Annotated in this window: 101 protein-coding genes and 1 tRNA gene (2 of these 102 running past the window's edge); 44 read left to right on the top strand and 58 right to left on the bottom strand. The window is 47.8% G+C overall.

What is annotated here, in order from left to right; all coding sequences use genetic code 11:
- The 6 genes from J0A67_RS08525 to J0A67_RS08500 form a co-directional block, all read right to left on the bottom strand.
- Window positions 1-1,533, bottom strand: the 5' end (the start) of a protein-coding gene (locus J0A67_RS08525) for a SusC/RagA family TonB-linked outer membrane protein (RefSeq protein ID WP_241265120.1). It extends 1,914 nt beyond the left edge of the window; the window shows 1,533 of its 3,447 coding nt (coding positions 1-1,533); it begins with the start codon at window positions 1,531-1,533; its stop codon lies beyond the left edge, outside the window.
- A 123-nt stretch (window positions 1,534-1,656) separates the two neighbouring features.
- The gene (locus J0A67_RS08520; protein ID WP_206568887.1) at window positions 1,657-2,625 is read right to left on the bottom strand and encodes a FecR family protein; all 969 of its coding nucleotides are present in this window, start codon (window positions 2,623-2,625) and stop codon (window positions 1,657-1,659) included.
- 117 nt (window positions 2,626-2,742) lie between these two features.
- Window positions 2,743-3,267 (bottom strand): sigma-70 family RNA polymerase sigma factor, encoded by a 525-nt coding sequence (locus J0A67_RS08515; protein ID WP_206568886.1) that lies wholly within the window; start codon window positions 3,265-3,267, stop codon window positions 2,743-2,745.
- Between the two features lie 529 nt (window positions 3,268-3,796).
- Window positions 3,797-6,220 carry a DNA ligase D gene (ligD, locus tag J0A67_RS08510; protein WP_206568885.1) on the bottom strand — a complete coding sequence of 808 codons (2,424 nt, stop codon included), beginning with the start codon at window positions 6,218-6,220 and terminating at the stop codon, window positions 3,797-3,799.
- Window positions 6,220-6,990: a non-homologous end joining protein Ku gene (gene ku, locus J0A67_RS08505; RefSeq protein ID WP_206568884.1), complete on the bottom strand. Its 771-nt coding sequence runs from the start codon at window positions 6,988-6,990 to the stop codon at window positions 6,220-6,222. Before ku ends, ligD begins: the two co-directional genes overlap by 1 nt.
- A 154-nt stretch (window positions 6,991-7,144) precedes the next feature.
- Window positions 7,145-7,456, bottom strand: coding sequence for a response regulator (locus tag J0A67_RS08500; protein WP_206568883.1), 312 nt, complete (start codon window positions 7,454-7,456; stop codon window positions 7,145-7,147).
- A 364-nt stretch (window positions 7,457-7,820) separates the two neighbouring features.
- Here J0A67_RS08500 and J0A67_RS08495 point away from each other — a divergent pair, with 364 nt between their 5' ends.
- Together J0A67_RS08495 and J0A67_RS08490 are read left to right on the top strand one after the other, a co-directional pair.
- Complete coding sequence (locus J0A67_RS08495; protein WP_206568882.1) at window positions 7,821-8,360, top strand: CinA family protein; 540 nt, start codon at window positions 7,821-7,823, stop codon at window positions 8,358-8,360.
- 30 nt (window positions 8,361-8,390) lie between these two features.
- Complete coding sequence (locus tag J0A67_RS08490) at window positions 8,391-8,807, top strand: four-helix bundle copper-binding protein (protein WP_206568881.1); 417 nt, start codon at window positions 8,391-8,393, stop codon at window positions 8,805-8,807.
- Between the two features lie 191 nt (window positions 8,808-8,998).
- Here the strand turns inward: J0A67_RS08490 and J0A67_RS08485 are convergent, their stop codons facing one another.
- Together J0A67_RS08485 and J0A67_RS08480 are read right to left on the bottom strand one after the other, a co-directional pair.
- Window positions 8,999-10,459: a RagB/SusD family nutrient uptake outer membrane protein gene (locus tag J0A67_RS08485; protein WP_206568880.1), complete on the bottom strand. Its 1,461-nt coding sequence runs from the start codon at window positions 10,457-10,459 to the stop codon at window positions 8,999-9,001.
- Window positions 10,460-10,478: 19 nt separating this feature from the next.
- Window positions 10,479-13,538 (bottom strand): SusC/RagA family TonB-linked outer membrane protein, encoded by a 3,060-nt coding sequence (locus tag J0A67_RS08480; RefSeq protein ID WP_206568879.1) that lies wholly within the window; start codon window positions 13,536-13,538, stop codon window positions 10,479-10,481.
- Between the two features lie 735 nt (window positions 13,539-14,273).
- Between J0A67_RS08480 and J0A67_RS08475 the strand changes: the two genes are divergently transcribed.
- Genes J0A67_RS08475 through J0A67_RS08465 form a run of 3 tightly spaced genes read left to right on the top strand, consistent with a single transcriptional unit; the run spans window position 14,274 to window position 16,325 of the window.
- Window positions 14,274-14,756 (top strand): hypothetical protein, encoded by a 483-nt coding sequence (locus tag J0A67_RS08475; RefSeq protein WP_206568878.1) that lies wholly within the window; start codon window positions 14,274-14,276, stop codon window positions 14,754-14,756.
- Window positions 14,753-15,922: a sensor histidine kinase gene (locus J0A67_RS08470; RefSeq protein ID WP_206568877.1), complete on the top strand. Its 1,170-nt coding sequence runs from the start codon at window positions 14,753-14,755 to the stop codon at window positions 15,920-15,922. The genes J0A67_RS08475 and J0A67_RS08470 overlap by 4 nt, the downstream gene beginning before the upstream one ends.
- Entirely contained in the window at window positions 15,906-16,325 is a 420-nt protein-coding gene (locus J0A67_RS08465; protein ID WP_206568876.1) for a response regulator, read from the top strand. The genes J0A67_RS08470 and J0A67_RS08465 overlap by 17 nt, the downstream gene beginning before the upstream one ends.
- Here J0A67_RS08465 and J0A67_RS08460 read toward each other — a convergent pair.
- The 4 genes from J0A67_RS08460 to sucC form a co-directional block, all read right to left on the bottom strand.
- Complete coding sequence (locus tag J0A67_RS08460) at window positions 16,318-16,545, bottom strand: DUF2188 domain-containing protein (protein ID WP_206568875.1); 228 nt, start codon at window positions 16,543-16,545, stop codon at window positions 16,318-16,320. The genes J0A67_RS08465 and J0A67_RS08460 overlap by 8 nt on opposite strands.
- Before the next feature lie 112 nt (window positions 16,546-16,657).
- The gene (locus tag J0A67_RS08455; RefSeq protein WP_206568874.1) at window positions 16,658-17,239 is read right to left on the bottom strand and encodes a DUF4142 domain-containing protein; all 582 of its coding nucleotides are present in this window, start codon (window positions 17,237-17,239) and stop codon (window positions 16,658-16,660) included.
- Window positions 17,240-18,242: 1,003 nt separating this feature from the next.
- Window positions 18,243-18,316, bottom strand: a tRNA-Arg gene (locus J0A67_RS08450).
- A 9-nt stretch (window positions 18,317-18,325) separates the two neighbouring features.
- Window positions 18,326-19,543, bottom strand: coding sequence for an ADP-forming succinate--CoA ligase subunit beta (sucC, locus tag J0A67_RS08445; RefSeq protein ID WP_206568873.1), 1,218 nt, complete (start codon window positions 19,541-19,543; stop codon window positions 18,326-18,328).
- A gap of 139 nt (window positions 19,544-19,682) precedes the next feature.
- On the opposite strand from sucC, the gene J0A67_RS08440 reads away from it, so the two are divergent.
- A complete protein-coding gene (locus tag J0A67_RS08440) occupies window positions 19,683-20,339 on the top strand; it encodes an ABC transporter ATP-binding protein (protein WP_206568872.1) in 657 nt (218 codons plus the stop codon).
- Here J0A67_RS08440 and J0A67_RS08435 read toward each other — a convergent pair.
- Entirely contained in the window at window positions 20,336-20,785 is a 450-nt protein-coding gene (locus J0A67_RS08435; RefSeq protein WP_206568871.1) for a peroxiredoxin, read from the bottom strand. The two genes, J0A67_RS08440 and J0A67_RS08435, sit on opposite strands and share 4 nt — an antisense overlap.
- A gap of 144 nt (window positions 20,786-20,929) precedes the next feature.
- Here J0A67_RS08435 and J0A67_RS08430 point away from each other — a divergent pair, with 144 nt between their 5' ends.
- The 5 genes from J0A67_RS08430 to J0A67_RS08410 all read left to right on the top strand — a co-directional run bounded on the left by J0A67_RS08430 (window position 20,930) and on the right by J0A67_RS08410 (window position 25,118).
- On the top strand, window positions 20,930-21,736 hold the full coding sequence (locus tag J0A67_RS08430; protein ID WP_206569674.1) for a DMT family transporter: 807 nt from the start codon (window positions 20,930-20,932) through the stop codon (window positions 21,734-21,736).
- A 179-nt stretch (window positions 21,737-21,915) separates the two neighbouring features.
- On the top strand, window positions 21,916-23,403 hold the full coding sequence (locus tag J0A67_RS08425; protein WP_206568870.1) for a nicotinate phosphoribosyltransferase: 1,488 nt from the start codon (window positions 21,916-21,918) through the stop codon (window positions 23,401-23,403).
- Window positions 23,390-24,019 carry a bifunctional nicotinamidase/pyrazinamidase gene (gene pncA / locus J0A67_RS08420; RefSeq protein ID WP_206568869.1) on the top strand — a complete coding sequence of 210 codons (630 nt, stop codon included), beginning with the start codon at window positions 23,390-23,392 and terminating at the stop codon, window positions 24,017-24,019. The genes J0A67_RS08425 and pncA overlap by 14 nt, the downstream gene beginning before the upstream one ends.
- A 3-nt stretch (window positions 24,020-24,022) precedes the next feature.
- On the top strand, window positions 24,023-24,538 hold the full coding sequence (locus J0A67_RS08415) for an acyl-CoA thioesterase (RefSeq protein ID WP_206568868.1): 516 nt from the start codon (window positions 24,023-24,025) through the stop codon (window positions 24,536-24,538).
- Between the two features lie 46 nt (window positions 24,539-24,584).
- Entirely contained in the window at window positions 24,585-25,118 is a 534-nt protein-coding gene (locus J0A67_RS08410) for a dihydrofolate reductase family protein (protein ID WP_206568867.1), read from the top strand.
- Window positions 25,119-25,159: 41 nt separating this feature from the next.
- Here the strand turns inward: J0A67_RS08410 and J0A67_RS08405 are convergent, their stop codons facing one another.
- Window positions 25,160-25,477 carry an antibiotic biosynthesis monooxygenase family protein gene (locus J0A67_RS08405; RefSeq protein WP_206568866.1) on the bottom strand — a complete coding sequence of 106 codons (318 nt, stop codon included), beginning with the start codon at window positions 25,475-25,477 and terminating at the stop codon, window positions 25,160-25,162.
- A gap of 229 nt (window positions 25,478-25,706) precedes the next feature.
- Here J0A67_RS08405 and J0A67_RS08400 point away from each other — a divergent pair, with 229 nt between their 5' ends.
- Window positions 25,707-26,651 carry a DUF4097 family beta strand repeat-containing protein gene (locus J0A67_RS08400; RefSeq protein ID WP_206568865.1) on the top strand — a complete coding sequence of 315 codons (945 nt, stop codon included), beginning with the start codon at window positions 25,707-25,709 and terminating at the stop codon, window positions 26,649-26,651.
- Window positions 26,652-27,331: 680 nt separating this feature from the next.
- Window positions 27,332-28,483, top strand: coding sequence for an SAM-dependent methyltransferase (locus tag J0A67_RS08395; protein ID WP_438839590.1), 1,152 nt, complete (start codon window positions 27,332-27,334; stop codon window positions 28,481-28,483).
- Window positions 28,484-28,492: 9 nt separating this feature from the next.
- On the opposite strand, the gene J0A67_RS08390 is transcribed toward J0A67_RS08395, so the two are convergent.
- The gene (locus J0A67_RS08390; RefSeq protein WP_206568863.1) at window positions 28,493-29,704 is read right to left on the bottom strand and encodes a serine hydrolase domain-containing protein; all 1,212 of its coding nucleotides are present in this window, start codon (window positions 29,702-29,704) and stop codon (window positions 28,493-28,495) included.
- Between the two features lie 165 nt (window positions 29,705-29,869).
- Between J0A67_RS08390 and J0A67_RS08385 the strand changes: the two genes are divergently transcribed.
- The gene (locus J0A67_RS08385; protein WP_317195054.1) at window positions 29,870-31,138 is read left to right on the top strand and encodes an NAD(P)/FAD-dependent oxidoreductase; all 1,269 of its coding nucleotides are present in this window, start codon (window positions 29,870-29,872) and stop codon (window positions 31,136-31,138) included.
- Between the two features lie 276 nt (window positions 31,139-31,414).
- On the opposite strand, the gene J0A67_RS23295 is transcribed toward J0A67_RS08385, so the two are convergent.
- From J0A67_RS23295 to J0A67_RS08365, 4 genes are all read right to left on the bottom strand, one after another.
- Window positions 31,415-31,804, bottom strand: coding sequence for an integrase core domain-containing protein (locus J0A67_RS23295; RefSeq protein WP_206569672.1), 390 nt, complete (start codon window positions 31,802-31,804; stop codon window positions 31,415-31,417).
- Window positions 31,805-31,837: 33 nt separating this feature from the next.
- Window positions 31,838-32,293, bottom strand: coding sequence for a hypothetical protein (locus J0A67_RS08375; RefSeq protein ID WP_206568862.1), 456 nt, complete (start codon window positions 32,291-32,293; stop codon window positions 31,838-31,840).
- The gene (locus J0A67_RS08370) at window positions 32,290-32,670 is read right to left on the bottom strand and encodes a transposase (protein WP_206568861.1); all 381 of its coding nucleotides are present in this window, start codon (window positions 32,668-32,670) and stop codon (window positions 32,290-32,292) included. The genes J0A67_RS08375 and J0A67_RS08370 overlap by 4 nt, the downstream gene beginning before the upstream one ends.
- Before the next feature lie 118 nt (window positions 32,671-32,788).
- Entirely contained in the window at window positions 32,789-33,718 is a 930-nt protein-coding gene (locus J0A67_RS08365) for a ThuA domain-containing protein (protein ID WP_206568860.1), read from the bottom strand.
- A 113-nt stretch (window positions 33,719-33,831) separates the two neighbouring features.
- Here J0A67_RS08365 and J0A67_RS08360 point away from each other — a divergent pair, with 113 nt between their 5' ends.
- The 4 genes from J0A67_RS08360 to J0A67_RS08345 all read left to right on the top strand — a co-directional run bounded on the left by J0A67_RS08360 (window position 33,832) and on the right by J0A67_RS08345 (window position 38,868).
- Window positions 33,832-34,761, top strand: a complete 930-nt coding sequence (locus J0A67_RS08360) for a DUF6807 domain-containing protein (protein ID WP_241265119.1) — start codon at window positions 33,832-33,834, stop codon at window positions 34,759-34,761.
- Between the two features lie 30 nt (window positions 34,762-34,791).
- The gene (locus J0A67_RS08355) at window positions 34,792-36,162 is read left to right on the top strand and encodes a Gfo/Idh/MocA family protein (RefSeq protein ID WP_206568858.1); all 1,371 of its coding nucleotides are present in this window, start codon (window positions 34,792-34,794) and stop codon (window positions 36,160-36,162) included.
- A gap of 60 nt (window positions 36,163-36,222) precedes the next feature.
- Window positions 36,223-37,596 (top strand): putative oxidoreductase C-terminal domain-containing protein, encoded by a 1,374-nt coding sequence (locus J0A67_RS08350; RefSeq protein ID WP_206568857.1) that lies wholly within the window; start codon window positions 36,223-36,225, stop codon window positions 37,594-37,596.
- Window positions 37,597-37,917: 321 nt separating this feature from the next.
- The gene (locus J0A67_RS08345) at window positions 37,918-38,868 is read left to right on the top strand and encodes an aldo/keto reductase (protein WP_206568856.1); all 951 of its coding nucleotides are present in this window, start codon (window positions 37,918-37,920) and stop codon (window positions 38,866-38,868) included.
- Between the two features lie 36 nt (window positions 38,869-38,904).
- Here the strand turns inward: J0A67_RS08345 and trpF are convergent, their stop codons facing one another.
- The gene (trpF, locus tag J0A67_RS08340) at window positions 38,905-39,525 is read right to left on the bottom strand and encodes a phosphoribosylanthranilate isomerase (RefSeq protein WP_206568855.1); all 621 of its coding nucleotides are present in this window, start codon (window positions 39,523-39,525) and stop codon (window positions 38,905-38,907) included.
- Window positions 39,526-39,657: 132 nt separating this feature from the next.
- On the opposite strand from trpF, the gene J0A67_RS08335 reads away from it, so the two are divergent.
- From J0A67_RS08335 to J0A67_RS08290, 10 genes are all read left to right on the top strand, one after another.
- Window positions 39,658-40,347, top strand: coding sequence for a hypothetical protein (locus tag J0A67_RS08335; protein ID WP_206568854.1), 690 nt, complete (start codon window positions 39,658-39,660; stop codon window positions 40,345-40,347).
- Window positions 40,334-42,001, top strand: a complete 1,668-nt coding sequence (locus tag J0A67_RS08330; protein ID WP_206568853.1) for a S8 family serine peptidase — start codon at window positions 40,334-40,336, stop codon at window positions 41,999-42,001. Before J0A67_RS08335 ends, J0A67_RS08330 begins: the two co-directional genes overlap by 14 nt.
- Window positions 42,002-42,057: 56 nt before the next feature.
- Complete coding sequence (gene rpe, locus J0A67_RS08325) at window positions 42,058-42,708, top strand: ribulose-phosphate 3-epimerase (protein ID WP_206568852.1); 651 nt, start codon at window positions 42,058-42,060, stop codon at window positions 42,706-42,708.
- Between the two features lie 119 nt (window positions 42,709-42,827).
- A complete protein-coding gene (locus tag J0A67_RS08320) occupies window positions 42,828-43,331 on the top strand; it encodes a hypothetical protein (protein WP_206568851.1) in 504 nt (167 codons plus the stop codon).
- A gap of 91 nt (window positions 43,332-43,422) precedes the next feature.
- Entirely contained in the window at window positions 43,423-44,442 is a 1,020-nt protein-coding gene (locus tag J0A67_RS08315; protein WP_206568850.1) for a hypothetical protein, read from the top strand.
- A gap of 95 nt (window positions 44,443-44,537) precedes the next feature.
- Window positions 44,538-47,060, top strand: coding sequence for a DNA gyrase subunit A (gene gyrA, locus J0A67_RS08310; RefSeq protein WP_206568849.1), 2,523 nt, complete (start codon window positions 44,538-44,540; stop codon window positions 47,058-47,060).
- 27 nt (window positions 47,061-47,087) lie between these two features.
- Window positions 47,088-48,296 (top strand): tetratricopeptide repeat protein, encoded by a 1,209-nt coding sequence (locus J0A67_RS08305; protein WP_206568848.1) that lies wholly within the window; start codon window positions 47,088-47,090, stop codon window positions 48,294-48,296.
- 318 nt (window positions 48,297-48,614) lie between these two features.
- Window positions 48,615-49,616, top strand: a complete 1,002-nt coding sequence (locus J0A67_RS08300) for an acyloxyacyl hydrolase (protein WP_206568847.1) — start codon at window positions 48,615-48,617, stop codon at window positions 49,614-49,616.
- Between the two features lie 89 nt (window positions 49,617-49,705).
- A complete protein-coding gene (locus J0A67_RS08295; RefSeq protein ID WP_206568846.1) occupies window positions 49,706-52,168 on the top strand; it encodes a PIG-L family deacetylase in 2,463 nt (820 codons plus the stop codon).
- Window positions 52,169-52,271: 103 nt separating this feature from the next.
- Window positions 52,272-53,990, top strand: coding sequence for a sodium:solute symporter family protein (locus J0A67_RS08290; protein ID WP_206568845.1), 1,719 nt, complete (start codon window positions 52,272-52,274; stop codon window positions 53,988-53,990).
- A gap of 63 nt (window positions 53,991-54,053) precedes the next feature.
- Here the strand turns inward: J0A67_RS08290 and J0A67_RS08285 are convergent, their stop codons facing one another.
- Window positions 54,054-54,902 (bottom strand): DUF2911 domain-containing protein, encoded by an 849-nt coding sequence (locus tag J0A67_RS08285; protein WP_206568844.1) that lies wholly within the window; start codon window positions 54,900-54,902, stop codon window positions 54,054-54,056.
- 180 nt (window positions 54,903-55,082) lie between these two features.
- Between J0A67_RS08285 and J0A67_RS08280 the strand changes: the two genes are divergently transcribed.
- Window positions 55,083-56,003: a 2-hydroxyacid dehydrogenase gene (locus tag J0A67_RS08280; protein WP_206568843.1), complete on the top strand. Its 921-nt coding sequence runs from the start codon at window positions 55,083-55,085 to the stop codon at window positions 56,001-56,003.
- Between the two features lie 8 nt (window positions 56,004-56,011).
- Window positions 56,012-56,854 carry a universal stress protein gene (locus J0A67_RS08275; RefSeq protein WP_206568842.1) on the top strand — a complete coding sequence of 281 codons (843 nt, stop codon included), beginning with the start codon at window positions 56,012-56,014 and terminating at the stop codon, window positions 56,852-56,854.
- Here J0A67_RS08275 and J0A67_RS08270 read toward each other — a convergent pair.
- A complete protein-coding gene (locus J0A67_RS08270) occupies window positions 56,841-57,560 on the bottom strand; it encodes a tetratricopeptide repeat protein (RefSeq protein ID WP_206568841.1) in 720 nt (239 codons plus the stop codon). The two genes, J0A67_RS08275 and J0A67_RS08270, sit on opposite strands and share 14 nt — an antisense overlap.
- Window positions 57,561-57,770: 210 nt before the next feature.
- On the opposite strand from J0A67_RS08270, the gene holA reads away from it, so the two are divergent.
- The 9 genes from holA (at window position 57,771) to trmB (ending at window position 68,533) form a co-directional block, all read left to right on the top strand.
- A complete protein-coding gene (gene holA, locus J0A67_RS08265; RefSeq protein ID WP_206568840.1) occupies window positions 57,771-58,793 on the top strand; it encodes a DNA polymerase III subunit delta in 1,023 nt (340 codons plus the stop codon).
- 133 nt (window positions 58,794-58,926) lie between these two features.
- A complete protein-coding gene (locus J0A67_RS08260; protein WP_206568839.1) occupies window positions 58,927-61,920 on the top strand; it encodes a tetratricopeptide repeat protein in 2,994 nt (997 codons plus the stop codon).
- Window positions 61,917-63,638 (top strand): TonB-dependent receptor, encoded by a 1,722-nt coding sequence (locus tag J0A67_RS08255; RefSeq protein ID WP_206568838.1) that lies wholly within the window; start codon window positions 61,917-61,919, stop codon window positions 63,636-63,638. The genes J0A67_RS08260 and J0A67_RS08255 overlap by 4 nt, the downstream gene beginning before the upstream one ends.
- Window positions 63,639-63,705: 67 nt before the next feature.
- Window positions 63,706-64,539 carry an SPOR domain-containing protein gene (locus tag J0A67_RS08250; RefSeq protein ID WP_206568837.1) on the top strand — a complete coding sequence of 278 codons (834 nt, stop codon included), beginning with the start codon at window positions 63,706-63,708 and terminating at the stop codon, window positions 64,537-64,539.
- A 1-nt stretch (window position 64,540) separates the two neighbouring features.
- Window positions 64,541-65,230, top strand: a complete 690-nt coding sequence (locus J0A67_RS08245) for a MotA/TolQ/ExbB proton channel family protein (RefSeq protein ID WP_206568836.1) — start codon at window positions 64,541-64,543, stop codon at window positions 65,228-65,230.
- A 1-nt stretch (window position 65,231) separates the two neighbouring features.
- Window positions 65,232-65,621, top strand: a complete 390-nt coding sequence (locus J0A67_RS08240; protein WP_206568835.1) for an ExbD/TolR family protein — start codon at window positions 65,232-65,234, stop codon at window positions 65,619-65,621.
- Window positions 65,622-65,624: 3 nt separating this feature from the next.
- On the top strand, window positions 65,625-66,581 hold the full coding sequence (locus J0A67_RS08235; protein ID WP_206568834.1) for an energy transducer TonB: 957 nt from the start codon (window positions 65,625-65,627) through the stop codon (window positions 66,579-66,581).
- A gap of 2 nt (window positions 66,582-66,583) precedes the next feature.
- Entirely contained in the window at window positions 66,584-67,870 is a 1,287-nt protein-coding gene (locus J0A67_RS08230) for a bifunctional folylpolyglutamate synthase/dihydrofolate synthase (protein WP_206568833.1), read from the top strand.
- Window positions 67,871-68,533, top strand: coding sequence for a tRNA (guanosine(46)-N7)-methyltransferase TrmB (gene trmB, locus J0A67_RS08225; protein WP_206568832.1), 663 nt, complete (start codon window positions 67,871-67,873; stop codon window positions 68,531-68,533).
- 4 nt (window positions 68,534-68,537) lie between these two features.
- On the opposite strand, the gene J0A67_RS08220 is transcribed toward trmB, so the two are convergent.
- Both J0A67_RS08220 and J0A67_RS08215 read right to left on the bottom strand, forming a co-directional pair.
- Window positions 68,538-69,305, bottom strand: coding sequence for an SDR family NAD(P)-dependent oxidoreductase (locus J0A67_RS08220; RefSeq protein WP_206568831.1), 768 nt, complete (start codon window positions 69,303-69,305; stop codon window positions 68,538-68,540).
- 182 nt (window positions 69,306-69,487) lie between these two features.
- Window positions 69,488-72,034: a TonB-dependent receptor gene (locus tag J0A67_RS08215; RefSeq protein WP_206568830.1), complete on the bottom strand. Its 2,547-nt coding sequence runs from the start codon at window positions 72,032-72,034 to the stop codon at window positions 69,488-69,490.
- 238 nt (window positions 72,035-72,272) lie between these two features.
- Between J0A67_RS08215 and J0A67_RS08210 the strand changes: the two genes are divergently transcribed.
- A complete protein-coding gene (locus tag J0A67_RS08210) occupies window positions 72,273-73,142 on the top strand; it encodes a DUF1684 domain-containing protein (RefSeq protein ID WP_206568829.1) in 870 nt (289 codons plus the stop codon).
- A gap of 91 nt (window positions 73,143-73,233) precedes the next feature.
- Complete coding sequence (locus tag J0A67_RS08205) at window positions 73,234-73,653, top strand: RrF2 family transcriptional regulator (RefSeq protein WP_206568828.1); 420 nt, start codon at window positions 73,234-73,236, stop codon at window positions 73,651-73,653.
- A gap of 39 nt (window positions 73,654-73,692) precedes the next feature.
- On the opposite strand, the gene J0A67_RS08200 is transcribed toward J0A67_RS08205, so the two are convergent.
- The 14 genes from J0A67_RS08200 to J0A67_RS08135 all read right to left on the bottom strand — a co-directional run bounded on the left by J0A67_RS08200 (window position 73,693) and on the right by J0A67_RS08135 (window position 89,494).
- Entirely contained in the window at window positions 73,693-73,941 is a 249-nt protein-coding gene (locus J0A67_RS08200; protein ID WP_206568827.1) for an acyl carrier protein, read from the bottom strand.
- Window positions 73,942-73,945: 4 nt separating this feature from the next.
- Window positions 73,946-76,981, bottom strand: coding sequence for an efflux RND transporter permease subunit (locus J0A67_RS08195; RefSeq protein WP_206568826.1), 3,036 nt, complete (start codon window positions 76,979-76,981; stop codon window positions 73,946-73,948).
- Complete coding sequence (locus tag J0A67_RS08190; RefSeq protein ID WP_206568825.1) at window positions 76,981-78,024, bottom strand: efflux RND transporter periplasmic adaptor subunit; 1,044 nt, start codon at window positions 78,022-78,024, stop codon at window positions 76,981-76,983. Before J0A67_RS08190 ends, J0A67_RS08195 begins: the two co-directional genes overlap by 1 nt.
- 3 nt (window positions 78,025-78,027) lie before the next feature.
- Window positions 78,028-79,377, bottom strand: a complete 1,350-nt coding sequence (locus J0A67_RS08185) for a TolC family protein (RefSeq protein WP_206568824.1) — start codon at window positions 79,375-79,377, stop codon at window positions 78,028-78,030.
- A 57-nt stretch (window positions 79,378-79,434) separates the two neighbouring features.
- Window positions 79,435-80,052 carry a TetR/AcrR family transcriptional regulator gene (locus tag J0A67_RS08180; protein ID WP_206568823.1) on the bottom strand — a complete coding sequence of 206 codons (618 nt, stop codon included), beginning with the start codon at window positions 80,050-80,052 and terminating at the stop codon, window positions 79,435-79,437.
- 70 nt (window positions 80,053-80,122) lie between these two features.
- The gene (locus J0A67_RS08175; RefSeq protein WP_206568822.1) at window positions 80,123-82,000 is read right to left on the bottom strand and encodes a monovalent cation:proton antiporter-2 (CPA2) family protein; all 1,878 of its coding nucleotides are present in this window, start codon (window positions 81,998-82,000) and stop codon (window positions 80,123-80,125) included.
- Between the two features lie 4 nt (window positions 82,001-82,004).
- A complete protein-coding gene (gene kefF / locus J0A67_RS08170) occupies window positions 82,005-82,571 on the bottom strand; it encodes a glutathione-regulated potassium-efflux system oxidoreductase KefF (RefSeq protein ID WP_206568821.1) in 567 nt (188 codons plus the stop codon).
- A gap of 18 nt (window positions 82,572-82,589) precedes the next feature.
- Window positions 82,590-82,823: a (4Fe-4S)-binding protein gene (locus J0A67_RS08165; RefSeq protein ID WP_206568820.1), complete on the bottom strand. Its 234-nt coding sequence runs from the start codon at window positions 82,821-82,823 to the stop codon at window positions 82,590-82,592.
- Window positions 82,824-83,038: 215 nt separating this feature from the next.
- Window positions 83,039-84,694 (bottom strand): sodium-dependent transporter, encoded by a 1,656-nt coding sequence (locus J0A67_RS08160; RefSeq protein ID WP_206568819.1) that lies wholly within the window; start codon window positions 84,692-84,694, stop codon window positions 83,039-83,041.
- A 54-nt stretch (window positions 84,695-84,748) separates the two neighbouring features.
- Window positions 84,749-85,240 carry a hypothetical protein gene (locus J0A67_RS08155; RefSeq protein WP_206568818.1) on the bottom strand — a complete coding sequence of 164 codons (492 nt, stop codon included), beginning with the start codon at window positions 85,238-85,240 and terminating at the stop codon, window positions 84,749-84,751.
- Window positions 85,241-85,300: 60 nt separating this feature from the next.
- Window positions 85,301-85,645 carry a hypothetical protein gene (locus tag J0A67_RS08150; protein WP_206568817.1) on the bottom strand — a complete coding sequence of 115 codons (345 nt, stop codon included), beginning with the start codon at window positions 85,643-85,645 and terminating at the stop codon, window positions 85,301-85,303.
- Window positions 85,646-85,763: 118 nt separating this feature from the next.
- Window positions 85,764-87,251, bottom strand: coding sequence for a glycoside hydrolase family 32 protein (locus tag J0A67_RS08145; protein ID WP_206568816.1), 1,488 nt, complete (start codon window positions 87,249-87,251; stop codon window positions 85,764-85,766).
- Between the two features lies 1 nt (window position 87,252).
- Complete coding sequence (locus tag J0A67_RS08140) at window positions 87,253-88,521, bottom strand: glycosyltransferase (protein ID WP_206568815.1); 1,269 nt, start codon at window positions 88,519-88,521, stop codon at window positions 87,253-87,255.
- A gap of 49 nt (window positions 88,522-88,570) precedes the next feature.
- On the bottom strand, window positions 88,571-89,494 hold the full coding sequence (locus tag J0A67_RS08135; RefSeq protein ID WP_206568814.1) for a hypothetical protein: 924 nt from the start codon (window positions 89,492-89,494) through the stop codon (window positions 88,571-88,573).
- Window positions 89,495-89,641: 147 nt separating this feature from the next.
- Between J0A67_RS08135 and J0A67_RS08130 the strand changes: the two genes are divergently transcribed.
- Entirely contained in the window at window positions 89,642-91,963 is a 2,322-nt protein-coding gene (locus J0A67_RS08130) for a PKD domain-containing protein (protein WP_206568813.1), read from the top strand.
- A 97-nt stretch (window positions 91,964-92,060) separates the two neighbouring features.
- Here the strand turns inward: J0A67_RS08130 and J0A67_RS08125 are convergent, their stop codons facing one another.
- From J0A67_RS08125 to J0A67_RS08110, 4 genes are all read right to left on the bottom strand, one after another.
- On the bottom strand, window positions 92,061-92,492 hold the full coding sequence (locus J0A67_RS08125) for a response regulator (RefSeq protein WP_206568812.1): 432 nt from the start codon (window positions 92,490-92,492) through the stop codon (window positions 92,061-92,063).
- 281 nt (window positions 92,493-92,773) lie between these two features.
- Window positions 92,774-93,346 (bottom strand): RNA polymerase sigma factor, encoded by a 573-nt coding sequence (locus J0A67_RS08120; RefSeq protein WP_206568811.1) that lies wholly within the window; start codon window positions 93,344-93,346, stop codon window positions 92,774-92,776.
- A gap of 410 nt (window positions 93,347-93,756) precedes the next feature.
- On the bottom strand, window positions 93,757-94,389 hold the full coding sequence (locus J0A67_RS08115; protein WP_206568810.1) for a response regulator: 633 nt from the start codon (window positions 94,387-94,389) through the stop codon (window positions 93,757-93,759).
- Window positions 94,390-94,442: 53 nt separating this feature from the next.
- A complete protein-coding gene (locus J0A67_RS08110; RefSeq protein WP_206568809.1) occupies window positions 94,443-97,436 on the bottom strand; it encodes a sensor histidine kinase in 2,994 nt (997 codons plus the stop codon).
- 603 nt (window positions 97,437-98,039) lie between these two features.
- Between J0A67_RS08110 and J0A67_RS08105 the strand changes: the two genes are divergently transcribed.
- The gene (locus tag J0A67_RS08105; RefSeq protein WP_206568808.1) at window positions 98,040-99,161 is read left to right on the top strand and encodes a sensor histidine kinase; all 1,122 of its coding nucleotides are present in this window, start codon (window positions 98,040-98,042) and stop codon (window positions 99,159-99,161) included.
- 294 nt (window positions 99,162-99,455) lie between these two features.
- On the opposite strand, the gene J0A67_RS08100 is transcribed toward J0A67_RS08105, so the two are convergent.
- The 13 genes from J0A67_RS08100 to J0A67_RS08040 form a co-directional block, all read right to left on the bottom strand.
- Window positions 99,456-99,935, bottom strand: a complete 480-nt coding sequence (locus J0A67_RS08100) for a hypothetical protein (RefSeq protein ID WP_206568807.1) — start codon at window positions 99,933-99,935, stop codon at window positions 99,456-99,458.
- 60 nt (window positions 99,936-99,995) lie between these two features.
- Window positions 99,996-100,529 (bottom strand): hypothetical protein, encoded by a 534-nt coding sequence (locus J0A67_RS08095; protein WP_206568806.1) that lies wholly within the window; start codon window positions 100,527-100,529, stop codon window positions 99,996-99,998.
- Window positions 100,526-100,687 carry a hypothetical protein gene (locus J0A67_RS08090; RefSeq protein ID WP_206568805.1) on the bottom strand — a complete coding sequence of 54 codons (162 nt, stop codon included), beginning with the start codon at window positions 100,685-100,687 and terminating at the stop codon, window positions 100,526-100,528. The genes J0A67_RS08095 and J0A67_RS08090 overlap by 4 nt, the downstream gene beginning before the upstream one ends.
- A 615-nt stretch (window positions 100,688-101,302) precedes the next feature.
- Entirely contained in the window at window positions 101,303-101,785 is a 483-nt protein-coding gene (locus tag J0A67_RS08085) for a hypothetical protein (RefSeq protein ID WP_206568804.1), read from the bottom strand.
- Between the two features lie 217 nt (window positions 101,786-102,002).
- Entirely contained in the window at window positions 102,003-104,021 is a 2,019-nt protein-coding gene (locus tag J0A67_RS08080) for a sensor histidine kinase (protein ID WP_206568803.1), read from the bottom strand.
- A 176-nt stretch (window positions 104,022-104,197) separates the two neighbouring features.
- Window positions 104,198-104,893 carry a hypothetical protein gene (locus tag J0A67_RS08075; RefSeq protein WP_206568802.1) on the bottom strand — a complete coding sequence of 232 codons (696 nt, stop codon included), beginning with the start codon at window positions 104,891-104,893 and terminating at the stop codon, window positions 104,198-104,200.
- Between the two features lie 361 nt (window positions 104,894-105,254).
- Entirely contained in the window at window positions 105,255-105,938 is a 684-nt protein-coding gene (locus J0A67_RS08070) for a GNAT family N-acetyltransferase (protein WP_206568801.1), read from the bottom strand.
- Between the two features lie 39 nt (window positions 105,939-105,977).
- Complete coding sequence (locus tag J0A67_RS08065) at window positions 105,978-106,859, bottom strand: CorA family divalent cation transporter (RefSeq protein WP_206568800.1); 882 nt, start codon at window positions 106,857-106,859, stop codon at window positions 105,978-105,980.
- Window positions 106,860-107,005: 146 nt separating this feature from the next.
- Entirely contained in the window at window positions 107,006-108,025 is a 1,020-nt protein-coding gene (locus J0A67_RS08060; protein WP_206568799.1) for a hypothetical protein, read from the bottom strand.
- Between the two features lie 3 nt (window positions 108,026-108,028).
- A complete protein-coding gene (locus J0A67_RS08055; RefSeq protein ID WP_206568798.1) occupies window positions 108,029-108,340 on the bottom strand; it encodes a DUF3817 domain-containing protein in 312 nt (103 codons plus the stop codon).
- The gene (locus J0A67_RS08050; RefSeq protein WP_206568797.1) at window positions 108,337-108,966 is read right to left on the bottom strand and encodes a hypothetical protein; all 630 of its coding nucleotides are present in this window, start codon (window positions 108,964-108,966) and stop codon (window positions 108,337-108,339) included. The genes J0A67_RS08055 and J0A67_RS08050 overlap by 4 nt, the downstream gene beginning before the upstream one ends.
- A 272-nt stretch (window positions 108,967-109,238) precedes the next feature.
- A complete protein-coding gene (locus tag J0A67_RS08045; protein ID WP_206568796.1) occupies window positions 109,239-109,763 on the bottom strand; it encodes an acyl-CoA thioesterase in 525 nt (174 codons plus the stop codon).
- Window positions 109,764-109,903: 140 nt separating this feature from the next.
- The gene (locus tag J0A67_RS08040; RefSeq protein WP_206568795.1) at window positions 109,904-110,563 is read right to left on the bottom strand and encodes a protein-L-isoaspartate(D-aspartate) O-methyltransferase; all 660 of its coding nucleotides are present in this window, start codon (window positions 110,561-110,563) and stop codon (window positions 109,904-109,906) included.
- A 108-nt stretch (window positions 110,564-110,671) separates the two neighbouring features.
- Between J0A67_RS08040 and J0A67_RS08035 the strand changes: the two genes are divergently transcribed.
- A complete protein-coding gene (locus tag J0A67_RS08035; RefSeq protein WP_206568794.1) occupies window positions 110,672-111,259 on the top strand; it encodes a riboflavin synthase in 588 nt (195 codons plus the stop codon).
- 60 nt (window positions 111,260-111,319) lie between these two features.
- Here J0A67_RS08035 and J0A67_RS08030 read toward each other — a convergent pair whose 3' ends face one another.
- The 3 genes from J0A67_RS08030 to J0A67_RS08020 all read right to left on the bottom strand — a co-directional run.
- A complete protein-coding gene (locus J0A67_RS08030; protein ID WP_206568793.1) occupies window positions 111,320-112,423 on the bottom strand; it encodes a formylglycine-generating enzyme family protein in 1,104 nt (367 codons plus the stop codon).
- A 54-nt stretch (window positions 112,424-112,477) separates the two neighbouring features.
- Window positions 112,478-113,485 carry a hypothetical protein gene (locus tag J0A67_RS08025; protein ID WP_206568792.1) on the bottom strand — a complete coding sequence of 336 codons (1,008 nt, stop codon included), beginning with the start codon at window positions 113,483-113,485 and terminating at the stop codon, window positions 112,478-112,480.
- 281 nt (window positions 113,486-113,766) lie between these two features.
- On the bottom strand, window positions 113,767-115,343 hold the 3' portion of the coding sequence (locus J0A67_RS08020; protein WP_206568791.1) for an SLC13 family permease. The gene runs 205 nt beyond the window's last position; the window shows 1,577 of its 1,782 coding nt (coding positions 206-1,782); its start codon lies beyond the right edge, outside the window; the stop codon is at window positions 113,767-113,769.

Below are 115,343 nucleotides of genomic sequence, written 5' to 3'. Positions count from 1 at the left end.
GGCGTTTAGACTCAGCTTTTTGCTGATTTGCTGTGAAGCTGAAAGAGCCGCGACTAACCGATTAAAGCCGGTGTTTGGCATCATCCACTCGTTTTTAGTCTGGGTGATCGAGGCACGAAGGGAGCCCGTTTCGCCACTTCCGTCCAGCGCAACGGAATTGATCATGTTAAAGCCGGTTTCCCAGAAGCCCTTCACGTTGTCCTCATAAGGTCTCCAAAGTTGCCGCTCAGCAGATTGTCCCTCCAGCGTCGGATCGTACTGATAGTAGGATTGGCCTTCAAACTTAGGGCCGAAAGCACTGCTCGTTCCTCCGGTATTGGCTCCGTCTTCAGAAACTCCATAGCTGTAAAACAAGTCTCCGTTTGCGTTGAAAGCCCGTCCGGTGCCCTGGCCGTATTCATGCTGGTAGTCGGGCCACTTCAATACGTTCTGGAAACTGATGTTTGAATTGATCGTGACACCAAGGCCTTTGGTTTTCCTGGCGCCGCTCTTGGTCGTGACAATCAAGGCGCCATTTGCAGCACGGCTACCGTAAAGTGCCGTTGCACTGGCTCCTTTTAGCACCGTTATATTCTCGATGTCATCCGGGTTGAGATCGGCTATCCCATTCCCAAAATCCACCGGAACGTCATTGCCGGAGCCGGCACCATAGGCGTTGTTTACGCCGGAAGAAGTCAGTCCGGAATTCATCGGAACCCCATCAACCACAATGAGTGCAAAGTTTCCATTAGGATTCAGGGAGTTATCTCCCCTCAGACTGATTTGTGAGGAGTTCATAGGGCCGGAGCCCGCCGAAAGCACATTGAGACCTGCTACTTTTCCCCTCAGTGCATCTGACCAATTGTTGGATCTGGCATCGAGCAATTCCTCAGAGTCTACCTTCTGGGTGGCGTAGCCCAGGGCTTTCTCCTCGCGCTTGATCCCCAGGGCAGTGACTACGACTTCGCCGAGGGATTCACTGTCCAGCTGCATCCGTACCGTCAATTCGGTTTGATTTTGGATCAGAACCTCCTGTCGGTCGTAGCCCACATAAGAGAAGACCAGGGATGCCCCTGCATCGACGGTAATGGAGAATTTTCCATCCAGATCCGTCGTCGTCCCTTTGGTGGTACCTTTGATGATGATGTTCACGCCGGGCAGGCTCTCTCCGGTATCCCCATCTAACACAGTTCCGGATAGGCTCACACGCTCGGCTACAGTCGCAATGACAGGGACTCTTTGCTGGGTGCTTACCGCGATGGTGGTCTTGATTTGCTTAAACTTCAGGGAGGATTGCGCCGAGATCGTCTCCAGGATCGTCTGCAGGTCAGAGCGCTTGGTTGAGAATCTGACTTTTTTGCTCAGGTCGAGACCGCTTTCGTAGGAAAACCGAAAGTCAGACTGCTTTTCGATCTGTCTGAAAGAGGCCGACAGGGACATTTCTTCCGAAGAGAACGCAATTGGAGTTTCTTCCAATCTCTGGGCTGAAAGGGCACCGGCAAACACCATCGAGTGTAGGCAGCAGCAGAGGAGACAAGCCGTAAATAAGCTCATAAACAAGGTTTTTAAGGCTGGTGGTAACTTTTTTTTCATGGATTCGAATGGTTCATGGTTTAGAATGTCAAAATGTTTTTTCCCGTAAAAGGATGGACGGGTTGGAACGGATCCATTCGCTTTTTAGGGGCAGTTCTTGAAATGGAGTATCACATTTTTTGCGTCGAGTTGATAGGTGAGCGGGATGGAATATTGGATCAGCTGGAGGAGATTTTCCAGGCTTTGATTTTCATAGACACCAGAGATTTCACAGGTATTTTGCTCCGTCAGGTTATGGGTGATGGTGACGCCATACCAGTCTTCTAGGATTTCTACCATCTCGTACATCCGGGTTTTTTGGAAAGCCAGGATGTCTTCCGTCCAGGCAAAAAGTGGATCGCCAGCAGGAGTTTCACTCACTGAACCCTTCTGTCCGACGTAGTCCAAACGCTTGTTGGGATGTAGCAAAAAGGTCGCTTCATGCGGATCGGAGACTTTCACCAGACCGGTCTTCACCGCTACGACTTCTGACTCGTCGGATAGGGCTTTGATCAAAAATGAAGTTCCCAATACCTCTGTGGTCAGCTTGCCGGACTCGACCCGAAACGGTCGCAAACTGTCCCGCTTCACTTCAAAAAAGGCCTCGCCCCGAAGTTTTAGGAGTCGCCGCTCCGAAAAGTTCTCTGCTACCTGAATCTTTGTGTTGTGAAAGAGCCGTACGGAAGAGCCATCGGGGAGGCGGATCTTTTTGATCATCCCGGTGCCGTTTTCGAACGTGACGAATGAAATCTCCGGTGAAGGTTTTGGTTCCTTCACATCAAGCTGTTGAAGCGTTACCAAACCGAGTCCCATTCCCAGGATCACAGAAGCGGCGATTTTCCATGCCCATGATCCACGTTTGTCACCTGGTCTGTTGGGCTGCGTTCGACTTCTGATCTTTTTGAAAAGATCCCGCTCAATCTGGGACCTAGTCCGGCCTTGATGGTCTATGATCTCCAGTTGCTCCCCCTCGTCTTGGTGATACCACTCGTTTATTTGTTGGATTTCAGAAGGCGTGGCTTTTCCCCGTAAGAGTTTGCTGATGGTCTGGGAGAGCGAGGGATGTAATTTCATTCATGTGGGCTTTCTCTCTATAGGTGGGAAAAACGCCTGTCCACTACCGCCTGAATTGATTAAGGATTTATGAAGGTTGTCCGGCCGAAAAATAACCTTTACGTAATCAAAGTCCGGCTATGAAGCCATGACCAACGCCAGCATCGGTGCCAGATGCTTTAGCTCCCTCCGCATAACCTTGAGGGATTTAGACAGTTGGTTGTGAATGGTTTGCGGGGAAACTTGTAGCTTTTCAGCAATCTCTTCCACACTGTAGCCTTCTAAACGGCTCATTCTGAAAATCACGGCAGCCCGAGGCGGCAGGGAGGTCACCGCGACCTCAATTTCGTGGTAGAGTTCTTCGAATGCAAAAATGTCCTCTTCATAGTACCCGACCCACTCCTCCTTGTTTTGCACCCGGTTTTTTGCTTGTTCGTCTAAATACCTCATTACCTGGTATTTTACAGCGGTGAGCAGGTAGGCTTTGATCCCGCTTTTTATTTCGAGGCTTTCTCGTCTTTTCCAGATATCGACGAAAATCTCCTGGATCAAATCTTCAACTATCGCCTGATCTCCTATTTTTCTGTATGCACTCTGGTACATCAGCTCCCAGTGCTCTGTGAAGACTTGCTCGAAAAAAACAGGATTTGAGAGACTTTGCATAGGCCTGACCGAGGTTGTTTCAAAAATAGCCCTGTGACCAAGAAATCGGGAATCCGCATGGTTAAGATATTATTAACAGATCCCACCAATGGAGGCAAAGCATGCTATTTAAGGTTTTGGTATGAATTAAAACCAAGGCGTATCCCAGTCGCTAACCAGGGGGCATTTTGCCATCAATGCCAAGCTAAAATCAGTTTGGATCGCTGGAAGAACTCAAATCAGAGGACTTGGCTATAGGCGACATCTTAGGCTAAAGTGCTCAATCTGACGACAAAGCAGACCGTGGATGTGAAATTTACGTTTCTGCTTTTGACATCTTTTTCAGAAGAATATTTTTTACTCTTCGCTATATTGAAATTCTTAATTCTCGTCACCCCACCATGACTAAAAAGCTACTTCGGCTTCTCATTCTATTTTTATGGCGAGTGCTAGTTTCTCGGCTTTGGGGCAGATTTCCACAGTTGGAAAAGAGTTTTGGGTGGGATTTATGGAAAACAACAGGGTAAATAGCGGCTTGTCCAAGCAACGCTCACTTCATTTCACTGATTTTTGCGATTGCGCCTTCGATATCGACGCCCTTGCCCAATACTTCGACAAACAATTTTGGATATTTTCTCACTCGATCCATCACGGTGGAGATGGTAAAGTCGTTTTTGTCCAATTTGGAGTTAACCTCTTGCCAATGCAGTGGGGTAGAAACGGTAGCCAACGGTTTGGGACGAACGCAATAGGGGGCAGCAAGTGTTTGCCCTTCCCGATTTTGAAGGTAGTCGAGGTACATTTTGCCATTTCGGTCCTTGATTCTCCTTTCGAGCGTAGTGAGCTTGGGTAGTCGCTCCTGGACGATATGGCAGAGCAGCTTGCAGAAGTTCCGGGCTTCTTCATAGCTGTATGCTGCGCCAAGTGGCAGGTAGATATGCAGGCCGCTGACCCCGGAAGTTTTGCAATACCCCTTGACGTCCAGCTGGTCCAGGAGATTTTTAAACTCCAGCGCAACTTCCACCACGTCCGAAAAACTGTTTTTTATCGAGGGGTCGAGGTCTATCACCAAATAGTCGGGTCTATCCAGCGAGCCTACCCTGGAATTCCAAGGATTCAGTTCGATGCAGGCAAGGTTGGCCAGATATATCAGTGTTTCCTCGTTTTGGCACAAGAGATAGGATATGTCGCGCTGGGCCGACTCGGCATGCAGTTCTACGGTAGCAATCCAGTCAGGCACATAGTCCGGCGTGTCTTTTTGATAAAACCCCGGCTTTTTGATTCCATTGGGATGGCGGTGGAGATTTTGCGGACGGTCCTTTAAGAAAGGAAGGATATATTCGGAGATGTTGAGGTAATAGTCAATCAGCTGGTATTTTGTTATCCCCTCGCCGGGCCAGAGTATTTTGTCCAAATTCGTGACAGCGACGGTTTTGCCGTTGATTTCCAAGCCGTCTTCGAGGGATGGTGCCGTTTGCGCTACATCTTTTTTTCCGTCGTCCAGCTGAAGTTCGTGGGGGGTCTTATCCTGTCGAAGCCCCTTGAAAACTGGGTGGCGTAGCCGCTTGTCCCGAGTCCAGTCGGAAAAAGTCACCTCTGCTACCAAAATGGGCTTTAACCATTTTGGAGATCTTCCTTTCAGATCGATGGGATCCGGGAAAGGGGATTTTTTTTGGCTGATTTTTTTGAATTCCGACAGCATTCCTCGCTGTTGCCTTAGGGTGAACCCCGTACCACAGTTTCCGATATAACGCAGTTGGCCCCGATCGTACATGCCGAGGATCAGGGAGCCAAAAGGCCTGCTGTCCGAAAGAGTATATCCACAGACGACGGTTTCGACACTGGCCACTGGCTTGATCTTCAGCCAATTTGCCGACCTGGTTCCCGGTAGATAGGTGGAATCTGCTTTTTTGGAGATGATCCCCTCATAGCCGCTGGCAACCGTTTTTTTGTAAAATCCCTTTCCGTTTCCGGCGACATGCTCCGAGTAGCTCACGCCGGGGATATCGGTTAGCAGTTCTTCCAAGAGCTCCTTTCTGTCTTTCAACGGAAGATGGATCAGACTGTGTCCATCGAGAAATAGCAGGTCAAACACCATGTATTTCAGTTCGCCTTTTGGCTCCCGTTCGTAATACTGGAGCCACTGAAACTGGGGAATGCCTTTCCTGTCCAAAGCAACCACCTCCCCATCCAAGATGGTACTGTGGGGAACTTGGGACAAGGCTTCAAGGATTTCAGGGAATTTCGCTTCATAGGACAGGCCATTTCTGGAATATCCTACGGCAGAGGTGCCGCTGGTATGGGTGACCATCCGGTATCCGTCCCATTTGATCTCATGCAGCCAGCCGGAAGCCTTATCTAAATCTTCCTTTTTTCCGTTTTCCGCAAGCATGGGAGAGATGGAGCTGTCAAGACTAAGCTCCTCCTGAGCTGGCTCCTCGGCGTGTTCTTTCAAGGGTGTCCTGTGCAGATCGGCGTCGTAGTCCAAGTCGGAGGCGAAACGGTCTTTTTTTTTGATCAGCAGCCATTGGGGTTTTTGGCCCTCCAGCCGGGTCCGTACCAAGGCAAATTCACCCCTTATTTTTGTTCCAAAGAACATCAGCTTGAGGTCGCCATTGGCATACATCTTCGAGGGGGAGGCTTCCGAGCTGGACTGGAAGGTTCCAGAGTCCCAAATCTCCATTTCCCCGGCACCATAGTTTCCCTTGGGTATGGTACCCTCAAAGTCCAGGTATTTTAGGGGATGGTCTTCTGTTTCTACGGCGAGGCGCTTGTCCCTGGGGTTGAGGGAAGGGCCCTTCGGCACAGCCCAACTTTTGAGCACTCCGTCTATCTCCAGCCGCAAGTCAAAATGGAGTCGCCTGGCATCGTGGCGCTGGATCACGAAGCGGCTTTTGCCGGTTCTTTCCAATTTGCCGCGTGGCTCTCGAGTCTTTCTGAAATCCCTCTTCTTGTTGTATTCTTCGAGTGCCATCAAGATGCTTTTTTCCGTTTTTTCAGACTTGCCTTGAGCTGGGCCAGAAGATCGCTATCAGCCGTAGGCTGGGTTTTGAGTTTTTTGACCACAGCCTTTTTCCCCTTGGCTTTGGATTCGATGACCTTCATGAGCTGTTCATTGTAGGTATCCCGATAAGCCTCAATGTCAAATTTTGCGGTGTATTGGTCTATCAGCGATTTAGCCATGTCAAGTTCTTTTTTGGATACCTTTCCTGAGGGAAGACGAACCTCCGAAGGATCGCGGATCTGCTCGGCGAAACGGATGACATGGACTACCAATACGTTTTCGTAGACTCCTATCAGGGCGAGGTTCTCCCGTTGTCTCATCACGAATGTGGCAACACCAAGCTTTTTTGCCTTGTTGAGGCTGTCACGCAGTAAATTGTATGATTTTCCACCCTCTTTTTGAGGCTCCAGATAGTAGGGTTTTTTAAAAAGCATGTCCGGTACTTCCTCTGCCTCTACAAAGGTCTCGATGTCGAGGGTGCTGCTTTTCTTGACGTTTGCCATCTCAAAGTCGCTGTCTTCCAGGATGACGTATTTTTCCCCTTTTTTATAACCCTTCACAATATCCTTCCATTCCACTTCCTTCCCCGTGTTTTCATTGATCCGCTGATAGCGGATTCTGGCGTGGTCGCTGCCGTCGAGCATGTCCAAATCCAGCGTCCTCGATTCGGTAGCTGAATACATTTTTACGGGAATGTTGACTAGGCCAAAGCTGATTGAGCCGTTCCAGATGGATCTCATAATGTGTGGATTGAGCGTACTGGCAAGGGGGTTTCAAGTTTTGTTCCAGTCGCGATATGAGCTTCGTATTTCTAAGAAGAAAATGGGTGCTGGGATAGGATCTAGACGCTAAAAAAAATCAGGGCACTGCAAATTGTATATGTGCGTATGGCTATTAGGAAGGAATCAGGCTGAACGCCGAGGTTATTTTCTGGCGAAGTTCCTCAAAGCAACAAGGCTTGATAAAAAATGATACGGCTCCCAGTCGGAGCGAATCATCCTTGTCCTGGGGATCGGATGAGGTAGAAAAAACGAAGATGGGAATGTCCTTCAAAGAAAAATCCTTTTTTACTTCTTTAAGAAAGGTTTTGCCGCACATGCGTGGCATATTTAAATCGAGAAAGATATAGTCTGGGCGACGCTGCGTATCAACTTGTAGAAGCCTTAATGCGTCGACCCCATCGATAGTCTCCAGGCAAAGATCCAAAGGTGATAGAAAGAATCTCGCTCCATATCCTCAGCGCTTTCGATTGATCAACAACGACGCGGACTTGGATAGGTAAGGACTTGTTGATTATAAACACGAGGCGTTGACACCTTGGGCCGGAAGCCGCTGGATATACAGCCGTTGTGCTCCCCGTGTCGCTGTGTCCACATATTGCCGCTGCCATTCCACAGCTGATTGGGACTCGGCTGGGACATCAAAATGGCTAGCTGGTGCCCGGCATCTTTTTGGATGCCTAGGGCAGCTGTTTTCCTGCAGCAAACATGCTTTGGTCAGGATGGTATGGAAATAGCCTTTTTCAGACTATATGGCCACGAATCATAAATCCCATTCCGCCAATCCGCCGATGGACGAACTACTCCGGATACAGCGTTTTTGCGTTGAACGGAACCTGAAAATTGCAGTAGCAGAGAGCGTAACTTCCGGCTTGGTCCAAGCCTGGATGAGCAACATGCCTGAAGCGGGACTTTTTTTTCTGGGCGGCATAACCGCCTATACCTGCGAGTCTAAGGAGAAGTTGCTCGACATCCCATTGGAGCTCAGCAGGCCGGTGAACGGTGTAGCATCCGCCATCTCGGATCTCCTGGCAGAAAAGGTCTGTAGCTTATTCGGGGCGGAATTGGGCTTGGGAATTACGGGTTACGCCACCATAGCTCCGGACATGGGTGTTTTCAGTAAATATGCCTTCGGAAGCCTCTACCTTTCAGGCTGTATTGTACATCGATGTTTTTTGGTCAGCCACAGGTCTTCCCAAGCGGATGTCCAAAAGGATTTTTGCACCCAACTGATCAAGACCTGCGCGGCCGTCTTGGCAACTATGGGCAGAAATCATTACGAGCCTGACGAGGGAAGCAACCCATCCAAGACCGGATATAATCTTAGATGAAGCATATAGTCAACCTAAACCCAACTACCAATGATTCTAAGTATGATGAGAAGTAACCTGACAATGGCACTCTTGGCCTGCGGCCGCGAATGCGACCGTGCCTTGATAATGTTGCCCGCCGAAGCCCCAGCATCTTTGCTGCGATCCAAGTTGCGGGAATGCGGGGAGGCCTGCAAAGCCTGCCTCGATGCCCTCGAGTCTTCACGTTCCGAAATACGCGGTTTGCTGATTCATGCCGTACGGCATGCCTGCCTATCCCTGTTGGAGGTAATGAAAAGCCACGAACACCCAAACTTGAAATCCTGTATCGAAAGCGTTTGCCGTTGTGTGGAGGAATGCGAGCTGCATATCGATGACCGCGATTATGGGATGTTTGGCCAAATTGGAAACAACCTATGTCCTCCGCTGAACTCTGCGGGGATGGGCTTGACAGCTTCGACCATTTAATGAAAGCACAAGGTTCATTTTAGGATAATTTGCCTAGTAAATACTCCTGTGCGCCGGTTTGTAGACTGGCCAAGAAATGGACTGTGTCTACTCAAAGCGGACTCGCCCGGATGTGGTCCGCCCCATCTTCTCATGGAATTCAAGTAGTAGCAAGTAGATTCCGCTCTAGTCAATTCAAGCAAGCCTATCGTTCAGTACCCCGGATTCTGATCGCTAGGATCCATGGCTTCGTTGAAATTCAGTTCTTCAACAGGGATGGGCCAGAGGTAGTGTTTTTCGGAAATCGTGATCCCCTTGTTCTTCAATACAAATTCTGCAGCCCGGCCAGTCCTCTTCAGATCCATCCATCGCTTCCCCTCAAACTGTGTCTCATAGGCTTTTTCTTGGAGAACGAGATCCAAAAAACCTTCAACAGTCAAGTCAGCCATGACGAAATCCAACTCCGACTCCGCATTGGGGTCAAGCCCAAAAGCACGCCTACGCACCTGATTGAGGGCCTCTAGGCTGGGCTCGGTAAGCCCATCCAAACGAGCGGACGCTTCGGCGAAGATAAGCAGCAGTTCAGGATAGCGATACACCGGGATATCATTGCCGGCGCCGCTATTGTCTGGGGCTTGGGTTTCCGAAAATTTTCCGTTGACCAGTGTGGAATCGCCCAGGCCAAAGTCCACCATTTCCCAAAGCGCCTTGCGGAGGTCACCTTCTTGCCATTCCCTGTAGAATGGGTTGGTCGCATCACTGTAATGTGCATAGGCTCCGCCAAAATTGTAGAGTCCAGTACTTGGATGGTTGAGTATCCAAGGAAGTCCGTTTCCTTGGCCGCTTTGGCGGGCATACTTGAATGCGAAAATTTCCTCGCTAGAGGTGATCAGCGTCGCTCCGAAGATTTTCTGCCGGATATCGTCGACCGAGCGGATGGGTACCAACTGAAACTCTTCTGCGGCCATGACCTCTTGGGCTTTGGTCTTGGCCATTTCATAGTCTTCCAAATGAAGGTAAACGTCGGCCAGCAAAGTTTTGACAGCCCACTCAGTAGGACGGCCAGGCTCATCGGTAGCGGGGGGGAGGTACATTTCCGCCTCGACCAGATCTTTCAATATCAGTTCATAGACCTCTTCGGGACTGCTCTTCGGCACATCTTTTTCATCGATGTTCTTGTCTGTGCGCAGGGGCACCCCGCCCCAGTTTCTCACCAGGTCAAAGTAGGTCAGTGCCCGCAAAAATTTTGCCTCGGCCAAGAATAGCTCCCGTTCTTCCTCGGTCAATTCCTCGCTAAGCGGGGCTTTTTGTATGACGAGGTTCGCATTGCGGATGCCTTGGTAGAAGCTGTTCCACCGAGCCGCTGCGGCATTGATATTGGTCGGATTGAATCCTTCGAAGTCGTTGTATTGGGCACGGCTGCCACGGCCATAGCCCCAGTCCGTATGGGCGCTGAGCACGGCGATCTGCTCCGATCTGACCATGCGCAGGGGGAAGTAAATTGCGTTTGTTGCCGCCTCAAAGTCCGATTTGCTTTGGTAGAAATTTTCTGAGACGATGGTTTTGGGTTCTTCCTCCAGGAGGCTTTCGCAGGAAATGGACAGCGCAGCGGTGGCAATGCCTCCCACGAACAGGAGTCGCTTTGCAATTTTTTGGTTTGTTGAAGATTTCATGGTAGGGTCGTTTTAGGGATTAAAAAGTGGCATTGAGACCGATGGTGTAGGATTTGGGGATCGGATAGCCGAAGTGGTCTATTCCCATGCTGTTGTCCGCGCCTTTGCTGTTGACCTCGGGATCCCACCAGGAGTATTTGGTGAAGGTCAGAAGATTTTGCCCGCTGGCGTATATCCGTAAGCTTTTTAGAAACTTGCCCCCAGAATTTTTAAGCGGGAAAGTGTAGGCTAAAAGGATGTTTTTCATCCTCAGGTAGGAGCCATCCTCGACGAATCGATCCGAGACGCGCGTGGTCGAACTTCTGCTGATCCGAGGGTATTTGGCATCGGTGTTTTGTGGTGTCCAATGGTCCAGCAGGACTTCCTGTGGCATGTTGAGACCCTGACCGTAGTCCATCGTAGAGGAGATCGCACTCACATTCATGATGTCGTTGCCTTTGCTTCCCTGAAAAAAAATCTCCAGTTGGAAGCCTTTGTAGCCCATGTTGGAGTTGAATCCGAAATAGAAATCGGGATTGGGATTCCCTATATGGGTTTTGTCATCCTCGTTGATTTGTCCATCGTTGTTTAGGTCTTCGTAGCGGATCGCTCCCGTCTCGGTGTAGCCATCTTCCCGATATCCCCAAAATTGTCCCAGCGGTCGTCCTTCCTCCATAATCGAGAAGTTGTCTGCTACCGTGACCACGTTGATGAAGTTCGTCAGTATAGGCTCGCCCCCATTCAGACTGAGTACCTTGTTTCGGTTGAAGGAAATGTTTCCGTCCAGGCTCCAGCGGAAGTCGGAGGAGAAGATTTGGCCAAATAGGCTGAGTTCGACTCCTCGGTTTTCGATGGAGCCCACGTTGGCGATGGTGGTGGTGTAGCCGAAAGAGCTTGGCAGCCTTACCGTGCTTAGGAGATCATCGGTGGTTTTGAGATAGTAGTCCGCACCCAACACTACTCGGTCACCCCATAATCCCAGATCCAAACCGAGGTCAAGCTGTTCGGTCGTCTCCCACTTAAGGTCTCCTGGGAGTGTTGATCCCGGAGCGAGAAAATTGAACAAGTCATCTCCAAATACGGTATAGCCCGGAAAAAGCCGATTGAGTGTTGCATAGGGATCTATAGCCTGGGAGCCGGTCTTTCCCCAGCTCATCCTGAGCTTCAGGGTGGATACGACTTCCTGATCTTTCATGAAATTCTCCTCGGAAACCTTCCAAGCCAGCGCACCAGACGGGAAATAGCCCCATTTGTTTCCTTCACTGTATCTCGACGATCCATCTGCGCGGAAGGAAAAGGTCGCCAGGTAGCGGTTGGAAAAGCCGTAGTTGACCCGGCCGAGGTAGGAAAGCAAGACGGAATTGGCGTAGCCAGACGTCGGGATACCCGGAGTCTCGGCCGCGCCCAGATTGTCCGTTTCGTAAAGGTCGCTGAGAAATCCGGCACCGCTTCCTGCGAGGTATTTGGTGGTAAAATCCTGATAGGTAAAGCCAGCCAGCACATTCAGCTCGTGCTTTTCATTGAATACGTCGGCATAGGTGATCGTATTTTCGTTCAGTCGGCTCACATATTGGCCGCTGCTTACACTTGCAGCGCCGTTGCTGTTGAGAAAGTTTCGGCTACGGTAGGAGTCTGTGCGGTCGTCGCGGTTTTCTATCCCGCCGGAGACTTTAATGGTAAGCTCGGGTAGGGGATTATAGCTAATGGCCGCGTTGGCCAATATGACGTTTGCGGTGATGACAGTCGACTGCTCGTTGATAAAGTAGAGTGGGTTGACAATGTCAGGGGATACAAAGGGGAAATCGTCAGCCAGGTTGTTGATAGAACCGTTTGCCATATAAGGTTCGGAAAGGGGAGAGGCGACTAGCGCCGCACCGATCATGCTGGCTCCTCTAGCGCCGCCCTCACTGTCGCGACGAGATGTGATAAGTTTGCTGAGGGTCGAATTGAAGTCCACCTTGAACTTGTCGCTGATCTTATGGTTGATCGTGGATCGTATGGAGTAACGGTCGTAGTCAGAGTCTTTGATGATCCCGTCCTGTTGGAAAGCGCTACCACCGATCAGAAATTGGGTATTTTCCCCACCGCTGGAGATACTCAGGGAAGTATTCCTGATCGGTGCCTGTTCGAAGACCAAGTCCTGCCAGTCTGTCCCCTCTCCAAATCCATTAACTTCGGAGTCGCTGAAATAGGGCTCCAACCCATCGTTTTCCGCTTGGATGTTCATCAGTTGTGCATACTGGCCTCCATTCATCAGCTCGAGTTTGTTCCGAAGTGTCTGGATGCTGTAGGCCGCGTCAAACTCAACCAAGGTTCCTGCTCCCCGACCGCTTTTGGTGGTGATGAGGACCACGCCATTAGCCCCTCGAGAGCCGTAGATCGCCGTTGCCGAGGCATCCTTGAGGATTTCTATGCTGGCAATGTCGGAGTTGTTGAGGTTGGTCGGATTGCCCGAAAAGGGAAATCCGTCGATCACGTAGAGTGGGTCATTGTCACCTTGGATGGAGTTTGAACCACGGATTCGGATCGATACACCTCCGCCGGGTGCCCCGTTGTTTTGGATTACCTGAACGCCGGGAGCCCTCCCGTTGAGGGACTGAATGACGTTGGTGGTGGGAAACGCATTCAGCTCTTCGGAGTTCACCTGTGCGACTGAGCCGGTTAGATCTGTCCTGCGGGCAGATCCGTAGCCTATTACCACCACCTCTTCCAAATCCTGCTCGTCTGTGGATAGCGAAACATCGATGGCAGTTTGGCTGCCCAGCGTAATTTCTTTGCTTTGAAAGCCCAGAAATGAAAATACCAGCACAACACTTCCTTGGTCTGCTGGTATCTCTATGCTGTAATTCCCCGAATCATCCGAAACTACTCCTAAGTCGGTTCCTTTGATCTGGACGGTAGCTCCTGGAAGGCCGGTTCCATCCAAATCACTGATTGTGCCCGTCACCGTGCGCTCTTGGGCTGGCGAGGAGGGGGGGACGGTGTCCCGCTGTGGCACCGTGTCTTGGACAGGGCTGAGCGGGTAATCTCCGGCTTGCGCTTCGGCGGTCAACCCCAAAAGTGCGCTGGCCAAAAGGAGTAAAGCTGAAATTTTCTTCATAGCTGGTAGGGTCTATCCAAAACAGTCCGTGTGTTGTGGCTTATTAGGTAGACCAACTATTGTTCCTGTAGATTTAGAGTTCGGGCAATTGTGGCTAGAAGCCAAGGGATGATCGGTTTTTTCTTCTGAGTAAAAAGAAGGGATGCTCCGAAGGGGTGGAAAAACCGTCTAGGCTCTCGCCAGTCTGGGTAAAATCAGCCTCATTTTGTACCTCGAAAAAAGCGTTCGTTGCTCGGCTCTAGTTGACAGACGCCGCTTATTTTCTCTTTTTAACACCAAGTGGGAGGCCAGGTTAACGGAAAATGGAGGAAGGAACACGCTCGCGGTTCAAACTGGATTCAATGGCATCATGCTTCGCCTTTATTTCGGAAGTGGTTTACTTTAAAAATTTCTTCTCCCAAAAAACGCTAAAAACCAACTTGACCATCTCTAAGTCTATCTTATTGAGTTTAAAAATACCCTGTACAGGGTATTTTTTGTCAAGTTGATTTTTTTGTTCTTGAAAGCCGAATTTCTGCCTCCTGTCCACCGCTGCACGCCTGCCGAATTCCAAATTTTGGCCCGAACGGATGGAATTGAAGGAAGGTATGATTTATGAAACCTTTCGTGTCGCTTTGTTTGACGACACCAACTGATTTTGAAGGCTGGAATATACGCTGGGACCGCGAAAAGCAGTTCCTAATTTTCCAAAAGACCCAGTCCCAGAGAAACTGCACGACAATCAAACCCTTGGCTATGGAACAGGTATATGACTTTATTTCGAGACTCTTTGAGGCCAATGATTGGCCTCCCCGTTGGTTTTGTGGCACATGGTCCGAATTTCACGGGTGGCTTTACGTCTTGAGTGATGTTGCGATATGGCTGGCTTATTTCGTGATTCCAGCCATTATCATTTTCTTCATCCAAAAGCGTAGGAATATTCCCTTCTTGCCCGTGTTTTGGCTTTTTGGCGCATTTATCATTCTTTGCGGCAGTACGCACCTGATCGATGCCGTTATGTTTTGGTGGCCGGGCTATAGGCTGAGCGCTCTGCTCAGGCTGCTGACCGCTCTGGTGAGTCTTGCCACCGCCTTTGCACTGATCCGTGATTTGCCGAAATTGGTTGAGGAGCAGCCGAATGATTTGTTGAGAGAATACGAACTGGAGAAGCAGCTGAAGAAATATGAAGGAGAAATCGAAGAGTTAAGGAAGCAACTGGCCCTTAAAAACAACGAATGAAACTTTCTAAGTCATCTACGACATATTTCCAAAAGACGGCCTTGATTTTGGTGACTGCCATAATTGCGGGTTTGATATTTATGGCCGATTTATACACCGGAGCGGAGGTGGCCATCGCTTCGATGTACGCAGTAGTAATATTGTACAGCTGGGTCCTTCCCGGCAGGTATTCCAGTATTTACGCTGCGTTGGCCTGTTCTGTCCTAACCGTGATTTCGGCTTTTCAAAACCCTGTTTCCGATGGCGTCCCGGAACAATTGTATGCATTGAACTGGGTAATATCCCTAGTGGTGATCTGGACTTGTCTGACCTTGGTGTTTATCGCTAAAAGCAGTTTCGCGAATCTTGAGGAAATAAATAGGCGACTCGCCGTTAGTTCGGCTGCCTTGTTGGAAAAGGTCAAAGAGCTGGATACCCAAAAACTGGAGTTATCCGAAAACAAAAGGAAACTGGAGGCCTTAAATGCCGATTTGATAGTCAAAAACAGGGAGCTTGAGCGATTCACCAGCATCGCGAGCCACGATCTGCAGGAGCCGCTCCGCACCATCGGCAACATGACGCAGTTGATCAGCAGGAAGTACTACGGAAGCTTTGACGATCAGGGCAAAAAGATCCTCGAATATGTAACTGCCGCTGCAACGCGAATGACGGCACTAGTAAAAGGGCTGCTGGAGTTCAGCCGTATCGGAAGCAAGAGGTTTGTCCAGAAAGTAAACCTCGAAGAATTGGTGCAAAATATTGTACTTGATTTTGAGGTGGTGATCAAAGCCGCTGAAGCTAAACTAGTAATCGAAAGCCTGCCTTCAATACAGGGCAATCCCGTCGAACTGCGCATGCTTTTTCAGAACCTAATAGGCAATGCACTCAAATTCAGGAAAGAAGGGCTGCAGCCGATTGTAGAGATCTCCGCAGTGGATAGGGGTGAACTGGTGGAATTTTGTGTTCGCGACAACGGGATCGGCATCGACCCTTCCGACTATGAAAAGGTTTTCTTTATTTTTCAGCGCCTCAATTCCAACGAGAAATATGAAGGGTCTGGATTGGGTTTGGCCTACTGCCGCAAAATCGTAGAACTCCACGGCGGAAAAATTTGGATTGACTCTACTAAAGGTATGGGTAGTTCTTTTTATTTTACCTTAAAAAAATCCTATGACAGAGAAACTTGACAAGTTGGACTGCATTCTTCTGATTGACGACGACGAAGCTACCAACTTTTACCACAGAGTCATTCTGGAGGATGAAGTGGACAAAACCTACATCCATGCGGTTAAATCGGCACGGGACGGAATCAACTATCTGCTTGGAAAGGGAGATTTCGAGGGCAACCCGCAACCTGGAATCATTTTTCTGGACATCAATATGCCCGGACTGGATGGTTGGGATTTTCTTTCCGAATACAATGAATTGTCCGCGGATATCCACGATCGTTCCATCGTAGTCTTACTCACGACGAGTGTCAATCCAGACGACAGGGAACGAGCCGCGCAGATTCCCGCTGTAAGGGAGTTTGTGAGCAAACCGCTTACCCCGGAAGCTTTCAGGAAAGTGGTCCAAGAAAACTTTAATTGATTACATCTCCGTAGCCTGACCGAATTAGGAATCGCCTTTTTTTTTGCCCTTGGGGATGCTTTTCAAAGTAAGCTCTTGCTTGCTTTAAGCCCGTCGCAATTGCTAAACCCTCATCACCGCTTTCCTTTAGGATCTCGTTGGCTATCTCGGTAGCTTTTTCCCGAATATGTACCGGCTGATTCTTGTAGGAAGGAGGATAGTCTCCGTTATACCAAGGCATGGCAGCTGTGTGTTAAATAGTTTTGCCAGCCGACGCCATCCCTCCCAAACGGTAAGGAAAGATAGCGTCAAATAGGCTGGCTTATGGCAATCATTCTTGGAGGAACGGTGTCCTAACGGTTCTTTAAGCTATCGACTGCAGCCTCTGCCTGCTTGGCTCTCGCCAAGTGCTGCTCAAGCGTGGGAACCTTGCCCGCTGCCCAGGATTTGAGATCGGCGTCATATCCATTTTCCGCCTGCTTTTTAAACTCGTCGATATCCTTCTCATGATCCTTTACCATAAATTCGGTATAGGCTTCGTCAAATTCCTCACCGGTTTTTTCCGCAAGGTCGTTGTAAGATTCTTGGCTGTCTTCACTCAAGCCCGTAGGCAGTGAGATGTTTTTCTGGGACGCTAAGGCCTTTAATTCGTCGTTTGCCTTGCTGTGGTCGTTTGCCATCATCTCGCCCAGCATCTTCACTGCATCAGAAGCGCCGTTGGACTGGGCCAATTTGCCCAATTGGACTTCCAACATGCCGCCATCCGCAGCAGCAACCGCAAACTCAGCGTCCTTCTCTGCTTTGTTGTCCTCGAACTTCTCTTCGTTTTGTTCTTCTGCTATTTCCTCGCTGTCTGTGCTTTTGTTTTCACAGGAGGCCAAAGCCAGCATGCCCAATAGGAGTAGGGCAAATGGGCTGATTTTTAGATTTTTCATAACAAGTTGGTTTTAAAGTGGTTTCTAATTGATGCTAACCTATAGCTGTAATATGTATGCCAACTAACTGACGTCAGGGGAGTCGGGATTTCAGCGCAACTGCAGCCAATGTGCTTCAAAGCTCGAAATGGCTACCTAACCAATTAAATCAAGGCCTTGTCTCCGTTTCAGGATATGATTATCTTTTTCTGTTCACGGATCCTGTATCAGAGGAGCATCATTGGAAATGGGGAAATTTTGTAACTAATGGGCAATATTATCCACCAATTGAAGGCGTAATTTTTAGTCGGTGTGTTATGTGGGTCGCTTGAGCCTCTCGTCAACTCGCCTCAGAAACGTCCAACAATCCGGTACAAAAGGATCGCAGGGACTACCAGATTCTCCTTTTCAGTTTAGTGACAATCTTCTGGTGACAGGAATGCAGTTGAAATTAAGATCCATGGCCAATGACGACCCTTCGACCAATCCTATCTCGATCCCGGCCTTCCACCAAGTAAAGAGGTTCGATTGAAAAATTATTGAGAAGATAAAAGGGGAGAACGCTGCTTCCAGTCTGTTTTTTCATCCTGAGTAGGCAGAAACTATATGGCTCAATTGCTTTTCAGATTTCACAATTTAATTTCGGGATTGCAAAGGCTTCTGGTATCCACAGATTCTGTGAAACACAATCACCCTGTCTTCTAAGAGCTTCTCCTTACGGTCTGTTTTTTTTCGGGTGACGTCAACGGAGACTATTCATTACTCCTCCGAAGTAGATTTTTGTAGAATAGTCGAATTGTTCCATGGATTGCATTTGAACTGGTGAAGGTAGGTAGCGATTTATGCCTACGATTTTTTGTTTATCCAATCCCCGATATACTAGCTATGCGACTACTTTAAAAATCTGCATAATCTTCGCGCTGCAATTATCCATGTTGAAATGACATACCCAACCCGGTACCGGATTCCCAAAACGTCAAAAAGCCGCTTATTAAGCGGCTTTGGTATGGCCCAACGGCCTTTGTACACTCGGAAGGATTCGAACCCTCAACCCTCGGAGCCGAAATCCGATATTCTATCCAGTTGAACTACGAGTGCGTACTTTATTTATTTTGCTTCGAGTACAGCTTGTACTTTCTCTGCTGCTTCCTTCAATGTAATCGCCGAAGACACCTTCAATCCTGACTCATCGATGATTTTGGCGCCTTCCTCAGCATTGGTGCCCTGAAGCCTCACGATGATTGGGACGCGAATATCACCAATAGATTTGTAAGCTTCAACCACTCCATTGGCAATTCTGTCGCATCTCACGATACCGCCGAAGACGTTGATCAATATTGCTTTTACGTTTGGATCCTGAAGGATGATTCGGAAACCTGCCTCTACAGTAGTGGCATTTGCTCCTCCTCCTACGTCTAGGAAGTTTGCAGGCTCACCGCCAGAAAGCTTGATCATGTCCATGGTAGCCATTGCAAGACCGGCGCCGTTCACCATGCAACCGACGTTACCGTCCAACTTCACATAGTTCAGTCCGGATTTGCCTGCTTCTACTTCCAAAGGATCTTCTTCGGCTAGGTCTCTCAATTCGGCAAGTTTTGGTTGACGGTAAAGCGCGTTGTCGTCCACGTTCACTTTGGCGTCCACGGCAAGTATCTTGTCGTCGGATGTCTTCAACACCGGATTGATCTCAAACTGCGAAGAGTCTGTTCCGACATAGGCATTGTAAAGCGCGGTGATGAACTTCACCATTTCCTTAAAAGCGTTTCCGGAAAGGCCCAATTTGAAAGCTACTTTCCTTGCCTGGAATCCCTGAAGACCCACTTTAGGATCTATCCATTCTTTGATGATTTTTTCAGGATGCTTTTCAGCAACTTCTTCGATATCCATCCCGCCTTCGGTAGAAGCCATGATCACGTTGGATCCGGTAGCTCTATCCAAGAGGATGGACATGTAATATTCTTTTGGTTCTGATGCTCCAGGATAGTAGACATCCTCGGCAATCAGCACCTTGTTCACTTTTTTGCCTTCAGCGCCTGTTTGGATGGTAACCAAGGTTCCGCCAAGAATTGCATTGGCTTTCTCCTTGACATCCTCCAATTTCTTAGCCAGTACCACGCCTCTGGAGCCGGTTTCTTTGACTTCTCCTTTTCCGCGTCCACCTGCGTGGATCTGAGCCTTAATCACATACCAGGAAGTACCGGTTTGAGCGTTTAGCTTCACTGCAGCCTCGTGTGCGGCCTCAGGAGAATCTGCTACAATGCCTTCCTGAATCCTTACTCCGTAGCCCTTCAATACTTCTTTTGCCTGATATTCGTGAATATTCATTCTCTGGAAATTTTTGCCCGAAGATAAGGCGATGAAGGCGATATATCAAACCGCTTTTTTCCATTTTTATTTATGAAAACGCTTTAATTCCTGTATTTGAGGGATTTGTTTTACTTTTAAAAACTCAAAAAAATCTACTATGCTGATAGCCAAAGGGATTCACAAATCCTATGGAAGCCTTCATGTTTTGAAGGGTGTTGATCTTGAAATTTCGGAGTCGGAAATTGTTTCCATTGTAGGTTCGTCTGGAGCGGGAAAGAGCACCTTGCTGCATATACTCGGAACTCTCGACCAGCCTGAAAGGGGCGAACTGCGGATGCAGGACAAGGATCTGCTGAAGCTAAAAGGGGACCGGCTGGCCGATTTCAGAAACCAGCAAATTGGATTTATTTTTCAGTTCCACAATTTGCTTCCGGAGTTTACCGCTCAGGAAAACATTCAAATCCCAGGCTATATCAAAGGCCTCACTCCAGCGGAACTCCAAAAAAAATCGGGTGAGCTCGCTGAGATACTTGGCATTAGCCACCGTCTGGATCACAAGCCCTCAACACTCTCCGGAGGAGAACAGCAGCGTGTAGCAGTGGCCCGGGCACTGATCAACAACCCAGCCGTGGTCTTTGCCGATGAGCCTAGTGGCAATCTTGACACCGTAAATGCGAGAAGTCTTCACGAACTCTTTTTTAGGCTTCGGGATGAGCTCAGGCAGGCCTTTGTGATCGTCACCCACAACGAGGAACTCGCTGGAATGGCAGACCGTCAAGTGGTGATGCAGGATGGGTTGATCGTCGCCAATTAGGATTTGCCTAATTGGGCAATCATGGCGCTGACGTGTTTTTTGTTTTCAAAGAGTCCTTCGAAGATACCGGCGATCCTTTGCTCTGAGTCCAGCAAATAAGTGACGCGTTTGGGGATTTTCAAGACGGGTATGAGTGCATCGTAAGATTTGCAGACTTTACCGTCCGGGTCAGAAAGCAGCTCAAAGGGGAGCTTGTAAGCTTTTTTGAATTTTTCGTGTGTGGGAATATCGTCTCTGCTGATTCCAAACACCGGTACTTCCATGTCCCGGAATTCGCTGAACTGATCCCGAAACTCACAGGCTTCCGCGGTGCAGCCTTTGGTGAAATCTTTGGGATAAAAGAAAAGAATCAAGGGTTTGCCAAGGAAATCCTTGAGGTGGAAGACTTTGTCTGAAGTGGACAAAAGTCTGATGTCAGGTGCTTTGCTGCCGATTTTTAATGCCATAGGTTTCTATAAAGCAACTGCGGCGAAGAAAGTTTCGGCAAAATGAAATTTTGATAGCCCGAACTAATCCTTAGCTGATTTACTTTGCAGAGGTATACCACCACTAACCCTTCGTTTGAGTTGAAGATCAGCAGCGTCCAGTCCATGCTTTTGGCGGGGATTTTTTTTGCGATGATGAATGTGTCCGTGAAGTTCATCCCACACATTCCCGCCATTGAAATCGTATGGTTTCGGTCGGTTTTCAGCTTGGTTTTCACGTTCATTGTGCTTGGCCGTAAAGGTGTTTCTCCCTTTGGCAACCATAAGGGGAGTCTGGTGATTAGGGGCATAGTAGGCTCGATCAGTCTGATCCTGTTCTTCTATACTTTACAGCGAATTCCCTTGGCCAGTGCGGTGACCATGCAGTATTTGTCACCGATTTTCACCACGATCCTGGGGGTTTTTATCATCAAGGAAAAAGTCCGCCCTATCCAGTTTCTATACTTTGCTATGGCTTTTGCTGGTGTTTTAATCATACAGGGCGTCGATCCACGTGTAGATCCACTCAGTGCGGTGATGGGGATCACATCCGGTCTCGCCGCTGGCGTAGCTTACAACATGATCCGAAAGCTGAAGACTTCCGAACACCCATTGGTGATCGTGTTCTATTTTCCGCTTGTCACGCTACCCATCGCTTCCATCATCATGTATTTCGACTGGGTGACCCCGGTGGGCTGGGATTGGGTGATGCTACTTTGGATTGGCTTCTGTACCCAGAGCGCGCAGTATTTCATGACCGTCGCCTACCAGACCGGCAACCTCGCCCGTGTCTCCAGCCTAAGTTATATGGGTGTGCTCTATGCCCTTATCTTTGGCTTCTTCCTTTTTGGGGAGACATTTCCGATTGCATCCTATTTGGGGATGGCTTTGGTGCTGGTGGGTATCTTGCTGAATCTCAGGGTGAAATCTTAGAAACGACATTTCGGCCGGCATGCCGTTCCATTTTAGTTTGAGTAAAGCGAAGAATCGACTTTTCGCAACAGTGACCAAAATAAGTTCTTAAACCTCACCTCTTCACTCGTATTTGGCTTAGCTTCCTTCCTTTTGCGCTTAATGGCCATTAACTTTAACCTACCATTTGCTCCCTTTTCATGAAAATCACCAAGGATCTCTACCAAAGCAGCCTCGTTTTGCTGACAGACTTTTACCAACTCACGATGGCCTATGCTTATTGGAAGTCGGGGAAGGGCGAACAAGAGGCTGTTTTCAATTTGTTTTTCAGAAAACATCCTTTCCAAGGAGGCTTTACACTCGCAGCTGGCTTGGACTACGTGGTTGATTTTTGCAACAATTTCAAGTTTGAGAAAGCTGACCTGGAGTATCTGGAAGTAATGAAGGATAAGGACGGAAGTCCCGTATTCGAGGCGGCGTTTTTGGAGTATCTCCAAACTCTCCAGTTTACCTGTGACATCGATGCCGTCGAAGAGGGGACCGTGGTCTTTCCCAACTCGCCTATGGTGCGCGTTAAAGGCCCGCTGATCCAATGTCAACTGCTGGAAACACCTTTGCTGAATATCATCAACTTCCAAACACTGATTGCAACCAAAGCTGCTCGAATAAACTTCGCGGCGCAGGGCGAACCTGTCCTGGAGTTTGGGTTAAGAAGGGCTCAAGGGATAGACGGGGCATTGGCTGCCAGTCGGGCCGCCTACATTGGTGGCTGCACCTCTACCTCGAATGTGATGGCTGGTAAACTCTTCGGGATTCCCGTAGCGGGTACCCACGCCCACAGCTGGATCATGTCATTTGAGACCGAAATGGAAGCCTTTGAGGCCTATGCTGATGCTTTCCCTGATCAGTGCGTGTTTTTGGTGGATACTTACGACACCCTCAACGGAGTAAAGAATGCAATCAGGGTTGGTGAGATTTTGCGGAGCAAGGGCAAGGAAATGGTGGGCATCCGAATAGACTCGGGTGACCTGGCCTACTACAGCACCAAAGCACGGCAGATGCTGGACGAGGCTGGCTTCCCAAATGCGAAAATCGTAGCCTCCAACGACTTGGATGAGCATATCATCGCTTCTCTCAAGTCGCAAGACGCAGCCATCAACGTCTGGGGTGTCGGTACCAAACTTGTCACCGCCTATGACCAACCGGCGCTTGGGGCCGTGTACAAGCTCTCGGCCATCAAAAATGCCGACGGGCATTGGGAGCCAAAGGTAAAAGTGTCCCAGCAGTCGTTGAAAATCAACGTGCCGGGATTTCATAACACCAAGAGATATTATAGTAAAGGAAAGGCGGTGGCTGATATGATCTATCTCGAGGATCAAGAGATCAACCCAAAGGGTGTTGTGATCATCGACCCGGTGGATGCGACCAGACGCAAGCGGCTGATGCCGGCATTCTACCAGGAGGAAATCCTCCTAAAGCCCATTTTCAAAAACGGCAAAAAGGTCTACAAGCTGCCTACCCTGGCCGAAATTCGAGCTCGCGCAGCCAGTCAGCTCGATTCTCTTGATAAGACACACATGCGCTTGGTCAACCCACACCTGTACCCGGTTGGTTTGGAGGAAAACCTGCACCATTTGAGGATGGAGTTGGTTTTGAAAGCAAAGAAATTTGACAATGGTGAAGATTGATAAAGACGACGTACTCCTGATCGTAGATGTGCAAAACGACTTTCTGCCGGGTGGAGCCTTGGCCGTAGCCGAGGGAGACCAAATCATTCCCGTGATCAACAAGCTGCAAGGGAAATTCAGCCTGGTGGTCGCAACGCAGGATTTCCACCCGGCATCTCACGGGAGTTTTGCGGCAAATCATGTTGGGAAAAATCCCGGGGACTTCATTGAACTGGCGGGATTGACACAGATTCTCTGGCCAGTCCACTGCGTGCAAGGAACGTTTGGCGGAGACTTTCATGCGGACTTGGCTCGGGATAGATGGACGGCAGTCTTCCAAAAGGGGATGAATCCCGAGGTGGATTCTTATTCTGGATTTTTCGACAACGCGCGAAAAGGCGATACTGGATTGGGAGAATTTCTGACAACAATTGGCGCAAAGCGTGTATTTGTATGCGGGCTAGCCTTGGATTATTGCGTTAAATTTACCGCGCAAGATTCCAAGGAGCTGGGCTTTGAGACCTTTCTGATCAGTGATGCAACGCGAGCGGTGAATTTACGTCCTACCGATGGTGCAAAGGCTATCGATGAAATGAAAGCACAAGGTATCAACGTGATCAGCAGTCAAGACCTTTAAACTATGTTCCAATACAATCCCGACATCCACTATCCAACCGAGACTGAGAGCAGGGTAGTCATCCGCTTCCAGGATTGCGATCCCCTGCGTCACCTGAACAATGCGAAGTATTTTGACTACTTCTTCAATGCGAGGGAAGATCAGGTTCCCAAACTCTATGGCTTGGAAATCATCGATCTGATTAAAACCTACAAAGCGGCATGGGTGGTGTATAACCACAACATCAGCTACGTAAAACCCGCCATGGTTGGGGAGTGGGTGCGAATCATGAGCCGGATTCTTTGGTATAATCACAACACGATCGTCGTCGAGTACTATATGACTGACGACTCCAAAACCCAGCTGAAGACGGTCCTATGGTCTACCATGCGCTATGTTACCCTCGCAGAGGGAAAGTCCACAGATCACAGCGGGGCCGTGCAGGATTTTCTCAAGGCCACCTCCGAAAATTTGGACATCGCCAGCATGGATATCAGAGACAGGGTAAAAGCTTTGGTAGCAGAATTCAGAAAAGGCTAACCTCAGCCCAACTGGCCTGCGGTACGGATTAGAATAAAAATCGATTATGCGAAAACTGAGTATTTATATAGCCGCCAGCTTGGACGGATACATTGCCAAGCCGAATGATAATTTGGACTTTTTGAAACTGGTGGAGAAAGAAGGGGAGGACTACGGCTACTCGGAGTTTACGGACACGATAGACACTATTATCCTAGGCAGAAAGACCTACGACTGGGTGCTCCGTGAGGTTGGCACTTCCCACTACGATAATGGAGAAAGGGACGTCTACGTGATCACCCATTCCGAGCGGCCGGGCAGCGGAAGGACGACCTTTTATTCAGGCGATGTGGTAGAGTTTGTGAGGCAACTGAAGGCTGGCGAGGGAAAAAACATCTATTGTGACGGAGGCGCCCAACTGATTGATACGCTGTTGCAACATGATCTGATAGATGAATTTGTGGTGTCTATCGTCCCGATTTTGCTGGGTGAGGGCACAAGGCTTTTTAAAGATGGCAGGCACGAGCAGCAGCTTCAACTTTTAAGTGCAAAGACTTTCGACACTGGGCTGGTTCAGCTTCACTATCGCCGCAAAGATTAATAGTGCCACTTTCGGTTTTCCGCTTTTTATAGCCTGAAAAATCAGCGCTCGAATCCATAGTCGCGTTCAATCAGCGCAATGCGGGTCTTGTAGGCTGAGTACCATTTTTCGCGACCAAATTTTTGCGCTAGCAGATGGTCTGTATTTGCTTTCCATTCTTTGATCGCTTCGGTGCTTTCCCAGTAGGAAATGGTTATTCCCAGTCCATCTCTCACACTTTCGTGGCCTAAATAGCCTGGTTGTTGCTCGGCGAGGCTAACCATTTGATCAGCCATTTCGGCATAGCCTTCATCGACATCAGTTCGGACGTTGGAGAAGATCACCGCATAGTAGGGAGGTGGCGGAGTGGTGGCTATCATTTATTTTTGAGATGAATAGGGGTAAGTGACGAATCAATTGTCTTAGCTAAAAATAGGGGAAATGCGCGTAGCCACACACCTAATGATGAGAAAATATCCGGAGGGAAAATGCTTCAGTTAGCTGGACTGTGACGGCTCAATAGTCAGATGACTACTGACATTGCCGTAAACCCGTGCGGGTACCACCAGAGCAAAGGAAAAATCAAAAATTATCTAAAATAAACCAACTATGAAAGTTAGCAACATGAGTTACAAGACAAAAAGTGCAGGTCTCTTGCTAGGTGCGTTAATTGCATTCACTTCCTGTGAAGGTGATCTTGAAGTGGTCCAGCGTATAGACGAGGAATTTGTTGGGATCGAGCGAATTGAAATCGAGTCCGAATTTATGGAGGTGAATTATCAGGGGATTGCTGGTCAGTCTACCGTCACGCTGGATGGCCGACTGGAGTCTAGTCGTCCTGGGAATTTTAGGATCGAATACGAGCAAGAGGGAAATACGCTGGTAATTGAGTTGGACAAAAACGGCTTGAATGTAGGCAACCATCGCGCCGTAGTCAATTTGGTAGGACCGAAGGAACTGGAGTTAAACGTCGAGTCTGGCTCTGGGAGGACTGTAGTATCCGGAATCGAATATCCTCATCTTCATATCAGTTCAGGGTCGGGTTTAATAGAGGTGATTCAAGTGATAGCGCCGTCTATCCGTCTCCAAGTAGGTTCCGGATCGATTGAGGGCTATGGTCTGGTCGGAAATGTCGATGCAGACGCTTCATCTGGAAAGATCGAAATTGGTCAGATGGAGGGCGATCTGGCAATCAAAGCGTCCAGCGGACATGTCAGTGTGAAGGATCTAACAGGGAAACTTAATGTGCAAATGAGCTCTGGAAATGTGGAAATTGCCAATATCTCCGAAATGGAAAGCATGAAGGTGAGTTCTGGGAATGTTTCAGGCACAGATGTCGGTTTGACTCCAAAAACCCGATTGACCAGTTCTTCCGGAAGGATTTCCATTAAGACCTTTTCGGACTTAAATGCCTTCAATTACGATTTTGAAGCGGGAAGTGGCCGAGTGACGGTAGGCGAAAGTTCTTCGTCGGGCTCGCTGAAGATCAACAATGGCGCCCCAAGTACGATCTCGGGTTCCGTCTCCAGCGGCTTGATCGAGATCAAAAACTAAACCATTCTAAATTCATTGGGCCTCGGGAGTTTCTCGGGGTCTTTTTGTTTGCCAATGTGACAAATCATTTACCATTTTGTGTAATTGGTTTTGAAAGTTGGGTATTTCAAAGAAAACAGGGAATCTTTCGGAGACAATTCGTCTATCAATAACCGGCAAACGTGTCGGTTTGACATTTATCAAGAAATTCAACCGACGAAATCCTGTAACTCCATTCTGCGTAAGTTTGTATGCATGCCGAGTAGATAGTTCAGGATTTAAGAATATTCTTTGGATTCTGCTTGTCTGATGATGGTTTTGAAAAATAAACATCGGCTACGCAGCGTCTTTCGCCAGTGATGAGACATTAGTCTCGTTTGAGCTTTAAAAGCCCGGATGAAAGATTTCTATACAGTCTTCCTTTCTGTGTCGAATGCCAGTCGCCCGATTGGTAAATAATTAAGGAGTAGCGAAAAGTTGCTAGATCACCCCCAAACCCCGGCCGATGTGCCGGGGTTTTGTTTTTTGCAGCGCTGTGCTCGTCGCTTGTCTTACCCTTGTGATCCAAAATCGATGTAATTGCTCCATTCGCTATTTTATCGCTTTTAGGTATTTGTGGGGATTCTGAAAATCGATAAATTATTTGTCTCCTAAAGCAAATTTTTCTTGTTCAATTTTTAAACAGCAGTTTCTTAGTTTTCATGAAAAACAAGTTTACCCGTCTTGCAGACTTATTCCAGAAGCATTTGGAAGCAGTTACAACTTCAACTTCAAAAATCCCTTTCTCGATGCTAGGGCCCAATGGGGAAACAAGAGACTTTGGCGATGGGGTACCAGAGTTTTCACTTATTCTCAAAAACGATCAAGCCATCTCGGCAATCAGCACGATGGATCAGGAGCTGATTGCCAGAGCCTATCTGATGGGTGACATTGATGTGGAAGGTGATTTGATCAAGGTTCTTTCGCTAAGGAATTATTTTTTGGACAGACGGGGATTCAATTTTTTCTGGCGAATAGTTCAGCCTTTTCTGTTCGGCCAGGTCAAAAGCGACAAGAAATGGATCTCACAGCACTACGACTTGGAGGCGGACTTCTTCATGCTTTTTTTAGACAAAAGACACCGAGCCTATTCACAAGCTGTTTTCGCATCTGATGATGAATCGCTGGAGGACGCGGAAACGAGGAAATTTGAATTTGTCGTGGATTCCGTGAAAGCCAAAGCTGGTAACCGGATTTTGGAAATAGGGTCTGGCTGGGGTTCTTTTGTCGAGTTTGCGGGGCAGCGCGGAATCCATGTCACCTCTTTGACTATTTCAGAACTTTCGCGACACTTTGTCCAGGAGATTATTGATCGCCAAAAACTACCCTGTGAGGTGGTTTTAGAGCATTTTCTCCAGTATGACCCCGGACTGCAATACGATGCAATAATCAATTGTGGTGTCACAGAGCACCTTCCGGACTATGCAGCATCGCTCCGGCAATACCAAAAGCTACTCAAGCCGGGTGGTCACCTGTACTTGGATGCCAGTGCGGATAGGGTTAAGAATTCCCACGGGACGTTCATGAACAAATATGTCTTTGAAGGAAATGGGCACCTGATGGTATTGCACGACTATCTTGCTGAAGTCGCCAAAACGCCTTTCCAGCTACGGGGAGTCTGGGATGATACGCATAGTTACTACCTCACTTGCCGGGAATGGGCAAAGCGGCTGGACTCAAACCAAAGTATCATCGAAGAAAGGTGGGGCAAAGCACTACACCGCACATTTCAGCTATACCTCTGGGGAAGTGCAGAGGGATTTCTTTCCGGCGCCATTCAGGCCTACCGTGTGCTTCTCCAGCTACCAAAGTAGCCTCTTTCGCTATTTGCTCAGGCTTTCAAGCACCAGTCTGACTAATTCTGCTTTGTCTCCATTGGGAATCCAGCGAGCAACGATCACCAAGTCGTTTTCTTGGTCTACATAAATCATGTTAGTGCCAGCTCCGATGTGGAGAAATGCGGTCTTAGGCGCAGCCGGAACCTCTTTTTGGTCGTGGTTTAAAAAATAGTTCATCATACCGTATCCGGGTTGCGCTGGCGTTGGCGTTCGGCATTTTTCTATCCAAGAAGGGTTGATCAGTTGTCGGCCATTCCAGTTCCCGTTTCTCAGGGTTAGGTATCCGAATCTGGCCTGATCCCAGGCGGAGATCATCATGCCGCCTCCCCAATGCGATCCACCACTGATGGACTGCATGATTTGGCCGTCGAGGATGACAAAGGAGTTTTCGTAGCCCGTCCATCTCCAGCTGTCGCTAGCGCCGATGGGATCCATGATTTTCTCTTTTAACACTACCGGAAGGGGCTTTCTCCAAATATTCAGCAGCGCCAATGCCAGCACGTTCACGCGGGTGTCATTGTACTCATAGACTGTACCTGGGACGTTTCGAGCCCGCGTTCTCCATTCTTTGGCCTCACCGCTCGGACGATCAGCCCAGTCTGGCTTACCCCATAGGCTTCCTTCCCAGTCTGAGGTCTGCCTCAGTAGGTCGTCCCAACGGATCTTGCGGTTGTGGTCTGTGTCAAAAAGCTCGAAAACGTCATCCTCATACAAGTGATCCGCTTTGTTCATCCCCGCGCGCAAAGGGTCGTAAGGATAGATCGGTGCCATGTAGGGATAGACCAGGTCTTTTTCATCCTGGATCAAACCCTCCGCTACCGCCAGTCCGGCAGTAGTAGAAAGAAAACTTTTTGCCACGGAGAAGGTCAAATCTACTCGCCCCGGATCACCCCAATGTCCCACAACGTACCCTTTGTAAATGATTAGTCCAGTCGCTGGCCCACGCGTTTTCATCGGGCCAACCGGATACCCGAATGGCTCTCTGCCGAATGCACTTTCGTAGTGGGCAATCTTTAGATTGGCATTTTGTTCGGTCTCGTGGCCGATCGCAAATGCGATTGCTTCTGCAATCTTGCCCTCGTCCAAGCCAAGATCGCCTGGATTCTTGCTGAGCCAGCTATTTTTCTCTGGAAAATAAGTTTGGGCATGTAGGGAAAAGGCGAGCAGAGTGGTAAGGAGTAGACCAAGTATTTTCATGGCAAGGGATTTACTGCGATGTTAAGGATTTCCGTACAGGCGAGCCAGACCTTCTGTCAAATCTTTCCGGAGAATAGACATCCACGGAAAATCTGGACGCTATCGGATCTCGGTATTCCAAAACACAGTTGACAATCTTGTGTTATTAAAAAAACTTTGGCCAAATTGGAAAAGACAGGAACGCAAGGAATGGAAGACAGGATATACATAATAGGCGCGGGATTAGCGGGGTTGGTGGCCGCTTTGGAACTGGAAAGAGCTGGTTTTTCACCTTGCATTCTCGAGGCTTCGGATAGCGTAGGAGGCCGGATCAAGACCGACAAGCTCGACGGTTTTTTACTTGACCACGGATTTCAAGTTTTGAATACCGCCTATCCGGAAGCGCAAAGATATCTGGATCTCAATGCCTTAAATCTAAGAACCTTCACGCCGGGTGCGGTGATCTTCGAAGGGGAAGACTTCTACCTGCTCTCCGATCCCGCTAGGAGTCCCCTCCGCGCGTTGGCAATGGCTTTTTCCAAGGTAGGAACGCTTGGCGATAAGCTGAAAATCCTGAAACTGACCAGATCGCTGAAGAACCTGTCCAACGAAGAAATCTTTGCCAAACCTTCGCTGCCGACCCACCAATACCTTAAGGATTACGGCTTTTCCGACCTGATAATTTCCAATTTCTTCAAGCCGTTTTTTCGGGGAATATTTCTCGAAAAATACCTAAACACATCCTCCAGGATATTTGAGTTTGTCTTCAAGATGTTTGCCATGGGACATGCGGCGGTGCCTGAAAGGGGAATGGGTGAGATACCAGCCATGATCCGCCGCCAACTTGGCAAGACCCAGATCTATTTTAATTCCAAAGTGGCCCAAGTTGAAGGGAAGACCATCCACTTGGAAAATGGAGAAGTGATTGAAGGAGATCGGATCATTGTTGCGGTGCAACCTGATTTGGTGATGAAACAGCTGCAAGGGCAATTTTCTTCACCCCAAAGTGTGATCAATCTGTATTTTTCTTTGCAAAACTCTTTTTTGGGAAAGCCGATTATCGGGCTGCTGCCTGGAGACGGCTTGGTAAACAATTTGGTCTTTATGGATGATGTGTCAAAGACCTATTCCGAAAATGGGAGAGCCTTGCTGTCCGTGACGGTCTTGGAGTCGAGCTTAGGGGAAAAAGAGCTGATTGAAGCCGTAAAGAAGGAACTGGAAGAGATCTCGGGGGTACACAGTAAATATTTTCAATTTGTCAAATCCTACTATATCCAGCACGCTTTGCCTTTCTTGGAGGATCCAAAATATTCTATTCCTATGACCGAGTGCAAGATTGCGGATCACGTTTACCTAGCCGGAGACTACCTGCTACATGGCTCGATCAATGCTGCGATGACCTCCGGAAGAATCGCCGCTGAAGCGGTAATCCATAGCTATATGCCGACACATTGAGTTTGGATTTTTTCCACCGCAGAGAGCACGGGAAGTAATAGGAGAGCGCCAAAACTAATTGCAACTTCTTCTAGTGAACACCCGCGTTGATTTTCTTTATTAAACAAAAAAAGAAAAGGCGTGGAAATCATATTTCTACGCCTTTTCATCGGACATGCGTGTCTCGTCCTGATTTTACTTGACACTTTTTCTTTGTTTTATTCTTTCGTTTTCACTTCTCTTGAATGCCCTTTAGTCCAAGCGAGGAGGCCAGTCAAGGCCGACGCGTAGCGGCGTTTATTTAGCCTTTACTGGCTTCTGGCTTGGGCTAGTTTTGCGTTTGAGAGATGAAAACACGGCGTTTGTTGAGTGTATTTCTGCCGGGATCCCCATCCCCAAAGATAAGTGGGGCCTTTTTTCATTATAGCTCTTTATTGCATGCTTTGCGCAGGCATAGGCCTGGGTGAGATCGTGAAACCTCGCATCCAGAAGGTACTCCGTCTTGAGTATCCCGTTCATCCGTTCTGCCAGTGCATTGTCATAGCAGTTTCCCGCTTCGCCCATGCTTGGCGTTATTCCCGCCTTTTTGAGCAGGGTGGTATACGCTTTACTGCAATACTGAAATCCCCGGTCGGAATGGTGTACCAGTCCTTTGGGTTCAGGGCACTGCCTGAGGGCTATTTTCAGGGCTGCAACAGCCCATTTGGCCTCAAGCGTGTTTCACAGATACCAGCCGACCACCTTTCTGCTCCAGGCATCGGTAATCAGAAACAAGTACCGGAACGTCTCTCCCACACGGAGGTAGGTGATGTCACTGACCCAGGCTTGGTGTGGACCCTTCCACGTCTTTCCGTTGAAATGATCCTGGAACTGGCTGTACCGCACCAAAGACTGCGTGGTCACCGCATATTTCCTCTTCCGCTTGACCAGCAGCCCACTTGACCCCAAAAGGGCGAAGAACTTATCCCTTCCCAGTTTCAAGCCAAGCCTTTCCATTTCGCCCTTCAGGATATGGTGCAGTTTTTTGCCTCCCATCCTGGGATGGATCGTACGCTGATCCCTCACCAGCCCCAAGACCAAATCAAGATCTGATTCCTCTTTGGCCCGCGCATGTGTCCAACCGTAATAAGCTGTCCGGCTGTAACCGAAGTATAAACACGCTGCGGAAACACTCATCCCTTGCGGCCTTTTTTCAACACACCGGTGCCAAAGTTTTTTTTTAGATCGGTCTTATACTCCTGGTTGGCTACATCGATCAGGGTCTCCAAGCATTTGTTGGCTATGATCGAGTCCGCCAAGGCGTCTCTCAGTTTTCGGTTCTCCGCTTCCAGTTGCTTTAGCCTGTCTTTCTCATCCATGGTTTCTATTCGTATGGTCTTGTTGAGCAAATGGTACCTTCCAAAGGATTTTACCCAGTTCTGGATCGTATCCGCCCCCCCGATTCCGTATTTCTTTTGGAGGAACACGATAGAGGAGCCATTTTCCAATTCCTCTACCACTTGCTTCTTAAAGCTAATACTGTACCGCCTGATTTCTCTACCTGCTTTTGTCATAATATTACCCGGTTTTAGTCTGACATTACTGTCAAGCTATTTCAGGACATGACAGCGACATCCAGCATCGGTCATCCATCACCCGACACCTAGCATCGGACATCCGACTTCCAGCAACTCACTTTCCCACCGGCGTCTCGTCGCATTCCACGTCACCGGCCACATACTGCATGCCGTCGAGATAGAATTGGAGCAGGTCCGGATTTTCGAAGCTCTGCGCATTGTGTGAAGGGGAGATGTACATCACCTTTCCTTTGCCTTCCGCACGGATCCAAGATACATAGGTCTTTCCCTCGGTCTTTTCCTGGCCTTTTCGCTGACCTTCAATTTCCGCGTTGTTGAAGTAGAGCAAAGGCTTGAAATCGCCCTCTGCATACGCATTCTTATAAAAGTAGGGCTCGTCGATGTGGTTGAAGCCTTCGGCTGGAAATGCCTGCACCAGCGGGTGGTTTGGATCTTCGAGCCTCACTTGGATGGCCTGCTGCTTGGGATGGTAGTCAAAACTGGCGCCTAGCAGTCGGCTGAAGTCCCAAGAGTTGTTCAACGTTGTGTTGCCGCCGTGTACCACCATGAGTCCGCCACCTTTCTCTACATAGCTTAGGATATTGGCTTCGAGCTCCTGGGCTTTTTTCATCAGCGCCGCGGAGTCGTAGCCTTTGCCTGCGTCAGCTTTTAGTTTGTCCCAGAAGAGGTTTCTGTGGTCTCCAACGGAGCAGGTATTGTTTAGGATGATCGCATCGTATTTTTTGAGGTTTTTTGCTTCAAACTCGGTGATGTCCTTGCTTCCGCTCACGGAAAAGGCTCCGCTTTTGTCTCCTAGGATTTTTAGCATCTCTTCGGTGTGGGGAATCACCCAATGCTTAAATCCGGTATGCAGTGAGAAAACCAGTATGTTTTTTTTCTTGGCCGGAAAGCTTTGCTTTTCAGGAGCCAAGGAGGTGATCTTGTCTTTCCAAGCCTGGTCAAGTGGTACTTCGTTTAGACTCTGGGCACATGCAAAATGAAAGGTTGATAAGAAAACGATTGCGTAGAAATAGAGACGCTTCATGGGGATTAGTATAACTGGGTTAATTGATTTTTTGAGATTTTGATATCTTGGAGGCCCAATAACCTGAATTTTACATGTGTTTCAAAAGGAATTTATTTCTATCCCTCGTTTTTTTGGGATTATCTTCGGTATCGTTTTCGCAAAAAATCACGCTAAACGAAACTTCCACCGGAGTGGATTTTCTTATTGACAATCAGCGGGTTTTGACTTACCAGACCGCCAAAGTACCCGTTCCGGAAGGAGTCAAAGTGGACTTCAGTAAGTCAGGTTTTATCCATCCCATCACTTCTCCAAGTGGTCAGGTACTCAGTCGAATACAGCCTCCAGACCACTATCATCATTATGGGATTTGGGGTCCCTGGACTCGTGCCACGATCAGTGGGAGGGAAGTGGATTTTTGGAATCTGGGAGACGGCAAAGGACGTGTGGACTTCGCAAAAATACTTTCCAAGAAAGTGGCCGGCGGTGCCGCAGAACTCAACGTCCGCCAAAACCATCTAGACCTCAAGGCCCCAGAAAACGAAAAACTGGCCATTGAAGAAGATCTGCGCATCAAAGTGAAGCCCGCCGACAAAGACCGCTACATGGTGGACTATACGACCACAATAGAAACCAAAATTCCGGGAGGCATACTTCTGGACGACTATCGCTACGGGGGAGGGATCGGCTTTCGGGCTACTGAGCTATGGGGCGATGCCAATAGCAATATCCTGACTTCGGAAGGCAAGACCCGCAAGGATGCGGATGGGAGCAATGCCAAATGGGTTATCGTCAAGGGGAAGACCGCGGACGCTTCGGGTCAAAGCGGGATTCTTTTCCTATCCCACAACACCAACAAATCCCATCCCGAACCGCTGCGCGTTTGGCCTTTGGGCCAGTACAAAGGCGAGGGCAACGTTTTTATCGAGTTCTGTCCAATCCGCCATGAGTCTTGGGAACTCCAGCCCAACGAGCGCTACACACTTAAATATAGAATGATTGTCTTTGATGGAGACCTTACTCCCGAGGAAGCCGAGGCTTATTGGAGAGCATTTGTTAAATAGAATACCCCAGTTTAACCCTACTTTATAGCTATGGAAAGAAGAGATTTTATGATGAAAACTGCACTGGCAACCGCTGCGATTGGATTTCCAACCATTGTGCCAGCCTCAGTTTTCGGCAAAAACGCACCGAGTAACCGAATTACGATAGGCCAGATCGGTTGTGGAAGGATTGCCCGAGACCACGATTTGCCAGGAACCTGGAGACATGAAGTGGCGCAGCTCGTCGCGGTGTCTGATGTCGACAGCAAGCGTATGGCTGACGGGAAAAAGCTGATCGAGGACTACTACTCCAAAAAGAACGGAAAACCCTACGTGGATGTAAAGCAGTACGGTGACTACCGAGAGATGCTGCTCAACAAGGAAATAGATGCGGTGGTGATCTCGACTCCGGATCACTGGCATTCCCAACCTGCTATGGAAGCTGCTTTGGCTGGGAAGCATGTTTACGTGCAAAAACCAACATCTCTCACCATCAAAGAAGGCCGTCAGCTGGTTGATGTGGTAAACAAGACAGGTGTCAAGCTGCAGCTTGGAACCCAGCAACGATCCAGTGAGCAATTTAGGATTGCAGCCGAATTGGTGAGAAATGGAAGAATAGGCAAACTTCACACTGTTCGCATCGGATTGCCGGGAGACCCTTCTGGCCCGGATGCGCCTGCGATGCCGGTGCCGTCAAACCTGAATTTTGATATGTGGCTGGGCTCGACACCGGAGGTTCCCTATACGGAAATCGGAGTTCATCCTCAAAACGACTATAGTCGTCCGGGATGGCTGAGGCTGGAAAATTACGGCGCAGGCATGATCACCGGATGGGGACAGCATCACTTTGACTCGGCAGCCTGGGGCATGGATACCGAATTAACCGGGCCAAGATTTGTCGAGGCCGTCGCCGAGTTCCCTCGCTCGGGATTGTGGAACGTGCACGGTGATTTCATGGTCAAAGCGGAATATGACAACGGAATCACCATGTTTACCTCCGGAGGCTATCCAAATGGGATTCGCTATGAAGGAACGGAAGGCTGGATTTGGGTTTCCAGAGGAAACTACCAAGCTTCGTCCTCCGATCCCGTTTCAAAAGACAACAACGCAAAAGCTCTGGATGCTTCCGACCCGAAAATCCTCCAGTCAGTGATCGGCCCGGAGGAGATCCATCTTATCAAAAGTAATGAGCACCATGGCAACTGGCTAGGTGCGATCCAAGGGAACAATGAACTATTGTCTCCAGTTGAGATTGGACACAGGGCATGTTCCGTATGTTTGGTAAGCCATATCGCGATGAAAATGGGCAGAAGGCTGGAATGGGATGCCGCCAAGGAGGAATTTGTAAACGACAAGGAGGCAAATTCACATCTGAGCCGGACTCAGCGCAGACCTTGGGGTACGGATTATGTCAAAGCCTAATTCTGCCGTGGGCGCTTTTAAGTTGATGCTTAATTTGAAGCAGTATTTAATATCGAATGTATGATTTCCAATAAAGTAAAGATCGGGGCCGCATTGGCCCTTTTTTCCGCTTCCTGTTCCAGTCCCGAGATGAAATCAGAAACTTCTGAACCCAATTCAAAGGTAAAGATCATGACTCTGGATCCCGGACATTTTCATGCCGGTCTGATCCACAAGTCCATGTATCCTACGGTGGATTCGACCGTTTATGTTTTTGCTCCGGAGGGTGCAGAGCTGGCTGATCACCTGAAGCGTATCGCTGGCTACAATGAGCGGACTGAAAACCCAACTGCCTGGAATCTGGAAGTGTACACAGGCGCCGACTATCTGGAAAAGATGGTCGCTGAAAAGCCTGGAAACGTGATGATGGTAGCAGGCAAAAACGATCGTAAGGTCGACTATATCCTCGCCGCCATCGAAAACGACATCCACGTCTACGCAGACAAGCCTCTGGTGATCAACCAAGAAGGGTTTAACAAGTTGGTCAAAGCCTTTCAGCTGGCAGAGGAGAAGAATCTCCTTATTTATGATATCATGACGGAGCGCTTTGAAATCACGACATTGCTCCAGCGGGAGCTATCGATGATTTCTGAGGTGTTTGGCGAACTAGAGACCGGAACACCGGAAAATCCGGCGATTACCAAGGAATCCGTCCACCATTTCTTCAAGTACGTCTCTGGCGCACCCCTGATCCGGCCGGATTGGTTCTTTGACGTGAGCGTAGAGGGCGAGGGAATCGTGGACGTGACCACCCACCTGGTTGACTTGATCCAGTGGGAAGCTTTTCCGGAAGTGGCTTTGGATACTACAGACGTGCAGATGCTTTCGGCCAAGCGTTGGTCGACTCCCATGACGCTGCAAGAGTTCCAGCAGGTGACAGGCAAGTCTGGCTTCCCTGATTTTCTACAAAAAGACATCAAGGATGGCAAACTGGAAGTTTTCTCCAACGGAGAAATGGCCTACACCCTGAAGGGAAAGCATGCAAAGGCAAGCGTGATCTGGAATTATCAAGCGCCAGAAGGAAGTGCTGATACACACTACAGTATGATGCGGGGGACCAAAGCCAACCTGATCATCCGGCAAGGCAAGGAGGAAAACTACCGCCCGGCCTTGTATGTCGAGTTGCTCGGCACTGAATTGGCGCAGCTGGAAAAGGCTGTAAACGAAACGCTGCAGGCAAAGTATCCAGGAATCGGCCTGACACAAATGCCATCTGGAGAATATCAGGTTACCATTCCGGACTCCTACCACAATGGCCACGAGGCGCATTTTGCTCAAGTCACTGAGAGGTTTTTGGAATACTATCAGGCAGGAAAAATGCCTGCTTGGGAGGTGCCAAACATGATCACCAAGTATTACACCAATATCAAGGCGAGGGAATTAGCACTGAAGTGATTTTCGGAAGTGAACATTTAGAGCTTGGGCGGGTTTTGTATTTCCCGCCCAAGCTTTTTTATGGGGCAGTCTTTTTCTTACCAAATGAAAAATCTTAAACGATTCGTCGATAGTAAAAAAAATGAGAAAGGATAAATACTCCGGCTCTCCACCTTTACTCGTCCCGAAATCCTTATGTTTCGTATATGGAAGTGGCGAGACAAACTTGTAAGTCGGAAAAATTCGGGAATTGCCTTGGAGAATGGTCGATTAGGCAAGTTTGAATTATCTTAATGGGGAATTTAGAGGGACTTTTTAATAGAAAACAAGAACATAACCACAATGAAAAATCTGGAATTTTCGAACGGAGACAAGTTGCCTATTCTTGGCTTGGGTACTTGGAAAAGTAAGCCTGGTGAAGTGAGAAAAGCAGTCTATTGGGCTATTGAGGCGGGATATCGACACCTAGATTGTGCCGCCATCTATCAGAATGAATTGGAAGTGGGGCAAGGAATTTCCGACGCTATCGGAGATGGACTGGTGAAAAGAAAGGAGCTCTTCGTCACTTCCAAACTTTGGAACGACAGCCACCGACACGAAGACGTAAGGCCGGCACTAGAGAAGTCGCTGCGAAACCTTGGCCTAAGCTACCTTGATCTTTACCTCATGCACTGGCCGATCGCCTTCAAGCCCGGAACTAGCTTCGCCGAACACAGAGAGGAATTTTATACCTATAAGGACATCCCGCTGACCCAAACTTGGGAAGCGATGCAAGAGCAAAAAGCCATGGGTGCGACGAAGCATATCGGAGTCTCAAACTTCAACCGGGAAAAGCTCAAGGAACTTTTGGATATGGGTGGGGAAAAGCCCGAAATGAATCAGGTGGAGATGCATCCTTTTTTACCACAAGCTTCCTTGGTTGATTTTTGTAGGGCAAATGGCATTCTGATCACTGCTTATTCACCGCTCGGATCACCGGATTCCAGGGGAGAAAGGCATAAAAACGATCCAAGACTTCTGGAAAATCATACGGTGGCTGACATTGCAAAGAAACATTCCGCGACTGTAGGTCAGATTTTGATTGCCTGGTCGATTGCTCGGGGCATCGCTGTCATTCCCAAGTCTGTAAACCAAGCAAGGATCGTGGAAAACCTGAAAGCTGCCGAGATAGAGCTCACTGCCCACGACATGGATGACCTCGCCAACATCGGGATTAAACACCGGTTTGTGGACGGTAGCATTTTTACCGGAAAACAGAGCCCCTACAAACTGACAGATCTTTGGGAGACTTGAAAAATAAAACCCGGTTCGTGAGAGCCGGGTTGTTTTTTAGTCTTCTGTTTCGAGAGTTTCGAGGATGTCAGTCAACTCATTCATGTCCTTTAGACCCGGCTTTATTTCAACTCCACCGCTCAGGGTAATTCCATAGATCCCTGTTTCGCCGACCAAGTCCAACACGTTGGACTTGTTGACACCAGCTCCCAGCAACACTTTGCAATTTTGTGCGAGTTTGGCGACCGCCTCTAAATCCTCCTTGTCCAATGCAGAGGCATGGGAAAATACATGCAGGATGATGCCAGACTCACGGAGTACCTTGGCTACTTCTTGCTCCATATGACGTACCTCCTCCAAAGTCACTTTGTAGATCAACGAATACCCCAAGCCGACGAGTTTTTGAAGTTCACCAATTCGGTCCAGTTCTATCCAGGTGATCGAAGGGTAGGCTTCGAGGACCGATGGAATGTCTGTAGAATCATGATGGTGGAACTCTCCCACAAAGTCGACACCCGACACCCAGCCGGTGATTTCCGCGAAGAGTTCGGGGCGGATGAAATTCTCCGAGTCGCTGTTGAGGTCGAAGCCGAGGAGATCAACATACATACCCGAGCCATATCTGGCGTCTGTTAGGTTGGTGATGCTGTTTAATTTTACAAAAGTCCTGAGCGCCATAGTTCAAATCGTATTGGGCTGCTAAGGTAAGCAGGCCGATTTTATCAGAAAAGCTAAAATTGATGTAGGGAAAATCCTCGCGAGGTCCCCTCGAGGGAAACATGATAGTCTTTTTCGTAGTATATTTTCGGCATGCGACTACGGTATTCCCTGCTGTCTTTTATGTTGTGTTTCTTCTTAGCTGCTTGCAGTGAGGAGATTGAGCCCCCAAATCCAGAACTTGGCCATGACTACCAACCTTTGGTGGTCGGCATTTTTTGGATCTATCAAGTCGAAGAGACGATCTATTACGGGGAAAATGATTCTGAGGACTCGCAATTTTTTTACAGAGACTTGATTCGAAGTAGCTATCTCAATGCGGAAAACGAAGTCGTCTACATCGTAGCGCGTTTTAAGTCTCCCGATCGTATGGATTGGTCATTCGAACTGGAGTATTCGATGGTCTATCGTGATCAGGCACTTTTGAGGACGGTTCAAAATACCCCCCTTGTCGCATTGGTTTTCCCCCCGGAACAAGGAAAAGTCTGGAATGGGAAGATTTATCAAGTAGAGGGGAATGATGACTTTGAGATTGTGCAAGTCGGCACGTCATCGATTCCTGGATTTGAAACCGTCGAAATTGTAAAAGTCAGGCAGGAAGAGCTCGATGACAACATAACGATCCGCGATATCCGCTATGAGGTATTCGGGAAAGGCATCGGCCTAGTGGAAAAATATGACGAAGTATTGACCTATTGCTCAAGAAATGACTGCTTGGGAGATCAGTTGATCGACGGTGGCAGCAAGACACATTTAACCTTAGTCGAGTATGGGCAAGATTAAATTTTGGATTGCGATTTCATTCACACTGCTGCTGGTGTTTTCCGCAAAGGCACAGGATCGATATGCGGTCTATTTCAAGTATAAGCCCCAAGAGAGCTTATCCCTGTCCAGACCCCAGGAGTTTCTGACTCAAAAGGCCATTGAAAGAAGAATCAAGGAAGGCGTCCCAGCCGATAGTCTAGATCTTCCGGTGGCAACAAAGTACCTTGATGAGGTTTCTGATTTGTCCGACTACGTGCTCTATGCGAGCAAGTGGATGAACGCGGCCGTGTTGGTGACGGATCAGGCGGGCGTGGACGCGATGGCTGCATTGCCATTTGTGGAGAGGGTAGAGCTGGTGGCCAGGGACTTTTTGACGAAACCTAGCGCAAAAATAAATTACCAGGCTCTGGCCTCAACAAGTACGGAAAACAACATTAAGCACCCGAAGCTGAATAGCAGAGAATTGGCTGAGACCGACAACTCCTATGACTTCCAAAACGAACTGATAGGCATCGATCGGATGCATGCCGATGGCTACACCGGCGATGGGGTGATGATCGCCGTCTTCGATGCAGGCTTTCCAGGAACGAATACCAGCTCGGCCTTTTCCCATTTATTTGCCAACAATCAGATTTTGGCCCAAAGGGACTTTGTTAGGCCTTGGAACACGGAGGTTTTTATGGGCCATCAGCATGGTACCAATGTGCTTTCCCTGATTGCGGCAAACGAACCTGGGAAACTTGTCTCTGGAGCCTATGATGCTGATTTTGTCCTGATGATTACAGAAGAGGTGGAGACGGAATACAAAGTGGAGGAATTCAACTGGGTGAGAGCTGCCGAATATTCCGACAGCTTGGGAGTGGATATTATAAGTAGTTCAGTGGGCTATTGGGATTTTGATGATCCAGCGATGAACTATACCTTGGAAGATTTGGACGGGAAAACAACAATCATCACTCGAGGAGCTTCCATTGCGTCCAACAGGGGGATTTTGGTAGTCAACTCAGTTGGAAACTACGGTTCGAGGGGTGAGTACAGCTTGGTGGCACCTGCGGACGCGGAGGATATTCTTTCGGTAGGGTCCGTAAAGACGAGCGGAGAGGTTTCTACTTTTAGTTCGCGTGGGCCTACCGGCGATGGACGCTTCAAGCCTGAGCTATCGGCGTTTGGGGATAGTCCGGTACTTATCCGATCCAATGGAAGTGCGGGATCGTCCAATGGCACGTCTTTTTCGGCACCACAAATTACCGCCTTGGCGGCGGGGCTTTGGGAGGCAAGGCCGGAATGGACCAAGGCTGAGTTGATGGAGAATCTTTTCAGAAGCGCCACCCAATACGACAATCCAGACAATCTTTTGGGATATGGTATTCCAAACTTTTATGATGCGCTCTACGGAGAGATACTCGCAGCGCCTGAACATGAAACGCTCAAAACAAAAATATACCCCAATCCTTTGGGACAAAGTGACCTCAAAATTCAATTTGGGACAGGGACGGACTGTAGTTTTGAATTGATCGATTTCTCAGGTAGGCTAGTCATGCGACAGAATCTTTCCAGGGCGCATGCCAATACACCTTATTTAGTTAGCGTGGATGGGATCGAGACGGGAATTTATCTCGTTGTATTGCGCGAAGGCGCCCTTATCAAACAGGTCAAGCTGCTCAAACAATAGTGGATTTTGTCCCAAGCTCGGATTTTGCTTGATTTGTACTGCTAAATAATTGCCCCATGTCGCTCTTGGTTGCCCCATCTATTCTCGCTGCGGATTTTTCCAAACTCCAAAAAGAAGTCGAGATGCTTAATAATTCCGCCGCGGATTACATCCACGTGGATATTATGGATGGGGTATTTGTTCCCAATATTTCCTTTGGCATCCCCGTGACTGAGGCAATCCAAAGACACGCAAAGAAGCCGCTTGACGTCCACTTGATGATCGTGAATCCCGATCATTATCTTGAAGCTTTCCGAAATGCCGGTGCTGATACTATTTCAGTACACTACGAAGCCTGCACGCATCTTCACCGCACAATTCAGGCAATACACAAGTTGGGGGCCCATGCTGGTGTCGCCATCAATCCCCACACACCGATCGCCATGCTCGAGGACATCATAGTAGATGTCGATTTAGTGTGCGTCATGTCTGTCAACCCCGGTTTTGGGGGTCAAAAGTTCATCGAAAACACCTATTCCAAGGTGACACGTCTGAAAGAATTGATTCTCAAAAAGGGCTCTTCGGCTAAGATAGAAGTCGACGGTGGGGTGAATCTCGACAATGCCCAAAAACTTGGCGCTTCCGGAGCCGACATCTTGGTGGCGGGTAGTTTTGTGTTCAGTTCTCCCGATCCTAGCCTAACTATTGCTACACTGAAAAAGTCTTAATACGGCATGTTTTCCTCCCCGCCGCTTATCATAAAATATCTTAAAAGGACATTTTTTGCTTGGTTTTTGCTGCCTTGAGTTTTTTATTGTAGGCTTAACCATTTTAAACCAAGACGATTATGAGAAAGATTTGGATGTTTTTGTTCCTTTTTGGAGGATTGAGCTTGGCGGCTTTTGCACAAGAAGCTGCTGTAGAAGAGGAGGTTACTGACGAGGAACTAATGAAGTTCGCCAATGTGGAATTCATGACCTCTGAATTTGTGGAGAAGAAGACCGATGAACTAAAGGATATGATCCTGAACAACGAGGTCATCGACGGAGGCGCTAGATACAATGAAATCAAAGCTGCCTGGGGAGATGCCGCCAAAGAAGCGGAGATCAAGTTGACAGATGATGAAAGAGCTGCTTATAAAGCGATCAAGGATTTCCAGGACTCACTACAGGAGTCTGTGGTAGAATATAAGACTGAACTGATCAAAGACGACAACGTGCTGGGCGTTTCTATTTACAACAAAGTAAATGGTGCGATCAAGGAAGATCCAGCAATGAAGGAGAAGTTGGATCAAATGGTAGAGGAAATGAAAACCAAAGAAGAGGACGGAGCCACTCCATCTACTAAATAAGCTTATTGGCAAAAGATTTGAAGAAGTCTCCCAAAAAGGAGACTTCTTTTTTATTTTCACACCAACAGAGTCGGATTGTCGTTAATTACCCATGACCATTAGAAAAATCTTCTTCCTAGTAATCGCTGTTTATCTCGTACACATTCATGCATTCGCACAGGATGAGGATATTTTTGGGATAAGTGAAAAAGCGAAGAATCCAAAAAGTGAGTCCGGCGTGGGCAATGTCTTCCGAAATGCCTTGGAGATGTTTGCCTTGGAGATATCGACAGGGGCAGCCTACCACCAGATCGGCACTGATTTTTACTCCCCAAACCCTTCTCTGTATCCCATATCTCAATACCAAAACTTTGAGAGTTCGGAGTTTACCCTTCAGGATACTCTTTCTCTTTCCAGCAATGAGTGGATTTTTCCGTTGCTGAATGGGGGAGTCAGAATCAATCTTTTTAACCTCCTGACTATCGGGGGTGGATACGGGATGGAATGGGGTAATCTGGCTCCTATGAGGGGTAGCGATCATGAATTTCAGTTTGAAGGGTCTACTTACCAGATCAGCAAATACTACGGCACGGTTGGTTTGGTTCTATTCGACGCGAAGCGCCGGCAAAGCATACTGAAGTGGCAATACCGCAAATACAGCACAAACAATCTGTACATGCAGTCGGAACTAAGGCAGCGAGCACGGGCAAACTACCCTTGGCGATTTATTTTGGAGGGGGAGTTTGGAAAAATGAACCTGAAAAAAGCCTATGATCCCGCTCTTTCGGCTAGTGGAGCACCTTATGTGCCACGACTTGCTGTTTCAGAAGACCCTTATGTAGGGGTTTCCTTGAGAATGGAATATGATTTCTCCGAATACGCCAAGCTGTTTTTGAAGGGAGGGGCTGAGTTTAGGAAGTTTACCTATGCCGCATCTGACTATTCTGAATTTCAGAATATTGACCAAAATGTCTACGGGCTACAGGCAGGTTTGGCTATCAAAATCCCCGGCACCAAGCGATGCAAGATCCAAGGGTGTGGGGTAGTGATGAAGCATCTTCATGACGGGATTGAATATAGAGGCAGCTCGATTTTCAACCTGCAAAACCGTAAAATCGGTCAATGGTATTGATGATCTAAGGGCTTTATAAGGTTTGAATCTAAGCTTTCGAAACCTTGCAGTTTTTACTATCTTGCAGCTTAATTTGAAGCGCGAAAAAGTACTTTATGGCCCAAGGAGAGAACGAGCACATCATACCAATCAATATTGAGGAGGAAATGCGGGGTGCCTACATCGATTATTCGATGTCGGTCATTGTTTCAAGAGCACTTCCAGATGTCCGAGACGGACTCAAGCCAGTTCACAGGCGTATCCTTTACGGAATGCAGGAACTGGGCGTATTACACAACAAGCCTTACAAAAAATCAGCGAGAATCGTCGGGGAAGTACTGGGTAAATACCACCCTCACGGGGATTCCGCGGTATACGAGACTATGGTTCGTATGGCCCAAGATTGGTCATTGAGATATCCATTGGTGGACGGCCAAGGAAACTTTGGATCCATTGACGGGGACAATGCTGCAGCGATGCGATATACTGAGGCAAGATTGAAGAGAATCGCCGAAGAATTGCTGGTGGACATCAACAAGGACACCGTTGATTTCCAATTCAACTTTGATGACTCGCTCAAGGAGCCGACGGTACTACCTGCCAAGGTACCAGCACTGCTACTAAATGGCGCTTCTGGGATTGCGGTAGGTATGGCAACCAACATGGCGCCTCACAACCTAGGTGAAGTCATAGATGGCATCATCGCCTATATTGACAACAAGGAGATCACAGTCGCCGAATTGATGAAATTTATCATCGCTCCGGACTTTCCGACTGGAGGGATAATCTATGGCTATAATGGTGTAAAGGCGGCCTTTGAAACCGGACGCGGAAGAATCGTCGTAAGGGGCAAAGCCAATATCGAAACCAAGGATGGCGGAAACAAGGAGATGATTGTCATCACCGAAATCCCCTATATGGTGAACAAGGCCAACATGGTCGAAAAAACCGCCGCCTTGATCAATGAGAAAAAGATCGAAGGGATCTCCGCCATACGCGACGAATCCGACAGATCTGGTATGCGAATCGTGTACGAACTCAAGCGGGATGCGATATCCAGTGTGGTATTGAACAATCTTTACAAGCATACCGCACTACAGACTTCATTCTCAGTAAACAATGTCGCCCTCGTCAAGGGTAGACCTTATACTCTGAACCTCAAGGATCTCATCGTTCACTATGTGGCGCACAGACATGAGGTTGTCGTCCGTCGGACCGAATATGAGCTGAAAGAAGCAGAGAAAAGAGCACACATTCTCCAAGGTTACCTGATAGCTTTGGATCATTTGGATGAAGTGATCTCTCTGATTAGAAATTCCCCGGACCCTGAGACTGCCCGAAACGGCTTGATGGAGAGGTTTGAGCTGAGCGAGATCCAAGCAAGGGCAATTCTGGACATGAGGCTTCAGCGCCTCACCGGAATGGAGCGCGAGAAGATCATTCAGGAGTACAAAGAGATCATGGCTCTAATAGAAGAGTTGAAGGAGATCCTCGCCAACGAGGATAAGCGGATGGAGATCATCAAAACGGAACTTCAGGATATGAAGGATCGCTACGCTGATGATCGCAGGACTGAGATCGAGCACAACGCCGAGGATTTCAGCTATGAGGATATGATTCCCAACGAAGAGGTGGTAATTACCGTCTCTCACCAAGGTTACGTAAAGCGAACCGCCTTGACAGAGTATCGAACCCAAGGTCGGGGAGGAGTAGGTTCCAAAGGCGTAAGCACCAAGGAAGACGATTGGACGGAATATATTTTCACCGCTTCCACACACAATTATCTGCTGATTTTTACCGACAAGGGAAAGCTGTTTTGGCTTAAAACCTATGCGATTCCCGAGGGCTCCAAAACGGCGAAGGGTCGTCCTATCCAAAACCTCATCAACATCGAGTCTGACGACAAAATCAGATCGATTATCCAAGTTGAAAGTCTGGATGATCAGGATTACCTGAACAATCATTTCTTGGTCATGATTACCAAGCAAGGTATCATCAAGAAAACTACCCTAGAGCAGTACAGCCGTCCTCGCTCCAATGGAATCATTGCCCTGAATATCAGGGAAGATGACCAATTGGTGAATGTCAGTATGACCAATGGTAGTCAGCATATCGTGATCGCCGCCAAGTCAGGCCGAGCGATCCATTTTCCGGAATCTGCTGTTCGCCCAATGGGCAGAACAGCGACAGGGGTGAAGGCCATAACGTTAAATGGTGATAAAGATTATGTCATTGGCATGGTTTGTGCCTCAGAGGAACACGCAACACTGTTGGTGCTCTCCGAAAAAGGCTATGGGAAACGCTCTGAGCTGGACGAGTACCGGATTACCAACCGTGGTGGCAAGGGAGTAAAAGCGATGAATGTGACTGAGAAAACAGGCGCATTGGTTGCAATAAAAGAGGTAGTGGACTCAGATGACTTGATGATCATCAACAAGTCCGGTATCACGATCCGAATATCAATGGATCAGCTGAGAGTAATGGGCCGGGCCACCCAAGGCGTAAGATTGATCAGGGTTGGCGATGGCGATGAAATCTCCTCTGTTGAAAAAATCTCCAACGACGAAGAATTGGGAACGAACGATTCTTCTGATCTTGCAAATCCTTCTTCTGAAAGCACAGAAGAACCGAAAGAGTAACCGAACAATTAAGATAAAAAAACGCTAATGAAAAAGCTGATTCTCTCTTTGGCACTGGTTGGTGCTGCAACCTTCGCCTTTGCACAAAAGAAAGTGGTAAAGGAGGCTGAAAAAGGATATAAATCCGGAAACTACGATGCCGCTCTTACCGCGATCAATGCTGCGACCACAAATCCCGAGACAAGCGGTGACCCTGCGACGTTTCTACTGAAAGCGCAAATCCAGACTAAAATGTTTGGAGCGGATTCCTCCAACACCGCTGAGACGGTAGAGACTGGAAAAGGTGCTTTGGAAAGCTACAACAAAACCTTTGAAATGGCTGGAGGTACCAAGGAATCCGGCGTTGGGGAAGAGGTCTACGCGGAAGATATGCCAGGTGTACCTGACAACATGCGTCCTTACTCCATCATGACACTCAAGAACATTTCCTTTGACAAAGGTATCGAAAGATACAACGTCGAAGATCTTGAGATGGCTTATGAATTCTTCAATTTGGCTGGTGAGATCGACCACACCGACACGACCATTCACTACAATGCCGGCTTCCTGGCAAATGATTTGGGCAAGTTTGAAGAGGCAAAAAAACACTTCGGATACCTACTCGAGGTTCCAGAATACAACAAGCTGAATGCGTATTACTTCATGGTTCAGATCCTCAGTACCGAGGAAAAAAATCCAGAGGCTGCTTATGAATTGGTAAACAAAGCGAAAGCTGAATATCCAAATGACAAGGTCCTGGCCGAATATGAAATTCAGTTGCTACTCCAGCTGAACAAGATGGATGAGGCGATGGCGCAGATCAAAGACGCTTTGGCAAACGATCCGAACAATACCGGGCTTCTGTTGAGATCAGGCTATCTCAAAGAGCAGGCTGGCGACTTGGAAGGCGCTCTTGAAGACTACAAGAAATCCGTGGAAGTAGATCCCAACTTCTTTGAGGGAAACTACTATACCGGTGCATTAATGCTTGAGATGTCGAAGAATATCCTCAATGAGCTGAACGGACTTTCCGATGCAGAATGGGAAAAGCAATCCCAGACTTTGGGTCAGAAGGCCGATGACTACTACCGACAGGCGATTCCTTACTTTACCAAAGCTGTGGAGATCAAGCCTGACAATACCGATATCATGATCATCCTATTCCAGGTCCACACGAGATTGAAGAATACCGCAGAGGCTGAGGCTCTCAATAAAAAGCTGGTTGAGCTTCTTGGACCTAACTGGCAGGAAATGTAATCTTGACTAACACTTATCCCAAAAAGGCCGGCTGAAGAGTCGGCCTTTTTTTGTGTACAAAGGGTATTTCCACGAAATTTTTAACCTTATGGTCTTGGGGAAAAATTGCCACGTTTTTCGGGAATAGTCTCCACAAATTTTTGAACACTGAGAGGATTTTTAAATACTTTTGCACAACCTAATCGAAGAGGAAGTGGAATTATGTTTTATTTGATTAAAATTGGATTTTTCCTTTCTTTGATTTTTTTGATCACTTTGGCATCAGCCCAGGATGCAAAATTTCAAAAATCTTTCAGCTTTTCTTACGAAACCGGGCCCATGCTTAGCAATGGAACGGACTGGGGAGATGAAGTCAAAAATGCGGTGGATTTCAAGGCGCTTGACCTAAAGTTTGGCTGGAGGAAAATCTCGAACACCAAGTTTAACTACCTGTACCGATATCCAACCCTTGGACTTGGATTGAATTCCACCCTCAAACATTATCCGGAAATTGGGAGGCCATTGGCACTATATGGGTTTATGGATTTTCCTTTCTCCGTGCGAAACCAAAATAAAAGGGTAGACTTTGGCTATTTCACGCAGCTAGGCGTGGGATTTAACCTGAAACCCTATGATTCTCTGGCTAATCCCACCAACCGATATATCGGGTCCAAAGTTAATGCCTACATCTTCGTGGGTTTGAATACCACGGTGAGGATCTCCCAGCGGACGGATTTTCAGGCCAGTTTTGGTCTAAAGCACTATTCCAATGGCTCTGCAAAAAAACCGAATGCCGGCATCAATCTGTTTCCTCTGAATCTCGCGATGAAGGTGAAACTCGGCCAGTTGGAACCTATCCCAAGCACTGCTCCGGAGTTTGGTAAAAAGGAGCTGAGGACTTTTTGGAATTTTGCATTCTACACCGGCATTAAAAATTATGAAATTGGTGATCCATCCTACTTTCGGGGAGGCCTAGGGGTCAATTACCTTTTGGAGCCGGGATACAAATACAGACTAGGATTGGGTCTGGATCTTTTCTGGGCGCAGGGTATGGAGTCAAGGTTTCCGTCGTCCGATTTTTCTTTCAAAGATCAGACTTCCGTCGCAATTGTTGGGTCTTGGGAATGGCAGCTTACCGAGCAACTATATGTGCCTATCGCCTTTGGAGCGTATCTTTACCGAAATGAGTTGAATCAAGAGATGTCGTGGTTCTATGAACGAATAGGGGTGAGGTATCGGTTTGACAACGCCATGTTTACAGGCTTGCAAATCAAGGCACACAAGGCGAAGGCAGACTTTTTCGAATTTACCTTTGGGTATACAATACCGGGTAAGAAATAGGATGTGGCTTGTGGATTTTGCCCATTAATCACAAAATATTTTTATTTCGTCCAAGATTAGGATAGCTTTCTGTGTCAATAAAGCCCCATATGACCAGACCAAAGGACGTCCTAATTCTTATTTTCTTTTTCTTCGGCGTTTCTAGCAACCTTACTTTCGGCCAGTCGGTCCCTTCTTCTGTGATCTATCAGCAGATCCTTCAATTGGAGGAAACTAAGCGAATTCTGTATGTGGCGGCTCATCCCGATGATGAAAATACGCGGCTTATTTCCTACCTAGTCAACGGTGTCCATGCCGAAGTAGCCTATCTGAGCCTTACAAGAGGGGATGGTGGCCAAAATTTGATCGGCAAGGAACTTGGAGTTGAACTCGGACAAATCCGCACGCAGGAGCTTCTGAAGGCCAGAGCAACAGACGGAGGACGGCAGTATTTCACCCGTGCACTGGACTTTGGCTATAGCAAAAATCCGAGCGAGACCCTACAAAACTGGGATAAGCAGAAGGTCTTGGCAGATGTAGTATGGGCTATTCGAAAGTTTCAGCCCGACATCATCATCACCAGGTTCAACACTATCCCAGGAGTCACGCATGGACATCACACGACCTCGGCTATCCTGGCGGGGGAAGCCTTTGATCTCGCTGGAAAATCAAATGCGTTCCCTGAACAGCTCCAAAGGGTAAAACCTTGGCAGGCAAAACGAATTTTCTTTAATGCCTACAATTTCGGTGGCGAATTTATACCGGAAGAGGGTAAGAAGTACCATGTGTTTGAGGTAGGCGGCTATGATCCGATTTTGGGAGAGACGTTTCATCAAATCGCTGCGGATAGTAGAACTATGCACAAGTCCCAAGGTTTTGGCGCCACCGCGGGAATAGGGCCAGCAAAAGACTACATCCAGTTGGTGGGAGGGGAGGATTACAGCGATGACGCTTTCGATGGAGTTGAGGATAGATGGCAGACGGTGGCTGGAGCTGAACTAGTTCAGGACAAACTCGAACAGCTTATTTCAGATTTCGATTTCGTGAAGCCTGAGCAAAATATCCCTGGGCTTTTGGAGATCAGATCCGATTTGCTGGCGCTCAATTCGAAAGAAATATGGCTGGCCGAAAAGGTCGCGAAACTGGACCGGGCAATTCTGATGAGCTTAGGCTTGGAGGTGGAATACAACGTTCGAAAAGAGCTAGGATATCCTGGAGAGGAGATCCAAGCGGAATTGGTGATAAACAACCCTTCCTCAATTGCTATTGACCTTACTGGATTCCGGTCAAATGGGCAGGATTATCCGGACGTAAAAGGTGAGTTGGTAGAAAACAGGCTGCTAGTCATGCCGGTAGATATCACTATTCCTCAAGATGCTAGCTACTCCCAACCTTATTGGCTTGAGAAGCCAATAGATGGGGCCTTATTTGATGTAGCTGATCAACAGCTTATTGGCAAACCTTTCAATGACCCTGCAATTTCAGGTGAATTGAATTTTACCATCCTTGGTCAGAAGCTTGTGCACTCTGTTCCCTTGCAGTACAAATACAACGATCAAGTGGATGGTGAGGTAAAACAGCCATTTACGATCGTTCCGGAGGTCGAGCTTTTGGTCGCCAAAGACAACGTTTTTCTGGTCTCCGGTGCAGATCCAACACTCACCGTTTCGGTGAGTTTCAGAGACAAGCTTCTAGAAGGCGAATTGGACTTCGTTGGCTTGGACCCTTCTCAATTTAGCATACTGGCCACAAGTGATGTCTTTACTCAAAAGCGGAGAGTTTACCAAGTTGCCTTTTCTCCAAATGGCAGCGGCCTGAAAGAGGTAACTGCAAGATTTACCACCGTGGAAGGGAAAAGCTATACCCAGCACACCCGGAGCATCTCCTACAAGCACATTCCCAATCTGACTTATTTGGTTCCATCTTCTTTCAACCTCATTCAGGCTGATTGGAAAACATCAGCCGCCGAGATTGGCTACATACCCGGAGCCGGTGATGATGTACCGGGTGTTCTTACAGCCTTGGGTTACAAAGTAACTCTAGTCGGTCCGGAGAATTATGATGCCGAGTACTTGAGCCAATTTAAAGCAATCGTAGTAGGAATCAGGGCTTATAATACCAATGAGTTTCTGGCTGCCAATCAGGCTATTCTGTTGGACTACGTAAGGGATGGAGGGAACCTGATCGTCCAGTATAATACCAGCAGCCCGCTTTTGACTAGGCAGATAGGTCCATTCCCATTCACGATAGGCAGGGATAGAGTGTCGGTACAGGGATCTCCGGTGACGGCGGAATGGAAAAGTCCCGTTTTGTCTCAACCAAACCAAATGAACGAGCAAGACATGGATGGATGGGTGCAGGAGAGGGGACTTTATTTTGCGACGGCCATCGACCCGCAATATCAAACTCCGTTCGTCATGCAAGATCCCGGCGAAACTCCCAGCAAGGGGGCACTTTTGGTGGGCAAGTATGGGGAAGGCACCTTTGTGTATACTGGCATTTCGTTCTTCAGACAGTTGCCTGCTGGGGTTCCTGGTGCTATCAAGTTATTCATCAATCTTATCGAACAATGACCATGAGCGAACCTAAGATACGCTGGAAGTTGATTTACTTAGGGCTGATGGCTAGCTTGATGCTCATGATCGTGTTGTTTTACTGGCTAACGGTAGCATTCGAATGAGTACACTCGACTGGGTTGTCCTGTTTTGGACCTTGATTTCGATCGCCGCCTACGGCATCTATAAAACCAAGCAAAACCGAACTTTAGAGCATTACCTTAGGGGCCGAAGTTCAATGAACTGGTGGACAATAGGTCTGTCAATCATGGCCACGCAGGCTTCCGCGATTACTTTCCTCAGCACACCCGGCCAAGCCTATGAGGATGGGATGCGTTTTATCCAGTTTTATTTCGGGCTTCCTCTGGCCATGATCATCATCTCGGCGAGTTTCGTCCCGATCTACTACAAGCTGAAGATCTACACAGCTTATGAATACCTCGAGCAGCGTTTTGACCTGAAGACTCGAACCCTCACTGCGCTACTTTTTATCGTCCAAAGAGGTCTGGCTGCTGGCATTACCATCTACGGTCCCGCGATTATCCTTTCAACCCTTTTGGGATGGAATTTGACTTGGACCAATATTTTCATCGGCATGATCGTGATTATCTACACCGTTTCAGGCGGTACGGAGGCGGTCTCCGTCACTCAAAAGCAGCAAATGGCGGTGATGATGGGAGGAATGGTTTTAGCCGGCATCATAGTGATACAGATGCTTCCGATATCCTTTGGTGATGCGCTTCAGGTTGCGGGAAAAATGGAAAAACTCAACGTGGTGAGCTTTGAGTTTGATCTTGCGGATAGATATAACGTGTGGTCGGGTTTGACTGCCGCTCTCTTTCTTTCACTGGGATATTTCGGTACAGACCAAAGTCAGGTAGCAAGGTATTTGTCTGGGCAGTCAGTAGCTCAAATCCGAGCCGGCTTGGTGATGAACGGATTCCTGAAAATACCCATGCAGTTCATTATCCTATTCATAGGGGTGATGGTTTTTGTGTTCTACCAGTTTGTCCAACCGCCGGTGGTGTTTAACCGGGTTCAAACAGACAAGCTACGCCAGAGCGAGTATGCTACCCAATTCCAGGAATTGGAGGAAAAATATGAAACCAACTTTGAATCCAGTAAGCTAGCCTATCAAGAGATGCTCAGCGCTATCGATCGGGGAGAAGAGGAAAACGTCAGCGTGATCAAGGATAAAATCCTCACCCTGAAGCAGGAGCAAGGCGAGATACGGGATAAGACAAAAGCTCTGATTCTCGAAAATGATCCTGTAGCAGAAACGAGGGATACAGACTATGTGTTTATGAGGTTTGTGATGGACTATCTACCCAAAGGTCTTGTTGGGTTGCTTTTTGCTGTGATATTCAGCGCTGCTATGTCTTCGTCTGCCTCGGAGCTGAATGCATTAGGATCCACTACGACCATCGATCTCTATAAAAGATCAATCAATAAGGATGCAAGCGACAGGCACTACGTCCGTTCGTCAAAAGCATTTACCGCATTTTGGGGATTGGGGGCAATTCTGTTTGCAACTTATGCATCGCTCTTTGAAAACCTGATCCAAGCCATCAACCTGCTTGGGTCTCTGTTCTACGGAACTATGCTAGGGGTGTTTCTTGTGGGCTTTTTCATGAAATGGGTCAAAGGACGGGCTGTGTTCATTGCGGCAATTCTCTCCCAGGCCTGCATACTTCTCATTCACTTCCGAAATGGCGTCGGAATATTGGGCTTCCATTGGGAAATCGGCTTTTTATGGTACAATGCCGTTGGATGCTTGACCGTCATGTTTTTTGGGTTGATTTTGCAACCGCTGGTGGGAGCTAGGGCCAAGGCGAACTAAGCATCACAAAACAAAAAAGGGCTTCAGATTTAGTTTGAAGCCCTTTTTTGTATGAATTCTTACTTACTTTATTGACTTGATCAAGCGATCATTCAGTGCTACATAATCTGGATTTCCGGCTTCGGAGGCCATTTCCTTTGATTGGGTCGCAGAGCCCAACGCTTCGGTTTTCATTCCCAAAGCATTCTCTATTTTGGCTCTGAGATGCATCGTCCAGTATTGGGGTTCGCTGTCCGTGGATTTTTTCACCCACTCATAGGCTTGGTCTAAATCCCGCGAAGTGCTGAAATAGTAGTTTGCCGCCTGGAATAAAAGGGAAGGGTTGGTGGAGTTGGCGTCGATTATTTCTTTTTGGATCTGGGCCATTACTATGGGATCGACTTCAGTTTCGATTTTGAAGTCTACCTGGGTGTTTTCCCATTTCAGCGATGCCACGACAGAATTGTCGGTCACATTATTGAATCCAAACTCAAAAGTCTCGTACTTCTTGCCAGACTTCGTGGCCTCTGCTTTGAATCTCAGCTGATCCTCGGCGGGATTATATCCTATCGCGCCCCACAGCTCCGTGTTTTTGCTAAGGATAAGCGTCCATTGACTTTTCTCAGGAATTGCGTATAGTGCATAGGTGCCTGCCGGTACCTTTTGTCCATTGATCGAGACTTCCGAGGAAAAGTTGAGTCGGGTAGCAGAGTTGGCTCCTGTTCTCCAGATTTGGCCATAGGGAACCAATTCCCCAAAGATTTTCCTCCCCCTTGCACTGGGGCGACTGTAGTCTACCGTCACCACTGACAAGCCAAATTGCTGTGAGATTTTGGAACTGGGGCTTGCTTGAGGCATCTGGATTTGCTGCGAAAAGCTGGCAAAACTTGCCAGAAGCATAATCAGGAACGCGAAATAAAATTTACTTGTCATGTTTTATTTAATTTAAGTTTCGAATACAATTTGAAAACCATATCCATGGTTCAAAATATCGAGTCAATTTCGTGGTTTTTTCTCTTCTCGCTCCCTGATTTTCCACGTGCTTTTTGACTAGTGGCTGCGAGGGGCTTTCCGAACCTGTTATTTTTACACTAAGACCCAAAAATACTTAAAATGAGCTTAGCTATCATAAGCCCTGGCCGAGACCCCAAAATCTGGATCGAAGCCCTCACTTTTTGCGACCCGGACGTCGATATTCAGGTATATCCGGATATCCAAAAACCAGAGGAAGTCGAAATGGCCTTGCTATGGCAACACCCTCCTGGCTATCTGGACTCGCTTCCCAATCTCAAACTGATCAGCTCTCTAGGTGCTGGCGTGGACCATATTCTCAGTGATCCGAGCATTCCTGATACGCTTCCTATCGTGAGGATAGTGGACGAAAAGTTAACATGGTCGATGACCAACTACGTCGTAATGGGAGTGCTGAATTTTCACCGGCAGATCACGAGATACCAAGCAGACCAGAAGCGTAAGGTTTGGGATATGAGTAACCCGGAGATTCCTGTCAGTGTGGGCGTCATGGGTGTAGGTGCTCTCGGCGGAGACGTTTTGGACAAACTGAACTATATGGGCTTTCGAGTATCGGGGTATGGGTTTTCCGAGAAGAATGATTTCGCCTATCCCTATTTTTCAAAAAACCGGCTGCAGGAATTTTTGGATGAAATCAACGTGCTTGTCTGTCTTTTGCCCCTGACTAGGGACACCGAAAACATTCTCAACCTTGACTTTTTCAAGAAATGTAAGCCAGGCACTTTTTTGATCAACGTAGCCCGAGGCAAACACTTGGTGGAGGTGGATTTGATACCGGCCTTGGATCAGGGATATATTTCGGGAGCACTTTTGGACGTTTATAGGACGGAGCCTTTGCCGGGCGATCATCCGTTTTGGGAAGAAAGTAGAATTCAGCTGACCCCTCACATTGCAAGCGTGACCAATCCCCAGGCAGCAGCACCGCAGATTGTCGAAAATTTCAAGAGAATGAAGTCCAACCAGCGGCTTTTGAATCTCGTTAACCGCCAAAGAGGCTATTGATTGTGATGATGGAAAACACTTTTAAGATACTTTGTCCCACTGATTTTTCTGAATGTTCCCTTAACGCGATAGAGTTTGCAACAAAATTGGGAGAGAGGTTAAATGCACAGTTGGTTTTGTTTCATGTACTCAATTTGGAGGACTATCTGAAGCTGTCCCCCTTGGATCAAGAGGGGAAAAACCAAAAGGACTTCGTAAAGGAGAAATTGGTCAACCTCCAAAAGGCGGTGGTCTACGAAGGTATTCCAAATGGTTTGGCGGGTTGTGAAGTTGATTTTCAAGAGGGCAAAATCGTGAGCGCCACCCTCGATTACGCCAAGAAAATGAAGGCGGATCTGATCGTGGCCGGCACCGAGGGGATCAATGAGCTTCGCTCCCAAATTATCGGAAGCCGAGCCAGCCGAATGGTAGAGCAGGCTGACCGAGATATCCTCATCGTGCCGAGAAAAGTGTTTTTCAAGCCTCCCCGAAAGTTCGTCTATGCATCCGACTACATGGAGGAAGACAAACTTGCAATCCAAAAAGTGGTTGAAATCGCCGGTTTGTTCGACTCTGAGATCGACATCGTCCACGTCTCATTCAGCCAAAAGGCAATAGACAAGTCCCTACACATCGCGATGGTAGACGAAATCAAACCCTTTGTCCGCTACGAAAAAATCAACTACGTGCTGAAATCTTACCGGGACGAATTGGCGTTGGGCTTGGAAAACTACCTGCAGGTCGCCAAGGGGGATATTTTGGTGACTCTTAGCAAGAAGAAGTCTTTCTTTGACCAGATCTTCTCCAAAAACCTGTCCAAGAAGATGTCCTATTTTCTCAACAAGCCGCTTTGGGTGATCAAGAGTTTTTAGGTCTTTTTCCAGAGAAAAGATCCAGCAAAAACTTCCCGAATTCCTGTCTTGTTTTGCGATCTACTAGCAAAGCTCTCACCGTATTCCAGAAATGGCCTGTACTCATTTTTCCGGACTCTTGCTCTGGCTGAGGTGCAGGTTGGGCCGCTTCAGTGGACTTTGCTTTTCCAATGGGCGGGAGCTCGTTTTCTCCTGCTTGGGGTTTATATCCGATCAGGTCGTCAGACTTTTCAAAGCTTTTTTTTGAACGCTCCTTGAAGCCAAGTTTCTCTTCAACCAGCCCTTTATTGTTATAAGCCACGGCGTCCTCTGGATCCAACGCTATCGCCTTCTCATAATCTTCGATTGCGCCATGAAGATCACCGACCCGGTCTTTGAAAAATGCTCTGCTACTATATCGATAGGGATTTTTCGGATCAAGGTTGGCGGCTCGGTCGAGTTCACCGAGCGCTTCCTCATTCCTTCCAAGCAAGTGCAGCACGACTCCACGATCGCTGATGTAGTCCGTATTATAGGGATCCAGTTTGAGTAGAAGGTCAAATTCCTCCAGTGCATTTTCGCCTTTTCCCATACGGGTCAGGATCCTCGCCCTATAGAGATGTACATTAGCTTGGTCCGGATTGGTTGCGACCAATGTGTCGAAAATTTCCAATGCTTCCTCAAATTTCCCTTCCTGATACAGCGCAATCCCTTTTTCGAAGTTCATCTTTCCTATTTTTCTTTTCGGTTGAATCGGCAAGTTTCTTTGCGATGGAGACTCCTTCTCTTTGCCATAATTGCTGGCACTAGACTACTTCCGATACCTTATTGATCATACAAAGTTAAGGCGGGAATAGTTTGCCAAAGAATATTTTCCTGGATTTTGCGCCCATTTCGGTCTGCCTGTTATCTTTAAACCCTCTAGTTTTTCCCATCCATGGCCCATTCTCCCGACGCTGTACTCAAAGATCTGAAAGCGAAAAAGTTTGCCCCTATCTACTTTCTGGAAGGGGAAGAACCGTACTACATTGACCTGATCACGGACTACATCGAGAAAAATGCGATACCGGAGCATGAGAAAGGATTCAATCAACTTGTGATGTACGGCAAAGACTCTCCGATCAACTTGATCCTGAGCAATGCGCGTAAGTTTCCCATGATGGCGGAGCGTCAGGTGGTCATTGTAAAAGAGGCGCAGAGCATACCCGATATGGGAAAGGAGGATGCGCAGAAACTCCTCCTTGCCTACATTAGTAACCCTTTGCCCAGCACCATTCTCGTGTTCGCCCACAAGCACAAGAAACTGGACGGCAGAGGCGCGATGAAAAAAGAACTCGACAAGAAGACCGTCTTTGTCAATTCCGAGAAAGTCAAAGACTGGAAGCTTACCGAGTGGGTTGAGGGTTATTTCAGGGGACTGGGGCACCAAATCGAGCCAAAGGCAGCTCAGCTTCTTTCCGACTCGATCGGAAACAACCTCGAAGTAATCACCAATGAGGTTGGAAAGATGCTGATCAATTTTCCGGAGCCGACCAAGTTCACAGCCGAGCATATCTCCAAATATATTGGAATCAACAAGGAGTACAACAACTTTGAGCTGAGCAAAGCCATAGGCTTCAGGGATGTAGTGAAGGCAAACCAGATCATCCAGTATTTTATACAAAATCCAAAGGCTCACCCGATTATCCCGATTTTTTCATTGCTGTATAATTATTTCAGCAAGATTGCCCTCATCCACCGGGCGGGAGCGATGCCCGACAACCAGCTCGCGGGGACCATTGGCGTAAACCCCTATGCGATAAAAGAGTATTCTGTGGCAGCCCGAAACTACAAATTGGGCAAGGTAATTGAGGTGTTCGCACACATCAAAGAGGCAGACCTTCGTTTCAAAGGAGTGGACTCCGGAAGTATGGAACAGGGTGAAATCCTCCGCGAGCTGGTGTACAAGATTTTGCACTGATTACCCAAAAGCCAAACTATGAAATCGAGCCTGTGGCATGAAAGACACGGAAGATTGATCGTACCCCATGCGGGATTCTTTCGAATCGAGTTCGGAACTGGCTATCTAGCCTTACTAAACCAATTATAAACAGATGAAATACTACCTGGTGCTGCTTGCTAGCCTGGGGATAGGTGTGGATGCGGTAGCGCAGTCCACGCTCTATCAGACCAGTCCACAGCAGGCTCTGGATTATCAATTGGAGCTTTTTGACAAACAGCTCTTTTCGGCGGTGCTCTACGACAACAGTCGGCTGCTCGCGCAAAACCTAAGCGGTGAGCAGGAAAAATCCGCAGAGCTTCATCGTGCGATGTCTGCTCTCCAGGTCGAGAGCCCGGATGGCCCCGGTTTGATGAAAGCCTACATTTTCGACCACGGCAACCACCCATCGGTTGCTACCGCAGGTCTCTACATGGGAGATCATTTTTTTTATAAGAAAAATTACAAGGAAGCCTTGGAGGGCTATGCACTAGTCAAGAGCAATAGCCTCGGTGAGGCAAATCGGGCGGAGGTTTTGTTCAAGCAAGGCTATTCCCACTTTCAATTGAAAAACTACGCGGCAGCAGCTCCTTTTTTCGATGAAGCCAAAGCTCTAAACCAACCCATCAGCGCGGACGCGTATTACTACAGCGGATTCATCGCAATGGAAGGCGGCAACAATGATAAGGCGATCGCGGATCTCCAAGCAGCGGGCAAATCGTCATTCTATGCGACTAAAGTGCCCTATTTGCTGACCTCGCTTTACTACCAAGAAGGAGACTACGATCACGTGATCAGCTATGCTGAGCCGCTTTTGGCTTCGGGTCAAAATCTTGATCGCAAGGAAACGATCAACCTGTATTTGGCTGAAGCCTACTACGCAAAACAGGACTTTGCCAATGCGGCGAAAAATTACGATGCCTTTATCAATGCGAAAAAAGGAACTCTCTCCAGAGAGGAAGTGTACAAGGCCGGAATCGCTTTTTTTGAAATAGGAAACTACCAACGGGCCACGGACTACCTCAAAGTCTCTGCATCGGCTACCGACGAGATCGGTCAGTCGTCAAGCTACTACCTAGGACACGCCTACCTGAAACTGGACAACTACCAATTTGCTACGACGAGCTTCCAAGCCGCGTCCAAATCGTCCTTCAACAAGCAGATTCAGGAAGAGTCGCTTTTCAACTATGCAAAAGCAAGCCTGCAAAAAGGGACATTCTCGACCGCTATAGCCGCGCTGGATGACTATCTGGAAACCTATCCCTCGGGGAAAAACCGCTCAGAAGCAGAAACTCTACTGTCCGAGGCGCTGATCAATTCCAACGACTACTTGCGCGCAATCGAGCAGATGGACAAAATCAAAAACAAATCCCCTCGCATCCAATCGGCCTATCAAAAAGTAGCTTACTATCAGGCCATGGTATACTACAGGGATCAAAAATACAAACAAGCCCTTTCCTTGTTGGACAAATCCCAGGCATATCCTGTGGACAGGGATTTGCTTCTGGAGACCCATTTTTGGAAAGGGGAGGTTCTGGCAGCGGAGGGGAATCTTTCACAGGCAATCCGGGCCTACGAAGCTGTCAGGGGCTTAAATCCCGCGACAAACAACCCCTATGTGATCAAGAGCCACTATGGCTTGGGGTATGCCTATTTCAATACCCAAAACTATCCCAAAGCCGAAGAACAGTTTAGGCTCTATACTGAAAAGCTGCGTGGAAGTGATGATAAGCAGAATTACGACGATGCCTTGCTTCGTTTGGGCGACTGTCAGTATGTACAAAAGAAGTTTGGGGAAGCAGCGGCTTCTTTCCAGCGTGCGATCTCCGAGTCCAACTCCCAGATTGACTATGCCTACTATCGGTTGGCCGTGGTTCAGAATTTCCAATCCCGAAACAATGAAGCTCTCGCCAATTTAGACCGGCTGATTTCAGGCTTTCGTACCAGCCTCTACGTCGAAGATGCGATGTTCCAAAAAGGCCAAATCTACCTGGAAGAATCGCGATACAGCGAAGCATCCCAGGCCTTCACGGATTTGATCATCAATCGTCCTAACTCGCCTTTCATTCCTTTTGCCTTGGAAGGAAGGGCGGTGGCAAATTTCTCCCTTCAAAACTACGACCAGACTATTGCGGACTATCGTGATATTCTGGATAATCATCCAAATTCTGAGAATGCCGAAACAGCGCTAAAAGGCCTGCAGGAAACCTTGGCTTTACAGGGAAGGTCAGGCGAGTTTGGCAACTATGTGGCCAAGTACAAATCCTCAAATCCAGGCTCCGGCAACGTCCAATCACTGGAATATGAGGCTGCAAAAAGTCTGTATTTTGACAAAAACTACCCTCAGGCTGCGCGGGCATTGGAAAATTACCTGAAGAGTTATCCTCAATCGGCACAGCGTAGCGAGGCGCTCTACTTTGCTGGGGACGCTTTTCTCCAAGCGGGAGACCAAGAGAGAGGTTTGGATTATTTCAGGCAATTGGAAAAAGAACCGTCCTCTCCACAGCGTGTGCGAGCCATGCAAAAGATTGGCGCGATCGAGCTGGAAAGGGGCAATTACGCAGCTGCAATCCCACACTTGGAGACCGCTGCACAAAACGCGCGCAGCAAAGTCGAGGAAGCCGAGGCATTTCAGGGACTGATGGTGGCAAATTTTGAAGCCGGAAACTATCAGCCGAGTATCACCTATGCCGACAAGCTGACGACTTTGGATGGTGTGATCCCCGAGTCTACTCCGACCGCTTTGCTGACCAAAGCAAAAGCACAGACTGCGCTCAACCAAAAGCAGCAAGCAGAACTCACCTTGCGGAAGTTGGTAGACCAGCATAAGACCATTCAGGGGGCAGAAGGCCTGTATTTGCTCGCGCTTTCGCTTCAGGAGAAAGGCGATATCACCAAGTCCAATGAGGCGATTTTCGATTCATCCGGACCTTTTGCGGACTTTGGATACTGGTATGGCAAGATGTTTATCCTTCTGGCTGACAACTATCTGAAGACCGGGGAGGACTTTCAAGCCAAGGCTACTTTAGAATCCATCGTCGAGCGATCTACCAACGCCGATATCAAGGCAGAGGCTGAAGCAAAACTCAAAACCCTGACTAAACCATGAAAAGACTATCGCTATACGCCTTGATCGTAGGAGGTTTCGCTTGTGGCATTACTGCCGCATCCGCTCAAGATCAACAGCAGAAAAGGGGAGAAGTACAGGATCAGGAATTTGTGATTCGAAAAGACCGGGTATTGACGGTGCCCACCCAGCCCAGATCATTTGAGCGCATGCCTGCATTGCCCCAGCCTAAAGGTTTGGCGGAATTCAACTATACTGTCACGCCTTTTTTCCTGAATCTGCCAGCCCTGAAACTTCAACCGACAGCCTTGGAAAAAAACTACAAGTTGGATAAGGTGCAGCTCTATCCGGGGTACATCCGCGCCGGTTATGGCAATTTTGCGTCGCCGCTTTTGGAAGGGAGATACATGTCAACCCAAGCGGATCCGCTTAATTATGCTTTGAAATTCAAGCACCAGAGCTTTGGCAAAGGGCCTGTGGCGGCCGAACAGAGTGCCGAGTCACACACGGTCTTCGGTGCTGACGCGAGTTATTTCGGTCAGTTGGCTGAGGTATTTGGGGGATTGGAATGGGGACAAAACAAGTATTCTTTTTACGGTGTGGATCCCGCTCTTTTTGAGAATCCAGACACTCCGTTTGAGACTGCCAACAATGTCCAAAACCATGTTCAGGTAAAAGCTGGGATTCGAGATATCGAGAAGACGGGGCCATTTTCCTATGAGGGTCAGTTGAGTTTCCGGAATTTCAAAGACAGCTATGCCGCCAAGGAAAACGAAGTCGGAATCCAAGCAGGAGGGAAATTTAGAACCGAGTCTGACTGGTCTGGAAAGGTAGAGCTAGCCTACTTCCATACCAATCCCAATGACGTGAACTATCAGGAAAAGCGCAACTATTTCTCGCTTCGTCCCCGTATTTCCTATGACTATGAGGCTTTTCGATTCTCGGCAGGTTTGAACCTGGTGTCAGAAAACGACTCTATTGCTGAAAAAGACAGTGACTTTCACATTTTCCCGGTCCTTCAGGCCAGCTATCAATTCGCAGATGAGTTTGGCTTCTTCGCGGAATTCTCCGGTGATGTTCAGAGAAACACTTATTTCAGTTTTGTCAACGAAAATCCCTATCTGGGCCCAAGTGAGCAGCTTCTTAATACGGTAAACAACTATAAGATAGCTGGCGGAATTGAGGGTCAGTTTCAGGAAGCCTTTCATTACCGGGCGGCAGTTCAGGTGAGCCGATTCAATCAGCTCCACTTCTTTGCCAATTCTCTTGCCGACTCCTCGCGATTTGAGCTCGTCTATGACGACAAGTCCACCGTGGCCAATATCAATGCGGAATTGGGGGTCAAAATCAGTGAAGTATACACTCTTGGAGGCCAATTGGATTTGTATCGATACGATCTGAACACGCAGCAAGAAGCCTGGCACAGGCCGGTTTGGGAGTTTCGAGTAAACAACCAGATCGCGCCGGTCGAGCGATTGTTGATCCAAGCCAACCTAAACTTCATGGGAGGTGTGAAGGGCAGGGGCAAACCGATAGATCCCGATTTGGGAGAGATAGGCGCGATAATGACTCCGGTTACCTATGAAGTGATCAACTTGAAATCCATCGCTGATCTCCAGCTTAAGGCTTCCTTTGGCATCACCGACAGAATTGGGATTTTTGCCGAAGGCAACAATATCCTCAATGGTAAGAACACTCGTTGGCTAAACTACCCCATCAGGGGCATACAGTTGATTGGTGGGGCCAGCTTCAAATTCTAATAATGTTTACAGCTTGCGTTGGCCCTTAGCTCCATTTCGGTTAGTTTCGTAGCTTTCCCCATATCGCATGTCGGCAAAAGATACAGATAAAAAACAATGGACGGACCCCAAGGACTTTGGGCTTCCTTACGTGGAAATTATTCCGCTCAGACTCAAAGTCACATCTGAGGAAGGTTCGGAGCCACTGCCTGCCGAGTCACCAGTACCGGACGGGGAAACGTCAGTCTCGGCGCAGATTGAGGCGGTGCCAGCCGCGAAACCAAGTCCTGCAGCTGAGGCACTTTCACCTAGCGCTCGTCCTCAGCCGACTGTCGCAAAGTTTGAGAAGAAGGAAGAAAAGGAAAAATCATCGTCCTGGGTTTGGGCTGTAGCTTTGATCGGACTGGGGATCGTGGCTGTGATCATCTGGCAGATCCTCGCAAATCAAAAGCCCCGTGCTTCCGAGGCCGTTCTTGAGGTTGTCGATCAGCCAGTGGAGACCGCCTCTGAAGAGTCAAATGCCATATCAACGGAAACTACACCAACTGACCAAAACCAAATCGATGTAAATCAAGATTCTATAACTACTTCAACTATTTCAAATCCCAATATTTCCAATCCTGCTGAAACTGGTACAACAATTGCCACTACAGCTTCTGGGAATTTGATCCGAGTAGAGTCCAAAGCCGAGCGTCCGCAATACTTTATCATTGTCGGGAGCTTGCCAAACGAGAAGATGGCGCTTGAGGAAGCAAATCAGTACTTCGGCAGAAACGCGGAAATTTATCTGATTTCTCCTTATGACGGTGGAAGAAATTATCGTCTTGCCTTGTCAAAATACCCAAGCTTCAAGGCGGCGGCGGAGCAACTCGAAGAGATCAAATCCCAATACACCGAAGAATTGTGGATTTTGAAATACTAATATGACCCTTCTCCAAACCCTCTCAACAGACAGTTTATCATCCATGGACAGCCTAGCGATGGACGCAGGTGCTCAAAATATCGGTTTGCTGGACCTCCTGGTCAAGGGCGGCTACATGATGGTTCCGCTTTATCTTTTGTTCGTTCTGGCCATTTTCATCTTTGTCCAGAAGTTGATCACACTCAGCAAAGCGGCTAAAACTCCGGGTCATCTCATGGATCAGGTGAAGGTGCTCGTGCAAAGCGGGCAGATCGAAAAAGCCAAGATGCTTTGCGCCGGCGAAAACACGCCCGTAGCCAATATGATCGCGAAGGGGGTAGACCGGATCGGTTCACCGCTGAAAAATATCGAGGTTTCCATCGAAAACGTTGGAAAAATCGAAATCTACAAACTGGAGAAGAATTTGGGCCTTTTGGCCACCGTATCCGGCGCCGCTCCGATGATAGGCTTCTTGGGAACGGTTACCGGGATGATCCAGGCGTTTATTTCTATTGCTCAGGAGGAGGGAATGGTCTCTCCAAAACTGCTCTCATCCGGCATCTATGAAGCGATGATCACCACAGCGGCCGGCCTGGTCGTGGGCATTATCGCCTATTTAGGTTATAACTATCTGGTGACCCAGGTTTCTAAGCTGGTGCACAACATGGAATACACCTCAATCGAATTTATTGACCTTCTTCAGGACAAATAAGATGGGACTGCATTCGAAAAACAAAATTGAAGCAGCATTCAGTATGTCGTCCATGACGGACATCATCTTTTTGCTGTTGATTTTCTTCATGCTTACCTCCTCATTCATCACACCGTCTGGCCTTCCGGTCAACTTGCCCTCAAGCGAGACTTCGGATATAATAATGCAGGAAGTAACGGTGACAGTGACCAAAGACCTCAAATATTCCGTTAATGATAGAGTGGTGGGCAGAGACCAGATCAAATCTGAACTTTCCACGCTGTTGGAAGGAAAAAAAGGCCAGGTCGTGTTGCACATCGACAAAGATGTGCCAGTTGAATACCTGGTGGAAATCGGCGGTATCGCCGCTGGACTGGAAGCCAATGTTTCCATTGCCACAAAACCCTATTAAGCCATGCAAACTTGGGATGTAGATAAGATAGAAAAGGACAGCAAGCGAAAATCGGCGATAATCACCATTATCCTGAATATTCTTTTGTTGCTTGCCTTCTACTTTATCGTGGTTTGGAAGCAACCCATTCCTCCGCTTCCTACCTACGGTCTGGAACTTAATCTTGGGTTTACGGAGACCGGTACCGGAAATAGGAACAGTCCAAATGCACCTTCGGAGACACCAACGGAAAGTGTCGAGCAAGCCGCGCCAGGTGAAGTCGCCCAAGCGGTCACTCAGCCTGCGACTCCGGCACCTAGCCCCAAAACCGAAACCGCGAAACCAAAAACAGCTTCTAAACCTGCGGCAAACCAAGCGGTGACTACCAAGCCTTCTCCAATACGGGGAGAGGAAAAAGCTTCTGTGGAAACCAAAAAGCCGGAGCCAACTAAGACCGAACCTGCAAAAACCGTTACTACACCAGCCAAATCCGAAGCTGAGCAAACTACTCAAAAAGCTCCAGAAAAGCCAAAAATTGACCAAAGAGCGATCTTTGGGGCAGGGGGGACTTCCGGGAAAAGTTCCACTCCGGCATCTGGAGGAGCACAAGGCAACAGCAATGTCAAAGGAGACGAGGGTAAACCCACTGGTACTGTCGATGGCCGCGCGATTATGGGTGAAGGTAGCGGAAAGGGAACGGCTTCGGGATCTGGCTACAGCCTGGATCTAGCCGGTTGGGATTTTGCCTCTAGACCGACCATCAATGACCGCGTCTCTACCCGAAACGGGAAGATTGTCTTTAAAATCACGGTTGACGATTCTGGAAGAGTAGTTCAGGCAGTTCCATTGGAGTACAACGTCTCCAACGAAGTACTTGCCTACTATCGACAGGTGGTCAACCAAATCAACTTCAAAAAATCTGGCGGCACTGCGGCAGATTTTTCAACCGGAAAAATCACCTTTGTGATTCAGGTTGATTAAAGATGAATTACCAGGAAACGCTGAATTACCTTTTTCACGCCCTTCCCATGTTTCAGCGGGTGGGAGCTGCCGCATTCAAAAAGGATCTTGGAAATACCCTCGCGCTGTGCGCACACCTGGGTAACCCAGAGCGGAAATTCAAGTCGGTACATGTCGCCGGGACCAACGGCAAGGGTAGCACTTCACACACATTGGCGGCCATCCTGCAATCAGCTGGCTATAAAACAGGCCTGTACACCTCTCCCCATTTGAAATCTTTTACCGAGCGAATTAGAATAAATGGACGGGAAATAGGAGAAGACTCAGTGATCGAGTTTGTAGCTGAAAACAAGGATTTTCTGGACGCGCTTCAGCCCAGCTTTTTCGAGATGACTGTTGGAATGGCCTTTTGGTTTTTTGCAAAGGAAAAGGTCGACATCGCGATCGTGGAAGTCGGTATGGGAGGGAAATTTGACAGCACCAACGTCCTAATTCCAGAATTGAGTGTCATCACCAACATCGGGTGGGATCATATGCAATTTTTGGGAAACACACTTTCCGAAATCGCTGGAGAGAAAGCCGGAATTATCAAATCGGGTGTACCCGTAGTAATCAGCCAAACCCAAGAGGAAACCAGTCCGGTTTTTCTGAAGAAGGCAACAGCAGAAAACGCTCCGGTTGTTTTCGCCGACCAAGTTATGAATGTTGAAAAAGCCGCGTCAATTTCCAATCGTGCAATATTTTCGGTGGACAAAGCGGGGAAAAAGCGCGATATCCATTTCGGCTTGCAAGGTGACTACCAGCGATACAATCTGCCTGGGATACTGGAATCCGTATATCAGCTGAAAAAACTGGGTTGGGTCATTTCTGAAAAAGCCCTTGAAAGGGGATTGGCAGAGGTGGTCGAGCTCACTGGCTTGAAAGGACGCTGGCAAGTGTTAGCTGAAAATCCTACGGTCATTGCCGACACGGGACACAATGAACCGGGAATCAGGGAAATACTGGCACAGCTGGGTACCTATTCTTTTGAAAAACTCTGGATGGTCATCGGGATGGTACAGGACAAAGACGTTTCCAAGATTTTGAACCTCTTGCCAAAGAATGCATCCTATTTGTTTTGCCAAGCGGATCTGCCTAGAGCATTGCCCGCCGAGGAGCTAGCGGCAAAAGCGCTGGAAGTTGGACTGCATGGAAGAGTCATCCCGGACGTGAATGAGGCGCTGAACTTTGCCCGAAAAAATGCCACTGCGGATGACTTGATATTTGTCGGAGGCAGTACTTTTGTGGTCGCAGAAATCGACGACCTTTAAATGAGCAGAAAAAAGCTGGTTCGCTTTGCCCAAAACGAATTAAACCCGAATGTAGTCCAGGCTGGAAAGCCAATTTTCGAAGAGATCAAAGGACATTGGAACGAAAAACAATTTCAAAATCCCAACCCCATCGTAGTTGAGTTGGCCTGCGGACGCGGAGAGTTTACCGTAGGATTGGGCCGTGAGTACCCTTCACAAAACTTCATAGGCGTGGATATCAAGGGGAGCCGAATCTGGAAGGGAAGCTCTACGGCAACTGCTGAAGGAATCGCCAACGTGGCTTTTTTGCGAACGCAGATCCAACAGCTGGAGGACTTTTTTGGCGAGGGGGAAATATCCGAACTGTGGATCACTTTCCCTGATCCGTTTCCGCGTGATGGAGATGAAAAGCGGAGGTTGACTTCACCGAAGTTTTTGGACATGTACAAACCCATGATCAAACCTGGTGGATTGGTACATTTCAAAACCGACAATACGGGACTGTTTGATTATACTTTGGAGTTGGTGCAGGCTCGTGAAGATATCGAAATCTTGGCTTTTACACATGATTTCTACCAAAGCGAGATGAAGGATGACCACCACGGTATCAAAACCCGCTATGAGAAAATGTTTTCCGACAAGGGCGAGAAAATCAAATACCTGAAGCTCAGATTCAAAGACTAATCCCTCAAATCGAGAAACCACCGTCAGCCATAAAGACAGATCCGGTGGTATAGGAAGAGGCGGAGGATGCTAGGTATAAGGCCATCAAGCCGATTTCTGTGGAAGTGCCGGTGCGCTTGATGGCAAGCTGCTGGAGTACTTTTGTCATGATCTTTTCATTGGACCAGAGCGGCTCGGAAAACTTGGTCTCGATCAGGCCCGGGCATATTGCGTTTACCCGGATTTTGGCTTCACCCCATTCCTTGGCAAAAACCTTTGTAAGGGAAATGAGCGCGGCTTTTGAAACGGAATAGATGCCCAGTCCAGTCTCAGGACTGATGCCGCCTATCGAGGAAATATTGATCACCGAAGCAGCTGAAGACTTTCGAAGGTGTGGAAAGCAAAGTCTGCAAAGCTCAAACGGTGCTTTTACATTCACCGCCATGATCTTGTCAAAGGCTTCCAAGCTGGTTTCGTGGACCGGGCCAAAGACCGGACTCACGCCTGCGTTGTTTACCAGGATGTCGATGGTGCCATACTTCTCTACAGTCTTCTTTACCAATAGGGAGAGCTCTTCCGGGTGGCTGACATTGCAGGCAATGCCGCAAGCTTCATATCCCTGGTTTTTGAGCTGATTGGCCTTTTCATCCAAGGCATCCTGTTTACGGCTGCTGATGACTACTTTCGCACCCGCCGCTGCAAAGATCTCCGCGATTCCATAGCCTATTCCTTTGCTTGCGCCAGTGATCAGTGCAACCTTTCCATCTAGAGAAAAAACGGAGGATAAATCCATGAGCTTTGGCTTTTTTTTGGTCTTAAGATAAGAAAATTTGTATGAGGGGAAAGTCTACGTTGGCGGAAATCATCAAGATTTTAGGCGGAAAATGCTCACTTATCCCTGCATACAATTCGCAGCAAGAAAAAAGCCAGACGCAAGGTTCTGGCCTTTTCGGGGAAAAATAGCCCTTAAACGGATCACAGGTCAAATTTGAGCGTGAAACCGTAGGTAAGGGGATCGCCCAATACAGCTGCATAGTGTCCAGCATTGCCCGAAGCGGGGAGTAACTGCTCATAGTAGTCTTGGTTTAGGAGGTTTCTGGCCCAGAGAAAAGCTGAAAGTCCCGACTTTCCGCGAAAACCCAGCCTCGCATTGACCAATGCGTAACCGTCCACATTTAGGTACTGCGAAGGTGAGGGGCTGGAGGAAAATCTTGATCGAAAAAACAGATCAGATGCTGCGATGAAGCTTCCTTCTTTTCCGAAAAAACTGCTTTTATGAGAGTATTCTGTCCCAAAAGAGCCTGCCCATTTGGACACACCAGGTAGCTCACCCCCGGATATGTCTTTGAATGCCTGTTCTCCTCCGGTCTCCTCCAGCGGCACGGGAGCATTGGGAAAGGAGGCGTATATAGCGTCTGTAAACGCAAGTGCTCCATTAACTGAGAAAGTGGGGCTGAGACGCACGTTCCCGTCCAGCTCGAGTCCAAGCACGCGCACTTCTTCGGCATTGGCCAAATAGCCTCTGTTGACTCCAAGTTCCGCCGTCTGGACGAGTGTCTGATAGTCGTCAATACTAGTGTGGTGGAAGGCAAGATTCAGCGCTGTTCCTTTGCCGGGAGTGGTTTTTAGACCAAGCTCGTAGTGCTTGACGTATTCTGGTTTTACCTCTGCCAGTTCCAATATCGGTTGCCCGGCTACTGTTGGTAAGCCACCGAGATTGACACCCACAGGCTTATAACTGTTAGAATATGTGGCAAAAGCATTGAGCTGTTTGCTGAACTGATAGGAGAGGGTTGCTTGTCCTGAGAAGTTTTGGTTTTCCACTTGCGCAACAAAGTTTTGGGCTGAGTAGATGGATTGTTTCAGTGCAAGTAAAGCTGGGTCATCTGTAGCCAGTCCTCCATAGGTTTGACGATCATAATTCACGTGTTTTTTGTCATAGTTAAATCGGATGCCAGGCAAGAAGCGGAGTTTTTCGGTGATCGCCCAATCGAGCTGTCCGAAAACCGCTGCTCCTACGGATTCTAGTGTGGATATGGTTCGAATACCATATCCTTCCAGCAATCCGGGAGTTGTCCATAGCGGGCTATCAGAGTTTTGCGAAAAACGCCATTGTGCATCTCCGGATTCTTCAGTGTGATAGGGGGCGGTATTTAATTTTTGTTTCAGATAGTACACCCCCATTACTCCGCTTAGCTTTTCGGAAAAATCTCCTGCATAGCGAATCTCTTGGGAAAATTGTTCATGTCTAGAAGGAGCTTGAGATAGAGACAGTACCGATAGTCCCGTAAAATCCCGATCATTGGAAGGTCCCCAGTTCCAATATCTCCAGGCCGTAGTAGTTGTTAGTGTACCGGTTCCAAGCTGAATGTCGGCATTAAGTGAGATTCCTCCGAGGTCATTTTTTGATCTCCAGGGGGTGTCGTGATCTATGATCCGCTCAAAGGCGTCACGGCTTGGAAGTTCATAGCCTAGGTCCGCGATGATTTGGTCAAACTGTCGATAGGCCGATCTTTGGGTCTGAACTACACCCGCAACTACCTGTGCATAGCCTTCTGGGCGCTGTGAGCTCGCATCTGCAGAAACTAGGAGTTCAACATTACTGCTCGGGTTATAGACTACCTGTCCCCTGAATCCGAGGTTGTTTAGATCATTTATGTAATTCCCCGTTCGGATGTTTTCTACTGTTCCGTTCCGCTGGGTTCCTGAAAAGGACACACGAGCCGCCAATTTTTTGGAAAGTGGGCCAGAGATTGAAGCTTTAGCCTGAATATATCCAAAGTTTCCGAAGCTAAGTTCAGCCCTGGCCTCTGGTGTGTATGTTGGAAGTCGTGTAGTAATATTGAATGCTCCGGCTGTGGTGTTTTTGCCAAATAGTGTTCCTTGGGGACCCCTCAGTACCTCGATCTGCTCAATATCAATAAAGTCCAAGGTCGTGGCTGCCGGCCTGGCATAATATACTCCGTCCACATAGAAGCCTACGCCAGGGTCGATCCCATCGTTCGTTAGTCCGAAGGTAGATCCAAGCCCACGGATGTTGAGCGTCGTGTTCCTCGGATTGGATGAATAAAGTTGAACCGTCGGCACCAACTCTTTCACACGATTGACATTGAAAGATCCAGATTCCTCAATTTTAGATCCGCCAACCACCGATATTGGGATAGGGACTTTTTGGACTTCCTCCGTCCTCCTCCTTGCGGTGATAAGTACTTCTGCTAGCTCCAGATCTTCCTCCAATCTGATTGACAAGGGGCTTTGGGGAAAGCTGCTGATTTCCAAGACGTGTTCTTTGAATCCCAAAAAATTAACTTGAAGTCTGACCGGCAATTCACCTGGGAAAGTTAGTATAAAGTTTCCCGCTTCATCAGTGATTGCGTAGATGTTGGTGCTCTGAATCACTACCGTGGCACCTACTAGAGGTTCGCCTCTTGGATCGGAGATAGTACCTTGAATGGCAGTTTGACCATAGGATAGTCCGCCGAAAAGAAAAAATGCCAGAAACAGAAAGATAGGATTGGACATGGAACAAAGGTTTAGCGATGTAAAATATACTATTCATATCAATACGGTATGAATAGTATGCAAATATAAATTTTTTTTATTTCTGTACAAGCGTCAGTGATTATTTTTGTTAAAAAACCAATTTTCCATTGGTTATCGAGTTTGAAAACTCAAGGCGGTATCTATGCCGGGCAGTGAATGGTAAATCCATCGCTCCCATATTGTGGGAGTAAAGCCCGATTTCTTAAAATTGTATAAAATGGAACGAACACTATCTATATTCCTTGTTTGCTGGGCCTTTTGCATTTCAGCATTTTCCCAAGATGCCAAATTCGAACAATGGAAAATTGAAAGGTCTGAGGAATTGTTGGCTGAAGACGGTTGGCTAAATCTCGCTGGCTTGCTTTGGTTGGAACCAGGGGACAATCACTTGGCAGCCGTGTTTCCCGATAGCTTGGCGATTTTCCAAACTCCTCAAAGGGATGAAATCGGCGTTTTTAGGGTAAGTGATGACAAGGTTACTTTTATTGTGTCAGATAAAATGTCCGTCGAAAGGGAGGGGAAGGTTGTTCGTGAATCGGTCTTGTTTCCGATAGACCATGGCGTAAATGGAAGTCTGAAGGCTAGCAAGTGGAAGTGGTCTGTAATCAAACGCGGAGATCGATTTGCGGTGAGGCTAAGAAATCTTGAACATCCTGCTTTGGGGAAATTTGCGCCTACACCGACCTTCGCCTACGATCCGAATTGGCGTCTCGAGGCTTTTTTTCAACCCAAATTCAACGAGTTTATGTCCATCACTAACGTATTGGGGCAAGCCATCGAATGGCGGGTAATGGGGATCCTCAAATTTAAGATCAACGGACAAAGCCAAGAATTGATTACGCTGGAGGATGAGGGCAAGTTGTTTGTGATTTTTTCGGACGAAACCAACATGGAGGCGACTTATCCAAGTGGGAGATACCTATACGTGAAATTTCCCGACAGTAAGGGGAATACCACAATTGATTTCAATTACGCTTATAATCCGCCATGTGCCTATACCGCATATGCCACCTGCCCGATTCCTCCAAAGGAAAATCGGCTGGATTTCTTAATAGAGGCTGGGGAGAAAGTGCCAGAGGACCATTGAATTCTAAATTTTCAAACTTCCCTCCCTAGATAGAGTTTAGTTTTCCGGCTCTCTGGTTTTTTTGTACTTTGGATGCCAATAAGAAGTCCCTATGCTATCCAAAAGAGCCAAGTACGCTATCAAAACAATACTTTTCCTTCAAGATCACCCTGAGCTTGTGCCGGTTTCGGCGAAGCTGATATCAGAGCGGGAGCACATTCCCTACAAGTTTTTGGAGAATATACTTAGAGACCTGAAAACCCACCAGCTAGTTAGGAGTATTCGCGGAGCAGAGGGAGGCTATACCTTAGCCAAAGATCCGGCGGAAATCAGTATAGCGCAGATCATGCGTGTGGTAGATGGACCGATAGCTTTGATCCCTTGTATTTCAGAACGTTTTTATGAAGCCTGCGCGGAATGTGAGGACGAGGAGACTTGCAGAATCCGCAAGCTCTTTGCGGAAGTGAGATCAGAGATGGTTCCGATTCTGGAGCGGCCGATAACCACGCTTGCCGGAAAAAAAGACGAGTAAAAAAGGAGAGGCTGTTTGGTTCAGGCAGCCTCTTTTTGATCAGTTGTCTTGGGGGATTTCCAAAAGCAGTTCGATTATTTCCCTTGGGGTGGATGCCCGCGCCAGCTTTTCCTCTTGGATGATCACCTGCAGCTGGAACTCGAGCTCGAAGATGAGTCCATTGATGAAGACAGGATCCATGTGAAGCTGTTGGATCAGATGGGCATTTTTACGTTGGCCGGTGAGAGCTATCCCGTAGGAATGAAAGACTTCCACGGCTTTTTTCAGCAAAGAGTAGTGTTGGTTCATTGAGTCAGATTTTAGGTGGCAATAACTTATACATCACCGGAGTGACAATTCTTGAAAGCAAAGTGGAACTGATCAAACCTCCGATCAAAACTATTGCCAAAGGTGAAATCAATGGATTTGTACTCAAAGCAATCGGAATCAAACCTCCTATCGCGGTGATGGTGGTCAACACGATCGGCAGAAACCGGATTTCTCCTGCTTCACGGATAGCAGCTTCCAAGGGTTTTCCCTCCAGCCTGAGTTGATTGGTAAAGTCCACCAGCAGGATAGAGGTTTTTACCTCTATTCCAGCTAACGCGATCAAGCCTATGATTGCTACAAAGGAGAGGGAATTACCCGTCAACCAGAGGGCGACCAAAGCTCCCACCATGCCTAGCGGAATCACCGAAAGTACGATGATGGTGCTCTTGAAGGTTTTGAACAGCAATATTAAGACCGCGACGAATAGAAATACTGTGACGATAATCACCGTGTTAAACCCGGCAAATGACTCTTGTCGCGTCTCATACTCCCCGGCCATTTTAAAGGAATAGCCGTCTGGAAGCCGAACCTGCTCCAACTTCTGAATCACCTCTGAGATCACACGGTCTGTAAGGAAATTTTGGTCAACAAAGGAAGAAACAGACACCGAACGGATCTTGTTGTAGTGGTCAATTGTCAAGGTGCTGCTTTCGAGTTGGAGGTCGGCGATCTGGGAAATGGGTATGCCGGCGCCCTGTTGGTTGTTGATATACAGTCCGTCAAAACTCGCGAGGGTGGCCTTTTCTGGTCTAGGGGAGGTGAGAAGTATTGAGCGCTCATCGCCCAGTGGGTCGGTAAAGGAACCCAGGTTTAGCCCCGCCAAGGCAAGCCTCACCGTTCGGTCTACCTCGGCAATATTCACTCCAAGCTGCCTTGCCTTATTTTTTTGGATAGCCACCCTAATGTCTGTTTTCAGGTTTGCAACGGGATTGTTGATGTAGATGGTTCCTTTGGTTTCTTTCAGAAGTTGCTCGACCTTGGCGGCAAGGTGTCGGAGTGTGTCGAGATTTTCTCCGGAAATCCTTACTTCTACCGGGGCAGTCACGGGTGGCCCTTGCTCAAAGTTCTTCACTTCCACCTTTGCTCCGGCAAAGCTCGAGAATTTGGATTTGAGGTCTTCGATCACTTGCATCTTTCGCGGTGGCGAGGTATGGGGATCCAGCTGGACAAAGATCTGGGAGTAGTCCGTCCGCTCATTTTCTGGGATTTCGTTGTAGTATATCCTTGGATTACCTTTTCCTACATTGGTGGCGAAATTCATCAGTTCGGGAATCTGGCTGAGCTCGGCCTCCACCTTTCTGGCAACCTCGTCGGTGGTGGTTAGGTTGGACTGGAGCGGTGTCGTGATGTTTATCAGAAATTGGGGCTTTTCCGAAGGGGGAAAAAGGCTAAAGCCAATGACGGGAAACAAAACCAAGGACACCGCGAAGATCAGTCCCGCGAGAATCAATGTGGCAAGGGGCTTGTGAAGTGCCCTTTCCAGTAGGGGAGCATAGGTCTTGTGAATGCCTTTTTGGAAGAGGTCATAAAACCAGTTGGAATGTTCGGTGCTTTTGTCCCTGAGAAACCAAGTAGAGAGAAATGGAATGATGGTCAACGATACCAGCATGGAGGCAAGAACGCTCATGATCACCGCCAAAGGGAGACTTCTGATGAAATCTCCCGAGCCCTCGGGCAAAAACACGAGCGGCAAAAATGCGATGATCAAGGTTACCGTACATCCGACTACCGAAAGAGAGATCTGCTTGGTGGCTTTGAGCGCGGCCTCTTTCTTGGAAAAGCCGTCCCTGATCCAGCGCTCGATGTTTTCCACCACCACGATACTGTCATCCACCAAAAGTCCCAATGCAACGACCAGACCAACGATGCTCAGTTGGTTTAGGCTATAGCCTAGGGCGTTCAGCAGCACCAAACCTATAGCAAGGGACAGGGGAATCGAGATCATCACGATGATGGAAGCTCGATTGCCAAGTGGGAGCAGAGTGATAAAGACCAGGGCGATGGCTATCAGGAAATCAATCCCTAGTCCACTCAAGCGCTGATTGACGTAGTTGGCTTGGTCAAAAGCCACAACCAAATCGATGTTTTCGGGGAGCTCTCCCTTTACTTTGTCAATCGCCAGAAGGTATTTTTCCTGGACATTGGAGATGTTGTTGCCTTCCTTTAGTGCCGCAGTGACGAAGAGGGAGCGGTAGCCGTTTAATCTCGTAATGTGTTTGGTCTCTTCAAAGTCATTTCGGATTTCCGCCACGTCCTTGAGCTGGATGGTTCGGCTTTGTGCGGAGAAGATGATGGTTTCTCCAATTTCTTCAGCCGAGCTGTAGTTTCCGCTGGTTTTCACATTGAAGCTTTTGCTTCCTGCCTCGACTTGTCCTCCAGGGATATTGCTCAGCTCACTCTGGATGCTGGCAATAATCGCGAGGAGCGGAATGTTCATCTCGGCGATTTTGTCCAGCTTGAGGTCCACCCGTACAACCTGCTCAGGAAGACCAAAAACCTCCACTTTTTTGAGTTCGGTGACCTTTTCCAATTCGTCCTGAAGACGCTCACTATACCTTTTCAGCTTATCCCTCGAGGCATTTTCACTGATGAGCGCGATCTGGAGAACGTTGACATCGGAGGGGCGGACTTTGTTGATTTTGATGGAGAAAATTTCCTGCGGCAGCTCTGGACGAAGCGTGTTGACCTCCCGAACCAGCTCTTGGTATTTTTCATTGACGTCCTCGTTGTAGTTGTATTCTACAAAAAGCACTGCAACGCCATCCTTGATTTCCGTCTTGATCCGCTTGATGTTTTCCAGACCATAGATCACCTCTTCGAGCGGATCCACGACCAATTCTTCCATGTCCTCGGGACTAGCACCGGGGTAGATCACGATCACGGGGAATTGCGGCGCCTCGATCACCGGATCTTCGCTCCTCGGCATGGTGAAAAAGGTCGTAAGGCCGACCACTACGGTCATCAGAAAGATAACCAGCGTAAACTGATAGTTCTTTACGGCAAAATCTGAGATTCTCATCACTTCATTATTTGTATCGTGGAACCATCAGTGAGGTAGGCACTGCCGGAGACTATGAGCATGCTGTAGTTTTCCAGTCCGGAAAGCACTTGGATCGTGTTGGGGGAGATCTTGCCCAACCTAACCTGGATCTTTTTGGCGGTCTGTCCGTCTTCGGCTACGAATACATGACCTTCACTTCCCTGTGCATCCAAAAGCGCTTCATAGGGAATCTCCCAGCCCTCGGTCTGTTGGGAGGGATAGATCAGTGCTCTGCCAAACATTCCCGATGCCAAGCTTAGTCCCTTTGTTTGTTCCGGTGAGATCTCAGCCCAGTATGCGCCCGTGACGGGATCCGCTGCTTGGCTTTTGCGGACCACTTTGCCGGGTAAACTGTCGGAGTCGGAAGGAAGAATAGTCGCCCGATCTCCCACAGCTACCAGCGCCCAGTTGCGGTCATTGACACTGGCCTTGAGCACCCAGTTGCCTTGGCTTGCTCCGTTAATTTGGAGGATGGGAGTTCCAGATGCGACGAGCTGGCCAGGATTGACAAATTTGCGGAGCACAAAGCCATTTTGCGTTGCCCGGATCTCCGAGTAGGAAAGGTTAAATTCCGCCGTTTTTAGCTGCTGCGCCGCAATATCCAGAGCGGTCTTGCTGTTTTGAAACTGCTCCAGTGTCGCTACGCTGTCGCGATACAGCCTACCCGCACGCTCATGGTCACGCAGAACCTTTTCGTAGGCGAGCTTCGCCTGGTTGAGCCCGGCCTGAACTTCGGTCAGGTCCAAGGTTGCAATGACTTGTCCTTTTTTTACGGCATCGCCTTCTTGAACTTGGATTTGGGAGACGATTCCCCCGACTTTGAAGGACAGGGTCGTCTCGTCATTGGTGGAGAAAGTTCCGCTGGCTGCGATGGAGGAGGAAAAAGTGCCCTGGCTAAGGGGAATGACTTTTACCGGAATGGTCTCTCCTCTGGTGACGACTTGTTTGGCGGTCTCAACTTTGCCGCAGGCGAAAGCCAACACGGCTACCGAAAGGAGGGAAAAATAGGCTAGGTGTCTCATAGCTTAATAGGTTTGGGTGAGAAGTTGACGCTCGAGCTGGGCCATGGACTTGAGGAGATTGTAGGAGTTGATGGTTTTTTGGAGCGAGGCTTGGGTCAGCTGACTGCGGGCATCCATGAATTCGATCAGGGAATTGGCACCCTCGCGAAAACCCCGGTCTATCAATCGAAAATATGCCGCTGATGACTCGAGCTTTTTTTCCGCCGAACGCAATGCTGCTTGGTTGGCACGAATCTCGTTTTTTGTCAGATTCAGGTCTAGTTCCAACTTGTCAGAAAGTAGGTCTCTCTGCGTTTGGACGGTCTTAAGCGCCAGTTCATTTCTGAAGATTTGATTTCGGTTGCGGCCGCCTTGGAAGAGTGGCACATTGATGCTGAACCCCCAAAGAGCGTATCTTGAATCTTGGTCAAAGGCCCAGTCGAAACTCTGGGAACCCAGATCCGCATACGTGTTGAATTTGGGGATCCAGTAGCTCTTGCTGGCTTTGATGGCCGTTTCCTGAATACTTTCGGCGGTTTGGATCTGCAGGAGTTCTGGTCGTGTAGTCAGATCATTTTCCCCCATCAGATCGGCTAACTTGCCGAGGTCGGCCTCGTGCTCCTCAAATTCTACAGGAGAATCTTGTGGCCTATTCAGTAGAAAATTGAGGTAATGGGCTGCATTTTGCTTTTTGCTCTCCGCTTCGATGAATAAGGCGTTGATGTTTTCAACTTCACTCTCCGCCCGCAATACTGAGGAGGGAAGTCCTTTTCCGTTTTCCAACAGCGATTGATTGTCCCGCAGGTTTTGCTCGACTAATACTTTGCTACTCTGGATTACCTCTATTGCGGTGTGGGCTGTACAAAAATTGTAGTAAGCAAGCTTGATGTCCTGAACCAGATTTGCGCGATAGATTTGGAGGTCATATTCAGATAGGACGACCTGCTTTTCCCGGATCTGTCGTTGGTAGATCAGATCCGTGTTGACGATAGGCATAGAGGCTCGGAATCTTGCATCGTAGAAGTTGTCCGGTAGGAGCTGCTCTGACACGTTTTCCAATTGGGGAAAAGCATCGCTTCCGGTGAGTTGATTCAGTGTGGAGTAGACCGGATTTAGCAGATCTCCCACAGGAAAGCCAATCGTCCTACCTCCGTTGGCCAAGGTATAGGACGCCCCAAAATCCAAAGCTGGAAGGAAATAACTTTTGGCATCCTTAAGCGCAAGTAGGCTACGCTCCAGCTCTATGTTTTTCTCCTGTAAAACCAGGTTGTTTTCCAGCCCTTCTTGGATGTATTCGTTTAGAATACCTTGTGCCTCGGTCGCGGAAATGGGGCTGAAAAGAAATGCGGACAGAAAAGCCAGAAGAGATTTCATTATAGAATTATTCGGTGTTAATTAAAAAAACAGTGTTCAATAAATGGATAAAATTTTTTAAAGTCTGTCGAGGATTTTAAAGAACTCTTCCAATCCTTCTCTTATAATGGTGTTTTGCCTTTCGGGCAACACCACTTCGCAGCGCTTCCTGATATTCAGGGAGACCATTCCGTGTACTGCTGACCAGATGAGATAGGTAAGGGGCTCCAAGTCGTGGCCTTTGAAATGTCCCTGTTCTGCGCATTCTTTAATTGTCATCCGGAGGTATTCGAATGTGCCGCCACCCTCTTTCCAATTATCATGTTCGGAGTTATAGACATGATCTATGGGTGCTTCTTTGATAAACATAAGGTCGTACATATCAGGGTTTTCAAGTGCGAAACCTACATAAATACTTCCCATCGCTTTAAGCCGCTCCATGGGGTTTCTGACGGATCGAAGAACCTGCATCTTTTCCATCATTTGGGAAAATCCACCCTGGTGAAGCGCGTGGAAAATTTCGTTTTTGTCCCTGAAGTAGTGGTAGATAATGCCAGGACTGTACTCGATCTGGTCGGCGATATTTCGGATGGAAGTTTTCTCCACACCCTTTTCAAGAAAAAGTGACTTGGCGGCAACCAAAATCTTCTCCCTCAATTCTTCCTTATCTCGTTCTTTACGATCTGCGATTCCCATGTGCTAAATAATAAACAGTCAAAAATAATTAAACACTGTTTAATAAAGCAAGTGAGTCGTGGAAAAAGATTCAATATTTTTCTTGTTGGTCCTTCAGCGGCTCGCTGTCCCAGGCCTGGTCGTTCATGGAGAATTTGCGGGAAAGTTCACCTGAGAGGAGAGCTTCTTGTATTTCGATTTGCTTTTTGACCTTGGAAATATATTCCGCCTGATTGCCTCGGTACTTGACAAGGATCTTGAGCGAATCCTCGTCGTATTTGCGAAATTGTGCCGCCAGTCGATGCACAGTGTGGGCCCGGAAACCGAGTTTTTGCAGTGCCTCCTGACCCATACGTATGGAGGTATCCAAATGCTCTCGATAGATGCTGTCGACACCCATTTCCATTAGCTCAAAAGCTTCGTAGCGGTTTTTGGAGCGGAGCATGATTTGCAGTTTGGGAAAATGCTCCCTGCAAAGCTCCACTAGCTTTTTGTTTGTTTCCGTGGACTTAATCGCGGAAATCAGGATTTTGGCATCCTCGGCACCGGCAGCGTGGAGCAGATCCAATCGAGTCGCATCCCCGAAATAAACTTTGAAGCCCATTTTCCGGAGAAAGTCCACCTGATCTGGATTATAATCCAGAACCGTGGCCTCCACGCCGTTGGCCCGGAGAAATCGCCCCAGCGTGGTACCGAAGTGGGAAAATCCAACAAGGATAACCTTGTTCTTTTCTCCAATCTCGTCAGCATCGCGACTGTTGTTGACATTTTTCTTTTCCAGACGGGGCAGAATGGCTTTTTCCAACACCAGGCTGAAGATAGGAGTGAGAGTCATGCTCAGCGCCGTGATCGCCATCAGCATCCCGGATGTGGTCGTCGCAAGTATCCCCAGCTGCAGCGCAAAAGCATAGGTGACAAATGAAAACTCGGAGACTTGGGCTAAACCTATGGAGAATCTCAAGTTCTCAGGAAAACTGAGTTTCTTGACTTTACCGATAGTGGCGAGAACAAGAGCCTTAATCAGGATAACGCCAAAAGTCAGGGAAAAAACGCTGGCCGCATCGGAGAAAATCAGGTTGAAATTGATGGTCGCGCCGACGGCCATGAAAAACAAACCAAGGAGCAAACCCTTAAACGGATCAAGATCGGACTCTAGCGCATGCTTGTAGGGAGAATTTGCCAGGATAACGCCGGCCAGAAAAGTACCCAAAGCGGGGCTCAGCCCGACCATTTCCATCAAAAAGGCAATCCCCACGACGATCAGGAGTGCCGATGCAGTAAAAAGTTCGCGGAGCTTGGTCTTCGAGACCCAGTTAAGCAGCGGGCCGAAACCAAAACGTCCTAGCAAGACAACCAAACCAATGGCTACGAAGATCATCAGCGTCTGCACCCAGCCGGGCTGATGTTCCAAAAAGCCTCCATGGCTGTCTCCAGCCACCTCGGGTGCGGCAATAGCCAATAGCGGCAATACCGCCAAGATCGGGATCACGGCAATATCCTGCAGCAGCAATACGCCAAAGGAGAACTTGCCCGTGGGAGTGTCCATCTGGTTTTTTTCCTTCAATGACTGCAGGACAATAGCAGTGGACGAGAGTGCCATGGATAGGGCCGCTGTCAGACCGATTCTCCAGTCTATCCCGATAGCAAGGCCGAGGCCGAAAAGCAAGGCGGAAGTCGCGATCACTTGGGACAGGCCCACCTTCAGGATGAGATCCCGCATCTTCCACAAGTTTTTGGGCTCGAGCTCCAAACCTATCAAAAACAGCATCATCACTACCCCAAACTCAGTACTGTGCATGATATCCTGACCTTGGGATTCGTCTTGGATAAATTGGAAGCCGTAAGGCCCCACCAATATTCCGGCTATCAGATACCCCAAGACGGAACCCATGCCGAGGCGTTTTGCTATGGGGACGCAGATGACAGCCGCCAGTGTATAGATGATCGCGTTGAAGAGAAATCCATCCATAGTCTTAGGCTTTTTGGAGGTAAGGCGTCGTAATTTCCGCTGCATCCCTTAGACTTAGGACAAGTTCCCTGTACTCCCTGCCTTTCTCCCTGAGTTTGTCAGCAGTAATACTATGGGTTCCGCTGAGATGAAAAGGTGGCAGGTAGCGCATGTGGCAGAGGTAGGCAGTTTGTTCAAAGGGTCTCAAATATTCTTCAACCGTATATCGGTTGCGACCCGTGGATGAATAGACTTCTTTGGACCCACCAGTGGTGAATGCATTGAAGACGTACTTGTTTTTGAGGAAAATCCCCCCGGTACCATAGGCCCAGCCATACTCCAGCACCAGATCCATCCACTGTTTTAGCAACGGGGGGCAAGAATACCAGTAAAATGGGTGCTGCCAGATGATCACTTCGTGCTCAAAAAGAGTCTCCTGTTCTGCCTGTATGTTGATGTTGAAGTCTGGATAAAGCTCATAGAGATCCCTCACCTGAACATTTTCCAAGTCGCTGATCGCATCCACCAAAGCTTGGTTTGCGTCGGAATGTTCAAATTTTGGATGGGCAAAAAGGACTAGGATTTTACGCATGATGGTTTTTGGCCTGAGTTAGGATCCCCCTTTGTCTTTGAAATAGTAACCCAGTGCGCCGGATGGACATTTTTTGACTTGATCTATCAACTGGTCGGTACTTGCGTTGGTAATCTCTATCCAGGGCTTCTTCCTGGGGTTAAAGACTTTCGGCAGGCCTCGGACGCAGTTCCCGGAATGAGTGCACTTTTCCGCTTGCCAGGTTACAGTCACTTCACCGTTATCATATTCTTTGGTAGGGTTTGATTCCATGGTAGTATAGGGTTTGGATAGGCTAATAATACCAAAATCCGCGGATTTGTTCTGTTCCCAAACGGTAAAAAAGAAAAACCTGCCACTCAATGTGACAGGTTCCGGCTCGTGTAGCTCTTAGGATTTGGGCTTTTTCAAGACGAGATAAAAACAATAGACCGTGGCCACCACAATCAGGCTTTGAGTCAGGACGGAGAGTATCAGTGCGGAAGAGTTCATAGAGTTCGGTTTGTGCGTTTTTGGTGGGAATACCAGACGATGCCGGCGATCGTCGCGAAAAGTAGGACCAGTTGTGTTCTGGCAAGCGTGGAATAGAATATCTTCTTCTCCAGCAGCTCCGTGTCTTCAGGATTGGATAGGAGCTGGGCCTTGAGGTCTGCGTTTGAGATCTTTGATATCAGTGAAGAGGCATCCAGCTCATAGCCATGCCCATCCATCAAGCTGCCAAGAGCGCTCGTCCAGTCATTTCCTACGGGTGTAAAGAGTGCCCCAAGCAACACCAAAAGAAGGAGTGCCGGCGTGATGTACTTCATGATCCATTTGTAGAAAGACGGCACCCGAATGTCCGCACCGCGGGTGATTTCCTCCCATCCCTTTTCCATTCCAAAGACCCAGGCGAAGAGGATGGTCTCCAAGAGTGCGAAAATGACCAAACTCACCGTGCCTCCCCAGTAGTCGTACTCATCGAAGTAGCCATATTTATAGAATAGAACTGTCGGAAGCCCCATGATCAAAGCGATGATTCCAAAGGAAACTGCCCCTTTGACTTTGCTCCAGCCAAATTCATCCTGCATAAAACCCATCCACGGCGTACCCATGGCCAGTGAGGAGGTGATGCCTGCGAAAAACAGCAAGCCAAACCAACACACCCCGGCAATCATACTGAATGCGGGTCCCCATTGCTGGAATAGGTAGGGCATGGTCTGGAAGGCCATCCCAAAACCGGCGTTTTCCAACACCCAATCCATTCCGAGAAATCCTGCAGCAATGGGAATGACAATGGCGCTTCCGAGTACGATCTCCACCAACTCATTGGTAAATCCCGCGGTAATGGAATTTAGCGCTATGTCTTCATTGGCCTTTACATAAGACGCGTAGCATTGGATGGAGCCCATGCCTACCGAGAGGGTGAAGAAGATCTGTCCGGCAGCGGCAAGCCAAACTTTGGGGTCGGCAAGCGAGGAATATTGCGGTGTCCAGAGAAAGTTGATCCCATCCCAAGCGTTTGCGTCTGGAAACTCCGCGGTGGCAAAGTCTGCACCCATGGTCCAGCCACGGAAAGCCAGGATTAGCCCAAACAAAATCAGTAAAGGCATTCCGATTTTGGCGACCTTTTCTATCCCGCCAAGCCCGGAGGAGAGTATGTAAACATTCAATCCCATCACCAGTACATATACCAACACCGGAAGCAGGGGAATGCCCAAATCAGAGCCCGTAAGCCCCACGTAGTTGTCAAAGAACAAACTAATCTCGTCCTTGCCCATGCCGGTGAAGGTCCCCACAATGCTGTGAAAGACATAGATAAAAGTCCAGGATTCAATATAGGTATAGTAAGCCACCACGGCTATGTTGGTGAAGATGCCGAAAACCCCGATGTACTTCCAAATCGGTTTCTTGCTGACTGAGTCCAAGATGTAGGGTGTACTGTGGTTGCCCAGCTTGCCACCAAACCTGCCCAAGGACCACTCGACGAAGAGCAGCGGAATGCCCATCAGTAGGAAGCAGATGAGATAGGGGAGGATAAAGGCCCCGCCTCCGTTTTGCACCGCTTGTACAGGGAAGCGAAGGAAGTTTCCAAGTCCGACAGCATTGCCGGCCATGGCCAGGATAAGGCCCACTCGGGAGCCCCAAGATTCATTGTTTGCACTCATAGGTTGGTGTGGATGCAGTAAAAAAGGCTCCCTCACACGAGGGAGCCTTGGGGGTTAGTTAGGTAAGTTTTTATTGATAAGTTCGGCCCATCTGGTAGCCAGAATGGTCTCGCCAAGCAAGTCGGAAAAGTACTCGTGGTTGTAGATCTCCAAACTCAAACTTTTCTTGGCCGGATCTTTAAAATGAATCTGCAAAGCCAGCTGATCCAGCGTCTTGGTAGGGTTTGAAGTGTCGTTTCCAAGATAGGATTGGTGCACCACGGCTTTGGAAACGTCCCGCAGGGCCACTTGTCGATTTTCAACAGTTTCGCCGCTTTGGTAGTACAGGAGGGCCTTTTTGGAGGTGTCCAGTCCTAGGATGTAGCGGTTTCTCCAGTCCTCCTGGACATCAGTTTTCAGGTTGAGCTGGGTCGCGAAGTCGCTAAACCCACTCAGAAACTTCTTTTTGGCTTTTTTGCTCTTGATGGAATAAGAAACAAACGGCGCGATCACGCCTAGTAACAGCACACCTGACACAGCAAGTGTGGGAATATCGATATCGATCATTTTTTTGGTAGATAAAATTGAAAATGTGTTTGCAGCCTATGGCTTGGGATGACACATTGTCTACCAGGTATGGAAGAAGTAAAAGAAAGTGGTCAATACATCAAACAGCGCCTTGGACTTGGTAAAAAAGGAAGGCGAAAGGTATTGAAGGAATGAGTGAACGAAGGCTACGCTCCAGTCTGTGTCTTTCAGGTCTGCTATCCCCAAACTGGCTTTGAATGCCGGTACCTCTGGAGAATGATCAACAAGGCTGAAAACCAGGTCTGGCGTAGAAATGCCCTTCAGCTCAGCGGAAGAGTAATTGCTTTTAGTCCTTAGTTCGCTTGAGGGAGGAAATGAAAAAACAGCCACTATCCCGATCAACCAGACGAGGCCGAGGAAGAAAGCTATTCTTTGTTTTTTCATTTTTTGTGAATCCAAATCAACCCCAAATGTAAGCTGTATTGGATTGAAAAAACAAAAATATTTTTTCGATCAATTTCGGAAAATCATACGGCTGTGGGCGGGGCTCGTAAGGGAAGAGCTATTTTTTCAGGGGGAAAATCCTTCCTTCTTTCACCCCTTGTTGAAACTCGACTGTTTTCCAAGGCGAGTTGGGAAAAACCAGCGAAGTCATCACCAATTCACCATCATTGACAAAGAGCTCGACGGAACTGGCGTCCAGAAAGATCCTAAGATTCTCAGCCTTCCAACTCATCGGTGCAGCATGTGCAGCTGCGAAATCCTCCTGAAAGTCAGATTTGCCGGCATTGGTTCTGTCTATGGACACCAGGCCTGCTTCTTTGGTGATCACGAGCTTTTCGCCCAGTTCATTGGACAGGGTAAGCGCAAAGGCATCCGACCCATCCAGTTCAGCTTCCAGCTCCACCGCCTGGGAGGGTAGCTTAGAGCTTTCGTCCACTTCTATCGCCGCTTGGCGGAGCTTTTCCAGCTCTTCGACCGGAGCGGATTTCAAAAGCAAAACTCCATCGACATCGATCAGGCTAAGCTCCCGCGGTACGGTCATAGCGGATCTCCAGGACTTTGTAGGCACGACTTGCCCGTAGAGCCAATTGCTCATCCAGCCAATAAACAGCGTACGCTTGTCCTTTTGGGGCAGATTCGCCCAAGTGACTCCCGCATAGTTGTCCGGGCCATAGTCAATCCAGCGGATCATCTTATCGTCTGGCGTAAAAATCCCTCCATCAAAATCCCCTATAAAATATTGGGTAGCAGATCCTTTCTGCGGTCCGCCTGGATTGATGCTTAGCAGCAAGACCCATTTGTCCTCTCCGCTAGGAGTTTGCATTTTCAGCAGATCTGGACATTCCCATACTCCCCCGTGTGCCCCGAAATTTTGGCCAAACGCTCCAATTTTGCTCCAGTTTTTCAGATCCGGTGAACTGTAAAACTGAACATGGTCCTGTACAGCCAAGGTCATGATCCATTCCTTAGAACCATCTGAATTCAAGATTTGCGTGACCTTCGGATCCCGAAAGTCGCGTATGCCGGGATTGGGCAGAACCGGATTCTCCGCGTATTTGGTCCAGGTTCTTCCCCTGTCGGTTGAGAAGGCAATTCCCTGGGTTTGGAAGTCATTGGAACCTGACTTTTCACCCTCCGCATCATGGTAGGTGTAAATCGCCACAATCGGCGGGTTTTCTTTTGTACCCAAACCAGAGCTGTTTTCTCTGTCTACCACCGCACTGCCCGAGAAGATATAGCCGAGGCTATCCGGAAAGATGGCGATGGGCAATTCCTCCCAGGACACGAGATCTTTGGATACAGCATGCCCCCAGTGCATCGGTCCCCATACCGTCGTGTCGGGGTAATGCTGGAAAAAGAGATGGTATTCCCCATCGAGGTAAAACATACCGTTTGGGTCGTTCATCCAGCCTGAGGCAGGGGTGAAGTGGTAGTCAGGGCGATAGGTTTCGTTTTCCGAAGCGGTGAAAACGACCTCTGGATTTCTTCCGCAGGAGGCTAGAAGGGCCAGGCTTGCCAAAAGCAGGGGACGATAAAGAACGTTCATATTAGCGTGTGATGAGGTGGATAAGTTCTTGAGGGTCTGATTCGTGGCTCATTTTTTCTGCAATGAGCGCTGCATTGGCTCGGTATTCTGGATTATTCCAAAAGTCTATCAATGCCTCTTCGAACTTTTCAAGATTGAAGTTGTGGATGCTGGTCCCCAAAGGACCAAGTCCATTGTTGTTGATCAAGCGATTCCAAAAGTATTGGTCCATGATATGGGGCACAATGAGCTGAACCGCAGCCGATCGTGCTGCGAAATGGGTCGTGCCCGAGCCTCCGTGGTGCACGATTCCATGGAGTTTTGGCAGGATCCAGTCATAGGGAATCTGATTGACATAGTAGATGGATTCTCCGCTGGACTCTACTTTTTGAAGGCCGCCCCAAGAGAGATTGACTATGGCCGGAATCTGGTGTTTCTCAAGAAGCCCAATAATTTGCGAAGATAGCTCCAAAGGTTTGGGATTGGTCATGGAGCCGAAAGTCAAAAGAATAGCTTTGGGATACTTTTCCAGCCAAGCCGTCAGCGCTGGATCGGGTTGGTAGTGTTGGTTTTGGTTTCGTGCGAAAAAGCCAGTAAGGTATGCGCATTCCGGCCAATTGGAAGGTTTGGGATAAAGGGCTGGGGAAATTTGATAAAGGACCTGTAGCCTTTTTAGCTCGAAGTTTTTGATGGACTTAGTCGAAAATTCTATGCCCTGGAAATCCTTGAAATAAGGCTTTACGAATTTGTTGAAAGCGATGTATCGGGTGCCATTCACCAAACCATAGCTTCGAAGATTCCATTTGCTTGAAAACGGCTTCCACTTCGAAAGGCTCAAATGCTGGTAATTGGGATGGGGGTGGATGAGGTTAGGAATAGGGGAAAGCTGGAAGAACTTCTTCGGCTCTGCCATCGCTGGAAGTGTGCAGTAAAGTGCTTTTGGGTGAAAGATCACCCGATCCGGCCTTGTGGAATCGATAGCGTCCTTTTGCTGCTCAATCAGAATTTTCTGAAGACCAAGTGAAGTCTTCATCAGACGGTAGAAGTTTTTTATTGTGGTGAAAGTATTGCCTCCACCACCCATTACAGACTTCCCGACACTCGAATCCAGCATTTCCAAGAAACGTCGGTCGAAACCCAAAAAGTCCAATCCCATCTTTTCCACCGTCTCCCTAAACTGTTCAGGGAAGAGGCAAACTACCTCGTGACCCGCTTTCTGTAGAAGTTCGGCCTGAGCCAAAAATGGTTCAATGTCGCCTCTCGTTCCGATAGAAATCAATAGGACCTTCATGGTTTTTGGGTCTGGTTGCTGGCTAAGGTTTTTTGGTCTCAGCCTAAACTTACATAGATCCGCCCAGTTTCAGGACAAGTTCAAGGCCTATTCCACTAATAAAGCACCTCATTTTCTTGTTTCCAGACAGCGAAGCCACCCAGTCCACTGGCCCTCCATCAGCAAAATCAATCAAGTTTTCACCGACTTTTGCATAGATCTTAAACTGGAATAATTGATAGTACTGTTGTGACGAGTCTGAATGAAAAGTCACAGGGAAGCCCGTCCAGGTATTTTGGCTGTCTTGAAGGCGTTGCCGTAGGGCTGGGTTTTCATCCCTGAGGAAGAACTTGAAAGATATTTTATCCCTCGGGAAAAACTTCTCCAAACGTTCGATCAATAGCTTAATATGGCGATTGGCTTCTTCCAGTTCAAAGTCGAAGTTTCCCCGGTTCTTCCCTGCAGATGCAAGACAAAAGATACCAAAATGGGCAGTAAAGTTTGGGTTTTCGTAATGCTGAGCACGAACGTGTCGATGCACCGTCGCGTAGCTCTGAGTCCCTGGCTTTGGAGTATTTTTCAAATCCTGAGACAGCTGCAAAGCGAGAACGTTGGTGGCGTCGGCTACGACTTCGGTATTTCGCAATGCACTGACCACATTGTTTTGATTGACTTTTGCAACTGCTGAGCAGGTACCCAAAGGGGAAACAGGGGATAGTAGGATAGGGGTAAATCCGGCTTTCTTGGCCTTTTTTAGCCACTTGGCTTCGGTTTTTAACAACTGGATCGGTTCGACTTTCAAAGGCTGGGTGAATCGGTTCTTTCCAAAATCCCGGAGTACCTGAGATGGTGACATTTTTTCAACGCGCTGCCGATAGATCTCGAGTATCAGGCTTCCGAATTCGGAAGCTGAAAGTTCCTCTATCAAATAGTCGATTGAGGCTGGATCTGGAATTTTTGACTTTAGTTTTTCGAAACTGGGATTATTGGACATTGGAGTTATGTGAAAAGTGTTGCTTTTAAATTTCAACTATTGAGAATTGATTTCCTTCAATTTTTTTTCTGGCCTGTAAGCAACCCCCCGTCTCAATTTCCAATCTGCTGGGTGTTTAAATTTTTGAACACTAAACCAATGAAAAAAATGAAAACGTTTCAATCACTAGGTGTGATTTTATTGCTGTTGGCTGGACTGTTTACGGCTTGTGAGGAAAAGCCAGAGGTGCCAACCAACCCACTGCTGGCAGATGCAGGAGCGGAGCAGGAACTAGTCGTGAACTCGCTTGCTTTGCTTGATGGAAGCCAGTCGGTTAATACGCTGGGGAAGCCCATTTCTTACAAATGGGAGCTTATCGAAAAGCCGGATGGCGCGGAGTTCGAGACTTCTTCTATGGAAAAAGTCGCAGTCGAATTTTCCACCAACAAGACTGGCAATTATGTCTTTAAGCTGACGGTGACCTACCTAAACTGGACTGCGACCGATACTGTCAAGCTGACGGTGGTAGCAGGGGAAACTCCTAAGATCGAAGCCAAAGCCGGAGAGGACAAGGAGGTAGCACTTGGTACTTTGGTGGAATTGGACGGGTCCAACTCTGTCAACGAGACCGGCGGAGACTTGCAGTTTGAATGGGCGATCATGGAAAAGCCGGAAGGCAGCACCGTTCAGCTGCAGACTCCAACCGATGTCCTATCCAAGTTCCAGCCCGATAAAGCTGGGAAGTATCTTATCAAACTCAAGGTTAAACATCAGTCAACCATATCTTTTGATCTAATCGAAATCAACGTCACCGGTACAGTCGGCGGAAATGAAGGACCAGTCCTGATTTCGGAAGATATCCTTCAAACTAGGATTTTGGAAAATGTACACGTAGAAAAAGAACAGCTCTTTGACTATTTGGTGACCAAGGATATCGAGGTCGAGGGAACGCTAGTGGTGAAGCCCGGAGTCAGGATTGCATTTGAAGCGGGAGCCAAATTGACCGTCTCAGCCAACGGAATTTTGATTGCGGATGACAGAACTTCCCAGGGTACCATCGTTTTCCAAGGAAAATCCGCGGAAAGGGGCTATTGGGAGGGCATTCTCATCGAGTCACAAAGCGAGCAAAATATGCTCTGGGGAATCGAGATCAGGGATGCAGGGCAAATGGATGCAGCGCTCAAGCTTGCTCCGGGAGCTAATGTTACGGTGATTTCCTCCAAGATTCACCACAATTCAAAACTTGGCATCATCCTGCCCGAAGACGCAAGTCTTTTGGAGTTCAAGGCAAATGAAGTCTTTGATAACACAGATGGGCCGATGATGATCGCGGCGGAGCGTGTGTCGTTGCTCTCTTCGGAAAACACCATAAAAGGTGGTAATATCAAGGTTTCGCCCGGAAGAATAGATAACGGTCTGGAACACATCTGGCCCAATTTCACTTCCCAATATGATCTTTTGGACGATCTGGTCGTGACAGCGGCATCCACTTGGGCAGCCTCCGATGGAGCACACATCAACGTAGCCAATGACAGAGCCATCCGAATCATTCAGGGATCCAAAGTCATCCTGTTTGGTCTGGAGGGAAAGCCGGTGGTCATAGAAGGAATGACCAAGGAAAAAGGCGCCTGGAGGGGAATCTACCTTGACAATTCTCAAGGAAACCCAAGCAATATCAACATGACCGAGATCAGGCATGCTGGAAGCAATGCCATCAGCGGTTCTGAGCCCGCCACGCTGAAGATTGGCACCAATGGTAGTATCGCAATTTCCAAAACCGTCTTTGACCAAGGAAAGGGGAACGGGCTCGACGCCACTTCCAATGGCGTAAGTCTGGTTTTTAACCTGAATACCATCACCAATCACATGGGGCATCCCATTGTCGTCTCCACCAGCTTGGTCGAAAACCTCGACTACACTACCGCAATGGAAAACAACGGAAAGAATGAGGTGGCAGTAGATGGCCTGATCGCCATCGGAGTTCCAGGAAGGGAGATCATCTGGAAGGGATTCTATGGCGGCACGCCTTATGTGATCAAGGGCATGGGCCAAAACCTTCTCGTCCAGTCTGGCTTGCGGATAAAACAAGGGGTGCGAATCAAGATGCAACCGGGAACGCGGATCGACGTGGTAGACTCGGGCGGCATGTTGGGTTATCTACATCTAGAAGGAGGCAATGGCGCTCCAGTGGTGATCCAAGGAACCGATGAGACGAGTGGTTCTTGGTATGGGATTACGTATTCTACCAACCACCTCCAAAACGTGGTAAGAAATGCTAGAATTCTCCATGCTGGCAAGGTTATGTCCAACAATTTTTCGGCAGCTCTTACTGTAGACAACGTGCCCCAAGGCAGCCTGACCGTAGACAAAACCTTTATCGGGAAATCTGGTCAACATGGAATCGCCGTGGCAAGGTCTTCAGGAGATGTACTCAAAACATCAGAACTGACATTCGAGGAAGTTCCCGGCAATCAGATCCATATTTGGTAAATAACCAAACGCTAATAGTAAAATCCCCCGTCAAAATGATCGGGGGATTTTTTTATATGTTACCCAGAAAATGCTTGTGAGGTTTAATCCAAATACGCTAAACGGCATAGAGCTGGTGCTTGGAAAGGAAATCCTTGAGATGCTGCCCCGACAAGGGCTTGGTAATGTAGTCCAGCACATCTTCATAGGAAAACGCTCTGATCTTGTCGTTGGTGTCTATGGAGCTGGTGATGATGGCAATCAAAAAATTCTTTCTGACCTCGGCGCTCAGTTCACTGAACTCATCCAGGAAGCCCCAAGCGTCCAAAATGGGCATGTTGATGTCCAAAAGCAATAAAATCGGCTCGTCTAGCGAGAGGATCTCCTGGGTCTCTACCCGTCTTTTGATCTCATCTATCGCGGCCTGCCCGTTTTCAAATGATGAAATCGCACTGTTGAAATCTATGCTTTTCAAAATTTTGATCGCTACCATGCGAACGATTGCATCATCATCCACCAAAAACACTTCCCGGATTCGAAAATATCCCATTTAATTATCAAATAATTACCTAATTGTGAATCAACGTCAATTCCAAATATAGAGGGTATGGGACTTATTTAAACAGAATTGTTTGTGAAATAAGCGACTTTTATACTGATGTTATATAAGTGACAAAATACTGTTTTTGAGAAGCATAAAAATAAATTAGAGAGTATAAAATATAATACCGGCACTCCCTTCACATCCGTGAAAATGGGATGGATGGTAGGGGAGTGCGGAAAAAATTACTCGTGAAAAACGGAAGACCTTGGTCACGAGGAGATACTCGCTCAAGTAAATGGACAGAATTTTTTCTGAACCTGGGCTCGGGCCCTGCTGAGTTGGGATTTGGAGGTGTTTTCGGAGATCTGCAGCTTTTGGGCGATCTCCTCATGACTGAGACCTTCTAAGACAAATAGCTCGAATACTTTTCGATAACCGTTCGGAAGAGAGAGCAGTATTTTGCCGAGATCTTCCCAGTCCAAATAGTCGCTTGGCCCGCTCTGGTTCGCTGTTGGATAGATTTTTTCAAGACCGGTTTGCTTGTAAAAGTTGCGCTGTTTTTCCAGGTACATCAGGCACTCGTTGACTACGATTCTTCGGATCCAGCCTTCGAAGCTTCCTTGCTGTCGAAATTGTACGATCCGGTCGAATATCTTTCGGAACGCTATGATCAGTACATCTTCAGCAGCGGTGGTCTCCTTGATGTATTTCAGGCAGACGGCCAGCATTTTTTCAGACATCCGATCAAAAAGTTCACGCTGGATTTTTGGATTTTGATCCAAACATCCGAAAAACAAATGTTCGATACCTTTCGCGTGGATAGCTGACACTTTTTCCTGTTTCACCAATGGGCTTTTCATTTTTGGTAAAAGAATTTGGGTTAGGGGTTTTCATTTTAAAAAGGGACTTTGGTTGATACTTCTTGTTACGAATGTGCGAAGGCGTTAGCTGCCTCGGCGGCACCACATGTTTGGGTGGTTTTTTTGAACAAAGCGACGTCTTGATTTCTGTAGTTCTGTTTGGACAAATCCGCTTCGCTGGAACTTGAAAAAGTGATTCCCCAAAGAATTAAGAGTAATCTTAATGCGGTTTTCATCGGCTTTTGTTTTAGATAGATTCTACCCAAAATTGCCTCGAAAAATGGTTGCGTGAAATCACATAAAAAGGTGAAAAATAACTGGTTGTGACAGTTTTACGTCGCTATCATGTGACTCAATGTCACATCATTTGTAAAATCGAAAAAAGTGTAGCGAACCGTGGAAGGTGTTGGCTAGAACAGTCTGTCGCGAAAGGCTTTTGCCACTGCCTCGCTCTTGGAGTTGACATGAAGTTTCTCATAGATCTTCTTGATGTGGCTTCGCACGGTATCCATGGCGATGAACATTTCCGAGGCGATCATCTTGTAGGAATAGCCGTTGACCAAGTGCTGGAGCACTTCTTTTTCCCGATCGGAGAGGTTGTAATTTTTGTCCGCAGGCAGATTCATTTGAGAAAACATCTTCAAGACCTGAGCTGCGACTGAAGCGGTCATCGGCGCACCTCCAGTAGATGCTTCTTGGATATATTCCAGAAGTTTTGCGGGTGGAGTTTTCTTTAGAATGTAACCATTTGCCCCATTCAGCAGCGCCTGGAAGATATTCTGATGGTCGTCAAATACAGTCAACATCAACACGCTTACCTCGGGCTGGACAGCTTTGATCAATCTGAGCCCTTCAAGCCCGTTTACATCTGGCATGTCGATATCCATCAAGATCACATCAGGTTGATACGTTTTGACTTCAAGAAGGACATTGCTACAGTTTCTAAAAGCTGCCTGGACAGTAAAGCCTTCACTTCCGTCGATGAGCATAGTGAGGCCTTCACGGAGTTGCGGGTTGTCTTCGTAGATCAGGAGCTTTATCATGGCATTTTCAAAAAATAAAACTAGCTCAATCAAATTATATTCTCAATCACATATTAATGTGGAATCTTGAGATCCAAAGTTGTTCCTTCGCCTGGCGACGAATGTATGGTCAATGTTCCCTTGAGGTTTCGGGCTCTTTTCTCCATGTTTTCGAGACCATTGCCCCGTTCAAGACTTTCCGAGTCGAAGCCGATCCCATAGTCCTTGATCTTGAGGTTAAAGACGTTTTTATCAAGTGTAAATGACACGTACAAGCGAGTGGCCTTGGAATATTTCGCCGCATTGTTGATGCCTTCCTTGAAGATCAAAAAGAGATCGCGGCGGGCATCCATTTCGAGCTTCATGTCCAAGACTCTTTCACCGATCTCTATATTGAGGAGGATGTCTTTGCTTTCCAGCACCTCGGTTGCAAATTCCCGCATTCTCGCGATCAGCCTTTCCATGGTATCATTTTGAGGCTTGATACTCCACACGATATCGTCCATCGCATCCATCATCCTCTGGCTGTTCTCAGAGATTTTGGAGATGTATTCGCTTGATTTAGCTGGGTCGACACCGATTTTGGTCTTTGCCATCGAGCTCAGGATATTGATCGTACTGAGTGTGGAGCCCATGTCGTCGTGCAGGTCCCGGGCGAGTTGATTCCTGATTTTGACTACGGCCAAGATTCGATTTAGTCGAAGTCTGTAGATGATATAAACAATCGCCAAAAATAATAACACCAAGGCCAGCTTAAACCACCAAGTCTGAATCAGGCTAGGCTTGATGGAAAAGCGATAAACAGCGGGCGAGGAGGATTCGCCTGACTCGTTTGCACTTTTCACCTCAAAGGAATAATCTCCCGGGGGCAGCAAAGAGTAAACCGCTTCAAAGCTTCCCTTCGCCTCTCTCCATACCGGATCAGCACCCACCAGTCGATAGAAATAAGAAAATCGATCCTGGAGGTTAAAATTGAGGATATTGAAATCAAATCTCAGGCTGTTTTCGTGGGAAAGGAAGTCCGTTCTGGTAGCTGCTACCGAGCCGTCTCCAATATAAGTCCCAAACAGTTCAATGCTGGTAATTGCCGGCTGAGCAGGAGTGAGGTTCCGCTCAAATTGCCGTGGGTCAAAAACCATAAAGGAGTTGCTGCTGACGAATGCCAGCTCCCCAGTGGACAGGAGCGTCCCGCTATGGCCATCACTGGGAATTTTTGAGAAAAAGTGATTCCTTCCAAAAGAGTAGAAGGTGTTGTTGCTGATATCAAAGCGGCTCAGCCCGTCTGGCGTATAGATCCAAATAAGCCCATTGGGTTCAGATTGGATATGCAGAATCCTGTTACTTACAAGGCCATCTGAAAACGAAAAGATCTCATTTTTTCCGGATTTGGAGTTGTACTTGTTGAGCAGCTGATGGCCAAACACAAAAATGCTGTCATTGACTTGATGGATACTCTGGATTTCGTTGGAAGACAAAATGGAGTCATTTAGATTTTTCAGGATTTCTCCTCGCTCGAGGTCAAGTACGTAAACACCTTCATTGTTGGTGGAAACCCAGAGTTTTTGGTCTTTACTCACAAGAATCTTGGGGATGCGACCGGAGAATTTCCTGATTTTATGAAATCCGCGCTCAGAAATTTCCTCTCCTTCATAGCGTACGATAGTTCCATTTTGGGTTCCAAACCATACATTTCCCTCCTTGTCTTGGGCAATCGTCCGAATTGTCGAGCCTCCAATTGCTTCAGGGTAGGTAAAACGAACTGCTTTTGACTCCAAGTCGATTACCTGAAGCAAACCATGTTGCAGTGCCACCCAAACCCAATTGCGCTTTTTGTCATGATGGATATCCCAAACTTGGAGACTTTCGAATGCATTGGGTGCGCCTTTATAGGTCCATCGTGAATCCTGTCTGCCCGTGGCGAGTTTGATGATGTTCAGACCTTTGCCCCAACTGCCCAGCCAAAGACTTGTGTCGCCTTTGTAGATCACCTCTTCGACTGCCTGATACTCGTAGTTTCCTTCAGCAGAATCTTCTTCCAAAAAAAAGACATCTGGCGTGTCAAAATGCAGAAAGTACAATCCGTTGTCGGTCGCGAGCCAGAGTCCGCCAGCCTCGTCCCAGATCATTTTCGAAATCTTGTCAAATCGAATGTCGCTTTGAACCAATGGTTTGAATCTTTTGGCGATGGGATCATAGTCAGCCAAGGTTTGGATTCCATAGCGCCAAAGGTCTCCATTGGGCAATTCCAGATTGCCAAAAGATTCTTGGTAGTTGGTAGTCGGAGCTGAAAGCTCGCTTTTGTGGTTTTTCCAGACCTTCGTTTCCGGATCATAGGACAGAAGTTTTTCTTCAGGCCCCCAATAGTTGATCCAGTAAATTCCCCTTGAGTCTTCATAGACATTGAAGACATAGCTTAAGTTAGGGTAGTTGAGCACCTCCAATCCTTGGGGGTTGTGGTCTTTGGTATACACCTCCGAGTTTTTGGGATCGAATACGCTTATTCCTTCGATGGAGCTTACCCAATAGTGCCCCTTGTTGTCTTCGAAGATTGCCCTGGGCCTCCATCCATCCGGGATTTTGATTGGAAGGTTTTGGTCGGTGATTTTTCCTTGCTTCTGGTCGATCCAAAGCAGTTTGTTGTTGTTGAGGATGACAAAGAGATTTCCTTTACTGTCGCTCCAAAACGATTCCCCTTGGGAGCGGTTCTCTTTCTTTTCGAAGGGGTAGTTGGTAAAAAGCTGTTTTTCGGGAATGTAGCTGCCGTAGTCATCTCCAACGCGAAGCCACATCATTCCTTGGTGATCTAAAAGAATTTCAGAAATAGGCTTGCTGGGTTGCGCCTCCGGGGTGCGGATTTGGTAGGTCATGAATTTCCTTCCGTCGAAACGCTGCAGCCCATTCGAGCTCCCAATCCAAAGGTAGTTGTGTCGGTCTTTGGCAATCGTCAAGACCTGATTGGTGGCGAGGCCCTCACCGGATCCAAATCGGGTAACGTAGAAGCGCTTAGTCTCGGCGGAGGCAAACAAGACCTGGAGAAAAAGGAAGAGGCTGAGGAGTTTTCTTTGCATGGAAAGTCCCTAAAATTAACCCTTTAGCCAAGAATTTGAATTTTGGGCGAAATTAAATCACATGTTTATGTGAGGGAGTAAACCAAGTCCACAAGGTCTTGAACCTGAAAAGGAATTGCAAATTCCGAAAAGCGGATGGGGTCTCAGTTTTTTGTGGCAAGTCACTGTTCTTGTTAGGGCAGCTCGGTGAGAGGATTCTCTGAAAACATCTTTTTGAATCAAGGCACGATTTCGCTTAAATTCATGGTACAACCATAAAATGGAATAACCATGATCAGTCTTAGGCATCTTACAGATATCGGAGCCAATAACCATAGCGATATAACAAGCATCAAACATGTACGGTTTACAAATTCGCTTTCTCTGATCATTTGCTTTTTTATCATCCAAAACTTGGTTCTTTCCATTTATTACAACCAGCCCTTGGTCGCTTTTATACAATCTTTGCATTTTGTACTGATAGCTCTGGTCTTATTAGCCAATTTAAAAGGGAAAAGGGTTTTTGCCGGAGCATTATTTAGTAGTGCGGCAATTTTTTTTGTCACTATTTACTCAGTCATTTTCACCATAGGAAGCTTCAACTTCACATTTATACCGCTGATTATGTTCCTTCAGTTTTTTATTTTTTCCCCTAAGGAAAGAAACTATATCATTTTTTTCGTTTCGGTTTCGGCACTTTGCTACGCTGCCGTGTTTGTCATTGCTGAGCACTATCAGTCATTGTCGTTTTCGCTTCCTGAAGGCTTGTTGAATGCACAGAAGTGGAACACGGTGGTCGGCTTGCCGGTCCTCAGTATGGCAATAGGGGCCTATGCTTTTTTCACTATCAAAAAGGCAGAAGACGAAACCGCCAAAGAAAAACAAGATCTCAAGGCTGCCCAAGCCCAACTCATCCAGCAGGAAAAACTCGCCTCCCTCGGCCAGCTGACGGCGGGCATCGCACACGAGATCAAGAATCCCCTGAATTTTGTCAACAACTTCTCGGAAGTGAGCCTAGAGATGATCGGGGAAATAAGGGAAGAGCGGGCCAAAAAAACTGAGACGAGGGATGAAAAACTAGTCGATGAAATCCTGGACGATATCCATTCCAACCTGGAGAAAATACACGAACACGGCGCGCGGGCCAATGGCATCGTCACCTCCATGCTGCATCACTCCCGTGGAGCTTCCGGCAAGAAGGAGTCCACTGACCTCAATGCCCTTGTCAAGGAGTTCGTGAACCTGAGCTATCACGGTATGCGGGCGGGGAAAAATCCGATACAAGTGGAGATCGTCCTAGATTTGGCCGATTCGGCCGTGGAGATGCGTTTGGTCAGGGAGGACATTTCACGGGTGATTATTAACCTTTGCAACAATGCCTTTGACGCGATGCGCGAAAGGCTGCAGAAGTCACAAGATACAAACCCTACTAGTCCAGATTTTGGACATGAGGCAAAGGAACCAAATGGCAGTTACGCCCCGGTATTGAGGGTAGCTACCAGCAGTAAGCACGGCAAGGTAGCTATGGCTTTTGAAGACAACGGAGTCGGGATACCCGATGAGATCCGCGACAAGATCATGCAGCCTTTTTTCACCACCAAAAAGGGAACCGAAGGTACCGGCCTGGGGCTGAGTATCACCCACGACATCCTAAAGGCTCACGGGGGAGACCTCGGAATCGAATCGAAGTTGGGCTTCGGCACAGTAGTCCAGGCAGTCTTCGATCCATCCCAGCAAAGTCTTTAGCGCCATGGTTCGCCACGGTTTGGGGTCCGGGAATAGCCTGTATCCGGGGATGGGGTAAGATCCTGAAAGGGGCGAACATCCCAATAGCCCTCGGTCAGTGGACGTCGTCGAACTGGAACTGGGGGAAATGGAGGTTAAGATGATAGGAGATAACCCCGTGAGGGCTTGAACTTGTAGGAAAGGGAGTCACAAAATTCAAAAGATATTAATGTGTAATTACAAATTATACCCAGAGTCAAAGATGAAAGACAATGCAATACGCTGAGGGGGGATAAACTCCACCCAGTCAAAGGCTTATTCTACACTTCGAGGGGGGAATTCATTTTTTTGATAAAAGATTGTTAATGAAAGACCTTCCTCCTTATCATATGCCAGCAAAATTGGTATTTCATATTTTTCATGATCAGTCCATAGCCTTCCAGACCAATAACCAGAACGTATTTGTTGAAAATCGAATTGTGAAATTTTACTTGAACCTATAGAATCATTCCCATAAAAATTATATAATTTTTCGACTAATAATTCAAGAAAGTTCAATGAAATAAACTCAAAATTGGTTGAAGTTAAAATGATGTTTTTTTTTTCTGTATCTAGAAAAGTATTTATCTCAATTTTATCAAACAAATTGAAAATCTTTGGCATAACTTCCTTTTCAAATTTAATTACTGCGTTACCTGTGCTGTTTTCAGAAGCAGAACATGGGAAAAAAGAGGAATTAGGAATATTATCAAAACTTAAGTCTAGTAAATTTTCTAATTTATTTTGAATATTCATATATTTAAAATTAAATACAGAAACATGATTTTAACCACTTATAATTTTTAATTACGATAGTTATTTTTTAAAATTTGTTCGAAAACATCTAACAATTTCTCTCAAAATTAATTCATTTTCTTTTAGCATATCACTTTGAACATAATAAAATTCATTTGTTTGTGAAATATCTTTTTTATTAAAAAAATTAAAATTTCTATATGACTCAGATAGTCTTCTGTTAATTTTTCTAATGTTCTCCACTAATGTAATATAATCATTGTATTCACTATCGTTTAAATATATAGACAATCTATAAAATGACTTTTCAAGCTTATTTAAACCTGGTCTAACAATTTCATCTACCTCCTTCCCTCTAAACTTTCCCTCAATTATGTCATAATAAGGTATCTCCAACCAAAATGCACTTTGATCTGCATATTGCTCTAAAAATTCATTTATAGCTTTTATTTTTCCTGCTCTAAAAATCTCTTCAATTATTTCATTTTTTCTTCTTTTGTTTTCTAGAATATATTTTATTGCAATAAATGCTAATCCGATCAATATTAATAACTGATCCCAATATTGTTCAAAAATTAATTCAAAAATATTCATACTTCACCCCCTTCCACAATCTTAATTTCATCCTCCGTCAAGCCATATAATTCATAGGCCAAGCGATCAATCTTAGCGTCGGTGCGGCTGATTTCGGACTGTGTGTAAAACTTGTCGTTTTTTGCCTTTTTGGCGGCGGTCAGGATACTATTGGCCATGGGCGGGTACGCTTGCAGTCTGTTGGGTTGATAATCTTTCCCTAAAGATATCATTTCAACCGAAAACGAACCGATGATTTTTCGGGAGAAGTAGATTTTTTGGAGGCTAAGGTGGTAATGGTGCCTGGGTCAGATATACCTTCCGAAGGTACCCGAGTACCTTTTTTGCCTACCGCTGTACCTTCCGAAGGTACCGGAGTACCTTTTTTGCATACCGCTGTACCTTCCGATGGTAGTGCTGTACCTTTTTTGGGTACCCGTCGAGCCTTTTTGGAGACAGGTGTACCTTTTTTAGAGACAGTTTGAGCCTTTTTTGGTACACCTGTACCTTTTTTGGTGACAGGTCGAGCCTTTTTGGAGACAGCTGTACCTTTTTTAGAGACAGCTTGAGCCTTTTTGGTAACAGCTGTACCTTTTTTAGAGACAGCTTGAGCCTTTTTGGTAACAGCTGTACCTTTTTTGGAGACAGTTTGAGCCTTTTTGGAGACAGCTGTACCTTTTTTGGGAACAGGAGTAGCTTCGGAGCCTAGTTGGGCTGCCTTTGGACGGGAGACGAAAAAGGGCCGACTGCAAGCAATCGGCCCCTAGTGGTTGTGTTAAGTTTATTTTCAGGCATTAATTTCCCCCGTTCGGCTTCTTTCTGCGGCCTTGGCCTTTGAAGCGCCTGCCCAGGTCTTCGTCTATGGGCTTGGCATCGGGGATATTCATCTTCACCCCAAACTGCACCCCGCCGTAGTAGCCCAGGCAGTCGGCATAGAGCTCTGAGCCGGATTCCATGATGGTGTCGTTGAGATTGCTCTGCAGCTGCTCTACCGTGCGCAGAATAGGAGTGAGCTGGCTGATGACCTTCCAGTCCTTGCCCATCTCCACCGCGCTGACAACGGAGGGGAGAAATTGGGGATTGGAAGCGACGTAGTCCATGGTCTTCTCGACAAAGGGCTCCGTGCCGTCACCCATCTTCAGCATCGTGCGGCGATCCTCAGGTGTCAGGGCGATCACATAGGGACCCAGGGTGTCTACCACGAGCTTGAGGGCGTCTTTTACTTTGGTGATATCCGCATCGGGGATATCCACCGAAACCAAGTTTCTGGTGCTCATAATTAAAAAGGTTTTAAAGTGAAAAATAGATAACTACTAGTAATTTAATAAAAAGTCTCTTCATATAAATATTTGGTAAATATATTTTACCTAAAAATTATCTATTGAAATAAATGGTTTTTAAAGACCTTTTTTTAACGTTTAGCGCTTTTAAGCTATGCCTGGTTTATAAAAGCTTAGGCTTTTGCCTTAGGAAAGGGCCGTTCCTGAGTATGCCCTAGGCCGAAAAATCCACGCGGAAGGTAGTGCCCTCGTCCACCTGGCTGGAGATACTGATCTTGGCACCGAGGGATTCGAGCTGGGTCTTGACGATGTATAGTCCGACACCCTTGGCATCGGGATTCTTGTGGAAGGTCTTGTTCATGCCAAACACCTTGGCTCCATGCTTCTTCAGGTCTATGCCCAAGCCGTTGTCGGAAAAAGTCAGGTAAGGTTTTCCTGCTTCGATTCCAGATTTGATTTCAAGTACAGGCGGACGCTCGGGATGGCGGTACTTGAGGGCATTGGACATGAGGTTGAGAAAGACGCTCTCCAAGTAGGATCGGGAAAACATCAGGCCCGGACACTCCGAAAAGTCCGCTCCCAGCTCGGCATCAAGGGAAAGGATCTGGCCGATCAGGGCGGTTTTGGTCTTTTCAAATACCTCGGAAAAGGACACCTCTTCGAGCTGCTGGTCGCTGTCCTCCTGTATCTTGAGCACGTCGATGGTCTCCTCCATGGTGGAGAGGAGGTTTTTGATCACCTGCTCGACCAGACCAAAGAGTTCTTCTCTTTGCTCTTGCTCTGCCTCGACTTGGTAGAGTTTGATCAGGGCATCTAGCGTCATGACCGGAGAGCGGAGGTTGTGGGAGATGATGTGGGCAAAGTTGAGGAGCTGCTTGTTTTTGGACTCCAGCTTTTCCAGCAGTGACTTCAGTTCCTTTTTGGAATTGTTGAGCTGGGTGATATCGGTAGCGATGCCGATGAAGCCCAGGTGCTTTCCCTTGTCCGAGCTGATCTGGGAGACGTTGAGCTGCACAGGGAAGGTGCTGCCGTCTTTGCGGACGTAGTTCCACTCGTCGGAGTTGACTTTGCCGTCTATGGTAAAATAGGTGAAGACCTCGCGCGGCTGGACTTCAGAGTCGGTTTGGGCGCTCAGGAGGGAGGCCTTTTGCTGGATTTCGCTTTGCTCGTGAAACTGGGCCGGCTTTAGCTTGCCGACCACCTCGTCCGCATCGTAGCCCAGCATGCGTTCGGCTCCTTTGGAAAAGTGGCGGATCAGGCCGTTTTTGTCCGTGGCGATGATGGATACTGGAGCGGAGTCGAGGATACCCTTGAGTTCCTGGTTTCGGATTTCCACCATCTTTTCGAGGTTTTGCTTCGCGATGAGGAGTTCGGTTTCGGCTTTGAGCCGCTTTTCATCGGATCTATTGAGCCAAGCCGAGGCATCCCAAATGAGTACTAGGCCCATCACCAAGATGCAAAGGGCGAAAAGCGCGATGCCAAAATCCACCTGGATAAGATCCTGTCGCTGCACCTGCATCCAGGCAAAGCTGAGGACGATAATCACTAGAACGATTCGCGGAGTCAGCCTGCGGGCCATGATGCTCCCTTTCTTGTCGCCTAGCAGGAGTCCGGTGATTCCTAAGTGCGGCTGATGTACGGTCAGGAATATGGAAAACACAAACCAAATCAGCGCGATGCTCGGTGAGATGGCGGTCAAAAATGACAGGGTGTAGAAATCGGGTACGCTCATCAGGTATCCCATCAGCGCGACAAAGGCCACTAGACTGATCGCATGCAGGAGGATTTGCCCCAAAAGTGGCCTGGGAGGCGTTTTGGTGAAAAAGAGGAGCGACATGCCAAACAGCAGGTAGATGATGGCGGTCATCCCGGGCATCCTTCCCGGATTGGGCTGTCCTTCGGACCTTCCTATGCTGTCCCTGACTATCAGTTCGTCGATCCCCAAACTGACCTGGAAGAAATCCTGGACGATAGAAAGCGAAGCCATCACCACGATGACAATCGCCAGCATCCAAGCACCTTTGACTGATTTTCCACCCGACCAGAGCCAAGAGCCCAGTCCGGCCAATACCATCAGGAATGCGGAATTGAACTTGATGCCGGGCAAATCCGGAAAAAGCTGGAGGAGGATGCGGATATCCAAAAACCAACTGACGACAAAAACCAAACCCAGACCGGTGAAGATTTGGGCAATCAGTGGCAGTTTCTTTTGAAATAGGCTGGTGGTAATCAAATAGGGCAGTCGATTGGCTAGATGGAAACATCCATAAACTCCGCGAAAAAAGCAAATTTCGCAGGCAATCTTGGTGCGTGATTGACCCTCCCCGTGACTGACTTAGTACATTTTATTAAACACTCCGCTAATTTGACACTCCGCCATCGCCGTCGACGGCGGAGTAGTAGTTAGGTTTAGTTCTGGAAGGAGCAGCTTGCAGAATAAAGCGCGATATGCTGTCCGAGATCTTCAAGTCTTGGCTTTTTGATTGAGGTAAGTTGATCGCAATCCCCAAATAGGTTTGCGAATTCGTCCTTGTAGTTGCCGTTTTTTACCTTGATCAACGGTCCGCCATTTTTGGATACGAAGAAGGCCCGGTGCTTGTCACCAGTCCAAGTGATGTATTCGCCCCCCAGTGCAGTCGTCTTTCTGGCAAAAGGATCGTAGAAGACCTCAAATACGTCATCAAAGCCGGGATTCAGCAGCTGCAAGAGCAATTCATTTTCTCCGTTTAGGCTAGTGTTTCTGAAGACAATAAAATCCTCAGGCTTCGCCGTAGGCTGGTTTTTGGTGAGCAGCTTCTTGACTGAGGAACCTCGTTCCATTGCGTATTGAAGCCTTACCGCTCCGTTCATGGCAACGGCAAATTCATGGATATTCTCCGCGCTGATCGTATGGCTCTCGCCAAATTCATCTTCCAGTTTGACTTTGGTAATACCTCGGGTACTGGTAGTTGTCAGGATTTTCCCCTCTATCACTTCTCCGGTCTTGAGCAAGGCATAGCCTCGGTTGGACATGGGTACCTCTTCGAGTGGTTGCTGGAGTTCCTGCGCAGATAGGGAAAGGCAGATTCCGAAAAATGCGACAATCGTGGTCTTTAGGAATTTCATAAGCTTTTGGTTTGTCGATGAGATGGAAAATAGGAGAGGGGGGTTGCTTCGGATTGGAGTTTTTTTTGATCCACCGTGACAAACCCCAGCGAAACAATGTCCCGCTTGTGAAGGGGGATTTGCGTTGATCAGGACTTCAATCTTTCAGGGGTGATTAGGAAGTAACTAGAGGCTGTCTCAAAAGGCCTGATTGCGTCAGCCTGAGCACTGGAGCTACGGGAGTAGCGTATATCAAAGGCCATTTACAGGGAATACAGGCGCATTTCGACTTCGCTCAATGTGACACAACAGTTATGAGACATCCTTTTTTTTGGCGGTTCCTGTCTTCCCCTTCCACAAGTCGGGCGAGGGATGTATTGCTTCAAGCCTTCTCCAAAAAATAAACCCTCATCTCCCGGCGCAACTTGAAACCCATGCGCTCGTAGAGGCGGATGGCTCCGTAGTTGTCTGGATATACATGGAGGAAAGGCGTCTTGCCCTCTTCAAGGATGTATTGAATTTGGTTTCTTATAAGCTCCGCCCCGAATCCCTTTCCCAGAAAATCGGGATGGGTACACACCGCACTTACTTCCACGAAGGGGCTCGGGTTGAGGCGCTGACCAGACATGGCGGCAAGCCTCCCGTCTTGAAAAATGCCCTCGTACCTGCCGAGTTCGATGGTTTTGGAGAAGAAAGGTCCAGGATTGGTCAGGCGGGTGAGTGAGATCATCTCGGGGACATTAGCTTCCGTCAGCGGCACGGCTCGGGGAGAGTCAAGGGCTTCGGGCAACACTTTGCCATCGAATACCATCTGGGAAATAGGCCTTTGGAACATCACCTTCCAGGTGCTTGGAATGGCGACATCCCCCGGCGTGAAGAGAATAATCGGGTCCCCGACTGAAAACCACTCCTCCAGATCCTGCCATTCTTCGTCTCGATAGGTGCGAAAGCCTACAAACTGGCCCTTGTCCCGCTGCATAAATCGAACGCAGTCGTTGCCTTCGGCGTGGATTTTACTGCCCGTGGTAAGGGCATTCCAGATTGGATTGTCAAGGATGATACTCATGGTTCTATGGACTGTTTGGGAAAAGGGGAAGCAGAGGGTTCAGACAAATTTCTTTCGCTTAAACCAAAGGTAGATGACTACTGAAATGGTAATCATGATTGCCCACGTAATATAATATCCCCATTGCCAATGCAATTCGGGAATGTTGTTAAAGTTCATGCCGTACACACCGACGATGAAGGTGAGCGGTAGGAAGAAGGCCGAAAAAATCGTGAGAAGCTTCATGACATCGTTACTCTTTTGCGCGGTAAGCGAGAGATGGGTGTTGAGTATAGACTGGGCATCCTCGATTGCCTCATCAAGCTGCAGCATGTAATTGACGATCGACTCCCGGATATCCTGTAGGTTGGATACATTTTCAGGCTTCACGACCAGTTGATTGAGCACATTGTGGGAGAACTGCAGAAGCTTTCGGCAGATGCGTGCCTTGGCCTTTTGGTAGTAGAGCTGCTCCATGGAGACTTTGCCGTGTTTTTTGAGGAAGATCTCCTTTTCATTGTCGTCCATCTTGTCACTGAGCCAGTTGACGGGAGCTTCGAAGGTCAGCAACATTTCCAGCACAATAGCCAGCATCAGCTCTTCGGGATCTTTGAATTCTTGGTCTTTCAGCTTTTTCAGAAAATCAAAAGGCTTCTGGTGGATGGTGATCAGGTTCTCCTCCTTGATCAGAAAGGCTATTTTATTGCTCAGTTTGGCGACCGTGGTATGGTTGAGATGGGGCTCTACGGTGAAAGCCCTGAAGATCATAAAAGTGAATGCGCCATGTTTTTCCAACTTGGGCAAGTGCCCGTGTTCCAAGGCGTCATCCAGCAGATTGACGTCGATCAGAAAGGGGTGGGTTAGGTCGATGAGTTCAGTTTGCTTTGGCTTTTCTATGTCAAGCCACTCGAATTTTCCGAAGTCTTTTTTGAATTGCGCCATGAAAGGGAAACCAGTTTGTACCAATGCGCTGCCAGTCAAGTATGCAAGCGGCTTTCATCAGTCAATTTCCGAATAAAAACATCATTGAATATAGAGTTTTTTTTGCTCGCCGATATAGGCGAGGGGCCAAAACAGCCTGCATCCGTCTATTTTCCGAGCTGGTTGAGGCTCAACCGAAGGATTTCCCCCATGTTTTTGCAGGTGAGAAAACCCATGTTTTTGTAGTGCTTGGACAATTCTTCCCTGAGGCTGACCACATTTTCCTTAGGTGCCAGGTGGTCGTGCTCCATGCAGCGGAGAATATCCTCTATCTCCTTGTGAGAGGACTTGAGACGGGTGGCAATCAGCGCCCGCTCCTCGCGCTGGTATTGCCGCATTGATTCTGAGGTGATGTATTTCATCCCAAGCTCGATCAGGGCGTTGTTTTCCTTGAAGTACTGGGGGAGGTAGATGGATTTTTTCCCCTCATAGCTCTGCTGGTCAAAATCAATGGCACGGATGCGGTAGTGGGTCTCCTCAAAGTCCGGCGTGACGTCGATCACGAAGTTGGAGGAGTGCATGTCCCCCAGCAGCCGGGCAAAGCATCGCTCGTTGAACTTGACAAATTCTTTGGCCAAGCGGATGGGGTTAAGGTGGGGATCCTGCATGTGAAGCTTCATAAACTTGTCCCCGGGGATCCCTGCGATGTGCTCCTCGATGAGGGTGTTTTGGTGAACAAGGTAGCTGATGCGGTTGGGGGAAAGAAGGTCTTCCAGCTCCAGGCCATACACTCTGGAGGCGTCCGCATTTTTGATGTAAAAGTAGTCGAAGTTGTCGTTGATGCGATTGACGATCCGCACGCGGAAGGGCTGGGTATTCCCGTAAACGCAGAGGTCTATGCGGTCCACAAAGAGGTGCTCCATCACGCTCATATCGCCCCCGGCCTTAAGCAAGGCGTAGATTTTTTTGACATTGTGGTGGATTTCCTCACGGTCACTTTCGGCATAGAAAACCGTCTCCCAGAGGGTATCTTGGTCTCGGGTGTCGTAGAGGGCTATCGAGCCGTTGTAGCGCAACAGTTCGTGGTAGTGGATGGGGATGTCGACTTCCCTGGAATACTTGATCAGATAGCGCCTCAGAACCGGGGAAATGGGGTAAATAAGCTTTTTTTTGCTGATCAATGCCATAACTTACAAATGCACCTGCTGGCTTTTCTTCAGATATCTGTGGAAAATAAATGGCCCGAAAGGCAAGACCGAAGCGATGAGGGCAAAGAGTGTCTTTGCAAAATCCCAATTCAGTTTACGGGCTGTCGGAAAGACGGTGTAAACATAAACGACGAACAGGATGCCGTGGGCCCAGCCGGTGTATTTGACCGCCAAGGGCAAATCAAAGACATACTTCAACGGCATGGCGATTCCGAGTAGAATCAGGAAAGACAATCCTTCGAGCAGACTTATCCATTTGAATCTTCTGGCCCATTTGGTTTGTTCGGTGTTCATTTGCTTGGGGAAAGGTTGAATAGGACTTGTAGGGAAGTCCAGAGTTTTACTTTCAGGTTTTTGTCCTGGGAGATTTCGCTCAGCGAGTCGGCAAAAAGATACTCCGTCTCATCGTCTGAGAAGACTTCATAGCGGGAGGAGGAAATGCCATTGACGGGGTGCTTGATCCGGCCAAATTTTAGGACGGTGTGGGCATTGAGGTTTTGAAACTCGGCCATGCTGCGGTTTTCCAGAGCAGCGGAGGATACCATTCCCACCTCGCTCATGGAGTGTCCACAGGCCTTGATCATTTTGGTGAGCATATCCATCAGTTCTGGCATGAGTTCCTTTTCCTCATGGAGAATCAGGACTCCCTTGCTGAAATCGCCTCGGATGGGTATGGGCTCCACGGTCAGTTCTTCGAGCTCGATTGGTGGGCTTGCCTTTGCCTCGGTCTGTGGCAAATTTGCCTCAGCAGACGATTCCGTTTGGTAGGTCTGAGCTGGCATGGAGACGCTTTTTTCGACTTCGGCTGTTTCCGCGGGACTGTTTTCCAATTGCGCCAAGATAGCCTCTCTGTCTTCGGGAATTAGGTACAGCTCTTCTTCGATTAGTGATTTGAGTTCCTCAAGACTTGCGTTTTCCATGGCTGGAAATTGGGTAAAAAAAGCCGGTTGGCAAAGTTTGACTGGGATTTAAAGTCGGAAGTAGGAGGAGGGATGTCGGATGTCGGATGCTCACAAGCCCAATATTCGATGGAATACGAAATGGTGATGATGAGGTTCCGCTCACTGCACAAGATCAATGAGAAAATTTCGCGGGATTTTGCCAGCTTAATACCAAACATAGTATGGATAAGTGCGTTGGGCCGACGCAGCAGCGAGGCTCTAGGTGAAAGACAGAAGCGCCCAAAACAGCACTACTTCTCTCCGATGTTGAAAATTGACTTGAGTTCGACGGCGTCTTCCGGCTTCATTCGCTTGGCCAGCACCAGCCTGAGCTGCCTTCTTCTCAGTGCACCGTCGAAATGCTCGATTTCTTCCGGAGTTTCCGGGATCAGTTCGGGAACCTCGATGGGTCCGCCGTTTTGGTCCACGGCCACAAAGGTGAAATACGCGCGATGGGTGGTGAGTTTCTTTCTTGCCGGAATGTCCTCGGCAGTTACTTCGATGAATACCTCCATGGAAGAATTGAAAGCCCTAGTCACTTGGGATCTAAGTGTGACCACGTTGCCTAGGTTGATGGGCTCCTTGAAGGAAATGCTGTCGGCAGAAGCAGTGACTACGATGCGGTTTGAGTGTTTTTGCGCGGCAATCGCGGCCACGATGTCCATCCAATGCATTAGACGTCCACCCATGAGGTTGTTCAATGCGTTGGTATCGTTGGGGAATACCATTTCCGTCATGATGGTGACGGATTCCTTTGCGAACTTTTGCTTTGCCATAAAACTGATTTTAGACAAAAATAGAAATAAAATTCTGTTTACAATATCTGAAAAACATTAGTCAAAATAATATTCTGAAACTAAGTCGTTTCCGGCTAATGTAGCGGAGGAGAGGAGATGGAGGTTAAGGGCCTGATTTGCTAGTGTTTCCAGCCATCTTTGCCCAAAAGCGGAACGAATGCAAAGCCGTCAAATTCCTCCCTTTCAACGTTTTTGGCGGACTTTTTCGTGATCTTGACCATGGCTTGGCGCTTGCGATCTCCGACCGGAATCACAAGAATGCCGCCTATCTTGAGTTGGTTGACAAGTGCCTCTGGGACAACAGGGGCCCCGGCGGTTACAATGATCTTGTCGTAAGGAGCAAACTGTGGCAGTCCCTCAGTGCCGTCTCCATAGAAGAGATGCATTTCTATTCCCAATCGTTTGAGGAATCTCTGGGTGGCCTCGAACAGTTTTTTTTGGTATTCGATGGTGTAGACTTCTGCCCCCAATAGATGTAGAATACTGCCTTGATAGCCTGATCCGGTACCGATCTCGAGGATCTTATCCCCGGATTTCACGTCCAAAAGCTCGGTTTGAAATGCAACTGTGTAAGGCTGGGAAATGGTCTGACCCTCGCCGATCGGAAAGGCCTTGTCTTCATACGCATGTGAGATCAATGCCGTGTCAAAGAAAAAATGCCTGGGCAAGGTGTTGATAGCTTCCAGTACTTTTTCACTTTGGATACCCTTTCTACGGAGTTCGGCGACGAGGGCGCGACGTTTTCCCTTGTGTAGGTAAGTATCTTCGAGTTTTAGCATGCCTGGAGGGTTTTGGTGGTCGAAGATAAATGAATATTTGCCTTACTTTGAACCCGGAAAGGCATTTTTTGCTTATCCATTTGATTCATCGAAGTTTAAAATTCAGTCATGTTTACAGGAATAATCGAGTCCTTTGGGATTGTCGAAGCGATCACCGAGGAAGGCAGCAACGTTCATTTCGACATGAAGTCGGAGATTGCCCAGGAGCTCAAGATCGACCAATCTCTGGCCCATGACGGCGTCTGCCTGACGGTTGTCAAGGTCAGTCCCGATTCGTATCGAGTGACGGCAATTGACGAGACTATCCGCAAAACCAACCTCGCAGGCTGGAGAGTTGGGAAGAAAGTCAATCTGGAACGCTGCATGCCGGCCAATGGACGTTTCGATGGGCATATCGTCCAGGGGCACGTGGACCAGACAGGGACGGTAAAAAGGATCAGCGACGAAAACGGTTCTTGGGTATTTGATCTGGAGTTTGATCAGTCCACAGGAAATGTGACTGTAGAGAAGGGATCCATAACCATCAACGGCACCAGCCTAACCTGCTTCAATTCCAAGCCTGGTGGATTTTCGGTTGCGATCATACCCTACACTTTTGAGCATACCAATTTCCATCAGCTTCAGGTGGGAGACCTTGTCAACTTAGAGTTTGACATTGTGGGCAAATACATTGCCCGAATGATCAAGGGGTATTGACTCAGTGGGCAGGTAGCAGTTTGTAGTTTTGAGAACTACACACTGCCTACTGAGGACTGCCTACTGAAGGCTGGCGACTGTCTGTACGTCTTTGACTAGGCGGAATCCGACGTTGGATGATCCGGAGTCATAGGAAGTGCCTTGTCGAGCCGATGGGCGGTAGTTTACGCAATAGTTTGGCGCGCAGAGGAAGGAGCCACCCTTCATCACCCGTTCCATTGCGTAGGGATTGTCGGGGTTGTAGCAGGGATTCATGTTAGCGTCCAACTTAGGAGCTTGGCCTGCCAGTCTGGCAAATTTCAAGGCATCGTACCAGTCGGAGGTCAATTCCCATACATTTCCGATCATATCATACAGTCCGAATGAATTTGGGGCAAAGGAACCAACAGGAGAGGCTCCGATGTAGCCATCAGTTCCTTCGTTTTTATGAGGAAACACTCCCTGAAAGGTGTTGGCTAGATACTGTCCACTGGGATTGAGTTCATCGCCCCAGGCAAATCGTTTTCCATTCATGCCACCGCGAGATGCAAACTCCCATTCAAATTCTGTGGGAAGACGTTTGCCCGCCCATTCGGCATAGGCCTGTGCATCTTCAAAGCAGATCTGCACGACCGGATACTTTTCTTTGCCCTCTATACTGCTTCCAGGTCCTTCGGGATGTCTCCAGTCGGCACCCTCCACCCATTTCCACCAAAGTGAGATGTCGTCGGTAGGAACGGGAAAAGCAGGCGGCGAAAAAACCATTGCCCCAGGCACCAATACAGACTCGTCGGGTTTTGGGGTGCCGGGAGGCAGTTGCTTCTTAAGCTCTTCCCATTCAGGCTTACGCTCCGCTACGGTTACATAGCCAGTAGCCTCCACGAATTTTGCAAATTCTTCATTGGTAACTTCGTGTGTGTCCATCCAAAAGCCAGAGACTTCGACCTCTACTGCAGGTTTTTCGGCAGGATAGGCATCCGCTTCATTTGTTCCCATGGTAAATTTACCTCCGGGAATCCAAGCCATTCCAGCTTCCTTTTTCGGGGGCTCAGGATCTGAAAAAGTGATTTGGTTATTGGTTGACGCCTTGCTTTCTTCCGTTTGCTTGGGGGAATCACAGGAGGCGATGGTCGCCCATGAAAGTGCAGCAAGGCACAAAAATTTTATCGAGCTGGGATATTTCATGGGTGAAATTTACTCTAAAAAGAGGTTCTAGCCATGATTGGCTCCCGAATTCTCTCAAACTTCCATCATCAGCATCTTAGATTCGACTTTTTTGCGGAGTTTGTTGAAAAACTGCTTTCTTTCTTTCTCACCGGTTCCACTGATCAGCGTGGATCTTTTCATCAGGTTTTCCAAGTTTTTGAACATGGAATCATTGAACTTTTTGTCCATCGACCCGATGAAATACATCACGCTGTGGTTGAGATAGGTGATTTTGGAATCGCCCAGCTCTGCCATGAAGGTATTGTCCCCCAACACGATTTCGTTGAGGTACATTTTGTATTCTGCGCAATCGTCCGTTGGGGCCTGCCCGAGAATGGATTTTCGTCCTGCATCAGCCATTTTTTCCAAGTGGTCAATGACTTCAAGCACGCATTTGTAGAGATTCATGGTGTCTTCCACGTGCTTGATCATGCCCATTTCATGGTAAACCTCAATCTGCCGAAGCGTCGTATTGAGGCCTTCCTCATTCCATATTTCAGAGGTCGGCACACGATTATAGACCTTGATAGTCTTTTGGGTGACCTCGCGGAATCTCTCAAAATGATTGTCCTCAATGGAGAATTTGGCATTCTTTAGGTTTTCAAATAATAGGATTGATTTCATCCAAAAGAAAAACTTGAACCCTGCGAGCGCCGGATGGTAGTAGTGGTGGAAGGGAGGCATGTCCTTGACAAGAAAATACACATGCTTGTGGCTGAAACTATTGACGAGATTGAGCTGTGAAAGCACATCCTCCATCCATTCCATCATACTTCCTTCTTGATAGGAATTGGTCTTCCCCTGGAAAATGATGGAGTTTGAGTTCATGCTGAAGAATTTGTCCAGGGATACATTAAACCGCTGGCAGAGGGTTCTCAACTCATCGAAATCCAAAAGTTTTTCTCCTCTGATCCGCCGATAGGCACTATCCATACTTACATTAAGTGTCTCTGCGACTTCGTCGACTAAGGAAGCGTAGGACGGGATTGAAGATTTGAGCGTCAGAAAAAACTGGGCCTGAATCGAAGATGAGATCGCCATGTTGAAAGTCGTAATCAGTGGTTTGTATCTACAAATATGTACTTTAATATATGTAATATGCTGGATAGATTCAATAATTGAAAGAATATAATTCTGATGTCCCTGTATAATAATTAAATATATTTCGGAAACAACTAATTATACAAAACAATAATATTCATAGAAAGGATTGGCTAAAAAAAATGCATAGCAAGTTCGATTTTGATTAACCGATTTTCGAAGAGAAAAAAAAATGGAGTTGTTGATGGGAAAATTTGTTGGTGATCGATAAATGTTTGCCCTTAAAATGGAAAAAATACGGGGATGAGCATACTCGCAATAATCCAAAAAAGAATGTTGAGCGGGGTCCCGACCTTGATGTAATCTGAAAAACGGTAGTTTCCGGGGTTGTAGATCATCGTGTTGGTCTGGTATCCCATGGGGGTCATGAAGCTTAGACTTGCAGCAAAGGTGACTGCCATCAACAGCGGTCTGGAGTCCACCTCCAGAGCCGTTGCTACGCTGATTGCGATAGGAGCCAGCAATGCAGCGGTAGCATTGTTGGACATCACATTGGTGAGGAGGAATGTCAAGGCGAAGATCGCGCTCAAAACTATCCGTGGACCAAAAGTCCCGAATAGCTCCAAGACTCCTTCGCCGATGAGCTGGGCTCCGCCTGTTTTTTCCAATGCAGCGCCCATCGACAATACACCAGCCAGCATGAAAATTACCTTCCAATCTATAGCCTTATAAGCTTCATCTGGGGTGATGGATCGAAGAATGACCATGGCCAAGGCGCCTGCACTTGCGGAGAGCGTTATCGAAAATATCCCCAAGGCTGCCAGACCAATCACTAGCCCCAAAATCCCCAGCGTCAATACCACCTGGGTCTTATTCAGAGTGATGTTTTTTCTGGCCGATATGAGGAGTAGGTCATCAGACTTTTGAATGGAATGAATGCTTTCCTCGGTGCCTTGGAGCAGCAATACGTCCCCAGACTTCAGGGTTGAGCCCGCAATCAACTTGTCCAAAAGTCCCTTGCGATGTCGTATCCCGATGACCAAGACCTGATCAAAAATATTTCTGAATCTGACCGATTTGATGCTTTCATTTACAAGAAATGAATTGGGGGTCACAATAGCCTCGAAAATCTTTTCATCCTGGTTGGCAGGGATTTGAGAATCCCAGTCCAATTCGGCCTTGATTTCCACTCCTTTGGTCTTTTTTAGGCGGGCAAGATGTTTTTGGTCTACCGTTACCCGGATGGTGTCTCCCGGCAGGACTACGGTATTGGGATACACCTTTATTCGAGTTCCGTCTTCCCGGATGATCTGAAGGGGTTTGGTTTCCCCGTCCTTGAAAAGCCTTTGCTTTAAGATTGGCTCTTGTGACTGCTCAAACTCTTCGGTAATGGTGAGTTCTATGAGATAGTTTCCCAGATTGTAGTTGTCGGTATACTCTGGCTTAGGATTTCGTGAGGGGAGTAGCCATTTGCCAGCGGTTACCATATATAGAATTCCGGAGGCTAGAAAGACCAATCCCATTGCGGACATTTCAAATACGCCGAAGGGCGGAAGGCCAGCCTCTTCGGCAATGCCACTGACCAAGATGTTGGTACTCGTCCCCAGAAGTGTGCAAATTCCTCCCATCAGCGCCCCAAAAGACAAGGGCATCAGGAGCTTGGATGGGGGGATTTGGTTTTTGTCACATACCTGAAGTACAGCCGGCATCAGCAAGGCGACCACTGCGGTATCGTTGATAATTGCGGACAAGAGACCTGATGTCAACATCAGACTCAGGATGAGAGTAGTCTCACTTTTTTTGGCCTGATTCCCAAGGAGCATGCTGATTTGGTCCAAAATTCCAGTCTTAAAAATCG

Source organism: Algoriphagus aestuariicola, from assembly GCF_017254835.1.
In the GTDB taxonomy this organism is placed as follows: domain Bacteria; phylum Bacteroidota; class Bacteroidia; order Cytophagales; family Cyclobacteriaceae; genus Algoriphagus; species Algoriphagus aestuariicola.
The sequence above is the reverse complement of the archived record's forward strand: the minus strand, read 5'-3'. Positions and strand labels throughout refer to the sequence as shown.

Excerpts from the sequence above, each read along its gene's own strand:
- rpe (WP_206568852.1), top strand. The coding sequence starts at position 42,058 with ATGTCGCTCTTGGTTGCCCCATCTATTCTCGCTGCGGATTTTTCCAAA.
- J0A67_RS08320 (WP_206568851.1), top strand. The coding sequence starts at position 42,828 with ATGAGAAAGATTTGGATGTTTTTGTTCCTTTTTGGAGGATTGAGCTTG.
- J0A67_RS08240 (WP_206568835.1), top strand. The coding sequence starts at position 65,232 with ATGGGACTGCATTCGAAAAACAAAATTGAAGCAGCATTCAGTATGTCG.
- J0A67_RS08315 (WP_206568850.1), top strand. The coding sequence starts at position 43,423 with ATGACCATTAGAAAAATCTTCTTCCTAGTAATCGCTGTTTATCTCGTA.
- J0A67_RS08375 (WP_206568862.1), bottom strand. The coding sequence starts at position 32,293 with ATGAGTGTTTCCGCAGCGTGTTTATACTTCGGTTACAGCCGGACAGCT.
- J0A67_RS08485 (WP_206568880.1), bottom strand. The coding sequence starts at position 10,459 with ATGAAATCTTCAACAAACCAAAAAATTGCAAAGCGACTCCTGTTCGTG.
- J0A67_RS08110 (WP_206568809.1), bottom strand. The coding sequence starts at position 97,436 with ATGCAAAGAAAACTCCTCAGCCTCTTCCTTTTTCTCCAGGTCTTGTTT.
- J0A67_RS08210 (WP_206568829.1), top strand. The coding sequence starts at position 72,273 with ATGGAACGAACACTATCTATATTCCTTGTTTGCTGGGCCTTTTGCATT.
- J0A67_RS08205 (WP_206568828.1), top strand. The coding sequence starts at position 73,234 with ATGCTATCCAAAAGAGCCAAGTACGCTATCAAAACAATACTTTTCCTT.
- J0A67_RS08425 (WP_206568870.1), top strand. The coding sequence starts at position 21,916 with ATGAAAATCACCAAGGATCTCTACCAAAGCAGCCTCGTTTTGCTGACA.
- J0A67_RS08070 (WP_206568801.1), bottom strand. The coding sequence starts at position 105,938 with ATGAGTATCATCCTTGACAATCCAATCTGGAATGCCCTTACCACGGGC.
- J0A67_RS08140 (WP_206568815.1), bottom strand. The coding sequence starts at position 88,521 with ATGAAGGTCCTATTGATTTCTATCGGAACGAGAGGCGACATTGAACCA.
- J0A67_RS08230 (WP_206568833.1), top strand. The coding sequence starts at position 66,584 with ATGAATTACCAGGAAACGCTGAATTACCTTTTTCACGCCCTTCCCATG.
- J0A67_RS08290 (WP_206568845.1), top strand. The coding sequence starts at position 52,272 with ATGAGTACACTCGACTGGGTTGTCCTGTTTTGGACCTTGATTTCGATC.
- J0A67_RS08135 (WP_206568814.1), bottom strand. The coding sequence starts at position 89,494 with ATGTCCAATAATCCCAGTTTCGAAAAACTAAAGTCAAAAATTCCAGAT.
- J0A67_RS08520 (WP_206568887.1), bottom strand. The coding sequence starts at position 2,625 with ATGAAATTACATCCCTCGCTCTCCCAGACCATCAGCAAACTCTTACGG.
- J0A67_RS08480 (WP_206568879.1), bottom strand. The coding sequence starts at position 13,538 with ATGAAGAAAATTTCAGCTTTACTCCTTTTGGCCAGCGCACTTTTGGGG.
- J0A67_RS08105 (WP_206568808.1), top strand. The coding sequence starts at position 98,040 with ATGTTCCTTCAGTTTTTTATTTTTTCCCCTAAGGAAAGAAACTATATC.
- J0A67_RS08155 (WP_206568818.1), bottom strand. The coding sequence starts at position 85,240 with ATGATCGATATCGATATTCCCACACTTGCTGTGTCAGGTGTGCTGTTA.
- ku (WP_206568884.1), bottom strand. The coding sequence starts at position 6,990 with ATGAGATCCATCTGGAACGGCTCAATCAGCTTTGGCCTAGTCAACATT.
- J0A67_RS08275 (WP_206568842.1), top strand. The coding sequence starts at position 56,012 with ATGGAAAACACTTTTAAGATACTTTGTCCCACTGATTTTTCTGAATGT.
- J0A67_RS08090 (WP_206568805.1), bottom strand. The coding sequence starts at position 100,687 with ATGGCCAATAGTATCCTGACCGCCGCCAAAAAGGCAAAAAACGACAAG.
- J0A67_RS08035 (WP_206568794.1), top strand. The coding sequence starts at position 110,672 with ATGTTTACAGGAATAATCGAGTCCTTTGGGATTGTCGAAGCGATCACC.
- J0A67_RS08390 (WP_206568863.1), bottom strand. The coding sequence starts at position 29,704 with ATGAAAATACTTGGTCTACTCCTTACCACTCTGCTCGCCTTTTCCCTA.
- J0A67_RS08410 (WP_206568867.1), top strand. The coding sequence starts at position 24,585 with ATGCGAAAACTGAGTATTTATATAGCCGCCAGCTTGGACGGATACATT.
- J0A67_RS08220 (WP_206568831.1), bottom strand. The coding sequence starts at position 69,305 with ATGGATTTATCCTCCGTTTTTTCTCTAGATGGAAAGGTTGCACTGATC.
- J0A67_RS08095 (WP_206568806.1), bottom strand. The coding sequence starts at position 100,529 with ATGAATATTTTTGAATTAATTTTTGAACAATATTGGGATCAGTTATTA.
- J0A67_RS08215 (WP_206568830.1), bottom strand. The coding sequence starts at position 72,034 with ATGTCCAATCCTATCTTTCTGTTTCTGGCATTTTTTCTTTTCGGCGGA.
- J0A67_RS08430 (WP_206569674.1), top strand. The coding sequence starts at position 20,930 with ATGCTTTTGGCGGGGATTTTTTTTGCGATGATGAATGTGTCCGTGAAG.
- J0A67_RS08065 (WP_206568800.1), bottom strand. The coding sequence starts at position 106,859 with ATGGCGCAATTCAAAAAAGACTTCGGAAAATTCGAGTGGCTTGACATA.
- J0A67_RS08160 (WP_206568819.1), bottom strand. The coding sequence starts at position 84,694 with ATGAGTGCAAACAATGAATCTTGGGGCTCCCGAGTGGGCCTTATCCTG.
- J0A67_RS08180 (WP_206568823.1), bottom strand. The coding sequence starts at position 80,052 with ATGGGAATCGCAGATCGTAAAGAACGAGATAAGGAAGAATTGAGGGAG.
- J0A67_RS08335 (WP_206568854.1), top strand. The coding sequence starts at position 39,658 with ATGCGACTACGGTATTCCCTGCTGTCTTTTATGTTGTGTTTCTTCTTA.
- J0A67_RS08250 (WP_206568837.1), top strand. The coding sequence starts at position 63,706 with ATGTCGGCAAAAGATACAGATAAAAAACAATGGACGGACCCCAAGGAC.
- J0A67_RS08350 (WP_206568857.1), top strand. The coding sequence starts at position 36,223 with ATGATTTCCAATAAAGTAAAGATCGGGGCCGCATTGGCCCTTTTTTCC.
- J0A67_RS08440 (WP_206568872.1), top strand. The coding sequence starts at position 19,683 with ATGCTGATAGCCAAAGGGATTCACAAATCCTATGGAAGCCTTCATGTT.
- gyrA (WP_206568849.1), top strand. The coding sequence starts at position 44,538 with ATGGCCCAAGGAGAGAACGAGCACATCATACCAATCAATATTGAGGAG.
- J0A67_RS08175 (WP_206568822.1), bottom strand. The coding sequence starts at position 82,000 with ATGGATGGATTTCTCTTCAACGCGATCATCTATACACTGGCGGCTGTC.
- J0A67_RS08475 (WP_206568878.1), top strand. The coding sequence starts at position 14,274 with ATGGAACAGGTATATGACTTTATTTCGAGACTCTTTGAGGCCAATGAT.
- J0A67_RS08150 (WP_206568817.1), bottom strand. The coding sequence starts at position 85,645 with ATGAAAAAACAAAGAATAGCTTTCTTCCTCGGCCTCGTCTGGTTGATC.
- J0A67_RS08100 (WP_206568807.1), bottom strand. The coding sequence starts at position 99,935 with ATGAATATTCAAAATAAATTAGAAAATTTACTAGACTTAAGTTTTGAT.
- J0A67_RS08370 (WP_206568861.1), bottom strand. The coding sequence starts at position 32,670 with ATGACAAAAGCAGGTAGAGAAATCAGGCGGTACAGTATTAGCTTTAAG.
- J0A67_RS08165 (WP_206568820.1), bottom strand. The coding sequence starts at position 82,823 with ATGGAATCAAACCCTACCAAAGAATATGATAACGGTGAAGTGACTGTA.
- J0A67_RS08300 (WP_206568847.1), top strand. The coding sequence starts at position 48,615 with ATGCTTAGCAATGGAACGGACTGGGGAGATGAAGTCAAAAATGCGGTG.
- J0A67_RS08305 (WP_206568848.1), top strand. The coding sequence starts at position 47,088 with ATGAAAAAGCTGATTCTCTCTTTGGCACTGGTTGGTGCTGCAACCTTC.
- J0A67_RS08040 (WP_206568795.1), bottom strand. The coding sequence starts at position 110,563 with ATGCTAAAACTCGAAGATACTTACCTACACAAGGGAAAACGTCGCGCC.
- J0A67_RS08295 (WP_206568846.1), top strand. The coding sequence starts at position 49,706 with ATGACCAGACCAAAGGACGTCCTAATTCTTATTTTCTTTTTCTTCGGC.
- J0A67_RS08465 (WP_206568876.1), top strand. The coding sequence starts at position 15,906 with ATGACAGAGAAACTTGACAAGTTGGACTGCATTCTTCTGATTGACGAC.
- J0A67_RS08405 (WP_206568866.1), bottom strand. The coding sequence starts at position 25,477 with ATGATAGCCACCACTCCGCCACCTCCCTACTATGCGGTGATCTTCTCC.
- J0A67_RS08130 (WP_206568813.1), top strand. The coding sequence starts at position 89,642 with ATGAAAACGTTTCAATCACTAGGTGTGATTTTATTGCTGTTGGCTGGA.
- J0A67_RS08045 (WP_206568796.1), bottom strand. The coding sequence starts at position 109,763 with ATGGCAAAGCAAAAGTTCGCAAAGGAATCCGTCACCATCATGACGGAA.
- J0A67_RS08055 (WP_206568798.1), bottom strand. The coding sequence starts at position 108,340 with ATGAACACCGAACAAACCAAATGGGCCAGAAGATTCAAATGGATAAGT.
- J0A67_RS08270 (WP_206568841.1), bottom strand. The coding sequence starts at position 57,560 with ATGAACTTCGAAAAAGGGATTGCGCTGTATCAGGAAGGGAAATTTGAG.
- sucC (WP_206568873.1), bottom strand. The coding sequence starts at position 19,543 with ATGAATATTCACGAATATCAGGCAAAAGAAGTATTGAAGGGCTACGGA.
- J0A67_RS08495 (WP_206568882.1), top strand. The coding sequence starts at position 7,821 with ATGGACGAACTACTCCGGATACAGCGTTTTTGCGTTGAACGGAACCTG.
- J0A67_RS08200 (WP_206568827.1), bottom strand. The coding sequence starts at position 73,941 with ATGAACCAACACTACTCTTTGCTGAAAAAAGCCGTGGAAGTCTTTCAT.
- pncA (WP_206568869.1), top strand. The coding sequence starts at position 23,390 with ATGGTGAAGATTGATAAAGACGACGTACTCCTGATCGTAGATGTGCAA.
- J0A67_RS08470 (WP_206568877.1), top strand. The coding sequence starts at position 14,753 with ATGAAACTTTCTAAGTCATCTACGACATATTTCCAAAAGACGGCCTTG.
- holA (WP_206568840.1), top strand. The coding sequence starts at position 57,771 with ATGGCCCATTCTCCCGACGCTGTACTCAAAGATCTGAAAGCGAAAAAG.
- J0A67_RS08050 (WP_206568797.1), bottom strand. The coding sequence starts at position 108,966 with ATGGAAAACGCAAGTCTTGAGGAACTCAAATCACTAATCGAAGAAGAG.
- trmB (WP_206568832.1), top strand. The coding sequence starts at position 67,871 with ATGAGCAGAAAAAAGCTGGTTCGCTTTGCCCAAAACGAATTAAACCCG.
- J0A67_RS08235 (WP_206568834.1), top strand. The coding sequence starts at position 65,625 with ATGCAAACTTGGGATGTAGATAAGATAGAAAAGGACAGCAAGCGAAAA.
- J0A67_RS08075 (WP_206568802.1), bottom strand. The coding sequence starts at position 104,893 with ATGAAATTCCTAAAGACCACGATTGTCGCATTTTTCGGAATCTGCCTT.
- J0A67_RS08415 (WP_206568868.1), top strand. The coding sequence starts at position 24,023 with ATGTTCCAATACAATCCCGACATCCACTATCCAACCGAGACTGAGAGC.
- J0A67_RS08395 (WP_438839590.1), top strand. The coding sequence starts at position 27,332 with ATGAAAAACAAGTTTACCCGTCTTGCAGACTTATTCCAGAAGCATTTG.
- trpF (WP_206568855.1), bottom strand. The coding sequence starts at position 39,525 with ATGGCGCTCAGGACTTTTGTAAAATTAAACAGCATCACCAACCTAACA.
- J0A67_RS08025 (WP_206568792.1), bottom strand. The coding sequence starts at position 113,485 with ATGGCGATCTCATCTTCGATTCAGGCCCAGTTTTTTCTGACGCTCAAA.
- ligD (WP_206568885.1), bottom strand. The coding sequence starts at position 6,220 with ATGGCACTCGAAGAATACAACAAGAAGAGGGATTTCAGAAAGACTCGA.
- J0A67_RS08355 (WP_206568858.1), top strand. The coding sequence starts at position 34,792 with ATGGAAAGAAGAGATTTTATGATGAAAACTGCACTGGCAACCGCTGCG.
- J0A67_RS08185 (WP_206568824.1), bottom strand. The coding sequence starts at position 79,377 with ATGAAATCTCTTCTGGCTTTTCTGTCCGCATTTCTTTTCAGCCCCATT.
- J0A67_RS08060 (WP_206568799.1), bottom strand. The coding sequence starts at position 108,025 with ATGGCATTGATCAGCAAAAAAAAGCTTATTTACCCCATTTCCCCGGTT.
- J0A67_RS08245 (WP_206568836.1), top strand. The coding sequence starts at position 64,541 with ATGACCCTTCTCCAAACCCTCTCAACAGACAGTTTATCATCCATGGAC.
- J0A67_RS08195 (WP_206568826.1), bottom strand. The coding sequence starts at position 76,981 with ATGAGAATCTCAGATTTTGCCGTAAAGAACTATCAGTTTACGCTGGTT.
- J0A67_RS08400 (WP_206568865.1), top strand. The coding sequence starts at position 25,707 with ATGAAAGTTAGCAACATGAGTTACAAGACAAAAAGTGCAGGTCTCTTG.
- J0A67_RS08435 (WP_206568871.1), bottom strand. The coding sequence starts at position 20,785 with ATGGCATTAAAAATCGGCAGCAAAGCACCTGACATCAGACTTTTGTCC.
- J0A67_RS08145 (WP_206568816.1), bottom strand. The coding sequence starts at position 87,251 with ATGAACGTTCTTTATCGTCCCCTGCTTTTGGCAAGCCTGGCCCTTCTA.
- J0A67_RS08280 (WP_206568843.1), top strand. The coding sequence starts at position 55,083 with ATGAGCTTAGCTATCATAAGCCCTGGCCGAGACCCCAAAATCTGGATC.
- J0A67_RS08515 (WP_206568886.1), bottom strand. The coding sequence starts at position 3,267 with ATGCAAAGTCTCTCAAATCCTGTTTTTTTCGAGCAAGTCTTCACAGAG.
- J0A67_RS08125 (WP_206568812.1), bottom strand. The coding sequence starts at position 92,492 with ATGGGATATTTTCGAATCCGGGAAGTGTTTTTGGTGGATGATGATGCA.
- J0A67_RS08190 (WP_206568825.1), bottom strand. The coding sequence starts at position 78,024 with ATGAGACACCTAGCCTATTTTTCCCTCCTTTCGGTAGCCGTGTTGGCT.
- J0A67_RS08120 (WP_206568811.1), bottom strand. The coding sequence starts at position 93,346 with ATGAAAAGCCCATTGGTGAAACAGGAAAAAGTGTCAGCTATCCACGCG.
- J0A67_RS08490 (WP_206568881.1), top strand. The coding sequence starts at position 8,391 with ATGATTCTAAGTATGATGAGAAGTAACCTGACAATGGCACTCTTGGCC.
- J0A67_RS08345 (WP_206568856.1), top strand. The coding sequence starts at position 37,918 with ATGAAAAATCTGGAATTTTCGAACGGAGACAAGTTGCCTATTCTTGGC.
- J0A67_RS08330 (WP_206568853.1), top strand. The coding sequence starts at position 40,334 with ATGGGCAAGATTAAATTTTGGATTGCGATTTCATTCACACTGCTGCTG.
- J0A67_RS08455 (WP_206568874.1), bottom strand. The coding sequence starts at position 17,239 with ATGAAAAATCTAAAAATCAGCCCATTTGCCCTACTCCTATTGGGCATG.
- J0A67_RS08115 (WP_206568810.1), bottom strand. The coding sequence starts at position 94,389 with ATGATAAAGCTCCTGATCTACGAAGACAACCCGCAACTCCGTGAAGGC.
- J0A67_RS08285 (WP_206568844.1), bottom strand. The coding sequence starts at position 54,902 with ATGACAAGTAAATTTTATTTCGCGTTCCTGATTATGCTTCTGGCAAGT.
- J0A67_RS08260 (WP_206568839.1), top strand. The coding sequence starts at position 58,927 with ATGAAATACTACCTGGTGCTGCTTGCTAGCCTGGGGATAGGTGTGGAT.
- J0A67_RS08085 (WP_206568804.1), bottom strand. The coding sequence starts at position 101,785 with ATGAGCACCAGAAACTTGGTTTCGGTGGATATCCCCGATGCGGATATC.
- kefF (WP_206568821.1), bottom strand. The coding sequence starts at position 82,571 with ATGCGTAAAATCCTAGTCCTTTTTGCCCATCCAAAATTTGAACATTCC.
- J0A67_RS08460 (WP_206568875.1), bottom strand. The coding sequence starts at position 16,545 with ATGCCTTGGTATAACGGAGACTATCCTCCTTCCTACAAGAATCAGCCG.
- J0A67_RS08255 (WP_206568838.1), top strand. The coding sequence starts at position 61,917 with ATGAAAAGACTATCGCTATACGCCTTGATCGTAGGAGGTTTCGCTTGT.
- J0A67_RS08365 (WP_206568860.1), bottom strand. The coding sequence starts at position 33,718 with ATGAAGCGTCTCTATTTCTACGCAATCGTTTTCTTATCAACCTTTCAT.
- J0A67_RS08030 (WP_206568793.1), bottom strand. The coding sequence starts at position 112,423 with ATGAAATATCCCAGCTCGATAAAATTTTTGTGCCTTGCTGCACTTTCA.